General features: G+C 66.8%; 110 protein-coding genes and 2 tRNA genes (2 of these 112 cut by a window edge). 49 read left to right on the top strand and 63 right to left on the bottom strand.

Annotated features, from left to right (window positions below):
- Positions 1–135, top strand: the final stretch of a protein-coding gene (locus GQY20_RS04655) for a TetR/AcrR family transcriptional regulator (RefSeq protein WP_157215827.1). 504 nt of this gene lie to the left of the window's left edge; the window shows 135 of its 639 coding nt (coding positions 505–639); its start codon lies beyond the left edge, outside the window; its stop codon occupies positions 133–135.
- 39 nt (positions 136–174) lie between these two features.
- Here GQY20_RS04655 and GQY20_RS04650 read toward each other — a convergent pair whose 3' ends face one another.
- The 3 genes from GQY20_RS04650 to GQY20_RS32450 form a co-directional block, all read right to left on the bottom strand.
- Positions 175–3,666, bottom strand: coding sequence for an error-prone DNA polymerase (locus tag GQY20_RS04650; RefSeq protein ID WP_157215826.1), 3,492 nt, complete (start codon positions 3,664–3,666; stop codon positions 175–177).
- Between the two features lie 156 nt (positions 3,667–3,822).
- A complete protein-coding gene (locus tag GQY20_RS04645) occupies positions 3,823–5,376 on the bottom strand; it encodes a Y-family DNA polymerase (RefSeq protein ID WP_269769719.1) in 1,554 nt (517 codons plus the stop codon).
- Complete coding sequence (locus tag GQY20_RS32450; RefSeq protein WP_232475883.1) at positions 5,264–6,052, bottom strand: ImuA family protein; 789 nt, start codon at positions 6,050–6,052, stop codon at positions 5,264–5,266. Before GQY20_RS32450 ends, GQY20_RS04645 begins: the two co-directional genes overlap by 113 nt.
- A 255-nt stretch (positions 6,053–6,307) precedes the next feature.
- Here GQY20_RS32450 and GQY20_RS04640 point away from each other — a divergent pair, with 255 nt between their 5' ends.
- Both GQY20_RS04640 and GQY20_RS04635 read left to right on the top strand, forming a co-directional pair.
- Entirely contained in the window at positions 6,308–6,688 is a 381-nt protein-coding gene (locus GQY20_RS04640; RefSeq protein WP_157215825.1) for a hypothetical protein, read from the top strand.
- An 84-nt stretch (positions 6,689–6,772) separates the two neighbouring features.
- Positions 6,773–7,018, top strand: a complete 246-nt coding sequence (locus GQY20_RS04635) for a hypothetical protein (protein WP_157215824.1) — start codon at positions 6,773–6,775, stop codon at positions 7,016–7,018.
- Positions 7,019–7,033: 15 nt separating this feature from the next.
- Here the strand turns inward: GQY20_RS04635 and GQY20_RS04630 are convergent, their stop codons facing one another.
- On the bottom strand, positions 7,034–7,885 hold the full coding sequence (locus tag GQY20_RS04630) for an SDR family oxidoreductase (RefSeq protein WP_157215823.1): 852 nt from the start codon (positions 7,883–7,885) through the stop codon (positions 7,034–7,036).
- Positions 7,886–8,059: 174 nt separating this feature from the next.
- A complete protein-coding gene (gene yghU / locus GQY20_RS04625; RefSeq protein WP_157215822.1) occupies positions 8,060–8,938 on the bottom strand; it encodes a glutathione-dependent disulfide-bond oxidoreductase in 879 nt (292 codons plus the stop codon).
- 209 nt (positions 8,939–9,147) lie between these two features.
- Between yghU and GQY20_RS04620 the strand changes: the two genes are divergently transcribed.
- A complete protein-coding gene (locus tag GQY20_RS04620; protein WP_157215821.1) occupies positions 9,148–9,384 on the top strand; it encodes a hypothetical protein in 237 nt (78 codons plus the stop codon).
- An 11-nt stretch (positions 9,385–9,395) separates the two neighbouring features.
- Here the strand turns inward: GQY20_RS04620 and GQY20_RS04615 are convergent, their stop codons facing one another.
- Positions 9,396–10,520 (bottom strand): oxidoreductase, encoded by a 1,125-nt coding sequence (locus GQY20_RS04615; RefSeq protein ID WP_157215820.1) that lies wholly within the window; start codon positions 10,518–10,520, stop codon positions 9,396–9,398.
- Positions 10,521–10,704: 184 nt separating this feature from the next.
- On the opposite strand from GQY20_RS04615, the gene GQY20_RS04610 reads away from it, so the two are divergent.
- The 3 genes from GQY20_RS04610 (at position 10,705) to GQY20_RS04600 (ending at position 13,471) form a co-directional block, all read left to right on the top strand.
- Positions 10,705–11,559 (top strand): hypothetical protein, encoded by an 855-nt coding sequence (locus tag GQY20_RS04610; RefSeq protein ID WP_198350829.1) that lies wholly within the window; start codon positions 10,705–10,707, stop codon positions 11,557–11,559.
- 150 nt (positions 11,560–11,709) lie between these two features.
- A complete protein-coding gene (locus GQY20_RS04605; protein ID WP_157215819.1) occupies positions 11,710–12,999 on the top strand; it encodes a Y-family DNA polymerase in 1,290 nt (429 codons plus the stop codon).
- Between the two features lie 97 nt (positions 13,000–13,096).
- The gene (locus GQY20_RS04600; RefSeq protein ID WP_232475882.1) at positions 13,097–13,471 is read left to right on the top strand and encodes a hypothetical protein; all 375 of its coding nucleotides are present in this window, start codon (positions 13,097–13,099) and stop codon (positions 13,469–13,471) included.
- A gap of 106 nt (positions 13,472–13,577) precedes the next feature.
- Here GQY20_RS04600 and GQY20_RS04595 read toward each other — a convergent pair whose 3' ends face one another.
- The gene (locus GQY20_RS04595; protein ID WP_157215817.1) at positions 13,578–14,036 is read right to left on the bottom strand and encodes a VOC family protein; all 459 of its coding nucleotides are present in this window, start codon (positions 14,034–14,036) and stop codon (positions 13,578–13,580) included.
- Positions 14,037–14,131: 95 nt separating this feature from the next.
- Between GQY20_RS04595 and purL the strand changes: the two genes are divergently transcribed.
- Positions 14,132–16,354, top strand: a complete 2,223-nt coding sequence (gene purL, locus GQY20_RS04590) for a phosphoribosylformylglycinamidine synthase subunit PurL (RefSeq protein ID WP_157215816.1) — start codon at positions 14,132–14,134, stop codon at positions 16,352–16,354.
- 197 nt (positions 16,355–16,551) lie between these two features.
- Here purL and GQY20_RS04585 read toward each other — a convergent pair whose 3' ends face one another.
- Positions 16,552–17,277 (bottom strand): hemerythrin domain-containing protein, encoded by a 726-nt coding sequence (locus tag GQY20_RS04585; protein ID WP_232475881.1) that lies wholly within the window; start codon positions 17,275–17,277, stop codon positions 16,552–16,554.
- Between the two features lie 147 nt (positions 17,278–17,424).
- On the opposite strand from GQY20_RS04585, the gene GQY20_RS04580 reads away from it, so the two are divergent.
- The 3 genes from GQY20_RS04580 to bfr all read left to right on the top strand — a co-directional run bounded on the left by GQY20_RS04580 (position 17,425) and on the right by bfr (position 19,396).
- Positions 17,425–18,606 carry a DUF418 domain-containing protein gene (locus tag GQY20_RS04580; protein ID WP_157215815.1) on the top strand — a complete coding sequence of 394 codons (1,182 nt, stop codon included), beginning with the start codon at positions 17,425–17,427 and terminating at the stop codon, positions 18,604–18,606.
- A gap of 41 nt (positions 18,607–18,647) precedes the next feature.
- Complete coding sequence (locus tag GQY20_RS04575; protein WP_157215814.1) at positions 18,648–18,818, top strand: (2Fe-2S)-binding protein; 171 nt, start codon at positions 18,648–18,650, stop codon at positions 18,816–18,818.
- Between the two features lie 98 nt (positions 18,819–18,916).
- Positions 18,917–19,396, top strand: coding sequence for a bacterioferritin (bfr, locus tag GQY20_RS04570; RefSeq protein WP_157215813.1), 480 nt, complete (start codon positions 18,917–18,919; stop codon positions 19,394–19,396).
- Between the two features lie 191 nt (positions 19,397–19,587).
- On the opposite strand, the gene GQY20_RS04565 is transcribed toward bfr, so the two are convergent.
- The 10 genes from GQY20_RS04565 to GQY20_RS04520 form a co-directional block, all read right to left on the bottom strand.
- Entirely contained in the window at positions 19,588–19,800 is a 213-nt protein-coding gene (locus GQY20_RS04565; protein WP_157215812.1) for a sulfurtransferase TusA family protein, read from the bottom strand.
- Positions 19,800–21,152, bottom strand: coding sequence for a ribosome biogenesis GTPase Der (gene der / locus GQY20_RS04560; RefSeq protein ID WP_157215811.1), 1,353 nt, complete (start codon positions 21,150–21,152; stop codon positions 19,800–19,802). Before der ends, GQY20_RS04565 begins: the two co-directional genes overlap by 1 nt.
- A 90-nt stretch (positions 21,153–21,242) precedes the next feature.
- Positions 21,243–22,574 carry an outer membrane protein assembly factor BamB family protein gene (locus GQY20_RS04555; protein WP_157215810.1) on the bottom strand — a complete coding sequence of 444 codons (1,332 nt, stop codon included), beginning with the start codon at positions 22,572–22,574 and terminating at the stop codon, positions 21,243–21,245.
- A 5-nt stretch (positions 22,575–22,579) separates the two neighbouring features.
- The gene (locus tag GQY20_RS04550; protein ID WP_157215809.1) at positions 22,580–23,281 is read right to left on the bottom strand and encodes a tetratricopeptide repeat protein; all 702 of its coding nucleotides are present in this window, start codon (positions 23,279–23,281) and stop codon (positions 22,580–22,582) included.
- A 63-nt stretch (positions 23,282–23,344) separates the two neighbouring features.
- Positions 23,345–24,205: a 3-methyl-2-oxobutanoate hydroxymethyltransferase gene (panB, locus tag GQY20_RS04545; protein WP_157215808.1), complete on the bottom strand. Its 861-nt coding sequence runs from the start codon at positions 24,203–24,205 to the stop codon at positions 23,345–23,347.
- A gap of 125 nt (positions 24,206–24,330) precedes the next feature.
- A complete protein-coding gene (locus GQY20_RS04540; protein ID WP_157215807.1) occupies positions 24,331–24,714 on the bottom strand; it encodes a RidA family protein in 384 nt (127 codons plus the stop codon).
- A 4-nt stretch (positions 24,715–24,718) separates the two neighbouring features.
- Positions 24,719–25,900, bottom strand: coding sequence for a formate-dependent phosphoribosylglycinamide formyltransferase (gene purT, locus GQY20_RS04535; RefSeq protein ID WP_157215806.1), 1,182 nt, complete (start codon positions 25,898–25,900; stop codon positions 24,719–24,721).
- Positions 25,897–26,244, bottom strand: coding sequence for an ArsC family reductase (locus GQY20_RS04530; RefSeq protein ID WP_157215805.1), 348 nt, complete (start codon positions 26,242–26,244; stop codon positions 25,897–25,899). The genes purT and GQY20_RS04530 overlap by 4 nt, the downstream gene beginning before the upstream one ends.
- Before the next feature lie 86 nt (positions 26,245–26,330).
- A complete protein-coding gene (locus GQY20_RS04525) occupies positions 26,331–26,765 on the bottom strand; it encodes a hypothetical protein (RefSeq protein WP_157215804.1) in 435 nt (144 codons plus the stop codon).
- Between the two features lie 80 nt (positions 26,766–26,845).
- The gene (locus tag GQY20_RS04520; protein ID WP_157215803.1) at positions 26,846–27,883 is read right to left on the bottom strand and encodes a rod shape-determining protein; all 1,038 of its coding nucleotides are present in this window, start codon (positions 27,881–27,883) and stop codon (positions 26,846–26,848) included.
- 316 nt (positions 27,884–28,199) lie between these two features.
- Here GQY20_RS04520 and GQY20_RS04515 point away from each other — a divergent pair, with 316 nt between their 5' ends.
- Positions 28,200–29,678 (top strand): L,D-transpeptidase family protein, encoded by a 1,479-nt coding sequence (locus tag GQY20_RS04515; RefSeq protein ID WP_232475879.1) that lies wholly within the window; start codon positions 28,200–28,202, stop codon positions 29,676–29,678.
- Positions 29,679–29,692: 14 nt separating this feature from the next.
- Positions 29,693–30,010 (top strand): hypothetical protein, encoded by a 318-nt coding sequence (locus GQY20_RS04510; protein WP_157215802.1) that lies wholly within the window; start codon positions 29,693–29,695, stop codon positions 30,008–30,010.
- A 169-nt stretch (positions 30,011–30,179) separates the two neighbouring features.
- Here GQY20_RS04510 and GQY20_RS32790 read toward each other — a convergent pair whose 3' ends face one another.
- Both GQY20_RS32790 and GQY20_RS32785 read right to left on the bottom strand, forming a co-directional pair.
- Positions 30,180–30,512, bottom strand: coding sequence for an SDR family oxidoreductase (locus GQY20_RS32790; protein ID WP_269769723.1), 333 nt, complete (start codon positions 30,510–30,512; stop codon positions 30,180–30,182).
- Complete coding sequence (locus tag GQY20_RS32785; RefSeq protein ID WP_198350828.1) at positions 30,473–30,880, bottom strand: SDR family NAD(P)-dependent oxidoreductase; 408 nt, start codon at positions 30,878–30,880, stop codon at positions 30,473–30,475. The genes GQY20_RS32790 and GQY20_RS32785 overlap by 40 nt, the downstream gene beginning before the upstream one ends.
- A gap of 182 nt (positions 30,881–31,062) precedes the next feature.
- On the opposite strand from GQY20_RS32785, the gene GQY20_RS04500 reads away from it, so the two are divergent.
- Positions 31,063–31,287, top strand: a complete 225-nt coding sequence (locus GQY20_RS04500; RefSeq protein WP_157215801.1) for a CDGSH iron-sulfur domain-containing protein — start codon at positions 31,063–31,065, stop codon at positions 31,285–31,287.
- 22 nt (positions 31,288–31,309) lie between these two features.
- Here GQY20_RS04500 and GQY20_RS04495 read toward each other — a convergent pair whose 3' ends face one another.
- Positions 31,310–31,783, bottom strand: a complete 474-nt coding sequence (locus tag GQY20_RS04495) for a MarR family transcriptional regulator (RefSeq protein WP_157215800.1) — start codon at positions 31,781–31,783, stop codon at positions 31,310–31,312.
- 133 nt (positions 31,784–31,916) lie between these two features.
- Between GQY20_RS04495 and GQY20_RS31920 the strand changes: the two genes are divergently transcribed.
- The 4 genes from GQY20_RS31920 (at position 31,917) to GQY20_RS04475 (ending at position 34,437) form a co-directional block, all read left to right on the top strand.
- Complete coding sequence (locus GQY20_RS31920; protein ID WP_198350827.1) at positions 31,917–32,876, top strand: radical SAM protein; 960 nt, start codon at positions 31,917–31,919, stop codon at positions 32,874–32,876.
- An 81-nt stretch (positions 32,877–32,957) separates the two neighbouring features.
- On the top strand, positions 32,958–33,638 hold the full coding sequence (locus tag GQY20_RS04485) for a glutathione S-transferase family protein (RefSeq protein ID WP_157215799.1): 681 nt from the start codon (positions 32,958–32,960) through the stop codon (positions 33,636–33,638).
- Positions 33,635–33,982: an ArsR/SmtB family transcription factor gene (locus tag GQY20_RS04480; RefSeq protein WP_157215798.1), complete on the top strand. Its 348-nt coding sequence runs from the start codon at positions 33,635–33,637 to the stop codon at positions 33,980–33,982. Before GQY20_RS04485 ends, GQY20_RS04480 begins: the two co-directional genes overlap by 4 nt.
- A complete protein-coding gene (locus GQY20_RS04475) occupies positions 33,979–34,437 on the top strand; it encodes an SRPBCC family protein (RefSeq protein ID WP_157215797.1) in 459 nt (152 codons plus the stop codon). Before GQY20_RS04480 ends, GQY20_RS04475 begins: the two co-directional genes overlap by 4 nt.
- A 69-nt stretch (positions 34,438–34,506) precedes the next feature.
- On the opposite strand, the gene GQY20_RS04470 is transcribed toward GQY20_RS04475, so the two are convergent.
- Both GQY20_RS04470 and ilvD read right to left on the bottom strand, forming a co-directional pair.
- Complete coding sequence (locus GQY20_RS04470) at positions 34,507–36,744, bottom strand: TonB-dependent receptor (RefSeq protein WP_157215796.1); 2,238 nt, start codon at positions 36,742–36,744, stop codon at positions 34,507–34,509.
- Between the two features lie 125 nt (positions 36,745–36,869).
- On the bottom strand, positions 36,870–38,720 hold the full coding sequence (gene ilvD / locus GQY20_RS04465) for a dihydroxy-acid dehydratase (protein ID WP_157215795.1): 1,851 nt from the start codon (positions 38,718–38,720) through the stop codon (positions 36,870–36,872).
- 126 nt (positions 38,721–38,846) lie between these two features.
- Between ilvD and GQY20_RS04460 the strand changes: the two genes are divergently transcribed.
- Positions 38,847–39,767 carry a LysR family transcriptional regulator gene (locus GQY20_RS04460; protein WP_157215794.1) on the top strand — a complete coding sequence of 307 codons (921 nt, stop codon included), beginning with the start codon at positions 38,847–38,849 and terminating at the stop codon, positions 39,765–39,767.
- Between the two features lie 82 nt (positions 39,768–39,849).
- Here GQY20_RS04460 and GQY20_RS04455 read toward each other — a convergent pair whose 3' ends face one another.
- The 5 genes from GQY20_RS04455 to GQY20_RS04435 all read right to left on the bottom strand — a co-directional run bounded on the left by GQY20_RS04455 (position 39,850) and on the right by GQY20_RS04435 (position 47,463).
- Positions 39,850–40,248, bottom strand: a complete 399-nt coding sequence (locus GQY20_RS04455; RefSeq protein ID WP_232475878.1) for a reverse transcriptase-like protein — start codon at positions 40,246–40,248, stop codon at positions 39,850–39,852.
- A gap of 7 nt (positions 40,249–40,255) precedes the next feature.
- Entirely contained in the window at positions 40,256–41,818 is a 1,563-nt protein-coding gene (locus GQY20_RS04450; protein ID WP_157215792.1) for a lipopolysaccharide biosynthesis protein, read from the bottom strand.
- Complete coding sequence (gene polA, locus GQY20_RS04445; protein WP_157215791.1) at positions 41,815–44,598, bottom strand: DNA polymerase I; 2,784 nt, start codon at positions 44,596–44,598, stop codon at positions 41,815–41,817. Before polA ends, GQY20_RS04450 begins: the two co-directional genes overlap by 4 nt.
- A 216-nt stretch (positions 44,599–44,814) precedes the next feature.
- Entirely contained in the window at positions 44,815–46,407 is a 1,593-nt protein-coding gene (nadB, locus tag GQY20_RS04440) for an L-aspartate oxidase (protein ID WP_157215790.1), read from the bottom strand.
- A 135-nt stretch (positions 46,408–46,542) separates the two neighbouring features.
- Positions 46,543–47,463, bottom strand: coding sequence for an ABC transporter ATP-binding protein (locus tag GQY20_RS04435; protein WP_157215789.1), 921 nt, complete (start codon positions 47,461–47,463; stop codon positions 46,543–46,545).
- Between the two features lie 347 nt (positions 47,464–47,810).
- Between GQY20_RS04435 and GQY20_RS04430 the strand changes: the two genes are divergently transcribed.
- Positions 47,811–48,011, top strand: coding sequence for a zinc-finger domain-containing protein (locus GQY20_RS04430; RefSeq protein ID WP_157215788.1), 201 nt, complete (start codon positions 47,811–47,813; stop codon positions 48,009–48,011).
- Positions 48,012–48,099: 88 nt separating this feature from the next.
- On the opposite strand, the gene GQY20_RS04425 is transcribed toward GQY20_RS04430, so the two are convergent.
- Positions 48,100–49,359 carry a cytochrome P450 gene (locus GQY20_RS04425; protein WP_157215787.1) on the bottom strand — a complete coding sequence of 420 codons (1,260 nt, stop codon included), beginning with the start codon at positions 49,357–49,359 and terminating at the stop codon, positions 48,100–48,102.
- A 165-nt stretch (positions 49,360–49,524) separates the two neighbouring features.
- Between GQY20_RS04425 and tldD the strand changes: the two genes are divergently transcribed.
- Genes tldD through GQY20_RS04410 form a run of 3 tightly spaced genes read left to right on the top strand, consistent with a single transcriptional unit; the run spans position 49,525 to position 52,245 of the window.
- A complete protein-coding gene (gene tldD / locus GQY20_RS04420) occupies positions 49,525–50,955 on the top strand; it encodes a metalloprotease TldD (RefSeq protein WP_157215786.1) in 1,431 nt (476 codons plus the stop codon).
- Between the two features lie 5 nt (positions 50,956–50,960).
- Positions 50,961–51,506 carry a DUF924 family protein gene (locus GQY20_RS04415; protein WP_157215785.1) on the top strand — a complete coding sequence of 182 codons (546 nt, stop codon included), beginning with the start codon at positions 50,961–50,963 and terminating at the stop codon, positions 51,504–51,506.
- Between the two features lie 37 nt (positions 51,507–51,543).
- A complete protein-coding gene (locus tag GQY20_RS04410) occupies positions 51,544–52,245 on the top strand; it encodes an endonuclease/exonuclease/phosphatase family protein (protein ID WP_157215784.1) in 702 nt (233 codons plus the stop codon).
- A 64-nt stretch (positions 52,246–52,309) separates the two neighbouring features.
- On the opposite strand, the gene GQY20_RS04405 is transcribed toward GQY20_RS04410, so the two are convergent.
- From GQY20_RS04405 to GQY20_RS04370, 8 genes are all read right to left on the bottom strand, one after another.
- A complete protein-coding gene (locus GQY20_RS04405; protein WP_157215783.1) occupies positions 52,310–52,699 on the bottom strand; it encodes a nuclear transport factor 2 family protein in 390 nt (129 codons plus the stop codon).
- A gap of 26 nt (positions 52,700–52,725) precedes the next feature.
- Positions 52,726–54,207, bottom strand: coding sequence for an FAD-binding protein (locus tag GQY20_RS04400; RefSeq protein ID WP_157215782.1), 1,482 nt, complete (start codon positions 54,205–54,207; stop codon positions 52,726–52,728).
- A 53-nt stretch (positions 54,208–54,260) separates the two neighbouring features.
- Positions 54,261–54,788: a GNAT family N-acetyltransferase gene (locus GQY20_RS04395; RefSeq protein WP_157215781.1), complete on the bottom strand. Its 528-nt coding sequence runs from the start codon at positions 54,786–54,788 to the stop codon at positions 54,261–54,263.
- Positions 54,789–54,852: 64 nt separating this feature from the next.
- Positions 54,853–57,999: an autotransporter outer membrane beta-barrel domain-containing protein gene (locus tag GQY20_RS04390; RefSeq protein ID WP_157215780.1), complete on the bottom strand. Its 3,147-nt coding sequence runs from the start codon at positions 57,997–57,999 to the stop codon at positions 54,853–54,855.
- Positions 58,000–58,203: 204 nt separating this feature from the next.
- Positions 58,204–59,337, bottom strand: a complete 1,134-nt coding sequence (locus GQY20_RS04385; RefSeq protein WP_157215779.1) for a CaiB/BaiF CoA transferase family protein — start codon at positions 59,335–59,337, stop codon at positions 58,204–58,206.
- Positions 59,337–60,500: an acyl-CoA dehydrogenase family protein gene (locus tag GQY20_RS04380; RefSeq protein WP_157215778.1), complete on the bottom strand. Its 1,164-nt coding sequence runs from the start codon at positions 60,498–60,500 to the stop codon at positions 59,337–59,339. Before GQY20_RS04380 ends, GQY20_RS04385 begins: the two co-directional genes overlap by 1 nt.
- 65 nt (positions 60,501–60,565) lie before the next feature.
- Positions 60,566–62,047: a DUF4403 family protein gene (locus GQY20_RS04375; RefSeq protein WP_157215777.1), complete on the bottom strand. Its 1,482-nt coding sequence runs from the start codon at positions 62,045–62,047 to the stop codon at positions 60,566–60,568.
- Positions 62,048–62,171: 124 nt separating this feature from the next.
- On the bottom strand, positions 62,172–63,131 hold the full coding sequence (locus tag GQY20_RS04370; protein ID WP_157215776.1) for an SDR family NAD(P)-dependent oxidoreductase: 960 nt from the start codon (positions 63,129–63,131) through the stop codon (positions 62,172–62,174).
- Positions 63,132–63,236: 105 nt separating this feature from the next.
- Here GQY20_RS04370 and GQY20_RS04365 point away from each other — a divergent pair, with 105 nt between their 5' ends.
- The 3 genes from GQY20_RS04365 to GQY20_RS04355 all read left to right on the top strand — a co-directional run bounded on the left by GQY20_RS04365 (position 63,237) and on the right by GQY20_RS04355 (position 66,229).
- Positions 63,237–64,196 carry an AraC family transcriptional regulator gene (locus GQY20_RS04365; RefSeq protein ID WP_232475877.1) on the top strand — a complete coding sequence of 320 codons (960 nt, stop codon included), beginning with the start codon at positions 63,237–63,239 and terminating at the stop codon, positions 64,194–64,196.
- 234 nt (positions 64,197–64,430) lie between these two features.
- Positions 64,431–64,769: a P-II family nitrogen regulator gene (locus GQY20_RS04360; RefSeq protein ID WP_157215775.1), complete on the top strand. Its 339-nt coding sequence runs from the start codon at positions 64,431–64,433 to the stop codon at positions 64,767–64,769.
- A 14-nt stretch (positions 64,770–64,783) separates the two neighbouring features.
- Positions 64,784–66,229 (top strand): ammonium transporter, encoded by a 1,446-nt coding sequence (locus GQY20_RS04355; protein ID WP_157215774.1) that lies wholly within the window; start codon positions 64,784–64,786, stop codon positions 66,227–66,229.
- 492 nt (positions 66,230–66,721) lie between these two features.
- On the opposite strand, the gene GQY20_RS04350 is transcribed toward GQY20_RS04355, so the two are convergent.
- Positions 66,722–67,513 carry an outer membrane protein assembly factor BamD gene (locus GQY20_RS04350; protein WP_157215773.1) on the bottom strand — a complete coding sequence of 264 codons (792 nt, stop codon included), beginning with the start codon at positions 67,511–67,513 and terminating at the stop codon, positions 66,722–66,724.
- Between the two features lie 86 nt (positions 67,514–67,599).
- Between GQY20_RS04350 and GQY20_RS04345 the strand changes: the two genes are divergently transcribed.
- The 3 genes from GQY20_RS04345 (at position 67,600) to GQY20_RS04335 (ending at position 72,161) form a co-directional block, all read left to right on the top strand.
- Complete coding sequence (locus tag GQY20_RS04345; RefSeq protein ID WP_456298460.1) at positions 67,600–68,841, top strand: glycosyltransferase; 1,242 nt, start codon at positions 67,600–67,602, stop codon at positions 68,839–68,841.
- An 8-nt stretch (positions 68,842–68,849) separates the two neighbouring features.
- Positions 68,850–70,157 carry an Nramp family divalent metal transporter gene (locus GQY20_RS04340; RefSeq protein WP_157215772.1) on the top strand — a complete coding sequence of 436 codons (1,308 nt, stop codon included), beginning with the start codon at positions 68,850–68,852 and terminating at the stop codon, positions 70,155–70,157.
- 213 nt (positions 70,158–70,370) lie between these two features.
- Entirely contained in the window at positions 70,371–72,161 is a 1,791-nt protein-coding gene (locus GQY20_RS04335) for an ABC transporter ATP-binding protein (protein WP_157215771.1), read from the top strand.
- A gap of 69 nt (positions 72,162–72,230) precedes the next feature.
- Here the strand turns inward: GQY20_RS04335 and GQY20_RS04330 are convergent, their stop codons facing one another.
- The 6 genes from GQY20_RS04330 to yajC all read right to left on the bottom strand — a co-directional run bounded on the left by GQY20_RS04330 (position 72,231) and on the right by yajC (position 77,585).
- Entirely contained in the window at positions 72,231–72,743 is a 513-nt protein-coding gene (locus GQY20_RS04330) for a nuclear transport factor 2 family protein (protein ID WP_157215770.1), read from the bottom strand.
- 2 nt (positions 72,744–72,745) lie between these two features.
- Positions 72,746–74,113, bottom strand: a complete 1,368-nt coding sequence (locus tag GQY20_RS04325) for a cytochrome P450 (protein ID WP_157215769.1) — start codon at positions 74,111–74,113, stop codon at positions 72,746–72,748.
- A 146-nt stretch (positions 74,114–74,259) separates the two neighbouring features.
- Positions 74,260–74,643, bottom strand: a complete 384-nt coding sequence (locus tag GQY20_RS04320) for an Mth938-like domain-containing protein (RefSeq protein WP_157215768.1) — start codon at positions 74,641–74,643, stop codon at positions 74,260–74,262.
- Complete coding sequence (secF, locus tag GQY20_RS04315; protein ID WP_157215767.1) at positions 74,643–75,611, bottom strand: protein translocase subunit SecF; 969 nt, start codon at positions 75,609–75,611, stop codon at positions 74,643–74,645. Before secF ends, GQY20_RS04320 begins: the two co-directional genes overlap by 1 nt.
- 13 nt (positions 75,612–75,624) lie before the next feature.
- Positions 75,625–77,226, bottom strand: coding sequence for a protein translocase subunit SecD (gene secD / locus GQY20_RS04310; RefSeq protein WP_157215766.1), 1,602 nt, complete (start codon positions 77,224–77,226; stop codon positions 75,625–75,627).
- A gap of 8 nt (positions 77,227–77,234) precedes the next feature.
- The gene (gene yajC / locus GQY20_RS04305; protein WP_157215765.1) at positions 77,235–77,585 is read right to left on the bottom strand and encodes a preprotein translocase subunit YajC; all 351 of its coding nucleotides are present in this window, start codon (positions 77,583–77,585) and stop codon (positions 77,235–77,237) included.
- Positions 77,586–77,726: 141 nt separating this feature from the next.
- Between yajC and GQY20_RS04300 the strand changes: the two genes are divergently transcribed.
- Positions 77,727–77,803, top strand: a tRNA-Pro gene (locus GQY20_RS04300).
- Positions 77,804–77,889: 86 nt separating this feature from the next.
- Here GQY20_RS04300 and GQY20_RS04295 read toward each other — a convergent pair.
- Positions 77,890–78,462, bottom strand: coding sequence for a ferritin-like domain-containing protein (locus GQY20_RS04295; protein WP_157215764.1), 573 nt, complete (start codon positions 78,460–78,462; stop codon positions 77,890–77,892).
- A 238-nt stretch (positions 78,463–78,700) separates the two neighbouring features.
- Between GQY20_RS04295 and rpe the strand changes: the two genes are divergently transcribed.
- The 3 genes from rpe to purH all read left to right on the top strand — a co-directional run bounded on the left by rpe (position 78,701) and on the right by purH (position 82,949).
- Entirely contained in the window at positions 78,701–79,384 is a 684-nt protein-coding gene (rpe, locus tag GQY20_RS04290; RefSeq protein WP_157215763.1) for a ribulose-phosphate 3-epimerase, read from the top strand.
- Entirely contained in the window at positions 79,362–81,113 is a 1,752-nt protein-coding gene (locus GQY20_RS04285) for a heparinase II/III family protein (RefSeq protein ID WP_157215762.1), read from the top strand. The genes rpe and GQY20_RS04285 overlap by 23 nt, the downstream gene beginning before the upstream one ends.
- Positions 81,114–81,359: 246 nt before the next feature.
- Positions 81,360–82,949: a bifunctional phosphoribosylaminoimidazolecarboxamide formyltransferase/IMP cyclohydrolase gene (purH, locus tag GQY20_RS04280; protein ID WP_157215761.1), complete on the top strand. Its 1,590-nt coding sequence runs from the start codon at positions 81,360–81,362 to the stop codon at positions 82,947–82,949.
- Positions 82,950–83,022: 73 nt separating this feature from the next.
- Here the strand turns inward: purH and GQY20_RS04275 are convergent, their stop codons facing one another.
- On the bottom strand, positions 83,023–83,469 hold the full coding sequence (locus GQY20_RS04275) for a PA2169 family four-helix-bundle protein (RefSeq protein WP_157215760.1): 447 nt from the start codon (positions 83,467–83,469) through the stop codon (positions 83,023–83,025).
- A gap of 236 nt (positions 83,470–83,705) precedes the next feature.
- Between GQY20_RS04275 and GQY20_RS04270 the strand changes: the two genes are divergently transcribed.
- Positions 83,706–84,740: an alpha/beta fold hydrolase gene (locus GQY20_RS04270; RefSeq protein ID WP_157215759.1), complete on the top strand. Its 1,035-nt coding sequence runs from the start codon at positions 83,706–83,708 to the stop codon at positions 84,738–84,740.
- A 10-nt stretch (positions 84,741–84,750) separates the two neighbouring features.
- Here GQY20_RS04270 and GQY20_RS04265 read toward each other — a convergent pair whose 3' ends face one another.
- Positions 84,751–85,692 carry a hypothetical protein gene (locus tag GQY20_RS04265; protein WP_157215758.1) on the bottom strand — a complete coding sequence of 314 codons (942 nt, stop codon included), beginning with the start codon at positions 85,690–85,692 and terminating at the stop codon, positions 84,751–84,753.
- A 103-nt stretch (positions 85,693–85,795) separates the two neighbouring features.
- A complete protein-coding gene (locus GQY20_RS04260; protein WP_232475876.1) occupies positions 85,796–87,256 on the bottom strand; it encodes a GGDEF domain-containing protein in 1,461 nt (486 codons plus the stop codon).
- A 221-nt stretch (positions 87,257–87,477) separates the two neighbouring features.
- On the opposite strand from GQY20_RS04260, the gene GQY20_RS04255 reads away from it, so the two are divergent.
- Positions 87,478–87,792 (top strand): hypothetical protein, encoded by a 315-nt coding sequence (locus GQY20_RS04255; RefSeq protein WP_157215757.1) that lies wholly within the window; start codon positions 87,478–87,480, stop codon positions 87,790–87,792.
- Between the two features lie 312 nt (positions 87,793–88,104).
- Here GQY20_RS04255 and GQY20_RS04250 read toward each other — a convergent pair whose 3' ends face one another.
- Positions 88,105–88,506, bottom strand: a complete 402-nt coding sequence (locus GQY20_RS04250) for a hypothetical protein (protein WP_198350826.1) — start codon at positions 88,504–88,506, stop codon at positions 88,105–88,107.
- Positions 88,507–88,684: 178 nt separating this feature from the next.
- Here GQY20_RS04250 and GQY20_RS04245 point away from each other — a divergent pair, with 178 nt between their 5' ends.
- Both GQY20_RS04245 and GQY20_RS04240 read left to right on the top strand, forming a co-directional pair.
- Positions 88,685–90,466 carry a DEAD/DEAH box helicase gene (locus GQY20_RS04245; RefSeq protein WP_157215755.1) on the top strand — a complete coding sequence of 594 codons (1,782 nt, stop codon included), beginning with the start codon at positions 88,685–88,687 and terminating at the stop codon, positions 90,464–90,466.
- 11 nt (positions 90,467–90,477) lie between these two features.
- Entirely contained in the window at positions 90,478–90,936 is a 459-nt protein-coding gene (locus GQY20_RS04240; RefSeq protein ID WP_157216158.1) for a YaiI/YqxD family protein, read from the top strand.
- 77 nt (positions 90,937–91,013) lie between these two features.
- Here the strand turns inward: GQY20_RS04240 and GQY20_RS04235 are convergent, their stop codons facing one another.
- On the bottom strand, positions 91,014–91,985 hold the full coding sequence (locus GQY20_RS04235) for an LLM class flavin-dependent oxidoreductase (RefSeq protein ID WP_157215754.1): 972 nt from the start codon (positions 91,983–91,985) through the stop codon (positions 91,014–91,016).
- Between the two features lie 203 nt (positions 91,986–92,188).
- Between GQY20_RS04235 and GQY20_RS04230 the strand changes: the two genes are divergently transcribed.
- Positions 92,189–93,061 (top strand): LLM class flavin-dependent oxidoreductase, encoded by an 873-nt coding sequence (locus GQY20_RS04230; RefSeq protein ID WP_157215753.1) that lies wholly within the window; start codon positions 92,189–92,191, stop codon positions 93,059–93,061.
- Positions 93,062–93,098: 37 nt separating this feature from the next.
- Here the strand turns inward: GQY20_RS04230 and GQY20_RS04225 are convergent, their stop codons facing one another.
- The 3 genes from GQY20_RS04225 to GQY20_RS04215 all read right to left on the bottom strand — a co-directional run bounded on the left by GQY20_RS04225 (position 93,099) and on the right by GQY20_RS04215 (position 96,299).
- Positions 93,099–93,395, bottom strand: a complete 297-nt coding sequence (locus GQY20_RS04225) for a PqqD family protein (protein WP_157215752.1) — start codon at positions 93,393–93,395, stop codon at positions 93,099–93,101.
- A 136-nt stretch (positions 93,396–93,531) separates the two neighbouring features.
- Positions 93,532–94,467, bottom strand: coding sequence for a hypothetical protein (locus GQY20_RS04220; protein WP_157215751.1), 936 nt, complete (start codon positions 94,465–94,467; stop codon positions 93,532–93,534).
- An 11-nt stretch (positions 94,468–94,478) separates the two neighbouring features.
- Complete coding sequence (locus GQY20_RS04215) at positions 94,479–96,299, bottom strand: asparagine synthase-related protein (RefSeq protein ID WP_157215750.1); 1,821 nt, start codon at positions 96,297–96,299, stop codon at positions 94,479–94,481.
- A gap of 197 nt (positions 96,300–96,496) precedes the next feature.
- Here GQY20_RS04215 and GQY20_RS04210 point away from each other — a divergent pair, with 197 nt between their 5' ends.
- Positions 96,497–96,652 (top strand): hypothetical protein, encoded by a 156-nt coding sequence (locus tag GQY20_RS04210; RefSeq protein ID WP_157215749.1) that lies wholly within the window; start codon positions 96,497–96,499, stop codon positions 96,650–96,652.
- Positions 96,653–96,726: 74 nt separating this feature from the next.
- Complete coding sequence (locus GQY20_RS04205) at positions 96,727–96,882, top strand: hypothetical protein (protein ID WP_157215748.1); 156 nt, start codon at positions 96,727–96,729, stop codon at positions 96,880–96,882.
- Positions 96,883–97,154: 272 nt separating this feature from the next.
- On the opposite strand, the gene GQY20_RS04200 is transcribed toward GQY20_RS04205, so the two are convergent.
- Positions 97,155–98,249, bottom strand: a complete 1,095-nt coding sequence (locus GQY20_RS04200; protein WP_157215747.1) for a branched-chain amino acid aminotransferase — start codon at positions 98,247–98,249, stop codon at positions 97,155–97,157.
- 66 nt (positions 98,250–98,315) lie between these two features.
- Here GQY20_RS04200 and GQY20_RS04195 point away from each other — a divergent pair, with 66 nt between their 5' ends.
- Positions 98,316–98,825, top strand: coding sequence for a MarR family winged helix-turn-helix transcriptional regulator (locus GQY20_RS04195; RefSeq protein ID WP_157215746.1), 510 nt, complete (start codon positions 98,316–98,318; stop codon positions 98,823–98,825).
- A 117-nt stretch (positions 98,826–98,942) separates the two neighbouring features.
- A complete protein-coding gene (locus tag GQY20_RS04190; RefSeq protein WP_157215745.1) occupies positions 98,943–99,422 on the top strand; it encodes a hypothetical protein in 480 nt (159 codons plus the stop codon).
- Positions 99,423–99,564: 142 nt separating this feature from the next.
- Here the strand turns inward: GQY20_RS04190 and GQY20_RS04185 are convergent, their stop codons facing one another.
- A complete protein-coding gene (locus GQY20_RS04185) occupies positions 99,565–99,738 on the bottom strand; it encodes a hypothetical protein (RefSeq protein WP_157215744.1) in 174 nt (57 codons plus the stop codon).
- A 100-nt stretch (positions 99,739–99,838) separates the two neighbouring features.
- Between GQY20_RS04185 and GQY20_RS32780 the strand changes: the two genes are divergently transcribed.
- Together GQY20_RS32780 and GQY20_RS04180 are read left to right on the top strand one after the other, a co-directional pair.
- Complete coding sequence (locus GQY20_RS32780) at positions 99,839–99,970, top strand: hypothetical protein (RefSeq protein WP_269769718.1); 132 nt, start codon at positions 99,839–99,841, stop codon at positions 99,968–99,970.
- A gap of 488 nt (positions 99,971–100,458) precedes the next feature.
- Entirely contained in the window at positions 100,459–100,794 is a 336-nt protein-coding gene (locus GQY20_RS04180) for a hypothetical protein (protein WP_157215743.1), read from the top strand.
- Positions 100,795–100,997: 203 nt separating this feature from the next.
- Here GQY20_RS04180 and GQY20_RS04175 read toward each other — a convergent pair.
- Positions 100,998–101,071 (bottom strand) — tRNA-Gln (locus tag GQY20_RS04175).
- Positions 101,072–101,203: 132 nt separating this feature from the next.
- On the opposite strand from GQY20_RS04175, the gene GQY20_RS04170 reads away from it, so the two are divergent.
- Together GQY20_RS04170 and GQY20_RS04165 are read left to right on the top strand one after the other, a co-directional pair.
- The gene (locus GQY20_RS04170) at positions 101,204–102,256 is read left to right on the top strand and encodes a Ppx/GppA phosphatase family protein (protein WP_157215742.1); all 1,053 of its coding nucleotides are present in this window, start codon (positions 101,204–101,206) and stop codon (positions 102,254–102,256) included.
- Positions 102,253–102,951, top strand: a complete 699-nt coding sequence (locus tag GQY20_RS04165; protein WP_157215741.1) for an RlmE family RNA methyltransferase — start codon at positions 102,253–102,255, stop codon at positions 102,949–102,951. Before GQY20_RS04170 ends, GQY20_RS04165 begins: the two co-directional genes overlap by 4 nt.
- A 110-nt stretch (positions 102,952–103,061) precedes the next feature.
- Here the strand turns inward: GQY20_RS04165 and dnaJ are convergent, their stop codons facing one another.
- Together dnaJ and dnaK are read right to left on the bottom strand one after the other, a co-directional pair.
- Positions 103,062–104,216: a molecular chaperone DnaJ gene (gene dnaJ, locus GQY20_RS04160; RefSeq protein ID WP_157215740.1), complete on the bottom strand. Its 1,155-nt coding sequence runs from the start codon at positions 104,214–104,216 to the stop codon at positions 103,062–103,064.
- A gap of 69 nt (positions 104,217–104,285) precedes the next feature.
- Positions 104,286–106,187 (bottom strand): molecular chaperone DnaK, encoded by a 1,902-nt coding sequence (dnaK, locus tag GQY20_RS04155; protein ID WP_157215739.1) that lies wholly within the window; start codon positions 106,185–106,187, stop codon positions 104,286–104,288.
- Between the two features lie 169 nt (positions 106,188–106,356).
- Between dnaK and GQY20_RS04150 the strand changes: the two genes are divergently transcribed.
- A complete protein-coding gene (locus tag GQY20_RS04150; RefSeq protein WP_157215738.1) occupies positions 106,357–106,818 on the top strand; it encodes a copper chaperone PCu(A)C in 462 nt (153 codons plus the stop codon).
- Positions 106,819–106,890: 72 nt separating this feature from the next.
- Positions 106,891–107,370, top strand: a complete 480-nt coding sequence (locus GQY20_RS04145) for a vgr related protein (RefSeq protein WP_157215737.1) — start codon at positions 106,891–106,893, stop codon at positions 107,368–107,370.
- Between the two features lie 34 nt (positions 107,371–107,404).
- On the opposite strand, the gene grpE is transcribed toward GQY20_RS04145, so the two are convergent.
- Genes grpE through GQY20_RS04130 form a run of 3 tightly spaced genes read right to left on the bottom strand, consistent with a single transcriptional unit; the run spans position 107,405 to position 109,475 of the window.
- The gene (gene grpE, locus GQY20_RS04140) at positions 107,405–107,956 is read right to left on the bottom strand and encodes a nucleotide exchange factor GrpE (RefSeq protein ID WP_157215736.1); all 552 of its coding nucleotides are present in this window, start codon (positions 107,954–107,956) and stop codon (positions 107,405–107,407) included.
- The gene (hrcA, locus tag GQY20_RS04135; protein WP_157215735.1) at positions 107,953–108,999 is read right to left on the bottom strand and encodes a heat-inducible transcriptional repressor HrcA; all 1,047 of its coding nucleotides are present in this window, start codon (positions 108,997–108,999) and stop codon (positions 107,953–107,955) included. Before hrcA ends, grpE begins: the two co-directional genes overlap by 4 nt.
- Positions 108,996–109,475, bottom strand: coding sequence for a DUF6438 domain-containing protein (locus GQY20_RS04130; RefSeq protein WP_157215734.1), 480 nt, complete (start codon positions 109,473–109,475; stop codon positions 108,996–108,998). Before GQY20_RS04130 ends, hrcA begins: the two co-directional genes overlap by 4 nt.
- A gap of 57 nt (positions 109,476–109,532) precedes the next feature.
- Between GQY20_RS04130 and GQY20_RS04125 the strand changes: the two genes are divergently transcribed.
- On the top strand, positions 109,533–110,078 hold the full coding sequence (locus tag GQY20_RS04125) for a nuclear transport factor 2 family protein (RefSeq protein WP_157215733.1): 546 nt from the start codon (positions 109,533–109,535) through the stop codon (positions 110,076–110,078).
- Positions 110,079–110,232: 154 nt separating this feature from the next.
- On the opposite strand, the gene GQY20_RS04120 is transcribed toward GQY20_RS04125, so the two are convergent.
- Both GQY20_RS04120 and GQY20_RS04115 read right to left on the bottom strand, forming a co-directional pair.
- Positions 110,233–111,357, bottom strand: coding sequence for an LLM class flavin-dependent oxidoreductase (locus GQY20_RS04120; protein ID WP_157215732.1), 1,125 nt, complete (start codon positions 111,355–111,357; stop codon positions 110,233–110,235).
- Positions 111,358–111,548: 191 nt separating this feature from the next.
- A protein-coding gene (locus GQY20_RS04115; RefSeq protein WP_157215731.1) for an NAD(P)H-dependent amine dehydrogenase family protein crosses the window boundary here: on the bottom strand, positions 111,549–112,188 show its 3' portion. Its footprint extends 473 nt past the window's final position; 640 of the gene's 1,113 nt are visible here — the last part of the coding sequence; its start codon lies beyond the right edge, outside the window; its stop codon occupies positions 111,549–111,551.

The following is a 112,188-nucleotide window of genomic DNA, read 5'->3' as shown; positions in this document are numbered from 1 at the left end:
CTGCTGGGCCTGTGCGCCAGCCGCCAGAACAAACGGCTCTGGGGCGTTGGCACAGGAGACGAGGCCAGTCGCGAAGCCGACGCCATCGCCTATTCCGGGATGTTCCTGCGCGCCTTTGCCCGCGAGAAGGGGTGAGGCGAGGCACGGCGCGATCGCCGATCGCGCCAGCCACGCTCAATGGAAATCGCGCGATCCCGGCAGGATACGGACATTGCGAGGATGGCGTGCCATTCCGGCAGGCGGGACAGGCGACGACGCGTCCTCGTCGCCATGCGCCAGCTGCGGCTGCAGCGTGCCGCGATCTGTGATGCGGTGGAGCAGATCGCTGCGATCGACGACGCGTGCCGCCATCAGATGGACGACGCCCTCCGGGCTGCGCTGCACCTCGCCTTCCACCTCCATCAGGCGGGAGGCCATTACAGGGCGGCGGAAATGCTCGAACAGCCGCGCCCAGATCAGCACGTTGGTGATGCCGGTCTCGTCCTCCAGCGTCACGAAGATCGCATTGCCCTTGCCAGGCCGCTGGCGGACCAGCACGACACCGGCAGCGCGCACGCGGGCGCCGTTGCGGCTCTCGGTCGTCTCCCGGCAGCTCAGCACGCCTTCTTCCGCCAGCACCGGGCGCAGAAAGGCCATGGGATGGCCGTTCAGCGAGAGGCGCGTCGCCTGATAGTCGATCGTCACCTGTTCGGCATGGGGCATCAGCGGCAGCGCCATGTCCGGCTCGACGCCCAGCTCCGTGCCGCCTGCCGCGGCGAACAAGGGCAGCTCGGCATCGGGCGTGCGGCGCACCTCCCACAGCGCATCGCGGCGCGAGAGGCCGAGCGAGCGGAAGGCATCCGCATCCGCCAGCAGGCGCAGCGCACGTTGCGGCAGCGCGGCACGGCGGGCCAGCGTCTCGATCGAGGCATAGCCGTTGCCGCGCGCGGCGGCGAGGCGATCGGCCCAGTCCTGGCGGAAGCCGTCGAGCTGGCGCAGTCCCAGCCGCAACGCGAAGCTGCCGTCGCGACGTGGCGTGCGCTTGATCCCCGGCATCGCCATCTCGTCGTCCGGCGCGATCCTGGGCGGCAGATGCGGCTCCAGCCCATTGTCCCAACCGCTCGCATTGACGTCGATCGGCAGCACCTCGACGCCATGCAGCCGCGCATCGCGCACGATCTGCGCCGGCGCATAGAAACCCATTGGCTGGGAATTGAGCAAAGCGCAGGCGAAGACCGCCGGATAATAGCATTTGATCCACGATGAGACATAGACCAGCCGCGCGAAGGACAAAGCATGGCTCTCCGGAAAGCCATAGCTGCCGAAGCCTTCAATCTGCTTGTAGCAACGCTCGGCGAAGTCGCGATCGTAACCGCGGCCGACCATGCCCTCGATCATCTTGTCGCGAAATTTGTGAATAGTGCCGACGTTGCGGAAGGTCGCCATCGCGCGGCGAAGCTGATTGGCTTCGGAAGGTGAGAAGGCGGCCGCGACGATCGCGAGCTTCATCGCCTGCTCTTGAAAAAGCGGTACGCCATAGGTCAGGCCGAGCAGTTTCTTGAGCTCATCCTTGTCGTGCGGCGGCTTCGGCGAAGGAAAATCGGGCTTCTCCTTTCCCATGCGTCGCCGAAGATAGGGATGCACCATGTCGCCTTCGATCGGCCCGGGCCGGACGATCGCGACCTGCACGGTCAGATCATAAAGGGATATCGGCTTCAGCCGCGGCAGCATATTGATCTGCGCGCGACTCTCGACCTGGAACACACCGATGCTGTCGCCCTTGCCCAGCATCTCGTAGACTACCTGATCCTCCGCCGCGATATCGACGGTGAGATTATGCTCGCCGAGCCCGTTCGCGCTCATCAGCTCGAAGGCCTTGCGGATGCAGGTCAGCATGCCGAGCGCGAGCACGTCGACCTTCATCAGCTTCAGCGCATCGATATCGTCCTTGTCCCATTCGATGAAGGTCCGGTCCGCCATCGCCGCATTGTGCAGCGGCACCGTCTCGTCGAGGCGGTCCTGGGTCAGCACGAAGCCGCCGACATGCTGCGACAGATGGCGCGGAAAGGGTGCGACGAGCAGTTGGTCCATGATGAAGCGCAGCCGCTCGATCTCGGGATTGGCGATATCGAAGCCGGCTTCGGTGAAGCGGCGATCCTCCATGTCGCCGGAATGGCTGCCCCAGACGGTGCCGGCGAGGCGGAGCGCCACATCCTCGCTCATGCCCAATACCTTCGCCACCTCGCGCACCGCACTGCGCGAGCGGTAATGGATCACCGTCGCGGCGATGCCGGCGCGGTGGCGGCCGTAGCGGCGATAGACATATTGCATCACCTCCTCGCGCCGCTCATGCTCGAAATCGACGTCGATGTCGGGCGGCTCGTTGCGATCCTCGGAAACGAAGCGCGAGAAGAGCAGATCATGCTTCATCGGATCGACCGAGGTGACGCCGAGCAGGAAGCAGACGATCGAATTGGCGGCCGAGCCCCGCCCCTGGCACAGGATCGGCGGATCCTGCGCGCGGGCGAACTTCACCAGATCGTGCACCGTCAGAAAATAATAAGCGTAATTCTGCTTGCGGATCAGTGCGAACTCCTCCGCGAGCGAGATTTGCACCTTGTCCGGCAGGGCCGCGCCATAGCGGGCATGCGCCGCCTCGGTGACGAGGTGCTCCAGCCAATCATTGGGCTCCCAACCCTCCGGCACGGGCTCGTGCGGATATTCGTAGCGGAGCTGATCGAGGGTGAATTCGATCCGGCCGATGAACCGGATCGTCTCCGCGATCGCCTCCGGACAGGCGCGGAACAGGCGCGCCATCTCGGCCGGCCCCTTCAGATGGCGCTCGGCATTCACCTCCAGCCGCCGCCCCGCATCGGCGATCGTCGTGCCGAGGCGGATGCAGCTCAGCACGTCGTGAAGCGGGCGCTGTTCGGGGCGGGCATAGAGCGCATCGTTGGTAGCGAGCAGCGGCACGCCGGCCTCCGCCGCGATTCGCCGCATGCGCGCAAGGCGGCGGGCATCGTCCCCGCGCCGCGCCATGGCGACGCCAAGCCACACCCGCCCCGGCGCCGCCTCCGCCAGCCGCACGAGCGTGAGCCCGAGCCCGTCCGGCGCGGCGGGCGGCACCAGCGAGAGTGCGCGGCCGGGCACCGGCGCCCGGCCGAAATCATAGGCGACGGGATGGCGATGCGCATCCTCCGCCTCCGCGCTGGACGCGGGCAGTACGATGAGCTGCAGATCCTCGATATGCTCGACGAGATCGGCGAAGCGCAGGATGCAGCTGCCCTTCACCGCGGCGAGATTGCCGCGCGTCAGCAACCGGGTGAGCCGTCCCCAGCCGTAACGGGTGGCGGGATAGGCGACGATGTCGGGCGTGCCGTCCGCAAACACCAGCCGCGCACCGACGATCAGGCGCAGATCGGTCCTGCACCCGGCTTCTTCCTCCGCGCTCAGTGTCTCCGGCTCGCCCCTCGCCTTCTTCGCCTCGCGCAGTCGCGAACGCGCGCGCTCGGGCGCATCGCGCAGCGCCACATAAGCCCGCACGACGCCGGCCACCGTATTGCGATCCGCGATGCCGATCGCCGCCATGCCCGATGCGATCGCATCGCCGACCATGTCCTGCGCATGCGCCGCGCCGCGCAGGAAGGAGAAATTGGTCGCCGCGACCAATTCAGCGAAGGGGGTCATTTTTCATCCTCCCTAAAGGGGGAGGGGGACCGTTCGCGAAGCGAATGGTGGAGGGGCCGCCGCTCACTGCAAGCGTGTCGTCGATTGGGAGTGGCCGCCCCTCCACCATGCTTCGCATGGTCCCCCTCCCCCTGCGGGGGGGAGGATGAAGATGCCTCACGCGAACAAGCCATGCACATACCAGCCCGGCCGCGACTGCTCCTTGCCATAAAGCCCGTTGCGGAAGATCCAGAAGCGCCGCCCTGCGCTGTCCTCCACCCGATAATAGTCGCGCGTCAAACCGCTGCGATCGTGCCGCCGCCACCATTCCGGCGCGATCCGCTCCGGTCCTTCGCAGCGTATCACCTCATGATGATCGCGTCGCCAGCGGAAGCGGTGCGGCGGGCCGTCCGGCACGTCGGCGATCACGTCGATCGGCTGGGGCGGATCGAACAGATGGAGCGGGCGGAGCGGCGGCTCGCCGGGCTCGGGCTTGTCCCATTCGGCCCGCTCGGCATCCACTGCGGACAGCGCCAGCACGCCCTGCTCTGGCAGATGCGTGTCGCGCGGGGCAAAGCGGCGCAGGCGCCCCCGGCCCAGCCGCGTGCTCAGCCGGTCGACCAGCGCGGCCATCGCATCGTCGCTGATCGCGCCACCCTCGAGCTGGAGCTGGGTGGGTGCCAGCCGCTCGATCCGCGGCACGGCGAGGCGGATCATGTCGAAGCCGAAGCCGGGATCGATCGGATCGGCAAGCGCGTCGATCCGTTCGCGGAACAGCCGCTCGATCGCGGCAGGATCGCGCACCGGCAGGCTGGTTTCCACCATCAGATCGCTGAGCGCACCGTCGCTGCGATAGAGGCGCGCGGCAAAACGGCGGCCGCCGCCATGCCGTTCCTCCAGCACCACCGCCGCCTCCCCGGCCAGATCGGCGATCACGCGCAGCGCATCCTCGGTGCGGCCGATCGGCTCGGCGAAGCGGCGCTCGCAATAAAGAGCGGGCGCAGGGCGGCGCGGCTTCAACCGGCTGTCGGCACGGCCGAGCAGTCGATCGAGCGCCGCCGTCGCCTCTTCGCCGAAGCGCGCCGCGATCGGCCCTGTCGGTCGCGCGGCCAGATCGCCGATCGTCTTGAGCCCGGCGCGGCGCAGCGCCACCTCCGCCCCCTCCTCCAGCTGCAGCGCTGCGATCGGCAGCCGCCGGATCGCCATCGCCTCGTCGGCCGAGGGCGCGGACTGGAAGCGGGCGAGCGCCTGTGCCGCCTGCGGCGTATCGGCAAGGGCGTGGCGGAGGGTGAGGCCCAGCCCTTCCAGCCGCCGCTCGACATCCGCTGCCATGCCACCCTCGCCGCCGAACAGATGCGCGGCGCCGGTGATATCGAGCGTGATGCCCTCCGGCGAATCGATCGCGACCAGCGGCGTGTAGCGATCGGCAAAGTCGGCGATCCGTTCGAGCAGGCGATCGTCGGCCAGCGGATCATGATCCACCGCGGCGAGATCGGGCACCTGCGCGCGCGCATCGGCCAGCATCATGCCGGGCATCAGCCCGAGCGAGAGCGCGCGGCGATCAAGCGCGACGATGCGCATCGCGCCGCGCTGCTTCTCGACGAAAGCGACAGGAATGTCAGCCGGTGCGGCGCCATCCCGTGCCAGCCGGTCCGCCGGCAGCAGGGGAAACCAGAGCGCCAGGAAGCGCCGTTTCGTCGCATCCGGATTCGTGGAAAGAGGCTCGATCACGGTTCCACTCCACCTGCCAGCGCTGGCCGCCCGGCCCGCCACGCTGGCGCAACAGCTCCACATCCAGCGCCGGATGACCCGGCGCACCGGCCTCCAGCGCCTTCGAGACGACCGATCGCACCGCCCAGCGCGTCTGTGCCGCGCTCGGCACGGGATCGGCCGCGACGCGCAGCAACAAGGCGGTGACGCCCGATGCCTCCGCCGCCACCGACAGGCGCCGGCTGGCGGTGAGATCGAGCGGTCGCGGACTGCGCCACAGCTCGATCACCGCCACGCCCACCTCCGGGCAGCGCACCACCTCCGCCGCCGCCCGCAGCAGCGCCAGCGGATCGGGCAGCACACCAAGCAGCAGCCGGCCGGGATCGATGCCGATCTCGCCCAGCCCCGGCGCGAAGAGGCCGCCGCCCTGCGCCTCCGCCTCGTCCGTGCGCAGCCAGACCAGCGCCCCGCCCAGCCGCACCGCCAGCATCGCGGCGAAACCCGCGGCGCTGCTCGCATCGCCGGCCTCGCTCGCAAAAACCTCATGCAGACGCCCACGCACCAACCCGCCGCCGAGCTGCCGGTCGATCGCATCATGACCGGTCGCCACCAGGCTCGCCGCTTCCGCTGGCGTCCGGTGCTCGATCCGGGCTATGCTGCGCCGGAGCGCGGCAAGCTGCTCCATCGACTCGCCCATATTAATTGTTCCTGTTTTGTTCTATACCCTGCCAAGGGGCAGGGGAGTCAAGACGGGGATGTCGATGGGCGGATTGCTGATGAGCTATTGGCAGGTGCAACGCACACGGCTGATGTCTGCCGAAAGGGAGACTCGCTTATCCATTGGCAGGGCTTCGACGTTCGTCGTACCGTCCGCCAGGATTTCGACGGTCCAATCGAGCTGGCCTTCTGCCGGCATGGCCGACCGGTTCGACACTTCCATCGGAACGATCTCATGTACTGGGAACTCGCCGAGCATGCGCCAGCGATGGATCTGGACGGCGACGGCCGGCCGGAACTCATCACATGGTTCCGAAGCGGCGGCGCACATTGCTGCAGCACCGCCATGATATTTCGTCGTTCCGGAACGCGCGTCGAGGCGACGCGGCTCGAGACGCTCGACGCCGGACGGGGCATTTTCGTAAGATTGAAGGGTTATTCCCGCCCGGTAATGCGGACCAGTGACTATAGCTCAGCCTATCTTTTCTCCAGTTTCGCGTCGACCGTGCACATGCCCTATGCGGTGGAGATCGGCCCGCATGGCTTCCAGCTCGCAGCCCGGGTGATGCAAGCCGATCGCGCCGGCATAGGGCCGTCGGGCTGGCCGTCCTTCTAGCGGCGACCGGACGATGGCGACTCCATAAGCCAACTCGGATCCGACGCGTCGGCCGACGCTCGCACCACCGAATTGCGCCGCGCCGTGGCCAAGGCCGCAACCCGGCCGGCGGCAGAGGCTCCGCTCACCTCCGGCGCGCTGCCGATCCGGATCGAACGGCACATCAAGCTTCATTGCTATTATGACGCGCGCTGCGACACCGCCGTCCTCGTCCGTCGGATCGAGGGCCGGCATCCCGGCGCGCTCAAAGAATTCCTGGCCAAGCTGACGCCGGCACTGGCGGAATCGAACGTCTATCGCCTGCGCCGCAAACCCTCCGGCTGGCATTGAATATCGGATCGCAGCTCACCCACCCGCGATCAGCCCCGCCACCATTTCGGCCAGCGTCGCGGTCGGCCGGCCGATCAGGGCGGAGAGTTGCCGTCCCTCGTCGAACAGCGCATCGGCGGCGATTGGCACCTCCCATCCCGCGATCATCTGCGCGACGGCCGGCGGCAGGCCAGCCCCTTCCAGCGCGGCGGCATAATCGGCGACCGGCAGGTCGCGATAGGGAATGTCGCGCCCCGTCTGGCGCCCGATCTCCCTTGCCAGTTCGGCGAGGGTGAAGGCCTCGTCTCCGGCCAGCTCATAGACGCGCCCGTCTTCGCCTTCGGCGGTCAGCACGGCGACCGCCGCATCGGCATAATCCCGCCGCGCCGCGGCACTGATCCGGCCCGCACCGGCGCTGCCGATCAGCGTACCCGTGGCCAGCGCCCCGGCAACGGCGCCCGCATAATTCTCCCCATACCAGCCGTTGCGCAGGATCACGTGCGGGATGCCGGTCGCGGCGATCGCCGCCTCGGTATGGCGATGATCGGCGCCGAGGCCGATCGCCGAGACGTCGGCATGGAGCAGGCTGGTATAGACGATCCGTCCCACCCCGGCCGTCTGCGCCGCCGCGATCAGCGCGTCATGCTGCGGCAGGCGCCGGCCGACATCGTTCGAGGAGATGAAGAGCAGGCTTTCGACGCCGGCCAATGCGGGCGCCAGCGTCTCGGGCCGGTCATAATCGGCCAGACGCGCTGGCACGCCGAGATCGCCCGCACGACCAGGATCGCGCGCAAGGGCGACGATCTGCGCGGCAGGCGCACGCGCACCGAGCCCCGCGACGACGAGGCGGCCGAGCTGGCCGGTGGCACCGGCAATAGCAATCGTCATGACGAATCCTTTCTCCTGCCCCCTCCTCTTCCGAGAGAAGAGGAGGGCATTGCATCGTCAATGGGAGCGGGTGAGGGCATCGTGACAGGGCCAGGATACGCAGATCCACATGCCCTCCCTTCCCACCGCTTCGCGGCGAACCTCGCCCTTTCCCGGAGGGGAGAGGGAAAATGCTCAGTCGGCGGCTTGCAGCTTGTCCTGCGTCTTCGTCTCGAAATCGCTGGCTTCGTGCCGCTCGTGGAGTTGACTCGACAGTTCGCCCATCACGCGGTTGACCATGCGGCCGCGTTGCACCGCGGGGCGCTCGGCTATCGCGTCGGTCCAGCGCTGGACATGCTTATACTCGTCGACCTGCAGGAAGGTGCCGCTATCCTCGTAGAGCAGCCCTTTGGCGAGCGCGCCGTACCAGGGCCACACCGCCATGTCGGCGATGCTGTACTCCGCGCCGCCCAGATAGGGGCTCTCGGCCAACCGCCGGTCGAGCACGTCGAGCTGGCGCTTCACCTCCATGGTGAAGCGATCGATGGCATATTCGATCTTGCTCGGCGCATAGGCATAGAAGTGGCCGAAACCGCCGCCGAGATAGGGCGCGCTGCCCATCTGCCAGAACAGCCAGGAAAAGACTTCCGCGCGCTTCGCCGGATCAGCCGGCAGGAAGGCGCCGAATTTCTCGGCGAGGTAAAGGAGGATCGCGCCGGATTCGAACACGCGCACCGGCTCCGGCCCGCTGCGATCCATCAGCGCGGGAATCTTGGAATTGGGATTGACGGCGACGAAGCCGCTGCCGAACTGGTCGCCTTCGTTGATGCGGATCAGCCAGGCATCATATTCGGCGCCCGCATGGCCGAGCGCCAGCAACTCCTCCAGCAGCACCGTCACCTTCACGCCGTTCGGCGTAGCCAGCGAATAAAGCTGCAACGGATGGCGGCCGACGGGCAGATCCTTGTCGTGCGTGGGGCCGGCGATAGGGCGGTTGATATTGGCGAAGCGGCCGCCGTTGGATTTGTTCCAGGTCCAGACCTTGGGGGGTGTGTAGGAAGCGGTATCGGTCATCGATGGCTCCGGCTCTGCGAGATGAGGCGGGGCTTAGTTAGTGGTTGGATCGCGCACATGCCACCATGCCCTCTGCAAGAAAGGCAGGCTGTGGCCAATTGCGATCTATTTGCATATATAATGCGGACAATTTCCGCAGTGCGGCGAACCCGCACGCGCTTCGCGCGTTGGACGGGTAATGTGTTTTTACGGGGCGGGATCGGGAAAGAATGAGCCTGGGGGCGATCCTCAAGCGCATGTCCATCATGTTGAAGACGGCCGCGATCATCCTGTTCGCGTTGAGCGCCGCCGATCTCGTGCATGATCATGTGCGCCCGCAGCAACCGAATCACGTCGTGATCGGGCCGCTCGGCCTCGTCGGCGTGCAGGGCGGTCACGCACCGCTGACTGCGCATCTCCCCAGCCTGTTCGGACGACCCGGCTTGTTCCTGCGCGCTGGCCGATAGCAACGACTTCCTCAGTTGAGGCCCATCAGCACTTCGGGACGATAGGGCTGCAGCGTCTCATGCGCGCCGGCCGCCACCTTGGCTGCCCAGGCGGGATCGCCGAGGATCGAGCGGCCGAGCGCGATCAGATCGAATTCTCCCTTCACGATCCGATCGCGCACCTCGTCCAGATGCGCGATCGAGGCTTCGGCGACCGTCGCATAGACACCATCCTGGCCATATTCCTTCGCCGTCTTGGCGAGGCCGATGCCTCCGCCAGCGATGGTCGGCCGTCCGCCGAGCTTTTTCACCCAGCCGGCGAGGTTCATCGTGCTGCCCTCGAACTCGGGCCGCCAGAACCGGCGCAGCGAACAGTCGAACAAGTCCACCCCGGCCTCGATCAGCGGCGCGATCAGCTCCTCCAGCGCCTGCGGCGAATCGGCGAGCCTCGCCGCATAATCGGTCATCTTGAACTGGGAGAAGCGAAAGCTGATCGGGTAGATCGGGCCTACCGCGGCACGGCAGGCCGCCACCACCTCGGCTGCGAAACGCGCACGATCGCGGCCATAATCGTCCTTGCGGCGATTGGTGCGCGCCCACAGGAACTGATCGATCAGGAAGCCGTGCGCGCCGTGGATCTCGATCCCGTCGAAACCGATCCGCTTGGCGTCCGCCGCCGCACGCGCGAAGGCGGCGACCACCGCCTCTATGTCGGCCAGCGTCATCGGCTCGCCCTCGATCCGCTCGGGACCCGCCTCGAGCCCGAGCTGCGCGGCCGGCATCCACACCGCCGACGGCCCGATGCCCGGCCAGGGCGGCGCGACGGGCGCCAGGCCCTGCAGCCCGGCATGGGCGAGCTGCGGCATGATCCGCCCGCCCGCGGCGTGCACGGCTTCCACCGCGCGCCGCCATTCCTCCAGCGCGTCGCCATGGAAATGGGGCTCATTCTCGTCGAATGCCGCGGCAGGATGATCGATCGAGGTCGCGCCCGATACGATCAGTCCCGCGCCGCCCTCCGCACGCCGGGCGAAATAGCCGGCATAGCCGGGATCCGGCATGCCGCCGGGCGCCTTGCCCTGCCCCATCGGCGCCATGACGATGCGATTGGGCAGATGCAGGAGCCCGATCGAAAAGGGAGAAAAAAGCGGATCAGCCATGGCTCGCGTCATGCGTCCCCCGACCGGGCTTTTCCAGCGCATAGCGTCAATGCCGGGGCCCATCTTTCCTGATCCGGTCAAGAAATCACATCATTCGGCCAATTTTGTCCGCTAATCCGTTCACGAACCGGTTATACGGACCAGGAAAGGCGGAACGGCAGGAAGCCGCCCCGGGAGAATGACGATGGCACAGGACATCCCTTATCTGCTGCGCGGCATCACGCAGCTCACCACCGAAAGCAGCACGCTGATCAGCTCGTCCAAATATCTCAACAATCCCGCGCTGCGCGATTGGCTGAGCCAGGAGCTCCTGCGCCGTAACGGCAAGGACCTGCCGGTGCCGTCGGGCGCGTTCCGCCTGTCCGGCATCATCAAGGACATGCAGGATTTCGACGCGATCAGCGCCATGCTGGAGGAAGAACGCAAGCGCCTGCCGCAGCTCGACCAGTTCCTGTCCGAAGGCTTCGTCTCCACCTACACGCGCGACGATCTCAAAGCCTATCCGCCCGAATCCGTCGCCGGCATCTTCTACAAGATCATGACAGAGGGCGATTATCAGGTCGACATCGTGCCCCCTTGGGAGCCGAAGAACAATTACGAACTCTACCTGCTCCGCTCCGGCCAGGTGCATGACATGGAGCATATCATCACCGGCGGCCCGTTCGATTCGCCCGGCGAGGTGGTGACCGCCTTCGCGCGGCTCGAAAACGTCCACAAATTCTTCAGCCCCGAGCTCGCCTCGGAGCTGACGGTGATGGGCTTTTTCGGGGCATTCCGTTTCCTCACCCGCACCGTCCTCCACTATCCCGAGGTTTGGCACGACATGTTCGGCGCGATGGAGCGCGGCCGGCGCGTCGGCAAGGCCTCCGACCTGTTCGTCCTCGCCCGCTACGAGGATGTCTTCCATCTGACCCCCGCTGAGGCGCGCAAGGTGCTCGGGGTCCGGGAGGTGGACGACACCGTCGACACGACGCGTGCTCACCGCATCTGGAACGAACTGCCGGTGGACGACGAGGCCCAGGCAGAGGCGGCGGAATAAAGGTATAGCTCTGTAACTTCCGCTCGGTCCGAGCGTAGACGAGGCAGATTTCTCGGCTTCACTCGAAGGAGGTCCTCGACTTCGCTCGGACCGAACGGCTTATCGACGCACCATTTGTTCCCTCTTCGTTCGCCATGCTATCCTCCCCGCATGGACCCTGAGTCGCTCCGTCCGCTGCGCTGGCTGTTTCTCGATCTGAACAGCTATTTCGCGAGCGTGGAGCAGCAGTTGAATCCAGCCTTGCGCGGGCGGCCGATCATCGTCGCGCCGGTACATAGCGATACCACCGTCGCCATCGCCGCTTCCTACGAGGCGAAAGCGTTCGCAATCGGCACGGGCACGCCGGTATGGGAAGCGAAGCAGCGCTGCCGCGACCTGATCGTCGTCGATGCGCAGCACCACCGCTATGTCGAGTTCCACCACGCGATCCTCGACGAAATCTGGAAGCACATCCCGGTCACGCGCGTCTGCTCGATCGACGAGGTCGCCTGTCGCCTGCTCGACAATGAGAATGAACCCGATCAGGCCCGTGCGCTGGCGCTGCGAATCAAGCGCGGCATCGCCGAGAATGTCGGCATCTGCCTCACCTCATCGATCGGCATCGCGCCCAACCGGCTGCTCGCCAAGCTCGCCAGCGACATGCAGAAGCCCGACGGGCTCGTCATCCTAACCGCCGCGGAGCTGCCGCAGCGGCTGTTCGATCAGCCGCTGCGCGCCATCGCCGGCATCGGCGCGAAGATGGAGCGGCGCCTCGCCCGCCGGGGCATACTCGACATAGAGGGCTATTGCGCCCGCCGGCCGCGCGATGCCGGCGAGGCCTGGGGCGGCATCAATGGCGACCGGCTATGGTATCTGCTTCACGGCTATGAGCTGCCCGACAAGCCGACCCAGCATCGCACCATCGGCCACAGCCATGTCCTTTCTCCGAAGCAGCGCGGGCCCGAGGGCGCGCGGTTGACCGCGCGGCGGCTGGCGATGAAGGCGGCGAGCCGGCTGCGCCGCGAAGGCTATTCGACTCGTCTGATGGTGCTCCACGCCCGTTTCGAGGCCGACAAGACGAACTGGCGGACCGCGGTGAAGCTCGCCGCCACGCAGGACAGTTTCGCGGTGCTCCGCGCGCTGGAGGAGGCATGGCCCAGGCTCGTCGTTGCTGCATGTGCGAAGAATGGCGGCTTCCGGTTGCGCATGGTGGGCATCACGCTCGCCAACATCGCGCCGCTGGAGGCCGAGCAGGGCACTCTCTTCGCCCATCTCGACCCCGACACGCCGCTCGCTCGCGAGGCCAGGCGGCTATCGCTCAGCAAGGCGATGGATCGAATCAACGGCCGCTTCGGGCGCAACGCAGTGACGCTCGGCCCGCTGACCGGCGGCCGGCTCGACCGGGTCGGATCGAAAATCGCGTTCGGACGCATACCCGAGATGGCGGAATTCCACGAATGACGCCGTTCATGTCCGTTTCATCGAGAAACCAGCATCGTCTGACTTGACTGCGTAACCTTCCGACGCGAAAGCTTTTGTTGCTATGCAAAAACCCCTGATGCTGCTTCAAGCCGCCGCTTGCGCTGGAATGCTTTTCCTCGCCGCCTGCAATTCCCAGCCCGAGACGATCACGTCCGGCCCAGCCGACGACATGGCCGGCGCGGACAATGCTGCCGGCGCGCCGGTGAAGCTGCCGCCGATGATGACCGCCAGCAAAACCTATCGCTGCGACGACAACAGCCTCGTCTACATCGATTTCTTCAATGACAACGTCACTGCCCATGTTCGCAAGGACAAGTCGGGCACGCCCACCGTGCTGACCGCGCCGGAGAAGGACAAGCCGTTCGTCGCCGACGGCTATACGCTGACCGGTACCGGCGACAACGTGAAGCTGGCCATGCCCGGCAAGAAGGAACAGACCTGCAAGGCCTGATCTCCTGGTCCCCCTTCCAACCCTTCGGGCCGGCGGATAGCTATCCGCCGGCCTTTTTCATTGGCATTTGCGCAGGCGGTGAACCGTCACGGCGACGGGGGCGGCCCTAAGCGCCCGTCATCTCGTCCAGCCGCCGCTGCATCTCCTCCTCGGAGACGTCTTCGACATGGGTGGCGAGTGTCCATTTATGGCCGAACGGATCGATCAGCGTGCCCGAACGATCACCGTAAAACTGATCGGCGACCGGCATCATCGCCTTGCCGCCGGCGGCAACCGCACGATCGAACGCCGAATCGACATCGGGCACATAGACCATCAGCGCGGCCGTGGCGCCGCCCCGGCTCTTCGGACCGAGCACATCGCGCTCGGGAAACTCGTCCGACAGCATGATGTGCGAATTGCCGATCAGCATCTCGGCATGGCCGATCCTGTCGCCCATCGGCATGCGGAATTTTTCGATCGCTCCGAACGCGCTGGCATAGAAATCCAGCGCCGCCGCGGCATCGTCGACGGTAAGGTAGGGCGTCACGCTGTGATAGCCCCCGGGCGAATTTTGCACGCTCATCCGAATCCTCCTGACCGCAGGGAACCGAATGACGCGAGTTTATCCGATGCGTTCCCCCTTCGACAAATGCCGAACGATCGCTTAGACGCGCGCGCATGTCAGACCATCCGATCACGCCGCAGGTCGTCGCCGAGCACGGCCTCTCCCCCGAGGAATATGAGCGCGTGCTGCACGCGATGGGCCGCGAGCCCAATCTCACCGAGCTCGGCATCTTCTCTGTCATGTGGTCCGAGCATTGCTCCTACAAGAGCTCGCGCATCCATCTGAAGAAGCTGCCGACCACCGGGCCGGTGGTGATCTGCGGCCCCGGCGAGAATGCCGGCGTCGTCGACATCGGCGATGGACAGGCCGCCATCTTCAAGATGGAGAGCCACAACCACCCGAGCTATATCGAGCCCTATCAGGGCGCGGCGACCGGTGTCGGCGGCATATTGCGCGACGTGTTCACCATGGGCGCGCGGCCGGTGGCGAATCTCAACGCGTTGCGCTTCGGCCGGCCGGACCATCCCAAGATGCGCCACCTGATCGCGGGCGTCGTCCACGGCATCGGCGGCTATGGCAATTGCGTCGGCGTACCGACCGTCGGCGGCGAGGTGAATTTCCACGCCGCCTATGACGGCAACATCCTGGTCAATGCGATGACCGTGGGCGTCGCCGAGACCGACAAGATCTTTTATTCGGCGGCCTCGGGCGTCGGCAATCCGATCGTCTATGTCGGCTCCAAGACGGGCCGCGACGGCATCCACGGCGCCACCATGGCCTCGGCCGACTTCACCGAGGAGAGCGAGGAGAAGCGCCCGACCGTGCAGGTGGGCGATCCCTTCACCGAGAAGCTGTTGATCGAGGCGTGCCTGGAGCTGATGGCCTCCGACGCGATCGTCGCGATCCAGGACATGGGCGCGGCCGGGCTCACCTCCTCCTCGGTCGAGATGGCGTCCAAGGGCGGTGTCGGAATCGAGCTCGACATGAACGCCGTGCCCTGCCGCGAGACCGGCATGACGCCCTATGAGATGATGCTCTCCGAATCGCAGGAGCGCATGCTGATGGTGCTGAAGCCCGGCCGCGAGGCCGAGGCCGAGGCGATCTTCCGCAAATGGGAGCTGGATTTCGCGGTGATCGGTCACGTCACCGACACCGGCCATATGGTGCTCAAGTTCAATGGCGAGACGGTGTGCGACATCCCGCTCGCGCCGCTGGCCGACGATGCACCCTGCTACGATCGCCCCTGGGTGCGCACCGCGCCGCCCGCGCCCGCCGGCAACATCGTCCCCAGCGACGACATCGCCGCCGATCTCGTCACCTTGATGGGATCGCCGGATGTCGCCAGCCGCCGCTGGATCTGGGAGCAATATGACCACATGGTCGGCGCCGACACGGTGCAGCGGCCCGGCGGCGACGCCGCAGTGGTGCGCGTCCACGGCACGCGGAAGGGCTTGGCGGTCACCACCGACTGCACGCCGCGCTATTGCTATGCCGATCCGTTCGAAGGCGGCAAGCAGGCGATCGCCGAGACCTGGCGCAACCTGACCGCCGTCGGCGCGACGCCGCTGGCGGCCACCGACTGCATGAACTTCGGCAATCCGCAGCGGCCCGAGATCATGGGCCAGTTCGTCGGCTGCATCGAGGGCATGGCGGAGGCCTGCAGCGCGCTCGGCTACCCGATCGTCAGCGGCAATGTCAGCCTCTACAACGAGACCAAGAATGACGACGGCAGCGGCAGCGCCATCCTGCCGACCCCCGCGATCGGCGGCGTCGGCCTGCTCGCCGATTATGAGAAGAGCGCGACGATCGCGTTCAAGGCACCGGGCGAGAGCGTGTTCATCGTCGGCCACAGCTATCGCCATCTCGGGCAGTCGCTGTGGCTGCGCGAGGTCCGCGGTCTGGACGGCAGGGATGCCGGCCCGCCGCCGCCCGTCGATCTCGCCGCCGAGAAGGCCAATGGCGATTTCGTCCGTGCGCTGATCCAGGACGGCATCGCGACCGCGGTGCACGATATCGCCGATGGCGGTGCCGCTGTCGCCCTCGCCGAAATGGCGTTGGCCGGCCGCATCGGCGCCGAGATCGTCGCCGTGGCGGAAGCCGGCGACCCGACCGCCCTCCTTTTCGGAGAGGACCAGGCGCGCTACATCGTCACCACCACCGATCCCGCTGCGCTCGCCGCCCGCGCAGAGGCGGCGGGCGTGAGTGCGATAGCGATCGGTGCGACGGGCGGCGATGCGTTGCGCTTCGATCTCAAGGCTACCGGCCAGATCGCCGCCGTAGCGCTGGACGATCTGCGGACCGCGCACGAGGCCTTTTTCCCGCGGCTGATGGGATAAAAGGGGCGCCGGTCACCATTTCCAGTCTGCGCTGAGCCTGGAAGGCTGCCTCTTTTCTCCCCTCCAGCCCTGGAGAGAGGAAAATGCTTGTCTGCGCCGGCGGGTTATCTCGCAGGCGATGGCAACAGCGGTGGCAGGCACCGGCGCGGCTCGGCGGCCAGTGCCCCAACCCTTACCGGCAGGCGCAGCTGTTTCGACTACGCGATCTTGAAGCCTTCCCGATTCGCCGCCCGCGTCACAGCGAGATTCTTCTCCTCGCCTAGCGAGGCATGAAGCGCCGGGAAGATCTCCTCTTCCTCCTCACGGACATGGCTTTCCAGCTCACTGCGGAATTTCGCTACCAGCGGCAGGAAGTCCGGCGAATCCTTGGCCATGCCGTCGAGATCGTAGAGATGCTGCTTCACATAGCCATGTTCGTGGTTGAGCTTGTCGGCATCCCCCGCCTGGCCAGCATCGCGCAGCGCGGGATAGACCACATTCTCCTCGGTGAAGGCATGCTTGGCGAGCGCGTGCTTGAGCTGCACGAGCAGCACGGAGCGACGCATCGTCTGACTGTCCGCAGTCGCCTGGATCGCATCGAAGATAGCCAGCGTCGCCTTATGCTCGCCTTTCAGCGCCTCGAACCAGTCGCCCGCGAGCGCGCTCGGCGCCTGCACGGCCGCCTTGCGGCCCAGATTGGCCACGAGACCGGCCGCGAGGCCGGCCGCTGCGACACCGATCATGGATACCGTGCCAAGTCCGCCCTGCGCCTTGCGCGTCGGGCGTTTGGCAGTGCTACGCTTACGCGGCGCCGAGCTCGCTGCAGACCTAGGTTCCGCCTGCTTGGCAGCGGCCGCGGGCTTGCGTGTCGCCCGCGTGCGGCTGCGGGGGCCGGTGTCACCGGTCGGGCTGTCTGACGTCGAATCCTGCGCTTTGCTCGCCATGCTGCGCTCCTGTAACCGTGCCTGGAGATGTGGACGATTAAACCCTCGGCAGACAGCGGAGTTCCCGGCCCTATCGCGACGGCAGACGGCGACCGCCTGGAAACCATAGATGCGATTCGCGGCTTTGCGGTCTGCGGCATCCTGATCATGAACATCCTCGCGCTGGCAATGCCGGCCTATGCGACCGTGGATCCGCATTATTTCGGCGGCGCGACGGGCCTGGACCTGTTCGCCTGGGCTGCCGCCTATGTGCTGGCCGACGGCAAGATGCGCGCCCTTTTCACCATTTTGTTCGGCGCCTCCATGGCGATCATCGCCGACCGTGCCGAAGATCGTGAACCCGGCCCCGCCGCGATCCATTACCGGCGCATGGGCTGGCTGTTCGTCATCGGCATGATCCACGCCTGGCTCTTCTGGTATGGTGACATATTGGTGGAATATGCGATCGGCGGTGCCTTCGCTTTCATTGCCTGGCGCTGGCCGAAGAGCGCGCTGCTCTATGCGGTGCTGGTGCTGCTGGCGGCATCGCTGGCGCAAGATCTGATGAGCTGGCACGATCTCGCGGCGCTGAAGGCCGCCGCGACCGCGCCGGGCGCCGGAGCCGTGGTGCGGGCCGACTGGGGGCAGGTGCTCGCCTTCGCGACGCCGGATTCGGTCAAGCTGGCGCACGAAATCGCCGCTTATCGCGGCAGCTTCGCCGACGTGTTCGCCATCCGCGCGCCGATGACGATGTATTTCCAATCCGAGCTGCTGCCCGCAGCCATCAGCGACACGCTGGGCTTCATGCTGTTCGGGCTGCTGCTCTATCGCAGCGGTTTCCTGTCCGGGGCAGCGCCGGCGTGGCTGTACTGCCTGCTGCTCGCCGGCGGCGGGGTTGCCGTCCTGCTCTACCTGCCGGTGGTGCGGCTGATCCTGGCGCATGATTTCGATCCTGCTTTCCTGCCGCTCGCCGATGCGGCGAGCCTGCTGCTGCGCCCCTGGCTCGCCATCGCCTATGCCAGCGGCCTCATCCTCCTCGTGCAGTCCGGCCGGATGCGCTGGCTGGTGACGCGCCTCGCCGCGGCAGGACGCATGGCGCTATCCAACTATCTGGGCACCACGCTGATCGCGACGACCTTGTTCTACGGCTATGGCTTCGGCCTTTACGGCGCGCTCGGACGGGCCCAGCTTTACCTCGTCGTACTCGCAATCTGGGGATTGATCCTCCTCTGGAGCCGTCCCTGGCTGGATCGCTTCGCCTATGGCCCGCTGGAATGGGCGTGGCGATCGCTGGTCCGCTTGCATCCGCAACCCATGCGACGAACCGTGCAAATGAATATTGCGAATTAATCTCAGTAGCCATATCAAGGCGCTACAGGAGAGAGAATCGCATGGTCGTCTGCATCTGTAACGCGATCAAGGAAAAGGACGTTCGGGCCGCCGCACGAAGTGGCGCGGACAGCCCCTGCACTGCTTATGCTGCGCTCGGGCGGCGTGCGCGCTGCGGCCAATGCGTACCATTCGCACGGCAGATCATTGCGGAAGAGCGTGCGATTGCCTAGCAATAACTGGCTGATTTCCGCCATTTTCTGAGCAAAGCCGTTTTGCTTTCGAGCTCTTTTTAGTCTATCCGGACGATCACAACCGCCGGAGAAAGACGATGAAGGGTGACGCCAAGGTCATCGAATATCTGAACGAGGTCCTCAAGAACGAGTTGACCGCGATCAATCAGTATTTTCTTCACTATCGCATGCTTGAACATTGGGGCGTCGAGCGTCTCGCCAAGTTCGAGTATAAAGAATCAATCGACGAGATGAAGCATGCCGATGCGCTCGCCGAGCGCATCCTCTTCCTCGACGGCCTGCCCAATTTCCAGCTGCTCGGTCGCCTCAAGATCGGCGAGAGCGTGGAAGAGGTGCTGAAGGCTGATCTCGCGCTGGAAAATGAGGCGATCCCTCTGCTGCGCGACGGCATCGCCCATTGCGAGACGGTCCGCGACTATATCAGCCGCGATCTTCTGAAGCGCATCCTCGACAGCGAGGAAGAGCATGTCGATACGCTGGAGCGCCAGTTCGACATGATCCGCCAGATGGGCATCGAAAACTATATCCAGCTCAATTCGAAGCCGGCGGAAGAATAGAGGTAATTGGCTCCCTTCAAGGAATCGTCTGCGAAAGGCCGGTAGCCTCGAAATGCGTCATCCCGGCGACAGCCGGGATCGACGACAGCGGGCTTCTTGCGAGCCATGCCCGCTTTCGCTGGCATGGCGATGATTCATGCGACGATCCCGAACGGATCCCGACCTTCGTCTGGACGCGGCAGGCACACCTGTCAGATCTTGACGATCACCCAGTCGAGGCCGTCCACCACCTCGGTCCTGTCCACGGTCCACCCCCGCTCCGCGACCAGCGCCGACACTTCGCCCGGCGCGGCCGGATCGTCCGCCAGCAGGCGTACCGCCTCGCCCTGCGCAACGGATCGCATCGCCCGCGCCAGCCGTATCACCGGCCAGGGGCAACGCATGCCGCGGGTATCGACCAGCATCACCGGCCGTAGGGATTTTTCGGCGCGCGCAGGGTAAGCCGCACGGGCACGGCGCCGAAGCCGAGCTCGCGCCTTATGCCGTTCACCAGATAGCGCCGATAGCTTTCGGGAAGCTGGTCCACACGGGTACCGAACAGGACGAAGCCGGGCGGGCGCGTCTTGGCCTGGGTAAGATAGCGCAGCTTGATCCGCTTGCCACCCGGCGCAGGCGGCGGATTCTTTTCCACCGCCGCCTCGAACCAGCGGTTGAGCTGGCCGGTGGAGACGCGCCGCGACCACGCCTCGCGGGTTTCGAACGCCACCTGCAACAGCTGGTCGATGCCCTTGCCGGTCGCCGCCGAAACGGTCAGCAGCGGCAAACCCTTGACCTGCGCCAGCCCCTCGTCAAGCGCGCCGCGCACGCCCTGGAACAGCGAGGAAGCATTTTCCGCCACGTCCCACTTGTTGAGCGCGATGATCAGCGCGCGGCCTTCCTGTAGCACCCGGTCGGCAATGCGCAGATCCTGCGCCTCCAGCCCCTTGGTCGCATCGAGCAGCAGCACGACCACTTCGGCGAAATCCACCGCGTGCAGTGCGTCGGCGACGGACAGCTTCTCCAGCTTGTCCTCCACCTTCGCCTTCTTGCGCAGCCCGGCCGTGTCGATCAGGCGTACCGCGCGGCCCTGCCACTGCCAATCGACGGCGATCGAATCGCGCGTGATGCCGGCCTCCGGGCCAGTGATCATGCGATCCTCACCCAGCATCCGGTTGACGAGGGTCGACTTGCCCGCGTTCGGCCGGCCGACGATGGCGAGCTTCAGCGGCGCGTCGGCCGCTTCCTCCTCATCCCCCTGCTCCTCGTCCGTATCCTCGCGATCGATATGAGGCAGCAGCGCCTCGAAGAGGTCCGCTATGCCCTCGCCATGTTCGGCACTCAGAGGCACCGGATCACCGAAGCCGAAGCCGAATGCCTCATAGAGGCCGGCATCGCCCGCGCGACCTTCGGCCTTGTTGGCAACCAGCACGACCGGCGTATCCTCGCTACGCAGCCAGCGAGCGATCTCCTCGTCCAGCGGCACGACCCCGGCACGCGAATCGATCAGGAACAGCGCGACATCCGCCTCACGCACCGCCGCCTGGGTCTGCGCACGCATGCGGCCAGGCAGCGTCTGGGGATCGTCTTCCTCGAAACCGGCCGTGTCGATCACGCGGAAATCGACACCGAGCAGCGTGGCATCCCCCTCTCGCCGATCGCGCGTAACCCCGGGACGATCGTCGACCAGGGCCAGACGCTTGCCGACGAGACGGTTGAACAGCGTCGATTTGCCGACATTAGGTCGGCCGACGATCGCGACGAGTGGAAGGCGGGACATTGCGCCCCCTAACCTATCGATGCGGAAACCGCCACTCCCCCCACCTTCGTCCTCCCCGACACCGCTGCGGAGAGGATGAGGGTAAAAAGGTCACCGCCAGGCGCTGAGCTTGCCGTCATTGTCGAGGATGAAGAGCGTGTTGCTCGCCACCACTGGGGGCAGATAGATCGGCCCGCCGCCCTTGGTGACCGTGCCGATCGAACCGGTATCGGGCGCCACGTTGACTAGCTGTCCTTCGGAATTGGCGAGGATCAGGCGTCCGCCGGCCAGGATCGGACCCACCCAGGTGACCGGACCCTTCTTGGGCTTGTCGTTCCTCCAGCGCTCGAGCTGCGTGATCCAGCGGATCTTGCCGTTGAGCTTGGAGATGCAGAGCAGCTTGGCTTCGTCGGTGACGACGAACAGCCAGTCGCCGGCCGACCATGGCGTCGAGATGCCGGCAATGTTGAGCTCCCACTGGCGCTGACCGGTCACCATCTCCATCGCGACCATGCGGCCGCCCTGGCCGACGGCGAAGACGCGGCCCTGATCGATCACCGGATCGGCATCGATATCCGCGAGGCTCGAGACCGAGGTCGACATGGAAGTGCGCGACAGCGCATCCTGCCACACGGTGCGCCCATTCTCGTAGCGATAGGCATTGAGCTCGCCCGAGGAGAAGCCGGCGACGACCGTGCCCTGGCCGACCGCCGGGGATGCGCTGCCGAACACGCCGGCCGTCTCGACCGTCGCAGCCTGCGTCCACACGGTTTCGCCGGTCTCGGCGTTGAGCGCAAAGATCTGGTTGTCCTGGCTCACGACATAGACATTGCCGTTCGCGACCGTCGGCGCGCCACGCAATGGTCCCCCCGGACGCTTCTTCCAGAGGATCTTGCCATCCGAGGGATCCATCGCCACGGCATCACCCATGCCATCAGTGGCGAACAGCTTGCCGCTGTCGAACGAGACGCCGCCGCCGAACAGCACTTCCGATTTCTCTTTGCCGTCGTTGAGCGAAACCTTCCAGCGCTCTCCGCCGCCCTGCACCTCATAGGCGTGCACCACGGCCTTGGTGTCGATCACATAGACATTGCCGTTGGCCACGATCGGCGCCGCGGCCAGGCGCGCGCGTTTGCCACCGCCGTCGATGCTGACCGTCCAGGCCCTGGACAGGGCGGAGCCGAGCGCGACATGATCCATCGCATGCTGCGGGTTGCCCCCGGGTTGAGGCCAATCGGCGTTGGCGGCGATCGCCGGCACGGTCACCATGATGCCGGCCAGCGAAGGATCCACCTCCACGTCCGTCTCGCTGCTGAGCACGGGAATCCGCTCGCCGAGCACGGGCGTCTTGGGCTTGTGCCCTCCGCCGCCCTTGAAGATACCGCAACCGCCGAGCGCCACGACGGTGCACAGCGCGGCCGTCGTCAGAATCTTACGCTTCATTCCATTCATTCCTTCGCCGCCGCGCTCGCTTCCTTGACCACGTCCACCCCGAGCATGCTCGCCATCTCAAGGGCCCGCCGCTGAATGCTGTCGGGCACATCCTTATTCTTGGCAATGGCGCCATATAGGGGGCCGGCAAGCTCCGGCTTGTTCATCTTGAGATAGGCGATCGCGACCATTTCGCCGGCGGTTCCGAACCAGGGGTTGCCAGCCTCGGCAAGCGGCTTCAGCCGTTCTACGACCTGAGCAGGCGGAAGCGTGTCGAACTGCGCCATCGTCTCGCGCAACAGCGCGGCATCGCGAGTCGGCTCGCCCAACTTCGTGTCGGCGGCGACGCGCTGATAGGCGGCGACCGCTCCTTTGACGTCATTGCCCTCCAGGGCCATGCCGGCGAGCGTAAGATCGGCGGCAGCACGATATCCGGCGCGTGGCGAGCCGGCGAGCGCCTGCAGCACAGGACGCGCGCGCTCGGGCTTTCGATCGCCGAGATCGTGCAGCGCGCCGCTCAGTTTCTCGCCATCCTGGCCCGCCAGCTGCTGGCTATGATTGTTCCACCACAGATAGCCGGCGAGCGCGGCGAGGCCGAGCGCGACGACCACGATGGCAAGGCGGCCATAGCGCTGCCAAAGGCTGGTCATCTGCGCGCGGCGCAGCTCCTCGTCCACCTCGCGGAAGAAGGCATCGTTATTCTGCGGCGTGACGGCCAAGCAACGTCTCCAAAGTTTCGGCGGCGCGGACCTTAGCGACGAGTCGGGCGGAGCGGAAGCGCCTCAATCCTTCCGCTGATAGGTTTGTTCCGAAGTGGGGAAGGTGCGGGCACGCACCTCGGCCGCATAAGCTGCGGCGGCATCGGATATGCGCGTTGCCAGATCGTCGAAGCGCTTCACGAAGCGCGGAACACGTTCGAACATGCCGAGCATGTCGTCGATCACCAGCACCTGGCCGTCGCATTCGGCCGAGCCGCCGATGCCGATGGTCGGGCAGGCGACGGCCCGGGTGATGTCAATCGCCAGCGGCTCGATCACCCCTTCGACGACGATCGCGAAGGCACCGGCCTCGGCAATGGCGCGGGAATCGCTCAGGATCTTCCCGCGCTCCAACTCGCTGCGCCCGCGCGCGCCATAGCCGCCGAGCGCGTTCACCGCCTGCGGGGTGAGGCCAACATGGCCGACCACGGGAATGCCCCGGGCAGCGAGGAAGGCGACCGTCTCGGCCATTGCCTCGCCGCCCTCCAGCTTGACGCCGGCTGCGCCGGTTTCCTTCATCACACGTGCCGCGCTGGCGAAGGCGGCCTGCGGCGAGGCCTCGTAGCTGCCGAACGGCATGTCGACGATCACCACGCTGTGATAGCTGCCGCGCACCACCGCGGCACCATGCGCGCACATCATGTCGAGGCTCACCGGCACCGACGACGGCAGGCCGTAGATCACCTGGCCGAGGCTGTCGCCGACCAGCAGCAGATCGCAATGCGGATCGAGCAGCTGCGCCATACGGGCCGTATAGGCGGTGAGCATCACCAGCGGCTCGCCGCCCTTGCGCTTCTGGATAGCCGGCACGGTCAACCGCTTCATCGGCGCGGGCGTCGGATTCGCGCGGCTGGTGGACGTGTCGAGCGTATAGGTGGCGGACATTCAGGGATCCTCCTCGGGTATCCGTCATCCCAGCTTTCGCGGGATCTTGTTCAAACTCGTCATTCCGACCTCGCCTGGGAGGCACGTGCCCTTCGGACACGCCGGGATGACGACCAGCTTCTCCTTCAAGACTGGCGTAGTGCCGTCACCTCGATCTCGATCTTCATCTCCGGCTTGATCAGCCCCGCGACGATGCAGGTCGCCGCCGGCCGGATCTCGCCGAACACGGCGCCGAGCGCGGGCGTCGCCTGCTCCCAATAGGCCGGATCGGTGATGATGTAGGTGGCGCGCACCACGTCCTCGAGGGCGAAGCCGGCATCGGCGAGCGCCTTGCCGATCACCCGGAAGGCGTTGGTGGCCTGTTCGGCGACGCTGTCCGGCATCGCTCGTGTCTCCGGATCATAGCCGGTCGTGCCGGCGACGAAGCACCAGTCGCCCTGGACGACGGCGCGGCTGTAACCGGCCTGTTTCTCGAAGGGGGAACCCGAGGAGACGAGCGTGCGTGCCATGGCGTCAGCTTCCATAATCTATGGTGAGGCGCGAGGCGGCCTCGACCGCGGCGGCGCGCGCCTCGTCGGTAGTGCCGCAGGGCGCGAGCGCGAGGGCGACGGCCATGCGGCGCCAGGGCCGCGTCGTCGGCTTGCCGAACACGCGCAGGTCGATCCGGACGCCCGGCGCCGACGGCGTCAGCGCCTCGGCCAGGCCGCCGATGCGGAAGTCGGCGGCGTCGCGATCGGCCAGCACCACGGCGGACGCGGCTGCGCCATATTGGACGATGCCGGGGATCGGCAGGCCGAGGATGGCGCGCGCATGCAGATCGAATTCGGTGAGGTCCTGCGAGATCAGCGTCACCATGCCGGTGTCGTGCGGCCGCGGCGACAGCTCGGAGAAAACCACCTCCTCGCCCTTCACGAAAAATTCGACGCCGAACAGGCCATAGCCGCCGAGATCGTCGACCACCGCCTTCGCCATCGCCTGCGCAGAGCCCAGCGCGGCGGGCGACATCGCCGTCGGCTGCCAGCTCTCGCGATAATCGCCCCGCTCCTGGCGGTGGCCGATCGGATCGCAGAAGACGACGCCCTCACGCGTGCGCACGGTCAACAGGGTGATCTCATAGTCGAAGGCGATGAATTGCTCGACGATCACGCGCTTGCGATCGCCGCGCATGCCGGCAACCGCATAGTCCCAGGCGGCATCGACCGCGTCGGCCGCCCGCACCGTGCTCTGCCCCTTGCCGGACGAGGACATGACCGGCTTCACCACCACCGGCAGGCCGAGATCGGCGACGGCGGCGCGCATCTCCTCCAACGATTCGGCGTAGAGATAGCGCGACGTGTTGAGCCCCAATCTGCTCGCCGCGAGATCGCGGATCGCATCGCGGTTCATCGTCATCATCGTCGCGCGGGCGGATGGGACGACGGAAAAGCCGCGCTCCTCATACTCCTTCAGCACCTCGGTGCGGATCGCCTCCACCTCCGGCACGATGTGATCGGGCCTGTGCTTGTGGATCGCCGCGCCGAGCGCGGTGCCATCCAGCATCGAGAAGACCTCCGCTTCGTCCGCGACCTGCATCGCCGGCGCATCGGCATAGGCGTCGCAGGCGATCACATGGCAGCCGAGCCGCTTGGCGGCGATGACGAACTCGCGCCCCAGCTCGCCCGAGCCGAGCAGCAGGATTTTCGCGGTCGGCGTCATGCGAATGCGGCCTCGTAGCGATCCGCCTTGAAGCCGACGATGCGCCGATCGCCCAGATCCAGCACCGGCCGTTTTATCATCGAGGGTTGCGCGATCATCAGATCGATCGCCTTCGCTTCGTCCAGCCCCTGGCGCTCGGCCTCGGGCAGCTTGCGGAAGGTGGTGCCTGCGCGATTCAGGATCGCTTCCCAGCCATGCTCGGTGCACCATGATGCGAGCGACGCGCGATCGATGCCCGACGCCTTGTAATCATGGAATTCATAGGCGACGCCGTGTCCGGCCAGCCAGTCGCGCGCCTTCTTGATCGTGTCGCAATTCTTGATGCCGTACATCACGGGGGTCATGCGGGTTCCTTGCTCCTATCCGGCGGCATGGCGCATAGCCGCTCCCGCCGCCCCTGCGATAGCCCTGCCATCACGACGAAACAGGTTCAGCGTACCCAGGCCCGCCGGATCGCAAGACCCGAGAACCAGAAGAACAGCACCGCCAGCGCCACGATCAACGCCGGAAAGGGAATCGCAGACGGCCCCACCAGCTTCAGCACTGGCGAGGCGAGGAATACCCAGCCGAACTGCAACACCACCGCAATCAGCGAGACGAGATAGAGCGGGCGCGCCCAGCGTCGCCGCATCAGCAGCCCCAGGCTGCCGAGCAGACCGGCGATCACCGCGACGGCATAGTCCGCCTTCACCCAGCCCGGCATGGACCGCCACGTCTCCTGCTGCGCAGAGGGCAACCTGGCAAAATCGGCGGGGCTCATCGTGAGCTGCGAATAACAGGCGAAGCAACCCATCAGCGACCAGAGCAGCGCCACGACCGCAACGATCCAATACCAAGCGGGCGGCTTCACGATACCGAATGCCATGCGACCTCTCCGACGCTTTTTTTCCGGCTGATCGGGGGGCAACCTGCGTCAATCCGCCCGGATTGGCAATGGAAGGGCCGTCAGGACGCCATCAGCACGCCATCATAGCTCGAATCCTCCAGCGCCTTGCCGGCACCCATCGCGACGCAGATCAGGGCATCGTCGGCAACCTTCACCGGCAGGCCGGTGGCATCCGACACCGCTTCGTCGATCCGGCGGAGCAGCGCGCCGCCACCGGTCAAGGTGATGCCTTCCTCGATGATGTCTGCCGCAAGCTCCGGCGCAGTCTGCTCCAGCGCGGACATGACGGCGCTCTTGATCTGCCCCACCGGCTCGGCCAGCGCGGTCGCGATCTCCGCCCCGGCGATCATGATCTCCGAAGGGCGTCCGGTAACGAGATCGCGGCCTTTGACGATCATCTGCTGATCCTCGCCATTGGGCAGCGTGGCCGCGCCGATGGCGCATTTCACCCGCTCCGCCGTCGCCTCGCCGATGAGCAGATTGTGGACGCGGCGGATATGGGAGCCGATCGCGTCGTCCAGCTTGTCCCCACCGACCCGCACCGAATTGCCGTAGGCGATGCCGCGCAGCGAAAGCACCGCCACCTCGGTCGTGCCGCCGCCGATATCCACCACCATCGCGCCGCGCGGTTCCTTCACCGGCAGGCCCGCGCCAATCGCCGCCGCCATCGGCTCCTCGATCAGCTGCACACGATAGGCGCCGGCATTGGAAGCCGCGTCGCGCAGGGCGCGCCGCTCCACCATCGTCGATCCGGACGGCACACAGATCACCATCTCATGCCGTCGGCCCATCCGGCTGCCGCCCAGCGCCTTGTCGATGAAATGCTTGATCATCTGCTCGGCGACGTGGATGTCCGCGATCACGCCATCGCGCAGCGGCCGCATCGCCTGGATGTTGGCGGGCGTCTTGCCCATCATCAGCTTGGCCTCGTTGCCGACCACCTTTACGCGCCGGATGCCGCCAAGCGTTTCCATCGCAATCACAGAAGGTTCGTTGAGCACGATGCCGCGATCGCGAACATAGATGACGGTATTCACTGTGCCGAGATCGACAGCCATGTCATAGGCAGAAGAATTGAATAGCCGAAGCAGCTTCATAAATTTCCGGAAAACCCGCCGTTTTTTGTCTGTCCGCAGGTCTGGACGCGGCTTTGCTTCGACAGAAGCGTGCTGCGCCAGTCCGCCGGTATGACGCGTTCGATTGAGTAATGTTGTGGGCAAAGGCCGTTTCAGACGGCCCTCCTCCATCCCCACTCCCCATCCTCCCATCTTCGGAGGGGCAAGGAATCTCTCTGTCATGCAATGCCCCCGCCATCGCATGGCATCCCGTCCTCGAGATATTTTACGAAATCGCTTTTGACGAAGCGGGCCGCGGGGCATAGCTGGGGGGAGATCCAGTTGGAGTGTGCTTCCGTTGATCCGAGTTCCGCGCCGCCCGGCGCTTGCCGTGCTCACAGCGCCCGTTCTGCTTGCGGCCGCCCAGCCCCAGGCGGTTCCCACTATCCAGAGCCCGCCGCCACCGCCCTCGGTGGTCGCGCCACCGCCGGTCGTGGCGCCGCCAAGAGCGATGCCGCGCCTTACCGATGCTCAGCTCGGCGAGCTGCGCGCCATTCTCGACACGGCGGATGCCAATGGCATCGCCCCTTCCGACGCGACCAGCGCCGCGCCTACCAGCCAGGATGCGACAACGCTGATCAACGCCGCGCTGGATTATGCCAAGGCGGTGCATCACGGCCGCCTGGCGCCCGAGGAGTTCATGAAGGACTGGGGGCTGCGCCCCGCCGAATATGATCCCTGGCCGGGCTTTCTCGACGCGGTGCAGAAGAATCGACTGACCGCCTGGTTCAACAGCTTGCCGCCGCCCTATGCCGGCTATGACACGCTGAAGAAGGCGCTTGCCCGCTATCGCGAGATCGAGAAGGCGGGCGGCTGGGATACGCTGTCCGAGGGCACCGATCTGGTGCCGGGGGCGAGCGGAGACCGGGTCGCCGCGCTACGCACCCGTCTCGCCATCGAGGATTCGGCGCTGCCCGAGGGGCCGGCCAAATATGATGCCGACGTCACCGCCGCCGTGCAGCGCGCGCAGCGCCGCTACGGGCTGGAGCCGACCGGCAGCGTCGGCAAGGCGACGCTCGCCGCGCTCAACGTACCCGCGCATGACCGCGTCCGCCAGATCGAGGCGAACATGGAACGCTGGCGCTGGCTGCCGGCGGAACTGCCGCAGCATCGCATCCAGGTGAATATCGCCGCGGCCGTGCTCACCGTGTTCGATGCCGACAAGCCCGTGCTGTCGATGCGTGCCGTCACCGGGAGGCCCGGCGACGAGACGCCGATGCTGAGTTCGATGATCCACAGCATCGTCTTCAACCCGCCGTGGAACGTGCCGACCTCGATCGCCAAGCGCGAGCTGTGGCCCAAGGGGGCCGCCTATCTGAAATCGCACGGCTACCGCGTGATCGGATCCGGCCCGACGGCGCGGCTGCAGCAGGCCGCCGGTCCCAAGAGCGCACTCGGCCGGGTGAAGTTCGATTTCGACAATCCCTATGGCGTCTATCTGCACGACACGCCGTCGCAGGGCACGTTCGATCGCTACAGCCGGCTGGCCAGCCATGGCTGCGTGCGGCTGGCCCATCCGGTCGACCTCGCCAAGCTGACCCTGCAAGGCTCGACCGACTGGACGCCGGACGCCGTCGATGCCGCGCTCGCCAAGGGCAGCACCGTGCGTGCGCCGCTGCCCGAGCGGATCGCCGTCTTCCTGTTCTACTGGACGGCTTATGCCAGCGCCGACGGGCGGGTGAGCTTCCTCGCCGATCCCTATAGCTGGGACAGCGCACTTGCCGACCGGCTCAAGACCAGCGCCGACCGGGCCAAGCAGCAGATGGCCGCACGATGAGGAGAGAAAGCACCATGCGGCGGAGACTGCCGATACTCGCGGGCGCGACGCTGCTCGCCCTGTTTGCCGCGGCCTGCCACAAGCCGGAAGAACCCGCGGCGAACGAGAGCAACGTCACCGAGCCGGCGAAACCCGCGCCGCCGCCCGCGCCCAAGGTCGAGAAGCCGGTGGAGGCGCCCAAGGCGGAAGCACCCAAAGCCCCGCCGCCGCCCGAAGTCATGCCCGACCAGCAGGTGCTCGACGATGCCGACGCGACCGGCATGACGGCGCGCACCGACCGCGGCAGCGACGGCGATGCCGGTGCAGCGGCAAATGGCGGCGAGGGGCAGTAGCTCTCAGTTCGTCCCCCCCCCCCCCGGGAGGGGAGCTCCCGGATTCCCGCATCGATCCGGCCGCGTTTTTTCGCGCGTCATGCCAGCGGGAGCTGGGGGACGAAAAAAGTCCCGAATCAACGATGGGCGAGTACGGTGGCCCCGTTCCGGGGAGGATAAAGGAAGCCCCTCAATAATGGATCGAACCGCGTAATCCTCCGCCCGCCGCGATCGCATCGCCGGTGATCGCGACGCTGCGGGGCGAGGCGAGAAAGACGACGACGTCCGCCACTTCCTCCGCCTCGACGATGCGGCCGATCAGCGAGCCGCCATAGAGCGCCCTCTCCGCCTCGGCCTTCGACGTGCCGTCCGCAGCGGCGCGATCCGCGACGATCGCCGCGGTGCGCTCCGTACGGGTCTGCCCGGGATGGACGACGGTGACGTTGATGCCGTGCGGCCCCAGTTCGTCGGCCAGCGTCTTCGTCAGGGCGGAGACGCCGACATTGCGGATCGCCCCGACGATATTGCTGGAAAGCCGCGCGTTGAGGCCGCTGATATTGATGATCCGGCCCCAGCGGAGGAGACGCCCGCGATCCCCGCCGTCGGCGCGGTCGAGGCGGGCTGCGCCGCGGCGTTCACGACGATGTCGATGCCGCCGAGCGCGGCTGCGGCCGCCGCGACAAAGCCATCGACCGACGCATCGTCGCGCGTATCGACCGCGAAGCCATGCGCCTCGCCGCCTTCGGATGTGAGCACCGCCGCCGCCGCTCTCACGCCCTCGCCGATCGCGACACGCACCCCTTCGTCCAGCAACGCCCGCGCGATGGCCCGGCCGATGCCGCGGCTGCCGCCTGTCACGATGGCGCGTTTTCCCGTCAGTTGCAGATCCATGGCGATGCCCCTTCCGGCGGAAGCGTCGCCGCACCGCCCCGGCGATGCAAGCCGGATGCGCGCACCGGCGCGTCCGGACGAGGCTGTATCGCCACGCGCATCGGTGTATGCTCGCTTTGGTGAGGCGCCACGGCCCACAGGTCCGGACGCTCCACGCTCATGGCGTAACGGAGAGACGAACCATGGCCATCGATATCGTCACCACCAAAAACGGCCCCTATCTGGTGACGGGGGATCTGACCGCGCTGGAACTGCGCGACGGCAACGGCAATCTGATCGACGTGGCGGGCAAGAGCCGCGTCTTCCTGTGCCGCTGCGGCGCGTCGGTGAACAAGCCCTTCTGCGACGGGCAGCATTCGAAGATAGGCTTCGAGGCGGCGGAAGCGGCAGTGGGCGTCACCGGCTGAGGCCGCCCGGCACCCACATCGCTCAATGCTCCGCGGGCGCTCTTTCGCTGCGGCCGATTTCGATCAGCGCGGCGAGCGTGCGGCGGGTGCGCCGCAGATCTCCTGCATCGACCGCGGCGGCAAGCGCCGCATCGATCCGCGCGCGTGCCGCCCCCTGCACCGCCGCGGCCGCATGTCCGCGCTCGGTGAGGGTGACCGTCAGCCGACGCCTGTCCTCGCCGTCAACCGTGCGTGCGAGATAGCCACGCGACACCAGCGTGTCGACGAGTTGCCCGGCCGTTTGCTTGGCCACGCCCAGCTCGCGAATGAGCTGGCCGAGCGGTACGCCGCCCGCGCCAAGCGCGAGGCCGCCGATCACATAGAGGCCGTTTTTCGGAATGTCGTCATAGCCGGCCTCGACCAGTGCATGCCGCATCGCGGCACCGTAGGTGGTGCGTGCGTGCCGCAGCAGCGCCGGCAGCGCGATCGCGTCGTACCAGGGGACTTCTTCGATCATCGCCCCGCTCCTCTCGGAGAGGCCGGATATGGTACGCAACATTGACAGTCCAATTAACTGACTGTCATGTTCCGGCTGCGGGTCGGCAAGCGCGGGGCTTTGCTTTTGGCAGCACAGCGTTAGGCTCGTCACCGTGGCCGACGTCACCCATGCCCAGATCGAGCCGACGACGCGTTGCAACTTCGCATGCGGCTTCTGCGCGGGGCGATCGATGCGGCAGGGTGATCTGGCGTGGGAGGCTTTCGTCGCCTTCCTCGATGCCCATCCCGGCCTCCTCCATGTCGAACTGCAGGGCGAAGGCGAGCCATTGCTGCATCCTCGCTTCTTCGACATGGCGGCGGAATGCCGAGCGCGGGGCATCGCGGTCGGGCTGATCACGAATGGCAGCCTCTTGGACGAGGAGAGGATCGAACGACTGCTGGTGGCCGGGTTGGCTTCCATTCACATCTCGATGGAGAGTGCCGATCCGGACCAGTTCCGGCGCATCCGCGGCGGCAAGTTCGCCAAGGTGCGCCAAGGCATTGCGAGGCTCGCCGCGCGCCGCCGCGCGCGGGGGCAGACGCAGCCGGTGATCGGCCTTGCCGTCACCGTGCTGCGCGAGACGATCGGCGCGCTGCAGGGTATTTGCGATCTGTACATGGCCGAGCGGCTGGACGGTGGACTGCTCGTTCAGCCACTGCAGACCATGGCGTCCTATGCCGATCGCTATGATCCGGCGATGACCGCACAATTACTGGCCGGCGAAGACTGGCGGCGCTTCCTCGCGCTGCGCGCCGCGCTCGGCCAGGCGCTGCCGGTTCGCCGCACGGAGGATTATTTCTATCACGCGCTCTACGCCGGATTCGATCCGGCCCGCGCCACCTGCCCCTGGCTCGACCACGGCGCCTATCTGAACGCAACCGGTACCGTGACGGGATGCTGCTTCATGAAGGAGGAAACGGACGCCTTCGCTGCCGCCGCCGATCGCGCGGGCGGCGACGCCCGGCGCGCCGCGCTGGTGGGCACGCTGGACCGCGGCATAGTGCCCGCCGCCTGCCGCGGCTGCAGCACCGCCGCCGCGATCGTGGCAGCCCGGACGGTGTCGGCGGCATAGTTATCCGATCGGCTTATTTTTTCTTGCGGCTAGCGTCCCTCCTCAATAGTAAGCTGATGAGATAAGTTTTAGGAGAGACCTATGACGCTGACCCTGCACCACCATCCGCTCGCCTCCTTTTGCTGGAAGGTGGTGCTGGCGCTCGAGGAGAAACGCCTCGCCTATGACGGCGTGATCGTGAATCTCGGCGAGCCGCAGTCTCGCGCCGATCATCTCGCCCTCTGGCCGATCGGCAAGATGCCTGTGCTGGTGGATGCCGCGCGCGGCCGCACCATCCCCGAGACCTCGATCATCATCGAATATCTCGAGGATCATCATCCCGGCGCGTTGCCGCTGCTGCCCGGCGATGCCGACGCGCGGCTGGAGGTGCGGCTATGGGATCGCTTCTTCGACCTGTATGTCCAGGTGCCGATGCAGAAGTTCGTCAGCGATCATCTGCGCCCGGCGGACGCCAAGGATCCCGCCGGCATCGCCGATGCCAAGGCGACGCTTGCAACCGCCTATACGATGCTCGATGCGCATCTGGCCGACCGGCGCTGGGCCGCAGGCGACGCGTTCAGCATGGCGGATTGCGCGGCCGCGCCGGGCCTTTTCTACGCCGGCATCGTTCGGCCCTTTGCCGATCACCCGCATCTCGCCGCCTATTTCGAGCGACTGGCGGAGCGCCCCAGTTTTCGCCACGTGATCGCCGAGGCGCAGCCCTATTTCGAATATTATCCGTTCAACGCAGATATCCCCGCCCGCTTCCGGCAAGCGGCATGATCCAGGATGCGGGCGATGCGGGCGCCCTCGATCGCCTGTTCCACGCGCTGGCGGACGGCACCCGCCGCGCGATGATCGACCGGCTGGGCACGGGCCCCGCGTCAGTAAAAGAACTTGCGGCCCCCTTCGCCATGGCGTTGCCGTCGGTGATGAAGCATCTCGCCGTACTGGAATCGGGCGGGCTGGTCGAATCCGCCAAGCTCGGCCGGGTCCGCACCTATCGCCTCGCGCCCGATGCGCTGGCGCGGATCGATCGCTGGGTAGAGCTTCGCAAGGCCCGCTGGAGCCGCAGCTTCGACCGGCTGGACGCCTTTCTGGCGGAAGAGGAGGCAAAACTGCCATGACTGCACGCAGCGTCGATCATCGCAGTTTCACGTTGGAGCGCGAGTTGGCGGCGCATCCCGCCCGCGTCTTTCGAGCCTGGTCCGACCCCGAGGCGAAGAAGCGCTGGGCGGCGTGTGACGATCTCACCACCAACACCTATTTCAGTCTCGATTTCCGCCCCTATGGAAGCGAGATCAGCCGCGTCGTCGGTCCGGGCGGCAATGTGCACCTGTTCCAAGGCCAATATCTCGACATCGTGCCGGACGAGCGGATCATCTACGCCTACGACATCCATGTCGACGACGTCCGCCTCTCCGCCTCGCTCGTCACCGTGCTGTTCGCGCCCACTCCCGCCGGCACGCGGATGACCTTCATCGAGCAGATCGCCCTGCTGGACGGCCATCAGGATCTCGAAGAGCGCATACACGGCACCGGCGTGCTGTTCGAGCGGATCGAGAGAGAATTGGCGCTTTAATCCTCTCCCGCGGGGGAGGATGAAAGGCGTCGCATCGTTTCTGCGGAAAACACTTTTCCGCACGGTGCTCTAGAACCGCCCCTCGAAGCTCAGCCCCATCACGCGCGGTTCGCTCACCATGCCGCGCAGCCGACCATCCGGATCGAGCGCACTCGTCACCGGCTTCTCGACGTTGAAGATGTTCGAGACGATCAGGAAGGCGCCGAGATGCTCGCCCTGCCAGCCGAGCTTGGCATTGGCGAGAGTCAGCGGGCGGATGTCGCGGTGGGTCTGCACCAGTGCGCTCTGATAGAAGGCGCTGCGGTAGCGGGCGTTGATGTTGGCGAAGAGGCCGCTGGGATGCTGCCAGGTGACGCTGCCGAACAGCGTCCAGCGCGGCGCATTGGGGAATTCGTTGCCAGCCGCGCTCTGCAGCACCTGCCCGATGCCGACGTCGAAATCGGTGAACTTGGTGCGACTGTAGCCCGCGCCCCAGCCGAGGCTGATCGTGGCGGTCGGCCGCGCGCTGAATTCCGCCTCGAGCCCGTAGAGCCGCGAGCGACCGGCATTGATCACCTGCTTGTCGAAGGCCGAGCCGGGCGTCAGCTGGACGGAGACCTGCTGGTCCTTCCAGTCGATCCTGTAGAGGTTGGCATTGAACGTCAGCCGCCGGTCGAACCAGGCCGAACGCAGCGCCAGCTCGTAATTCCAGGTGAATTCGGGATTGAACACGAACACCTGCCCACGCTGCTGGTTGAGCCCCGATCCGCCCGCGCGATAACCACGCCGCGCGGTCAGGCTCAGCGTCATGTCGCGCATGACGTCATAGCTGAGCCCGATCTTCGGAAGCCAGGCATGGTAGCGCACCGTGCGTTCGGGCTGGTAGCTGGTCGCCGCCGCAGCCGTCGCCTGCAACAGACCGTTGATCTGCCCGATGATCGGCCCCAGCCCCGGATAGGCGGCAGGATCGGGCAGCGGCTTGTCGATCGCCACGCGCTGGTCGATGCCGCGCCGCTGGCTTTCCCGATCGTAGCGCAGGCCCGCGCGCAGCCGCAGGCGGGTTGTGATCGGCACGGTGAAATCGGCGAAAGCGGCATGGTTTTGCGTGACCCTCGGCTGATCGAGGCTGTTCACGATCGGCACGCCGCTGCCGTAGAGATTGATCACCGTGTCGACGGTCGCCTGGGGCAGACCCAGCTTGAGCAGCGACTGATCCACGCCCAGTCGGCGCAGCGAGAGATTCTGCGTCGCACCGAAGAAATAGCCGCGATTGTCGTCGCGCAGATAATAAGCGCCGATCAGGCCCTGCAGCCAGTTCCAGTCGACATTCAGCCGCAGTTCCTGCTGATAGGTCTTGTTCGGATCGTCGATCACCGCGATTTGCCCGGGATCCGCGCTATGGTCGGGATCATAGGCATAGTGGCTGCGGATATGGCTGTAATTGCCGACCGCCTTGAGCGTCAGCCCCGATCCGAGATCATAGCCGATGTCGAGCGTCGCGATGTCGCTCTTCACTTCGGTGACGTCGATCAGATCCGAGGTCGAGACGCGATCCTCCGGCGCGTAGGGCGGCTGGAGTTCGACATACAGGCCGCCGCGGCGATGGCGATCGTGCATGTAGGTGGCGACGACGCGCAGCCCCGGAACTGCGGCGGGCGTGAACAGCAGCTTGCCGCGCAGCGTCTCCGACTTGCGCCGATCGGCATCGCCGCCGGCATTGACGTTGCGGACGAGGCCATCGCTGCGGGCGATCTCCCCGGCGAGCCGGAAGGCGATCTGCCCGTCGACGATCGGGCCGCCGATCGCCGCACTCGCCCGCCGCTCACCCGTTTTGTCCGCGAGCAGCAGCCGCGCGCGGCCCGACCAGTCATAGCTGGGATCGGCCGTGCGGATGATCACCGCGCCGGCCAGCGCGTTGCGCCCCTGCACCGTCGACTGCGGGCCGCGAAAGACCTCGACCTGCGCGATGTCGGTGAGATCGAGCGGGCCGGTGACCAGCGCCGCCTTGGGCAACACCGCTCCATCCAGATAGACGCTCGCCAGCGCGCCATCGCCGCCACCCAGCACGTTCGATGCATCGATGCCGCGGATCGAGAAGCTGGTGCGATTGCCATTGACGACGACGTTCGCCATGCGATCGAGCACGTCGTAGACGCTGATGAGATTCTGGTCGACGATGGTCCTGCCGGTCGCCACTGCGACGCTGGACGGCGTCTGCTGCAGCGTTCGATCCTGCTTCTCGCCGGTGACGACGATCGTCACGTCCTCGGCCGGCGCCGTCTCCGTGCTTGCCCCATCCGCGGCCAGCGCCGGCCCGGATCCGATCATGGCGCACAGCATCACGCCGCACGCAGCCCCCTTTAACGCCACATTACCCCCCGGGTGTCACTTCCCCGGGGGCAAGTTAGCCTTATTGGTTAGCGATGTGTAGACCTTACCGGCCGGACGCGATCTCAGTCCTCGACCTGGCTGACATCGCGCACCGCGCCGCGCGCCGCATTGGTGGTCATCGCCGCATAGGCCCGCAGCGCCGGCGAAACGGCGCGCTTGCGGCCAAGCGGCTTCCATGCCGCCTTGCCCTTCGCCTCCATCGTCCCATGGCGCTCGGCGATCACGGCGTCGTCGAGATCGAGGCGAATGACGCGATTGGGAATGTCGATCACGATCGGATCGCCGGTCTCGACCAGCGCGATCAGCCCGCCTTCCGCCGCCTCGGGCGAGACATGGCCGATCGACAGGCCCGAGGTTCCGCCCGAGAAGCGGCCATCGGTGATCAGCGCGCACGCCTTGCCCAGCCCCTTCGATTTCAGATAGCTGGTCGGGTACAGCATTTCCTGCATGCCCGGCCCGCCCTTCGGCCCCTCATAGCGGATGACGACGACGTCGCCGGCCTCGACCTGGTTGCCGAGGATGCCGGCCACCGCTGCGTCCTGGCTCTCATAGACGCGCGCCTTGCCTGTGAAGGTCAGGATCGATTCGTCGACGCCCGCGGTCTTCACGATACAGCCTTCCGGCGCGAGATTGCCGAACAGCACGGCGAGGCCGCCATCCTTGGAGAAAGGATGCTCCACCGAGCGGATGACGCCGCCCTCGCGATCGGTGTCGAGTTCCTCCCAGCGCGCCGACTGGCTGAACGCCACCTGCGTCGGCACGCCGCCCGGCGCCGCACGGAAGAAGCTGCGCACCGCCTCGCTGTCGCTGCGGCCGATATCCCAGCGGGCGAGCGCGTCGGCGAGCGTCGGGGCGTGGACGGTCGGCCGGCTCGCATCGATCAGCCCGCCGCGCTCCAGTTCGCCGAGGATCGACATGATGCCGCCGGCGCGGTGGACATCCTCCATATGCACGTCCGCCTTGGCCGGCGCGACCTTGCACAGGCAGGGCACGCGGCGCGACAGCCGGTCGATGTCGGCCATAGTGAAATCCACCCCGCCTTCCTGGGCGGCGGCGAGCAGGTGGAGCACCGTGTTGGTCGATCCGCCCATCGCGATATCGAGGCTCATCGCATTCTCGAAGGCGGCGAAGGTGGCGATACCGCGGGGCAGCGCGGTCTCGTCATCCTGCTCGTACCAGCGCTTGGCGAGATCGACGATCAGCCGCCCCGCCTCGCGGAACAGCCGCTCGCGATCGGCGTGCGTCGCGAGCACCGAGCCGTTGCCCGGCAGCGAGAGGCCAAGCGCCTCGGTCAGGCAGTTCATCGAATTGGCGGTGAACATGCCCGAGCAGCTGCCGCAGGTCGGGCAGGCGGAGCGCTCGACCGTCTTCACCTCTTCGTCGCTATAGGACTCGTCCGCGGCGACGACCATCGCGTCGACCAGGTCGAGGGCGCGCTTCTCGCCCTTCACGACCACCTTGCCGGCCTCCATCGGCCCGCCCGAGACGAACACCGCCGGGATGTTGAGCCGCATCGCCGCCATCAGCATGCCGGGCGTGATCTTGTCGCAATTGGAGATGCAGACCAGCGCGTCGGCGCAATGGGCGTTGACCATATATTCGACGCTGTCGGCGATCAGCTCGCGGCTGGGCAGCGAATAGAGCATGCCGCCATGGCCCATGGCGATGCCGTCGTCGACCGCGATGGTGTTGAATTCCTTGGCGACACCGCCTGCCGCCTCGATCTCGCGCGCGACGAGCTGGCCAAGATCCTTCAGATGGACATGGCCCGGCACGAACTGGGTGAAGCTGTTCGCCACCGCGATGATCGGCTTGCCGAAATCCTCGTCCTTCATCCCCGTCGCCCGCCAGAGGCCGCGGGCGCCGGCCATGTTGCGGCCATGGGTGGTGGTACGGGAACGATAGGCAGGCATGAGGGACACTCCCGAGTCGCGTTGGCCCATTATGGGGCCCGTTGCTTTGACGGCGGAGATAGCCCGCTTCGCGATCAAGGGGAAATATATTACTCTGCCCTAATTAGGTCGCAGAGGATATCAGATATGGACATCCGCCAGCTCCGCCATTTCGCGGCGGTCGCCCAGACGCTGCATTTCGGCCAGGCTGCCGAGATGCTGGGCATGACGCAGCCGCCGCTCAGCCAGTCGATCATGGCGCTGGAGCGGGAGCTGGGCGCGCCGCTGTTCGAGCGCACCAAGCGCAGCGTGGCGCTGACCCCGTTCGCCGTCGCGCTGCTGCCGCATGTCCGCACGGTACTGGATGGGATGGTGGCGCTGCCTGAGACTGCCCGCCGGCTGCGCGAGGGAATCAGCGGTCAGCTCGCGCTCAGCTTCGTCAGCACCGCAGACTATGGCATCCTGCCGGAGCTGGTGCGCCGCTACGCCACCGCCTTCCCGGACGTCGCGATCACGCTGACGGAGGCGACGAGCGACGTGCAGATCGCCGCGCTGGCCGAGGGCAAGGGCGATGTCGGCCTCGTCATCCCGCCGCCGGCCGCCGCCTTTCCCGATCCGCTCGCCTATCTGCCGCTGGTGACGGAGCCGCTGGTCGCGGCAGTACCCGAAAGCTGGATCGCGGAGGGACAGATGCGGCCGGACGGAGCGGGGCGGCTGGCGCCGGAGGCGGTGACCGGCGCGCCGCTGATCCTCTTTCCGCGGCAGAGCGCACCCGCCTTCCACGATCTCGTCACCGGCTATTACGCCGCACATGGCGGCCGCGCGCGGATCGCGCAGGAGGCCATCCAGATGCAGACGATCATCAGCCTCGTCTCGGCCGGCATGGGCATCGCGCTCGTCCCCGCCTCGCTGCGCAACCTTTCGCGAACCGGCGTCGCCTATGTCGACCTCGCCGGCCCGACGCCGATGCTGGAGACGGGCCTGTGCTGGCGCACCGATGACAGCAGGCCGACCGTCACGCGCTTCCTTGAGGTGTCACGGGAGATGATGGCGCTGCCGACGGCCTGATCATTTTCCGTCGCTTGGGCTGGACGGGGGGAAAGGGCATATCGATGCTAAAGATTGTCGACGGCAAGGATCACCGTGGGCGTCATACCACGCCGAGCCCTGCGTGCCGCCGCGCCAGCGCGATGCCCGCGAGATTCCTCGAGCGCGGCACATGGCGCAGGCCGAACCGCCCGAGCCGGAGCGTGAGTGCGGCGAAGCGCTGCGCATGCAGGCGCAGTTCGGGCGCGCGGCATTTCCAGGCTCTGCTCGCCTGACGGATCACCAGCAGCGAATCGCCGATGAACGAGACGTCGACCAGCCCGAGCGCGATCGCCGTCTCCGCAGCGTGGACCAGCGCCAGCCACTCCGCCTCGCTGCTGCCGCCGATACCGAGATCGGTGCGGACATGGCTCGTGCCGCGCACCACCACAGCGGTCTCCATCGGGCCGGGATTGGGCCGGCAGCCGCCGTCGAAATAAAGCTTGGTGCGAGCCGGCGCCACGGCGTCGTCAGGCCTTGGCGGCCACGGGCTCGTCGCCGTCCTTCTTGCGCATGCGGAACAGCTCGCGATCCTCATGGCCGAAGCCGCGATACCAGACGACCACGCCATAGGCGGCCAGGATCAGCGGCACGCCGAGGCCGAGCTCCAGCCATTCGGGCAGCAGGGTCGCCACGGCGCCGACGACCAGCGCCGCCGCCGTCGCCGGCACCAAGGCCCAGCGCCAGCCCGAGACGCGGCCGCCGAGCAGCCTGGAGAGCAGACGCGCCTTCAACACCGAGGCGAAGGCGAGCGCCACCATGAGGCCGATCGCCACGCCCGCGGCAGAGACCGGATCGTTGCCGAACCCGCCCGGCCCCGGCGCCGGCAGGTCCATCGCCTGATATTCGGGCATGAAATCGCGGATTACGTAGATCAGCGCGATCGACACCACGATCTGCACGACGATCATCGCGCAGGAGATCAGCAGGTTGCGCAGCCGCGCGACATAGATGAGCGCCGCCTCGCTGACCGCCGCCGTCGCCGCGATCGCCTCCGCGGCGAGCAGGAAGGCGAGCGCCGCCGTACCGGTAACGAAGCTGGGGCCGACCAGTCCCATCACAGCCTTGCCCGGAATGCCGAGCGCCAGCGCGATGCCGAGCTGCGCAGCGATGATCCAGAAGCCGACCTGGCGGACCTGCCTGGCGACCGCCAGCTTGTTGCCCTCCTCCAGATTCTGGGTGATCACCGGCCCCAATATCGGATCGAAGCTGGTCTTGAGCTTCTGCGGCAGCGAGGCGACCTGTTGCGCGACATAATAGATGCCCACGATGTCCGGCAGGAAGAAACGCCCGAGAATGTAGATATCCAGCCGGCGCGATCCCCATTCGATCGCGTCGGCGCCCGCGAGTGGCAGGTTGCGCAACGCGATCCGGGCGAGGTGCAGCGGCTCGGGCCGCCAGCCGGAGGGCCAGCCATAGCTGCGCATCAGCGGCACGATCGAGGCGATCAGCGCCGCGATGGTGGAGAGCACATAGGCCAGGATCAGGCCATCGCGATGGGAATAGAAAGCGAGCAGCGCGGCGCCGATGCTGATCGTCCAGGGTTCGACGATCGCCCGCGCCTTCACCGTCGCGCCGATATCGCCGCGATAGGCGAGCGCTGCGAGCGCGATATCCGATCCCACCCAACCGAAAATGGTGAGCGGCAGCAGCCAGTCGAGCCCGTTGATCTGGCTGTTCGGGAACATGAGGCCGGGCAGGAAGATCAGCACCGTCGCCGCGACCGCCGATCCCGCCATGCCGACGAGCATCCCGTCCCATACCACATGGACATGCGGGCTGGACGTCCGGGCGAGCTGCTGCGCCAGACCGCGCTTGAGGCCGAGCGTGGCGAGCTGCGCCGCGAACTCGATGGTGATCGTCGCCAGCGCGAAACGGCCGAGCGCGTCGGCGCCATAGATGCGGCCGGCGATGAACAGGAAGGGCAGCCGCGCCGCCAGCCGGATCAGGAAGCCGAAAAAATTCGTGCGCCCGCCGGCGGCGAGCGCCTTGATGTCGCCACCGGGCTCGGTGACGTCAGGCGATGCGCTCAATGTGCGGCGCCCCAGCTTCGTCCGGTGCCGATCTCGACGTCGAGCGGGACGCTGAGCGTCACCGCAGGTTCCGCGGCGCCCGCCATCACCTGGCGGATCACCGCGCTCGCAGCCTCGACATCCCCTTCGGCCAGTTCGAACACCAGCTCGTCATGTACTTGCAGCAGCATGCGCACATTGGGAAGGCCCGCCGCGGCGAGCGCGGGGCCCATGCGCACCATCGCGCGCTTGATGATGTCCGCGCTCGTGCCCTGGATCGGCGCGTTGATCGCGGCGCGCTCGCTGCCCTGCCGCTCGGACTGGTTGGCCGAGCGGATGCGCGGGAAATGCGTCTTGCGGCCGAACAAGGTCGAGACATAGCCCTGCTCGCGCGCATGGGTCAGCGTCTCGGCGATGTAGCGGTTGATGCCGGGGAAGCGTTCGAAATAGCGGTCGATCATTCCCTGCGCTTCGTCGGCAGTGATGCCGAGCCGGCCGCCCAGTCCCCAGCGCGAAATGCCGTAGAGGATCGAGAAGTTGATCGTCTTGGCGCGGCCGCGCGTATCGCGGTTGACCTCGCCGAACAGCTCCATCGCGGTCATCGAGTGGATGTCGTTGCCCCGCGCAAACGCATCCTTGAGCGCCGGCACGTCCGCCATGTGCGCGGCGAGGCGCAGCTCGATCTGGCTGTAATCGGCCGAGAGCAGCACATTGCCCGGTTCCGCGACGAACGCGTCGCGGATGCGGCGGCCGACCTCGGTGCGGATCGGGATATTCTGCAGGTTGGGATCGGTCGACGCGAGCCGGCCGGTCGCCGCCACCGCCATGCTGAAGCTGGTGTGCACGCGCCCGCTGGCCGGATTGATCTGCGCCTGGAGTGCGTCGGTATAGGTGCTCTTGAGCTTGGAGACCTGCCGCCATTCCAGCACCTTGGCGGCGATCTCCACGCCGGGGCTGCCGTCCTTGGCGGCGGCAATCCGCTCCAGCTCGGTCACGTCGGTCGAATAGACGCCGGTCTTGCCCTTGCGCCCGCCCTTCAGGCCCATCCGCTCGAACAGCACCTCGCCGAGCTGCTTGGGACTGCCGATGGTGAAGGGGCCGCCCGCGATGCCATGAATCTCGCCTTCGAGGCGCATCATCTCGCCGGCGAACTCGGCGGAAAGCCGCGACAACTCCTCGCGGTCGACCTTGATGCCGGCGCGCTCCATCTCGGCGAGCACGGGCACGAGCGGGCGATCCACCAGCTCATAGACGCGCGTCGCAGCCTCGCGCGCGAGACGCGGGCGGAGCTTCTTCCACAGCCGCAGCGTGACGTCCGCATCCTCGGCGGCATATTCGGTCGCCTTGTCGAGCGGCACCTTGTCGAAGGTGAGCTGCGACTTGCCGCTGCCTGCCACATCCTTGAACGCGATCGGACGGTGGCCGATGTGCAGCTCGCTGAGCTCGTCCATGCCATGATTGTGGAGGCCGGCGTCGAGCGCGTAGCTCAACAGCATCGTGTCGTCATAAGGCGCGACGTCGATGCCGTTGCGGCGGAACATGATCAGGTCATATTTCAGGTTCTGGCCGATCTTGAGGATTGCCGGATCCTCGAGGAGCGGCTTCACCTTCGCCAGAACGAGATCGCGCGGCAGCTGTTCCGGCGGTGCGCTCAGCAGCCCGTCACCGCTATGGGCGATCGGGATGTAGCAGCCCATGCCGGGCGCATGGCTGAGGCTGATGCCGACCAGCGTGGCGCGCACGCAATCCTTGCTGTCGGTCTCGGTATCGACCGCGATCGTGCCGACGGCGCGGCATGCGGCGATCCAGCGATCCAGCGCCTCCTCGCTCGTCACCGCCTCATAGGCCTTGTGATCGAAGGGCGGCTCGTCCTCGGGCGGCGGCGAGGGAGCCGGGGCAGGTGCTCCGGCCGCGGATTTTGCGCCGCCGGCAGCGGGACCGCCGACCTTGAGCAGCAGCGACTTGAAGCCCTGATCCTCGAGAAAGGCGCGCAGCGGCTCGGGCGGAAGGCCCTTGAGGGCGAGATCGGCAAGCGGCTCGGGCAGCGGCGCATCGCATTTGAGGCGGACGAGCTCACGGCTGAGCCGGGCATTGTCGGCATGGTCGATCAGCGACTGTTTGAGCTTGGGCTTCTTGATCTGGTCGACCGAGGCGAGGACGGTCGCGACGTCGCCGAACTGCTGGATGAGCTGCGCCGCGGTCTTGGGGCCGATGCCGGGGACGCCCGGCACATTGTCGACGCTGTCGCCCATCAGGCCGAGCACCTCGCCCAGCTGCTCGGGCGGGACGCCCCACTTCTCGATAACCTCGTCGCGCCCGATGCGCTTGTTGGCCATGGTGTCGAGCAGGTCGAGCCCGGGGCGGACGAGCTGCATCAGATCCTTGTCTGAGGAGACGATCGTCACCTGCCAGCCCTCGGCCAGCGCGGCCTCGGCATAGCAGGCTATGATGTCGTCGGCCTCCAACCCCTCTTCCTCGATGCAGGGCACGGAGAAGGCCCGCGTCGCGACCCGGATCAGCGGAAATTGCGGAACGAGATCCTCAGGCGGCGGCGGCCGGTGCGCCTTGTACTGATCATACATCTCGTTGCGGAAGCTCTTCGAGGATGCATCGAAGATCACCGCGAGATGGGTCGGCCCATCCGCCTTGTTGAGCTCGTCGACCAGCTTCCAGAGCATCGTGGTGAAGCCATAGACGGCGCCCACCGGTTCGCCACGCACGTTGGTTAGCGGCGGGAGCCGGTGATAGGCGCGGAAGATGTAGCCGGAGCCGTCGACGAGATAGAGATGGTTCGAAGCCATCGCGCGTATCTAGAGCCTGATCGTGCGGCGGGAAAGCGCTTCGCGTCACACGCGGCCACGGAGGGCCGGTTCTGCACAAATGTTAAGCGATCGGTTCATATGGCAAGGCCGTTTCCGGCCGGAATTCAGCCAGTTTTCCCACGCTTGCTTCAGGCCGGCGCTGGTAACCGCACCAACGGACCAAACGTCGCCCTGCCCTTCGCAGGGGCGACGTTGTCACGGCGTCAGGACCGTATCCTGCGCGTCGAGCAGCATGTTCGGATAATCCAGCGTGTAGTGCAGCCCCCGGCTCTCCTTGCGGCGCAGCGCCGAGCGGACGATGAGGTCCGCCACCTCGATCAGGTTGCGCAGCTCGATCAGGTCCGCGGTGACGCGGAAATTGCCGTAATAATCCTCGACCTCGCGGCGCAGCAGGCGGATGCGGTGGTGCGCGCGCTCCAGCCGCTTGGTGGTGCGCACGATGCCGACATAGTCCCACATGAATCGGCGTATCTCGCGCCAATTATGCTGCACGATCACCTCCTCGTCCGAATCGGTGACGCGGCTCTCGTCCCAGCCGCGAATCGGCGGCGGCTCGGGCAGCTCGTCCCAATGACGGCCGATATGGGCTGCGGCCGCCTCGCCGAACACGAAGCATTCGAGCAGCGAGTTGGACGCGAGCCGGTTCGCGCCGTGCAGGCCGGACTGGGTGCATTCGCCCACCGCGTAGAGGCCGGGCAGGTCGGTGCGGCCTTTGAGGTCCACGATGATGCCGCCGCAGGTATAATGCTGCGCGGGGACCACCGGGATCGGCTCCCTGGTGATGTCGATGCCGAGCCCGATCAGCTTGGTGTAGATGTTCGGAAAATGCTCCTTCACGAACTCGGGCGGCCGGTGGCTGATGTCGAGATGGACATAGTCGAGGCCGAGCCGCTTGATCTCATGGTCGATCGCACGGGCGACCACGTCGCGCGGAGCGAGCTCGGCGCGCGGATCGAAATCGGGCATGAAGCGGTGGCCGGAGCCGGGCAATTTGAGCTGGCCGCCCTCGCCGCGCACCGCCTCGGTGATCAGGAAATTCTTGACCTCGAGATTGTAGAGGCAGGTCGGGTGGAACTGCATCATCTCCATGTTGGACACGCGGCAACCGGCGCGCCACGCCATGGCGATGCCGTCGCCGGTCGCGCCGCGCGGGGCCGTTGAATAGAGGTAGGTGCGCCCCGCCCCACCGGTCGCCAGGATCGTCGCGCGCGCGGTGAACAGTTCGACGCGATCGGTCCGCCGGTTGAGCGCATAGACGCCCCACACATGGCCCTCGCCCGAATAGCGCCGGCCGTGCCGCCCGGTGACGAGATCGATCGCCGCCATGTCGGGCACGAGCGTGATGTTGGGATGCGCCTCGGCCGCCTTTTCGAGCGCCTGCTGCACCGCCCAGCCGGTGGCGTCGTCGACATGGACGATGCGGCGATGGCTGTGCCCGCCCTCGCGCGTCAGATGCCAGCGCTCGGTGTCGCCTTCATTGAACGGCACGCCGAGCTGCGCCAGCCGCTCGATCGCGGCAGGAGCATTCTCGACGACATACTCCACCGTCTTGCGGTTGTTGAGCCCCGCGCCGGCGATCATCGTATCTTCGATGTGGCTTTCGAAGGTGTCGCCCTCTTCCAGCACGGCGGCGATGCCACCCTGTGCCCAGGCAGTCGACCCGTCCGAAAGCTTGCCCTTGGCGAGCACGACGACGCGGAAGCGATCGGCGAGGTTGAGCGCGGCGGTGAGGCCGGCTGCGCCCGATCCGACGATCAGGACGTCATGGGTATGCGCGACGCTGGCCAATCCTCACCTGCCCTGTGCCCGAGCTCCGAATGCCGCGGTAGCTAGGCGGCGCGGCCCCCGAGGGCAAGTGCGACGGAATTGTTACGGGAGTGCAGTGGGTGCAATTGAGCGCTTCCACTCACGATAAGAGCGAAATCAGGCCGCGGCGCGGGTGAGATTGAGGAACACGTCCTCCAGGTCCGCCTCGCGCGTCGAGACGTCGACGATGCCGAGCCCTTCCGCCTGCAGCGCGGCCAGCACCTCGCCGGCATTCACCTTCTGCTTGTTGTAGGTGACGACGACGGTGCGTTCGCCCTTGAGCTCGATCTTCTCGAAGCAGGCTGCGGCGGGCGCCTGGGCGAGGTCACGGTCGACCGTGACCTCCACCGCCTTCTCCTGCGCCATGCCGACCAGCGTGCGCGTGGTCTCGTTGGCGATCACCCTGCCGTGGTTGATGATCGCGATGCGGTCGCACAGCTCCTCGGCTTCCTCGAGATAATGGGTGGTCAGCACCACGGTGACGCCGCCCTCGTTCAGCTCGCGCACATAGGCCCAGAGCTGCTGACGCAGCTGGATGTCGACGCCGGCGGTCGGTTCGTCGAGCACCAGCACGGGCGGGGTGTGGACCATCGCCTTGGCCACCATCAGCCGACGCTTCATGCCTCCCGAAAGAGTCCGCGCATAGGCGTGCGCCTTGTCCTCGAGATGCACGGCGCGCAGCAGCTCCATCGAACGGCGCTGCGCCGGCTTGACGCCGTAAAGGCCGCCCTGGATCTCCAGCGCCTCGAACGGCGTGAAGAAGGGATCGAACAGGATTTCCTGCGGCACGATGCCGATCGATGCCTTGGCGTTGCGCGGATCGGCATCGATGTCGAAGCCCCAGATCGAGACCGTGCCCGAGGTCTTGCGCACCATGCCGGCCAGGATGTTGATAAGAGTGGACTTGCCCGCGCCATTGGGGCCGAGAAGCCCGAAAATCTGGCCGCGCGGCACGTCAAGGCTGACGTCCGTCAGCGCCTGCTTGCCGCCCGCATAGATTTTGGAGAGCCCCTGGATGCTGATCGCCGCGTCGCTCATGGCCCGCGCATAGGGGAGAAGTCGTGGTGATGGAAGCGCCGCTTTAGCGACGCCCAGTCAGCGCGCATTCATCCGCTCTCGCTCATCCGCATGCTATGGCGCGAGGCGCCGGCGCGCAAAGCCACGATTTACCACAAAAATTCAGCACGCATTTACTTCCGATGCGCAGGACGGAGCGATGTTCTACGCCGTCTACCACCTGCCCCGCTCGCGCCGGGCGCTGCTTGTTGCGGCGGCGGCCGCCGCCGTGCTGGCGCTGATGATGCAGGCATCCGCCGAGCATTTGCTCGCCTGAACGCAGCGCGACCGCTTGAATGAGCCGGCCCGGCTGCGCTAGGGCGAATCACATGCAGCCCGCGCCCGAAATCGTCCGCACCACCTCGTCCCGCGTCGCCTGTGACGGCGCCAGCGACATCCCTGGGGGAGCCGCGCTCGGCCACCCGCGCGTCTTCATCGAGATCGATGAGAAGGGTTATGCCGATTGCGGCTATTGCGACCGCCGCTTCGTGCTGGCCGGCGGCCCGGCGGACGAGACCGCGGCGCACTGATCGCCCGTCCCCTGCTGAGGCCGGGGAAGCATCGATGGTCATGCTGAACGCGTTTCAGCATGCCCCCCGATGACGGAGTCACTCCGGCCTACCGTTCCTCCGCATCGAAGGCGATGCGCAGCTCCTTGAAGCCGTCCATGAAGATCGAGCGCGCATGGCGCGGTTCGGCGAGGAGGCGCGGATTGTGGATACGGCGCGCCATTTCCCCGATCATCACGGTCAGGTTGGACCGCGCCTGCTGGATGCCCAGGCAATAATGCGGCCCCGCGCCGAAGGTGCGGTAGTTACGGCGCGTGTTGGGCACCGCGCGACGGATGTCGAACCGGCCGGGATCCGCGAAGAAGGCGGGATCGCGATTGGGAGAGCCGAGCACGCAGACCACCTTGTCGCCCTTCGCGATTCGCTGGCCGGCAAGTTCCTGGTCGCGCGTCGCGGTGCGGCGCAGATAGACGACCGGATTGCGGAAGCGCAGCACCTCCTCCACCGCGCCCACGACCAGCTCCGCATCGGCCTGCAGCAGCGCATATTGATCCGGATTGCGGATGAACTCGACCATCGCCCAGGCAAGCGTGTTGCGCGTCGTCTCCATCCCGCCGACGATCAGATTGTTGAAGAAGCGGCCATATTCGACGTCGCTGAGTGAGCGGCCCTCTATTTCAGAACCGAGCGCGTCCATCGTCAGGCTTTCACGCGGGTGGACGCGATGGTCGGCGGCAAGCGCGGCGCCGAACTCCATGAGCTTCATCGAGGCGATGAAGCCGGCCTCGCGATTCTCGGCGAATTCGGGATCGTCGGCGAGGGTCAGAGTGTTGGTGAGATCGGCGACATAGGCGAAGTCCTCCTCGCGCACGCCGAGCACCGCATAGATGACGCGCATCGGGAACTGCATCGCCACCTCGTTCACGAACTCGCACTCCCCGCGCGGCAGCACCGCATCGAGGATGTCGGTGGCCAGCGCGCGCATCATCGGTTCTCGCGCGCGCATCGCCGCAGGACGGAAGGCGTAATCGACCAGCGCGCGATACTGCCGGTGCCGCGGCGGATCCATGAAGGTCAGGCTCTCCTGCTGCTCGGCGAGCAGAGCGGGCGGGAAATCGTCCAGGATGGGCCCAAAATTATTGGTGAACAGATCGGGGCTCTGCAGGACGTGGTCGATGTCCCTTTGATGGAAGAGCAGCCAATGCCCTCCGGTGGCATGGTCGTCCGTCTCCCACAGGATCCGATGCCCCTCGCGCAACTCGTCCAGATAGGCGCGGGGGGTGCCTGCAGCGAATGTGTCGAAATCCAGAAAACGGTGGAAAGGACAGCCGGCGGCGGCCTCGCTGGATGTTGCGGCTGTCTCGGACATGCGCTCTCCTCTCGGTGCGGCCTCTCTGCTGTCGGCCGCCAGGCCGAGCATAAGCGCGCCCGGCTGCGGCCGCATACTCCGATCGGACTAGGCACGGCCTATCGCGGACGGAATGATCCGACGACGGGGGCTGCCAAAGCGCCAACTCCCGCCTATATCGACCGTATGAGCATAATCCTCGATCCCCGCCGCTTCCTCTATCGCGATGGCCAGCTCGATCCCGATGGCGCGCTTCGCATCACCGCCGAGACGCTGAGGGGCTGCGACGATGGCGAGCTCTATCTGCAATATACCGCCTCGGAGAGCTTCGGCTTCGACGACGGCCGGCTGAAGACGGCCGACTTCAATACCCAGGCCGGCTTCGGCCTGCGGGGCGTGTCGGGCGAGACCACCGCCTTCGCCCATGCCAACGAGATTTCGGAAGCCGCGATCCGCCGAGCCGGCGAGACGATGACGCTGCTCGATCCGGCTAAGGGCGATCGCCCTGCCCCGCCACGCCGGACCAACACGTCGCTCTACACCGGAGACGATCCGCTCGGCCTCATCCCCTTCGCCCGCAAGGTCGCGCTCTGCCAGGAGGTGGACGCCGCCGCCCGCGCGCGCGATCCGCGCGTCGCGCAGGTGACGGTGGGCCTCTCCGGATCGTGGAGCGTGGTCGAGATCGTGCGGCCCGACGGCTTCGTCGCCTTCGACGTGCGGCCGCTGGTGCGGCTCAACGTCTCGATCGTGGTCGAATCGAACGGCCGGCGCGAAAGCGGCTTCTTCGGCCTCGGCGGCCGCTACCTCTACGATCGGCTGTTCGATCCGGCGACCTGGAACCGCGCGATCGACGAGGCGCTGGCCCAGGCGTTGATCAACCTCGAATCGGTCGCCGCGCCCGCCGGCGAGATGACCGTGGTGCTCGGGCCGGGCTGGCCCGGCGTGCTGCTGCACGAGGCGATCGGCCATGGGCTGGAGGGCGATTTCAACCGCAAGGGCACCTCCGCCTTCTCCGGCCGCATCGGCGAGCGGGTGGCCGCGCCCGGCGTCACCATCCTCGACGACGGATCGATCGCCGACCGCCGCGGATCGCTGACCATCGACGACGAGGGCACACCGACCCAGGCGACCACGCTCATCGAGGACGGCATCCTCAAGGGCTATATCCAGGATCGGCTCAATGCGCGGCTGATGGGCGTCGCGCCGACCGGCAACGGCCGGCGGGAGAGCTTCGCCCACGCGCCGATGCCGCGGATGACCAACACCTTCATGCTCGGCGGCAACGACGATCCGGGCGAGATTCTCTCGCGCGCGAAGTCCGGCATCTTCGCCAAGAGTTTCGGCGGCGGCCAGGTGGACATCACCTCCGGCAAGTTCGTCTTTTCCTGCACCGAGGCCTATCGCATCGAGAACGGCAAGCTCGGCGCCCCGATCAAGGGCGCAACCCTGATCGGCGACGGCCCCTCGGTGCTCACCAAGGTCCGCGCGATCGGCAACGACATGGCGCTGGACGAAGGCGTCGGCATTTGCGGCAAGGGCGGCCAGTCCGTCCCGGCCGGCGTCGGTCAGCCGACCCTGCTGATCGAAGGGCTCACCGTCGGCGGCACCGCCGCCTGACCGGCATGGACGAGGCCGAGGCGCGCGGCATCCTCGATTTCTGGCTCGACGAGGTCGGGCCGGCGGGCTGGTGGACGCGTTCGGCCACCGTCGACGCAGCGATCGCCGATCGCTTCGCAACGCTCTGGGAGCGCGAGCGACACCGGCCGGCGGACGCCTTCCTGGGATCGGCATCGCGCGCTTTCGCAGCCGTGCTGCTGTTCGACCAATATGGCCGCAACCTCTTCCGCGAGGACGCGCGCGCCTTCGCCAGCGACGATCTCGCCCGCGCCGTTGCCCGCGCGATGGTGGCACGTGGCCTGGACCGGGAGATCGCCGCCGCGCCGCGTATCTTCGTTTACATGCCCTTCATGCACAGCGAGGAAATGGCCGATCAGCTCTGGTCGCTCGCGCTGTTCGAGGCGCTGGGCGACGACAATTCGCTCGACAATGCGCGCGAGCATCACGCGATGATCGCCCGCTTCGGCCGCTTCCCGCACCGCAACGCCGCGCTCGGCCGCGCCGATCGACCGGGCGAAGCCGAAGCGATCGCACAGGGCGGCCAATGGTAGCGCAACCAACGCCCCCATGCCGGGTTGGGCCTCAGGCATGATCACCGTCGCAAGCTACAATATGCGCAAGGGCATCGGCACCGACCGGCGTCGCGATCCCTTCCGCATCATTGACGTGCTGCATGAAATCGATGCCGACGTCATCGCGTTGCAGGAGGCCGACCGACGCTTCGGCACGCGGCAGAGCGCGCTGCCACTCGACTATCTCACCGATCACACCCCGTTCAAGCCGGTTCCCTTCGACGTGCGGCCGGGTGGCATCGGCTGGCACGGCAACGCCATATTGATCCGCAAGTCGGCCGAGATACTGGATCGCGCGCCGCTGGACCTTCCGATGCTCGAGCCGCGCGGCGCCGTGCTCGCCGACATCCGCATCCGTGGCACCGAGCTGCGCATCATCGGCATGCACCTCGATCTCTCGGGCCTGTGGCGGCGGCGCCAGGCGCGCGCGGTGATCACCCATGCGCGCCATTATCGCCGGCCGCTGCCGACCGTGCTGATGGGAGACCTCAACGAATGGTCGCTGCACGGCGGCTGCCTGCGCGAGTTCCTGCCCGATTTCCATCTCGCGCAGACCGGCCGCAGCTATCACAGCCGCCGGCCGATCGCCTGCCTCGACCGGATCATGGTGACGCCGGACCTGCGCATCCTCTCGGCCGGCGTGCATCACTCCGCCAAGGCGACGCGCGCATCCGACCATCTGCCGATCTGGGCGCGCCTTCAACCGACCGGGGCTTAATGGAGCGCGATGCCGAAGGTCGCATTCGTTGGATAAGCTGGTGCGGTCGGTCCATTACATCGGATCAACTGCTCCAATCCCGAGGCGCCTCGGTCGCCTGATGCGCCACGTTCCGCCATGCCCCGCCCCTGCGTACATAAACGCGGATGTGACGGGCATATTTGGTCGGCTGCAGACCGGCCGGCGTGCGGATATCGTTATGGTAGCGGCCGGTGACGATCGCCGTGTCGCCGAACAGGCGGACATGATTCTCGTCGATCGCGAAAGTTTCGAACCGGAATGCGCCTTCGCGCAGCCCATCCAGAAACTCCGCCTTGGTACGCGTATGCCCGCTGCTCTCGACATGGGTGTAATCCTCGCTCGTGATGCGATCGAGAAAGGCGATGTCGATCCGTACCAGCGCATCGGCACGCGCTGCATCAAGGGCGAGAATTTCGGCAATCGCTTCGGACACCACGATTCATCCTCTCCGCCGCGATCTCACGCCATCGCCGCATGGCGCCCGGCCCGGCGGCCGAAGAAGGAGGCTTCGCCGAGGCAGGTTCCGGAGGCATAGCCATTGCTGTCCTGCGCGATATTGGAGGCGCAGGCGCCCGCGGCATAGAGGCCCGGCACCGGCCTGCCCGTACCGTCCAGCACCTGGCCGTCGGCCGATACGCTGAGTCCGCCGAGGGTGAAGCCGGTATAGACGGCGCGCCCGAACGACAGGTCGAAGGCGGCGAAGGGGCCTTCGTCGAGCGGTTTGAGCCATTTCGGATATTTGTGGAATTCGGGATCCTCGCCCTGGGCGGCATGAGCATTGTAGGCCGCCATCGTCGCCTGGAGGCTGCCCGCCGGCAGGCCCAGACCCGCCTCCATCTCCGCAATCGTCTCGAAACCATCGATCAGGCTCTGGTTGGTGAGCGAGGCGAAGTGAGGATAGGCGAAGATCGCGCTGTCAACGATCAGATAGACGGTCCCGCCCGGCTGGCGCGAGGAGAAGATGCCGGAACGGCTGTGGTAGCTGTCCTCCGCCACGAAACGCCGGCCCTCGCCATTCACGAGGATGCCCTTGAGAAGCTGCTCGGGCGGATAGAAGGGCGAAGTGAGGAACGGTTCCCCCATGTGGATCGGCACGCCGCCCGCCGCCGTGCCCAGGCGGATGGCGAGGCCGTCATCATAAGGGCTGCCCTGCACATAGGCAGAGGCGAGGACAGGCACATGCTCGGCCACCATCTCCGCATTCTGGCCGAAGCCGCCCGCCGCCAGCAGTACCGCCTTGTCGGCGCGGACATAGCTCGTCTCGCCGAAGCGGCGCACCCTGACGCCGACGACGCGGCCCCCCTCGCGCACCAGCGCCTCGACCTTGCTGTCAGCCATTACCGTGGCGCTGGCCGCTTCTGCGCGTCCGGAAAGGATGCGCAGCGCCAGGGCACCGCCGCCCTCCTCCCCGTCGAACGCCACCTTGTGGCCGCGCGGCGCAGGCCTGGCCTGATCGCGATAGGGCCAGACCTGCTCGTTGCCGGTCCAGATCAGGCAGTCCCGGCCGGGCTGGACGACATTCTTCTGCGGATAGAAGCTACGGTCGAAAGGCACGCCCTGCGCCTCCAGCCAGTCGAAATGGGCGACGCTGCCGTCGGCATAGAGGCGGATCTTCTCCAGGTCCGGATCGAGCGCCACCGCCTCGAGATAACGCGCCATCTCCTTGGCGCTGTCCTCGAAGCCGCAGGCCTTCTGCACCGCGGTGCCGCCGCCCAGATAGAAATGGCCGGCCGCGGCCGAGGTGCTGCCGGTGCAGCCGCTCGTCCGCTCGACGAGGATCACCGACGCGCCGGCCGCGCGCGCCTCGATCGCGGCACAAGCGCCAGCCATGCCGAAGCCCATGATCACCAGATCCGCGCCCGCCGCCCATTCCGGCACATCGGCCGCGTCGATCAGCAGCGGCACCTCGGCTTCGCCACCCGCTTGCGCACCCTCCACCATATCTTCGCCCCTCTTCCTAGCGGGCCGGACTGTGGCGGCAGCCCTCGGGGAGCTCAAGCCGTGACGGGGCGCAACCGCTCATAGAGGTCGACCAGCGCGTCTCGATAGCGGGCGGTGGCCAGAAAGCGATAGCCGACCCGCGCCGCCACACGGACTGATGCCGTGTTGGCCGCATCGATGATGCAGACCGTGCGCGCAATCCCCTGTTCGTCCGCCCAATCGAGCATGGCGCCCACCGCCTCGCCTGCAAAGCCGCGGCCATGCGCCCAGGGGGCGAGTGCCCACCCGGCCTCGGGCGTGCCTTCGAAGCTGGGTTCGCTGGCGCGGCGCGAATCCATGAGGCCGACCTCGCCGGCATAGCGGCCGCTCGCCGTCTCGATCACCGTCCAACTGCCATAGCCGACCGTCTGCCAGTGGCCGATATAGCGCAGGAGGCGCTGCCACACTTCCTCTCGCGCGAAGGAGCGCCCGCCGATCATGGCATAGACGGCGGGATCGCCCCACATAGCGGCGCTCGCCTCCAGGTCGTCGGGATTGGGAGACCGGAGCGTCAGACGGGCGGTGGTGAGGATCGGGATCATGTCATCAGGCTAACGCGTCCAGCGCGAAATCTGAACCGTCATGCCGGCGGAGCGTCAAGTCCGGTCAGAGCGCCATTTGCAGCCCGACGCGCAGGCCGAGCGCAGTCGTGCCCTGCTGGCGCTCACCATCCACCTCGCCGGAAACGGTGAAGTCGCCGTTGCCACCCTTCAGCCGGAACGCGCCGGTCCAGGCGCCCTTGCGGGCGTCCGGCGTGAGCGTGAAGGAATCGCCGCCGGCAAAGGCGGCAGTGGTCGCGCCGAGCGAGCCGTTTATCACTTCACGCCGGCCGCCCTCCAGTTCGGCGCGCAGATAGCCGCCGTCATTGGCGTCATCGTCGTAGATGCGATAGCCGAGCGCCAGCGCCTGGCTGGCCGCGAATTCCCGGCTGCGGCGCGAATCGACGATCAGGTCCATGCCGGTTCCGCCGCCCTTGTCGCCATAACCGCCCTCGGACAGGCGGTAATAGTCGATCGAGGCCTGCGGACGCAGCGAGAAGGCGCCGAAATTCGCCGAGTAGGAGAGGCCGGCCGCGCCGCTCAGCAGGCGGCCGTTCCAGCGGCCGACGGCGGTGCGGGTGAAATCCGTGCCGTCGTCGCTGCCGGTGAAGCTGCGCGTGCTCTTGAACCTGATGAAGGCATAGTTGGCGCGCGCATAGGCGTGCAGCCGGCCCCAGTCGCTGCGCCAATAGCCGCCGAACTCATATTGGTTGTTGGTGACCTTGTTGGCCGTGTCCTTGTCGTTGGTGGTGCCGACCAGATAGGCCAGCGACACGCCGACGCGGCCGAACTTGCCCAGCGAGCGCTCGCCGCCGCCCGCCATGCCCCAGCCCGCCACCCGGTAGCCGGCGGTATCGTCGATCGCCTTGCTGTGCAGCCAGCCGACCTGCTGGATCCACAGGCCCCAGGGGCCTGCCTGGTAGACCGGCGCCGACGGATCCGCGAGCCAGTTCATGCTCGCCCGCGACGCCAGGGTGACGCTGTCGAACGAGGCTCCGGCATAATCGGGCATCAGCGTGCGCAGCGCGCTCTTGAAGCTGGCCGCATCGGTGAGGTTCAGGAAGGCGTCGCCCAGATTCTTGTCGCCGGAGATCGCCGCGAAGATCGGCTCATAGGCGGCGCTCTCGTTGCGGTTGAGGCCGAGCTCGCCCGCCGTCTTGCGCGTTACGTGGAGGGTCAGGGTGGCGGCGGAGGCATTATCGCTCAGCGCCGTCTTGAACAGATAGGGCAAGGCGGAGCTGGTGACGGAAATATTGTCGGTGCCGCTCAGGCTGCCGGCCTGTACCACCGCATAGGTGCCGGCGGTGTAGTTGATATCCTGGAAATGCAGCGCGAGCTTCGATCCGGTGTCGAAGCTCGCCGCACCCGTCACCGAGTAGAGCGTCGCCGATCCGGTCGATCCGTCGATCGTCACGCCCAGCGTGCCGCCGTTGGTGACGGACAGGGAGCCGAGCGCGACGGTGCCGGTATTGGTCAGCGTCAGCGTGCCGCCGGCGACGCCGAGAGCCACGCCACCGGTGTTGGCGAGCGTTCCCGTGAAGGTCGAGCCGCTGCCGATCGAAAGCGCCCCGCTGCCGCTGCCGCCGAAATCCGCATCGCCAGTGAAGGTCGAGCTGCCGGACAGGGCGAAGCTGTTGGTGCCGGCGCCGAAGCGCACATTGCCGGTCACCGTGCCGTCGCTGACGGTCAGTGTGTCGTTGCCCGAGCCGAACAGGATGTCGCCGGTGATCGACGGCGTGGTGCTGCCGCTGCTCGGTGCCGCCTGGGTGACGCTGACACCGGCCGTGGATGCCGAGAAATCGAGGGCGGTGTTGGTGACGCCGCCGGTCGCGGTGATCGTGCCTCTATTGGTAAAGGAGGCGACCGTGCCGGACTTGTCGACGAACGCGACATTGTCCGCATTCACGGTCGTCGCGCTGGTAGAGGCGCTGAGCGTGCCGGAGTTGGTCACGGTCGGCACGCTGGCCCCCGCGTCGATCCGGACCGCGGTGTTGGTCTGGCCGGAATCGACTGCGCCGGTGGCAGAGACCGTCGACGAGATGTCGAGCACGGGCACGCTGGCCCCGCTGCCGATCTCGATCGCCGTCGCCGACGCATCGTTCGACGTCGCCGTGATCGCGCCGGTGATGCCGACGCCACCGGCGATGTCGACGGTACCGCCAAGGCCGCCGATCACCAGCCCGTGGGTGGCATAGCCGCTATAGACGCCGCTGGCCGTGATGGTGCCGTCCATCTCGAAGCCGTAGCCGTTGCTGTTGCCCGACAGCGCGCCGATGCTGATGGCGTTGGCGGCCGAGCCGATCTGGACGGCGGCGCCGGTGCCGTAAGAGGTGATGCTGCTCGCGGTGGTCGTCACCGTGCTGCCGCTCGAATCCGTCGTGCTGGTCGCTGCGGTGAGGATCACGCCGCCGGCCACGCTGCCCGCGATCGACAGGGTCGGGCCGTTTTGAAGCAGATTGTCCGCACCAAGCGAGGAGGTGCTGCTCGGCAGCGTCGTCGAAGTATAGCCGGTCGAGCCGAGCGCGCTCTGGATGGTGAGCCTGCCGCCGATATTCCCGTCCAGCACCACCGCCGACGCATTCAGGCCGGTGGCCGATACCGAGCCGGTGATGTCGACATTGCCGCTGATCGCACCGCCCGAGATGCCGACGCTGTTGTCGCCCGTGACCGTGATCGTGCCAGACTGGGTCAGCGAGCCGGTGAGCGTGCCGCCGAGCAGTATGCCCGCGCTGTCGTTGCCCTTGACGGTGATCGTGCCGCTGTTGGCGATATCGCCGGTGAAGGCGCCGAGCGTGCGGATGCCGTAACGGTCCGATCCTTCGGCAAAGGCGCCGTCGACCACGCCGTCACCGTTGGAATCGCTCTGCGTATAGCTCTCGCTGACGGTGATCGTGCCGCTGTTGGTGATCGTCGCGGTGACGCCGTCATTGGCGAGGATGCCGCTCGCATCGTCAACGCCGGTGAAGGTGATGGAACCGGCATTGTCGACGCTGTTGTCGCTGTCGATCGTGACGGCCGCGCCCGACACGGTCGGCGTCACGCTGCCGCTGCTCGAGATGCTGATGTCGGACGTCGATCCGCTCGCTACGGTCGCGGTGGTGATGCCCGCCGTCCGCGCGCCGGTGATCGTCACCGTGGCGGCATGGGCAGGCAGCGCCAGCGTCGCGAGTGCGACGGGCGTCAAACAACTGGTGGCGCTCAATATCCTACGCATAGCTTCTCCCCCATCCCCGGCGGTCGTTCCGCGGTGATGCCCTGGATGATCTGCAGCGTTGCGCACCGTTGCTGGCCGGTCAGAACGGCCCGACGGCTTTCTGCAAACTGAACAATGTGCACAGGAGAAAAGGTCGCGCCGCGGCGCGGCCCGGCAGGCCGGGGCTGCAATCCCGATCATGAAAAGTCGGACAGAGCCTCTCCGCTATGCGAACTCCGCGCGGATCGCCGCGTCATGTTCGCCCAGCGCGGGGATCGGGCGGGTGCCGGACCGGCGATCGGACCAGCGGACCGGCGGTGCAGGGAGATTGACCGGACCTTCCGGACCTTTTGCGACCACCCGCCGCAGATGCGGATGGCGCGACAGGCCGGCAACGTCGTTGACGCGCGCGAAGGCAATGTGCGCGGCCTCCAAGCGGCCGATCAGCTCCTCGGTCGTCAGCGCGGCGCACCCGGCCGCGACGCGGCCGTCGACCTCGGCGCGATGGGCCATACGTGCCGAGTTGCCGTCATAACGGGGATCGGCGGCGAAACCCGGATCGCCCAGCACGTCCGCGGCAAAGGAGCGCCATTCGCGCTCGTTCTGAATGGCGAGAACCACGTCTTCGCCGTTCGCGGTCCGGAAGACACCATAAGGCGTGATGTTGGGATGGGCGATGCCGACGCGCTCAGGCGCCGCACCTCCATAATCATGATGGAGCAGCGGTACCGCCATCAGATCGGCGAGGCCATCGAACAGCGATACGGCAACACCGCTGCCGATTCCCGTCCGGTCCCGGCGCAGCAGCGCCTCCAGCACGCCGCCATAGGCGTTGAGTCCGCAGGCGAGATCCGCGATCGACACGCCGACACGGCCAGGCCCCTCGGGCGATCCGGTGATCGCCGCCAGCCCGGTCTCGCACTGGACGAGCAGATCATAGGCCTTGCGATCGCGCATCGGACCGTCCTCGCCATAGCCCGAGATGTCGCAGGTCACGAGGCGCGGGTGGGCCGCCCGCAACGCCGCCGAGCCGAAGCCCGCCCGCGCCGCGCCGCCGGGCGCGAGATTCTGAACGAACACGTCCGCCCGCGCGACGATGCGACGGAGCAGGGCCGCATCGCCCCCATCCTTGATATCGAGGCGCACCGATTGCTTGCCACGGTTGAGCCAGTTGAAATGGGTGCTGCCGCCATTGACAAGATGATCGTAGCCGCGCGCGAAATCACCGTCCGGCCGCTCGACCTTGATCACCCGCGCGCCCGCGTCCGCCAGCCGCGCGGTGCACAGCGGCGCGGCCACCGCCTGCTCCAGGCTGACGACGAGCAGGCCGGCCAGCGGCTCGGATGCGTCGCCCGGCATCAGAAGGATTTCGGCAGCCCCAGCACATGCGTGGCGACATGGCTGAGGATCAGGTTGGTGGAGATCGGCGCGACCTGGTAGAGCCGCGTCTCGCGGAATTTGCGCTCGATGTCATATTCCTCGGCGAAACCGAAGCCGCCATGGGTCTGCACGCACATATCCGCCGCGAACCAGCTCGCCTCCGATGCCAGCAGCTTGGCCATGTTCGCCTCCGTGCCGCAGGACGCGCCCGCATCGTAGAGCGCGGCCGCCTTCGCCACCATAGCGGCCGCTGCGCTGATCTGAACATGGGCACGGGCGATCGGGAATTGCACGGCCTGATTCTCACCGATGGCGCGGCCGAACACGCGGCGCTCCTTCGCGTAGGCCGAGGCGCGCTCGATGAAGAAACGCCCGTCGCCGATGCATTCGGATGCGATCAGGATCCGCTCGGCATTCATGCCCGAGAGAATGTAGCGGAAGCCCTGCCCCTCCTCGCCGATCAGAGCGTCCGCCGGCACTTCGAGATCGTCGAAGCTGAGTTCGGTCGTCGCATGGTTCAGCATGGTGCGCACCGGCCGGATGGTGAGGCCGTTGCCGACCGCCTGGCGCATGTCGATCAGGAACACGCTCATCCCGTCGCTCGGCCGGGCACCCTCTGCCTCGCGCGGTGCCGTGCGCGCAAGCAGCAGCAGCAGGTCCGAATGCTCGGCGCGGCTGATCCAGAGCTTGCGGCCGTTGACGATATAGCGATCGCCCACTCGCCTGGCGAAGGTGGTGATGCGGGTGGTGTCGGTGCCGGCGTCCGGCTCGGTCACGCCGAACGCCTGCAGACGCAGCACACCACGTGCGATCTCGGGCAGATAGCGCTGCTTCTGCGCCGCGCTGCCGTGCCGCAGCAGCGTGCCCATCGTGTACATCTGGGCGTGGCAGGCCCCGCCGTTGCAGCCCGACCGGTGCACCTCCTCCAGGATCGCGCAGGCCGCACCGATGCCGAGACCCGAGCCGCCATAGGCTTCGGGGATCAGCACGGAGAGGAAACCCGCTTCGCTCAGCGCCTGCACGAAGGCGGTGGGATAGGCGCGCTCGCGATCCAGCGCCTGCCAATAGCTGCCTGGAAACGCCCCGCACAGCTTGCGGACGGCGTCGCGTATGTCGTCATGGCTTTGGTCGATATCGCTCATCACGCCATGCTATGCACGGCTGGCGCTTGCGGCCAAGCCCGCGATGCGGCGCGATGCCGTACGGATCAGTGCGGTCGATAGTCGATCCGCGCCTCGCCGTCTGCGCGGATCGGCAGGAAAAGGCCCTGGCCGGTGGGTTCGACCAATCCATTGGAAATACTGGTTATCGATGCGCTCAGCACGAAATCGCCCTCGTGCCGCTCGGCCAGCGCCTTGCGCGCGGCGGCGAGCACCTTGTCGTAATCCTTTGCGAAATCATGAGCGAGCGCGTCCTGTATCTCGTCCAACACCTGCTGATTGGCGAAGAAGGCGAACAGCGGCCCAACCGCGCGATTGTCCGATCGCTGGGCGATGCGAAGGTCGCGGAAGCGCACCAGCTGCGAATTGGCATCATTATAAGGCGCGGCGGAAAGCCAGACGGTGCCCCGCGCCCGCACCAGCGCATGATCGCGCGCGCGGACCGCGGTGGGAATGCCGACGGCAAGGCGGCCGCCCTTGGTGGCGTAGAGGGTGACCTTGCCGAAGCTCGCCTCGACCGGGCCGATGCCGGGCAGGCTGATCCCCTTGGCCGCAAGCTTGGCCAGCGCCCGATCGACGACCGGCTCTATCTGCCGATAGTCGGCCAGCACCGGAATGGATATGTGAAGGCCTTCCGCCCCCGGAGTCGGCGTGGGCGGCGGCAAGGGCCGCGGTACGGGATCGGACGGCCGATCACCGACGAAGGTCTCGGTCAGCGCCTCGGCGGACAGCATCATCTGCAATTCGTTCTTGTTGACGCGATAGCCGACGACGCCCAGCCGCCGCGGCGTGATCCGCATCCAGGCGGGCGGCTTGTCGCGGTTGAGCTCGATCGAGGTGAAGGCCTGCACCCACAGCGCATCGAGCCGCCGGCGCGAATCGAGCGCGGCCAGCGCCGCCGGCAATTCGCGCTGAAGGCGGGCGATCACCGCCTTCAGCCGCTCGTCCGCCTTGCTTATGAGAGGGATGCGATGGCCGAGGAAATCGATGCCAGGCGGCTCCGTCCAGTCATAAGCGATCGAGACGGTCGCGGTCGGCGTCCAGTCCGATCGCATGCCGAAACTCGCCTGGGCACGCACCTGGGCGGCACCTGTCGCCGTCTCCTTCTTGAGGATGCCGCCGACGTCATGCGCGCTGATCGTCGCGGTGACGGGCATGGTGATGACGAGCTTGTCGCCGCTGCCGCCGAGGCGGATCGTGCCGCGACGGACCTGCCCGACGATGCGACAGCCGAGCGCCGGCGTGAGCTTCACGTCCCGGCCGAGGATCTTCACCCGTTGCGCCGGCACGCAATGCTGCTCGTATCGATCGATCTGCCAGAGCTCCGTCGGCACGCGCTGGTTTACCCGCGCCTCCAGATCGGCGAGCCGGGCGGAGACCGGAATCACGATCGTCGAGACCTGCTGGGGAAAGACCGCCGGCCCCTCCTCGCGCGGCGGCGCGGGATTGCCGGTCTCGCGGTGGCAGGCGGTCAGCAGGACAAACGGCACGAGCAGACAGGCGCCCTGAAATCGACCGACAGCAGCCATGCCCGCCATCCCAATCCGTGCCGCGGAAAGCGCAGCACGATAATGGGGTGGTGGCATTGCTTTCGGCCGGAAATCAAGAGCGGAGCCAAATCGCCCGCCTGAATTCAAGCGCCGCCGGGCGGCGTCAGAAACGCTCGCCCACCATCTCCTCGCTCAGCGCCCAGAGCGCCTTGGCGCGTTCCGGATCCAGCGCATAGGAGCGCACGCCGCCGCGAATGCCTTCACCCTCCTCGATCTCGGCGACATGGCAATCCTCGCAATATTGCCCGCCGACCGCGTCCGCATCGGCGACGATACCGGCCCAGACCGAGGTCGCAGCGCCCTGCGGGACGCTCTTGTAGCGGAAGGCAGGCCGTCCGGCGGCAACTTGCGCCTCGTCGATCGATTCGATCAGCGCCTGCACCGCCTGCTCGTCGAGATGACGGCTGAGCTCGGTCCGGATGCCGCCCGGATGCACCGCTGTCGCGCGGACGCCCCGCGCACGATGACGCCGATCGAACTCCACCGCGAAAAGGATATTGGCGGTCTTGGAGCGGCCATAAGCGATAAAGGGCTCATAGCCGCCACGCGCGAAACCCGGATCCTCCAGATCGACGTCCGAGAAACGATGCCCGGCGGACGAGAGGTTCACCAGCCGGCCGCTCGCCGCGATCAGCCCGGCAATACGATTGACCAGCAGGAAATGGCCGAGATGGTTGGTGCCGAACTGGGTCTCGAAGCCGTCCGCGGTGGTACCCTGGGGACAGGCCATCACGCCCGCATTGGCGATGACGAGATCGAACGACCGGCCGTCGGCAACCAGAGCTTCCGCCGCGGTGCGCACGCTGGCGAGCGAAGCAAGATCGAGCGCCAGCAGCGCCAGCGAACCGCCGGCCGACCCGGGCTCGATCCCGGAGGTCGCGCGACGCGCCTTCTCCACGTCACGCGCGGTACCGACGACGTCGGCGCCATGCGCCACCAGCGCGCGTGCCGTCTCGACGCCGAGCCCGGCCGACACGCCTGTTACCAGCACCCGCTTGCCGGTCAGATCCATGCCGTCCAATACTTCGTCTGTGGTGCTTTCCTCGCCGAACGTCCTGGCCATGGGAGTCTCCTGAATGATGGGGAAGCCGGGCACGGAAGTGGCCCTGGCTGCGCTGCCTATCTGGCGCGCAATGGGTTGTGCCGTACGCCCGATCGCCTCTTTCTCTTGCCCGATCCTCGCAAAGCGCGGCTTGCCCGCCTTGCATTGCAGGTCCAGGCCGCCAATCTTCAGGCCATGCCGGACAGCTTCTCCCGCCTTCTCGCATTGGCCGCCCGCCATGCCGGACGCACCCTCCCCCTCGCCGGGCCACGAGTCGCCATTCACTCCGGATGCAAGCCCACCACGCCGGTCCCGACCCTCTACGAGCCGATGCTCTGCGTCGTCCTGCAAGGCGCCAAGCAGGTGATGATCGGGGATCGCGTGCTGCGCTACGATCCGGCCAGCTATTTCGTCGCAACGCTCGAGCTGCCGGCGACGGGATGCATCGTCGAGGCCAGCGCCGCGCGCCCCTATATCGCGGTCAGCATGGCGTTGAATCGCGCCACGCTGGCCGACCTGCTCTGCGCGGTGCCGGAAACCCCGTCCGCCGGTCTCGCCGGCTTCGGCGTCAGCGCGATGACGCCGGAGCTGCTCGATCCCTGGCTCCGCATGCTTGGCCTGTTCGAGGCGCCGCAGGATGCGCCGGTGCTCGCTCCGATGCTGGAGCGCGAGATTCTCTATCGGCTGCTGCAAGGCCCGCAAGGCGACATCGCCCGCCAGGCAGCACGCGGCGACGGCCGCCTGGCCCAGATCCGCAGCGCAATCGGCTGGATCCGCGAGAATTTCGACAGGCCCTTGCGCATCGAGGAACTCGCCGCGCGCGCCGGCATGAGCGCCGCCTCCTTCCATCGCCATTTCAAGGCGGCGACGGCGATGAGCCCGCTGCAATATCAGAAGGCACTCCGGCTGCAGGAGGCCCGGCGCCTGCTGGTGAGCAACGGCGAGGCTTCGCGGGCGGCCTATCGCGTCGGCTATGAGAGCGCGTCGCAGTTCAGCCGGGAATATGCGCGCATGTTCGGCCACCCTCCGGCCCGCGACGCGGCGCGCCTGCGCGAAAGCCGCGGCGCGGAGGAATTGGCGGCCTGAGCGGCACCTGCCCGCCCTTCGCCATGACATCTGCTTCGCATCGAGATGCGCGCCCTGAATTTAGGCAATTGTTGCTGCTTAGTTTCTAGGCAGATACGTTTCGTTGCTTAATCGATAAGCGATTTTCGCCGCGGTGCGGTGCGACACGCTGTTGCAACGCAACGGAATCCGGCAGCTGCCCGATTTGGCACGCCCCTTGCGAGACGAGGCATCGCCAAATGCGAGGGAGGCGAAATGAAACTCGTCATAGCCATAATCAAGCCGTTCAAGCTGGATGAGGTGCGCGAAGCACTGTCCAGCCTTGGCGTGCAGGGCATGACCGTGACCGAAGTGAAGGGCTTTGGGCGGCAGAAGGGCCAGACGGAGATATACCGGGGGGCCGAGTACAGCACGAACATGGTGCCGAAGATCAAGATCGAGGTAGCGACGACGTCTGATCTGGCGGGACGTGTCGTGGAAGCGATCCAGCAGTCTGCGAACACCGGCGCGATCGGCGACGGCAAGATCTTCGTGCTCGACATTGGTCAGGCGGTGCGGATCCGTACCGGCGAGACCGATGAGACGGCGCTCTAAGGAAAGGGGGAAACATGAAGCTTTCTAGCAAGATAGCGGCTGGCATAGGGGCCCTGGGCATCGCCGCCCTCGCCTCCATGCCCGCCTTCGCGCAAGCCGCCGCGGCCTCACCGATCCCGCCGGCCACCGTCGACAAGGGCGACACCGCCTGGATGCTCGTCTCCTCGGCGCTGGTGCTGATGATGTCGGTGCCGGGCCTGGCGCTGTTCTACGGCGGCCTCGTCCGCACCAAGAACATGGCGTCGGTGCTCACCCAGTGCTTCGCGATCACCTGCATGGTCGCGGTGATCTGGGTGTCATGGGGCTATTCCGAAGCCTTCACCGCGAACAACCCTTTCTTCGGCGGTTTCTCCAAGCTCTTCCTGAAGGGCGTCGACGGGACCACCCAGGCGGCGACCTTCTCCAACGGCGTCTACATTCCGGAATATGTGTACGTCTGCTTCCAGATGACCTTCGCCTGCATCACGCCGGCGCTGATCATCGGCAGCTTCGCCGAGCGCGTGCGTTTCTCCCCGCTGATGCTGTTCATGGCGCTGTGGGTGACGCTGGTCTATTTCCCGATCGCGCACATGGTGTGGTGCTGGGATGGCCCTGACGCCATGGCCGCCGCCGCCCTCAAGGGCCCGGCCGCCATCGACGAAGTCAACAGCCACGCCGGGTACATCTTCCAGATGGGCGCGCTCGACTTCGCGGGCGGCACCGTCGTTCACATCAACGCGGGCATCGCCGGCTTCGTGGGCTGCCTGATCCTCGGCAAGCGCACCGGCTACGGCAAGGACGTGATGGCGCCGCACTCGCTGACCATGACCATGATCGGCGCCTCCCTGCTGTGGGTGGGCTGGTTCGGCTTCAACGCGGGCTCCAACCTCGAATCGAACGGCGTCACCGGCGTCGCCTTCATCAACACCTTCGTCGCCACCGCGGCCGCGGGCCTCTCCTGGCTGCTCCTGGAGCAGGTCGTGAAGGGCAAGCCCTCGCTGCTCGGCGTCGTCACCGGCGCGGTTGCCGGTCTCGTCGCCGTCACCCCGGCCTCGGGCTTCGCCGGCCCGATGGGCTCGGTCGTCCTCGGCTTCCTGGTGTCGCCGATCTGCTTCTTCTTCTGCACCACGGTGAAGAACAAGTTCGGCTACGACGACTCGCTCGACGTGTTCGGCGTGCACTGCATCGGCGGCATCTTCGGCGCGATCATGACCGGCATCCTGGTGGATCCGGCGCTCGGCGGTCAGGGCATCGCGGACTATGTCTCGAAGCCCGGCACGCTGCAGGTCGGCAGCTACGACATGGTCAGCCAGGTGATCACGCAGATCAAGGCGGTGGCCCTGACCCTCGTGTGGTCCGGCGGCATCTCGGCGATCCTCTACTTCGTCATCGACAAGACCTGGGGTCTGCGCGCTTCGGTCGAGACCGAGACCGAGGGCCTCGACATCTCCGAGCATGGCGAGCGCGCCTACCACTACTGACAAGTTTGGGGAGCGGCCCGACAGGCCGCCCCCTCCAGGGGTTCCTCCTGCGAACGACTGGGCCGGTGGAGCAATCCACCGGCCCTCTTTTTTGGGCTGGCGCCGGCTGCGTCCGCGGCGCCGGCAATATCCGTGAATGCGTTTCCCGCGTCATGCCGGCGGAAGCTGGCATCGCTCTCAAGAGGCATCCGGTTGACTATGGAGGGCGAGCCCAGCTTTCGCTGGGCTGACGATCACGACTCAGGACGACCGGAGGGGGTTGGAACCAGATCCGATGGAACGGCCCCCGGCTTCAGCCAACTGCTTGCAACCTCACCCTACCCCGAACGGGTAAGGCGGAGCCCATGCCGGAGCATGATGGCGTAAGTTCGCACGACAGTCGTCGTCCCAGCGAAAGCCAGAATCTCTATCGACTTCGAGCGGTTTGCCTGCCGATAGCGATCCCAGCTCTCGCCGGGATGACGCGTCGATCCAGAGCCTACGCTCCCTGGCTCAGCTCGCCTTGGCTTCGGGCATCTTCTTGCGGATGAGCGTATAGGCCCGCTCATACCATTTGGAGCCGGGATAGTTGGCACCGAGCACCGCCGCCGACTTCTTCGCCTCCTCGGGCACGCCGAGCGCAAGATAGGATTCGGTCAGGCGCTCCAGCGCCTCGGGCACATGGCTGGTGGTCTGATATTTGTCGACCACGACACGGAAACGCAGCACGGCCGCGAGCCAGTCGGCACGGCGCTGGTAGAAGCGGCCGACCTCCATCTCCTTGCCGGCGAGATGGTCCTGGATCAGGTCCACCTTCACACGCGCGTCGGCGGCATAGTTGGTGTCCGGATAGCGGCGGATCAGCTCGCCCATGGCATCGAGCGCCTGCTGGGTGATCTTCTGGTCGCGATTCACGTCCTGGATCTGCTCGTAATAATCCACGGCGATCAGATAGAGGGCGTAGGGCGCGTCCTTGTTGCCCGGATGGATCGAGAGGAAGCGCTGCGCGCTGTCGATCGACTTCTGATAATCGCGGCCGAGATAATAGCAGAAGGCGCTCATCAGCTGCGCACGGCGCGCCCACACCGAATAGGGATGCTGCCGCTCGACCTCGTCGAACAGCGCCGCAGCCACCTTATACTGGCCGCGGTTCAGCCGCTCGCGCGCCGCATTGTACAGCGTGTCCACGTCATGCGCGACATAGGAGGTGTCGGACTTGTTCTTGTCCTTGGCGCATCCCACCAACGGCAGGACCAGGGCGGCGGCGATCGCAAGCGCGAACGGGCGGGGTGAGAGACGCGTCATGACTTTAGCTCTTAACCGAGGCTTCGGGCCTCGCCAAGCCGGAGATGCGCGGCCGGCCGGACGCATCGAACCCACCTTGCAGCCCTGTGCACGATGTCACGCCGCAGCTCGCGGTGGAAAAGCGCAGCCAGGCGTGGGAAGAAAGCCGTATGCTGCGCGTGCTCACTCTCGCCTCGCTGTTTCCCAGCGCCGTCCGGCCGGTGTTCGGCGTCTTCGTCGAGCGGCAGACGCTCGGCCTCGCCGCACATCGCGACGTGGCGCTGCGTGTCGTCAATCCGATCGGCCTGCCGCCCGGCCCGCTGAAACGCCATGTCCATTACCGGGCGCAGGCCGCGCTGCCGGCGCGCGAGACGTGGAAGGGGCTGGAGGTGCACCGCCCCGCCTTCCCGGTGATCCCGCGCATGGGCGAGCGCTTCGCGGCACGGCTGATGGCGCGTGCGCTGCTGCCGGTGCTGCAGACCATCCGGAAGGAATTTCCGTTCGACGTGATCGACGCGGAATTCTTCTGGCCCGACGGGCCGGCTGCGGTGCGGCTCGGCCGGGCGCTGGGCGTGCCCGTGTCGATCAAGGCGCGCGGCAGCGACATCCATCAACGCATGCACCAGCCCGCGATGCGCAGCGCGATCGTCGCGGCCGCCCGCGCTGCCGACGGGCTGCTGGCGGTCAGCGGCGCGCTGAAGGCGGACATGGTGGCGATCGGCATGCCGGCGGAGAAGATCCGCGTCCACTATACCGGCGTCGACATGGATCGCTTCCGCCCTGCGACGGACCGCGCGGCAGCCAAGGCAGCGCTCGGCGTGCAGGGGCCGTTGCTGCTGAGCGTCGGCGCGCTGATCGCGCTCAAGGGCCATGATCTCGTGCTCGACGCGATCCGGGAATTGCCCGAGGCGACGCTGATGATCGCCGGCGAGGGGCCTCATCGCCCGGCGCTCGAGGCGCGCATCGCGGCCGAGGGCCTGGGCGAGCGGGTGCGCCTGCTCGGCGCCCAGCCGCACGAGGCGATGCCGGCGCTGATCGCCGCCGCGGACATGATGGTGCTCGCCTCCGCCGCCGAGGGGCTCGCCAATGCCTGGGTGGAATCGCTCGCCAGCGGCACGCCGATCGTGATCCCGGACGTCGGCGGCGCGCGCGAGGTGGTCGACCGGCCGGAGATCGGCCGGCTGGTGGCGCGTGAACCGGCGGCCATCGCCCGCGGCATCCGCGAGCTGCTCGCCGCCCCGCCCCTCCAGGATGTCGTGCGCGCCTCGGCCGAGCGCTTCACCTGGGCGGCCAACAGCGCGGCCCTGTACGAACATCTGGCGGGGCTGGCCGCCGGCCGGGGCGCGTAGACACGCGCATGCCGTTCAGCCTCCCCCGCGTCGCTACCGCGCCTTTCTGCCCATCCGAAGTGCGCGGCAGCGTCGCCGTGCCCGAGGGGCTCTCGCTGCCGGCCAAGCTGATGCGCTTCGCCGGGCCGGGGCTGCTCGTCGCGGTCGGCTATATGGATCCCGGCAACTGGGCGACCGACATCGAGGCGGGATCGCGCTACGGCTATGATCTGCTGTTCGTCGTCTTGCTCTGCGGGCTGGGCGCGATCCTGCTCCAGTCGCTCGCCATGCGGCTCGGCATCGTCGCCGAGCGCGACCTCGCCCGCATGGCGCGCGAACGCTACAGCCCGGCGGCGACGCATTTTCTCTGGGTGCTGGCGGAACTGGCGATCGTAGCGACCGACGTCGCCGAGGTGCTGGGCAGCGCGCTGGCGTTCAACCTGCTGTTCGGCGTTCCGCTCTGGGCCGGCGTGTTGCTGACCGGGCTGGACACGATCATCGTGCTCGGTCTCAAGGGCCATGGCTTCCGGCAGCTGGAGGCGATCGTGCTGGGCCTGATCGCGACGATCGGCATCTGTTTCCTCGTCCAGCTCATCATCGCCCGGCCAGACCTTCCCGCCGTGGCACGGGGCCTCGTCCCCTCGCTGCCCGCACTGCGCGATCCGCACGCGCTCTATCTCTCGATCGGCATCCTCGGCGCGACGGTGATGCCGCACAATCTCTACCTGCACAGCGCGGTGGTGCAGACCCGCGTCGCCGGATCGAAGCGCGAGGCGATCCGCTTCGCGACCGCGGACATCGTCGTGGCGCTGATCCTCGCGACGATCGTCAACGGCGCAATCCTGACGCTGGCGGCCGCGACCTTCCATGCCAGCGGGCACCAGGGCGTAGCCGAGATCGAGGACGCCTATCGCCTGCTGGAGTCGATCACCGGCGCAGCGGCGGCCGCGCTGCTGTTCGGCATCGCGCTCTTCGCCTCCGGCCAAAGCGCGACGTTCACCGGCACGGTGGCGGGCCAGGTGATCCTCGAGGGCTTCCTGGACCTCAAGATACCGTGCTGGCAGCGGCGGGTGATCACGCGCGGCCTCGCCTTGGGGCCGGCGCTGGCGGGGATCATGCTGATGGGGGATCACGCCGTCGGCCGGCTGCTCGTGCTCACCCAGGTCGTCCTTTCGGCGCAGCTGCCCTTCACCCTCTATCCGCTGATCCGCTTCACCAGCGACCGATCGATCATGGGCGAATATGCGACCGGCTTCGTCTGGCGAATCGCCGCCTGGCTGCTGTTCGCGCTGATCGTCGTCGCCAATCTCTGGCTGCTGGTGCGACTGGCCGGCTGAGGCGCCGCCCGCACGGCTGGCATTTCGCGCCCGATCTGCTATGTCGGCCGCAGCACTCATGCTTTCGAAGGAGGGGCTTTGATGACAGTCATGCACATGCCGCTCCCGCGTCAGGGCTCGCGCCGCCGCTGACGCCGTCCGGCGGAACGCTCCGCCGCCGTCCGTTCTTCCCCATTCTATCGAGGATGCGTGCTCCGGCGCGCGGATAGTATCATGACCCAGCCGCTCAAACGCGACGACGCATCCGCCATGCGCCTCGTCCTCGCCTTCACCTTCCGCCACTGGGCGCGGCGCAAGCCGCTCGTGCTCGGCATCGCCGCGGCCATGTCGCTGTCGACGCTGACCGAGGTGTTCGTACCGCTCTATGCCGGCCATCTCATCGACGCGCTGTCACGCGGCATGGCAGGGCGAGACGCCGCGCTCGGCGCGTTCGGCACGATCATCGCGCTCGGCCTCGCCATGCTGCTGCTCCGCCACTTCGCCTGGTGGGGCATCGTGCCGCTGACCCTCGGCATCATGCGCGACATGGCGCGCGATGCCTTCCACCGGGTGCAGCGGCTCTCGACCGACTGGCATGCGAACAGCTTCGCCGGATCGGTGGTGCGCAAGATCACGCGAGGCATGTGGGCGCTCGACACGCTGGACGATGTGCTGCTGCTGGCGCTGCTCCCTTCGCTGGTGGTGCTGACCGGATCGATGCTGCTGCTCGGCTGGCACTGGCCGGTGCTCGGTCTGGTGATGGCGGTCGGATCGATCGCCTACATCGCCCTCACCGTGCTCCTGGCGACCCGGGTGATCGCGCCTGCATCGCGGCTCTCCAATCAGTGGGACACGCGGATCGGGGGCGTGCTGGCCGACGCGATCGGCACCAATGCGGTGGTCAAGGCGTTCGGCGCGGAAGCACGCGAGGATGCGCGGCTGATGGTGACCATCGCCAAATGGCGGCGGCGCACCTCGCGCACCTGGATGCTGCACACCTGGGCCGGCACCGGCCAGCTCGCCCTGCTGTGGCTGGTGCGGACCGCGGTGACCGGCACCGCGCTGTGGCTGTGGTGGCGCGGCCAGGCATCAGCCGGCGACGTCGCCTATGTGCTGACCGCCTATCTGGTAGTGCATGGCTATCTGCGCGACATCGGCCAGCATGTGCACCACATGCAGCGCGCGGTGAACGAGATGGAGGAACTGGTCCGCCTCCATGACGAACCGCTCGGCGTTGCGGACAGGCCGGATGCGCGGCCGATCCGGATCGAGGCGGGCGCGATCCGCTTCGATCGGGTCGATTTCCGCTATGGCGGGCACGGCACCCCGCTCTACGAAGGGCTGGACGTGGTCATCCCGGCCGGCCAGCGCGTCGGCCTGGTGGGGCCCTCCGGCTCCGGCAAGACGACCTTCGTCAAGCTGATCCAGCGGCTCTACGACGTGACCGGCGGCCAGGTGACGATCGACGGGCAGGATGTGGCGCACGCCACGCAGGACTCGCTCCGCAGCCAGATCGCGATCGTGCCGCAGGAGCCGATCCTGTTCCACCGCAGCCTGGCCGAGAATATCGGCTATGCCCGGCCGGATGCGAGCCAGGAGGAGATCGAAGCCGCGGCGCGGCTCGCCAATGCGCACGACTTCATCGCCGCCCTGCCGCGCGGCTATCGCACCATGGTCGGCGAGCGGGGCGTGAAGCTGTCCGGCGGCGAGCGGCAGCGCGTGGCCCTTGCCCGCGCCTTCCTGGCCGATGCGCCGATCCTGATCCTGGACGAGGCGACCTCCAGCCTCGATTCGGAATCGGAAGCAGCGATCCAGGAGGCGATGGGCCGGCTGATGAAGGGCCGCACCGCGATCGTGATCGCGCACCGGCTGGCCACGGTGCAGGCGCTGGACAGGATCCTGGTGTTCGAGGGCGGCCGGATCGTCGAGGATGGTGACCATCCCACGCTGCTCGCCAATGCGGACGGGCGCTACCGCCGGCTGTTCGACCGGCAGGCCGGCGGCCTGGCGCAGATCAGCGGGTGAGCCGGTCCGCTCGCGATTCATCATCCTCCCCGGAACAGGGAGGATGATGAATCGGCAGGGAGGGGAGTATCAGGGCCTGATCCCCGCCAGCAGCGGCATCGCGCAGGACGCATCGTCCGGCCATTTGCCGCCGATGGGCAGGCCCGCCGCCGTGGCGCCGGGCACATGCGGGCGTTCCTGGCTCCAGTCGATCACGCGGGTGCGATGGGCGATGCGCCAGCCTTCGGGGGTACGGCGAAAACGGTCGAGGTAGCGGCCGCCGGCGATATAGTCGCGCGCGCGATCGGTGCCTGCGTCGATCACATGGCTGTTGACCGCGTAGGTCTCGCCTTCGGCCATGTCGCCCGCGATCGCGAACAGGCGGTTGCCCATGAAATGATGGGTGCGCATGCTCCGCATCGAGGCGCCGACGAATTCGGCGAAGGCGTCCGGGCCGCCGCGGAACATCGCTCCATGATCGTGAATCGCGTCGTCCGCATAGAGGCTGCGCAGCAGCACCAGATCGAGCCGGTCGATCGCGCGCGCATAAAGGTCGACCAGCCGCGAGAGAGCCAGCTCGTCGAACGCATCCTGCGGCGCCATCGTCACGCTCCTTTCCTTCTGCGCAGGCGCACGCGCGCCGGATTTTCAGGGCGCGCGACGCCGCCAATCTGGCGGCGCGCGGGCTCGGCCGCGGCGAAGCACGGCTCGATCTCGAAATCGCGCAGCAGCGTCGAGACCAGGATCTTCGTCATGTGATGCGAGAAGCGCTGCGCCGGGCAGGCATGGCGGCCATGGCCGAAGGTGCTCATCGCCTCGCGCAGCGGCAGACCGAGGCTCGGCGCAGGACGGCTGCGCACGAAATGGTCGGGGTCGAACCGCCGCGCTTCCGCCCCCTCGCGATTGCCGACACCGAGCAGCGTGGCGATGTAGACGCCCGGCCGCACATGATACATCGCATGCCCGTCGTCGAAATCGACCGGGGCGATCACCTTGCGCAGGGTGATCGAGGTCTGGGCCAGGCGTATGCTCTCCATCGTCACCTGCTCCAGCCAGGCCATGCGATCGAGCGCCGCCGGATCGGTGCGAAAATCCCCATCGGCGGCAGCGGCCGTCGCGGCGATCTCGGCCTCCGCCTTGGCCCGCACAGCGGGCTGGCGCACGAGATTGACCAGCGTCCAGCCGATCGCCGCGTAGAGATTGGAGAGGAAGCCCTGATTGACGTTGATCGCGCTGTGGATCGTCTTGCGGCGGCGCACCGCCTCCTCTTGCTCCGCGAACCGATCCCAATAGAAATCGAGCGCGGCCGGCGCGGGCGAGGGATGTGCCGTACGCTCGCCCAGTATTGTCTCGACGATCGCGCGGATAGCGGCCACCGCACCGCGCTCGCGCGCCTTGCCGCTGCGGATCGTCGCCAGCGTATCGGCCGGGTTCACGAAGGCGGTTTCCTGATCGAGAATGTCGAACTCGGCCTTGAGCGCCTGCCAGCGGCCGGGCGCGGCGGCCTCGGGCGCGATCCAGAGCGCATAGCCGACGCGCTGTTCCAGGGTGCGGACCGCATCGAACAGATCGATCTCGCCCTCGTCCGGCCAGCCGGCAAGATGATCGTCGACGATCGCGGTCATCGTGCGGACGTGGCCAGCGACATGCCGGTTGGCGAGCAGATCGTAGAAAAGCTCGGTACTGGCATCGGCGAAGATTTCGGACGGCGTCTTGAAACCGAGCAGATCGAAGGTGGCGAGGCCGAAGCTCGCTTTGTCCTCCTCCAGCCGGTAGAGGCTTTCGAGCCCTTTGGGCGCAAAGGTCATCAGCAGGCGGAAGCCGAACAGATCGACGAAGAAGGTGTCGCCGTGGCGCGCGCGCAGATCGCGCAGATAATCCACCGGCGCATCGAGGAACATCAGCCCCGCGCCGACATGATCCAGCTCCTCCGCGGCGATCGGCGGCAGCGGATCGATCAGATCCTGCAGCATGCCCGGCTCCTTCCCCTTTGTTTGGAAGAGATGTGCGGCAACGCCGGGCCATGCGCAATGACGATGCTTTATCCCTTCGGTGGATCCGGTTTCCTATGCCCAGCGAAGGGGATCGACGTATCGGGGGAGGAAAGAAAGACCTCGGATCAGAGCAGCGGCATCAGCGCCGCGGCGATCCAGCGTTCCTCCGCGCGCAGCACGCCCCAGGCGCGGGCGGCGGCGCGGCTGTCCATGATCTCGATGCCGACGCCGCGCCGTTCGAGCGCGTCGATCAGCAGCCTCGCCGGGCGGCGGAGCGTGGCCCCGGTGCCGAGCAGGAGGAATTCGGGGGTGGGATCGAGCGCGAGCACCGGCATCAGCATCTCGGCATCGATCGCCTCGATCACCTCCGGCGCGCGCCATTCACGCACCCACTCCGGCGTCAGGAAGGCGCCGGTCGGGTAGACGTCGCCGGATATGCGAAAGCCGTTGCCCGTGAAACCCTGGACGATCGGGCCCTCGCCCGTAGCCTCGCGATCCAGCTTCGGCATCAGCCTTCCCGGCGGGAAATCCGCTCGGCCCCGCTGGCGCGCGAGTCCGATCGCGGCACGAAGCTGTGCGGGCCAACGCCGAGCGTGATCAGGAGCGAGGAGGAGACATAGACCGACGAATAGGTGCCGACGACGATGCCGAGCATCATCGCCCAGGTGAAGCCGCGCAGCACATGGCCGCCGAACAGCAGCAGCGAGCCCAAAGCGAGCATGATGGTGAGCGAGGTCATCACCGTGCGCGGCAGCGTCTCGTTCACCGACAGATCGATCAGCGCGCGCATGTCCATCTGGCGATATTTGCGCATATTCTCGCGGATGCGATCGTCGATCACCATCTTGTCGTTGATCGAATAGCCGACGATCGTCAGCATCGCGGCGACGATGTTGAGATCAACCTCCATCTGCGTGACCGCGAAGAAGCCGAGCGTGATCAGCACGTCGTGGACGATGGCGACGAAGGTCGAGACGCCGAACTGCCATTCGTAGCGGAACCAGGAGAAGACGGCGATGCCGAACACGGCGAGCACCACGGCGAGGATGCCGTTCTGGACCAGCTCGCCCGAGACCTTGCCCGACACGGTGTTGTAGCGCGGGAAGCTGACGCCGGGGAATTTGGCGGCGACCGCGGCCTGCACCTTCTTCACCATCGCATTGGTGGCGCCATCATCGCTGCTGTGCGGCAGCGGCAGGCGGATGGCGACGCGCGTCGCCTCCGCGAACTGCTGGAGCTGCGCCTCGCCGAGGCCGAGCTCGTCGACGGTCGCGCGCACCTGATCGAGCGGCGGCGGTGATTGGAACTGGCTCTCGATCATCACGCCGCCGACGAAGTCGACGCCGAGATTGAGGCCGCGCCAGCCCACCGCGCCGATGGCGAGGATGGTCAGGATGGCGGTGATCGCGAACGCCCAGTGGCGGACGCGGACGAACCCGATATTGGTATTGTCGGGGACGATCTTCAGCAGGCGCATGGTCCGTTCCGCCTCAAATGGTGATGTCGGTCGGCCGGTTGCGCCGGATCCACAACGCGACGAGCATGCGGGTGAACACCACCGCGGTGAACACGGATGTCGCGATGCCGATCAGCAGCACCGCGGCGAAGCCCTTCACCGGGCCGGAGCCCAGCACGAGCATGATCAGGCCGGCGATGGCATGGGTCACGTTCGCCTCGAAGATGGTTCGGCTGGCTTCCTTATAGCCGTTCTCGACGGCGGAGAACACGTTGCGCCCGCGGCGTCTCTCCTCGCGGATGCGCTCGTTGATCAGCACGTTCGCGTCCACCGCGGTGCCGATGGTGAGCACGAAGCCGGCGATGCCGGGCAGGGTGAGCGTCGCATTGAGCAACGCCATCACGCCAAGGATGACGAACACGTTGATGATGACGGCGAGGTTCGCATAGACGCCGAACCGACCGTAGCTGACCAGCATGAAGGCGACGACCAGCGCGACCGCGATGATCGAGGCGGTGACGCCGGCACGGATCGAATCGGCGCCGAGCTCGGCGCGCACCGTGCTCTCCTCGATCACCTTCAGCGCGACCGGCAGCTTGCCCGAGCGCAGCGCGATGGCGAGATTGTTGGCGCTTTCGACATTGAAGTTGCCGGAAATCTGCGCGGTGCCGCCGAGGATCGGCTCGTTGATGTTCGGCGCGGAGAGAACGCGGCCGTCCAGCACCATGGCGAACGGCTTGTTGACGTTCTGCTGCGTGATCTGGCCGAACTTGAGGGCACCGGCGCTGTCGAACCGGATGGTGACGACCGCCTGGTTGTTCTGGTCATAGGCCTGCTTGGCGTCGATCAGCTGATCGCCGGTGATCAGCACGCGGCGCTGCAGCGCGATCACCGGAATGCCCTGTGGATTGCCCGGATAGGGCACCACTTCGCTGCCGATCGGCGCGCGGCCCTTCATCAGGTCGGCCGGATTGGCGGTGGTGTCGACGAGACGGAATTCCAGCTTGGCGGTCTTGCCGATCAGATCCTTGAGCGCCTGCGGATCCTGGAGGCCCGGCACCTGGACGAGGATGCGATCCTTGCCCTGCTGGATGATCGTCGGCTCCTTGGTGCCGAGCGCGTCGATGCGCTTGCGGACCACCTCGGTCGCACCCTTCATCGCGGCGTCGGTCGCCGAATCGAGGCCGGCCGGGGTCTGCGTCATCACCACCTGGCTGGAATTGACGACCGCGACGTTCCAGTCGCGCTGGCCGGTGACGCCGACCGCGGTCGTCAGCGTGCGCGCCTTTTCCACCGCGGCATCGAGCTGTGCGATGTTGCGAACATAGAAAGCGAGGCGCCCGTCGCTGGTGGAGATGTCACCGATGTCGATCGCGGGATCGGCGCGCCGCATCTCGGTGCGCACATTCTCGGTCATTTTGGCCAGTTCCTGCTTGGCGAGATCGGCGGTGTCCGCCTCGAGCAGGATATGGCTGCCGCCGGCGAGATCGAGGCCGAGATTGACGCGCGGCGCCGGAATCCAGCCCGGCCAGCGCGCGACCTGCGCTTCGGGAATGAGGCTGGGAATGGCGAGCAACACGCCGGCGAGCAGCAGGAGGCTGATCGACCAGATTTTCCAGCGCGGGAAATCCAGCATTTTGCGGCTCAGTCGTTCGCGGGCTTGCTGCCGGCCGCGCGGACCTCGAGCAGCGTGGACTTCAGCGCCCGCACCTTGACCCCCGGCGCCACCTCGACCTCGACCGAATCGGCGTCGACCTTCGTCGCGCGGCCGAGGATGCCGCCGCCGGTGACGACCTCGTCACCCTTTTTCACCGCATCGATCGTCGCCCGCTGTTCCTTGGCCCGCTTCTGCTGGGGACGGATCACGAGGAAATAGAAGATCACGAAGACCGCGATCATCATCGGAAGCGGCGAGGCGAGGAAACCGGCCAGTCCGCCGGCCGGAGCGCCTGCGGTGCCGGCTGCATTCTGTGCGAAGGCGGGGGTAGCGAACATGGTCTTGCGGCTGCCTGAAAAAGATTGAGCGGCCGGCCCATCGGCCGCTTCGGGAAGGCGCGCGCCTATCACGTTCGATGGCCGACACGCAACCGCCGCTTGCCAAGTGGCTCGAGCCCCCCTAAAGCGCGCCGCCTAGGTCGGGGCGTAGCGCAGCCTGGTAGCGCATCAGACTGGGGGTCTGGGGGTCGCAGGTTCGAATCCTGTCGCCCCGACCAATTGACGGCAGGGGCGGCGCCATTCGCCGCCCCCCGACATCAACCGGCCCATCACACGCAGCGATCAACGCGCTTCTTCGAGCGGTTCATTCCTCAAGGAACGGCTTGCCCTGATGCGCGACGAGCAGGTCGTGCATATCGGCCGCATGCTCCTCTTCATCGGCCAATATGCCCTCGAGCATGATCCGCGTGGTTGGATCCTTGTCGCCGAAATAGCGGATCAGTTCCTGATAATGTTCGATCACGATGCGCTCGGCGATCAGGTTCTGCTTGATCATCTCGACGAGATTGCCGCCTTCGCCATATTCGGTCGCCGAACGGCTCGCGAGCCCATCCGGGTTGAAGTTCGGCACGCCGCCGAGCTGATCGATCCGATTGGCGGCATCGAGCATATGCTTGCGCTCGACGTCGGCATGCTCCTGGAACTCCGCGGCGACGCTCTCGGAATGGATGCCCTCCGCGGCGATGGCATGCATCTGGTAGCGCAGCACGCAGACCAGCTCGGTCGCCACCACCGCCTGAAGCAGCTCGATCGTCTTGGCGACGTCGCCCTGATAGGTCGCCACCACCGCCCCGTCGGTCAGCGATTGCCGTGCCCTTTCCCGCAGAGTCTTCACGTCGCTCAGGAAGCTCGACTCGATCTTGGTCGTCTCGTTCATCTTGCGCTCTCCTCGGCGGCTTTCGGGCCGCGCCTGGAACGCAATACCGCTCGCCGCCGGATGCGTTCCCGACGAGAATCGTTCTCATCCGGATCCCGGTACGCGAGGCGAAGGGCGCGGCCGCAGCCTTGCCGCGCACGAGGCCGGATGATCCGTCGCGCTTTCGCAACCACATCGCCGGCCGGCCATGCGTCTCGGGTTGCCCCTTTCCGCGGGCATGTTTATTCCCGCAAAGTTAATGCAACCGACAGTTCATATCTCTCCCTCGATCCTCTCCGCAGACTTCGCACGTCTGGGCGAGGAAGTCCGTGCGATCGACGAAGCCGGCGCCGACTGGATCCATATCGACGTCATGGACGGCCATTATGTGCCGAACATCACGATCGGCCCCGGCGTAGTGAAGGCCTTGCGTCCCCACACCCGGAAGCCGTTCGACGTGCATCTGATGATCTCACCCATCGACCTCTATCTCGAGGCGTTCGCAGATGCCGGCGCGGACATCATCACCGTGCATCCCGAGGCCGGGCCGCACCTGCACCGCACCATCCAGCACATCAAATCGCTCGGCAAGAAGGCCGGCGTGGCGCTGAATCCCGCGACGCCGGCGAAGATGCTCGACTATGTGCTGGAGGATGTCGATCTCGTCCTCGTGATGAGCGTCAATCCCGGCTTCGGCGGACAGAGCTTCATCACCAGCCAGCTCCGCAAGATCGAGGCGCTGCGCAGGTCGATCGACAAGCTCGGCAAGCCGATCGAACTGGAGGTGGACGGCGGGATCGATCGCGAGACGAGCCGGCTGGTGATCGACGCGGGCGCGACGGCGCTGGTCGCGGGCACCGCGACCTTCCGGGGCGGCCCGTCGGCCTATGCGGACAATATCCGCGCGTTGCGGGGGATCAATGAACTCGCCGGCGCCCAATAGGCCCGAAATCGTCGACGACGAGACACCCGACGAGATCGAGCCGGGCAAGCGGCTCATCCGTGTCGGCGACAAGGGATTGTCGCTGAGCGAGCGCATCGCCGTACGCCTGCACAAGCTCGCCTGGCGCACGCCGCTGCACAGCTTCCGCCTGCGCGGGCGCTATCCGCTGAAGCTGCTCGCCGTGCCTCCCGATCCGGTGGCCGGCGATGCGCGCATCGGCCGTGCGATCATCGAGGAAGGCGAGATGCGCTTCCGCGGCGAGACGCTCGGCCTCGAAACGCTCGATTTCCGCAACCTCGGCGTGTCGCCCGGCTTTGCCGACCATCTGCAGAGCTTCGCCTGGCTGCGCGATCTCGGCGCGGCAGCCCCGCGCGAGACGGCGGCACCGATGGCGGAGCTGATCGTGCGGCAGTGGCTGGCGGTGTGCGGCAGCACGGTGACGGAGGCCGGCTGGCGCGCGGACCTCGCCGCACGGCGCATCCTCTTCTGGATGGCCTATGCGCCGCTGATCCTCTCCTCCTCCGACCTGGTCTACCGCTCGGCCGTGCTGAACGGCATCGCCCGCGCCGCGCGGCATCTCGATCGCAGCGCGGACAAGGCCCCGCTCGGCCTGCCGCGGATCACCGCCTGGGCAGGCGTGGTCGCGGCGGGGCTGATCATCCCGGGCGGCGATCCGCGGCTGGCACATGGCGAGGCCGGGCTCGCGCGCGCTCTTTCCCAGGCGGTCTACAGCGACGGCGGCATATCCAGCCGTTCGCCGGTCGCCCAGCTCGACCTGATCGAGATCCTGTCCCAGCTGCGCGCAGTCTATGCCGTGCGCCGGCGCGAGCCGCATCATGCGATAGAGCACGCGCTCGCCCGCGCGGTGCCAGCGCTGCTCGGCGTTACCCTCGGCGATGGCGGGCTGTCGAGCTGGCAAGGCGGCGGCCCGTTGCCGGCAGGACGGGTCGATGCGATCGTCGAGGCTTCCGGCGTGCGCACCCGGCCGCTGCGCCAGGCGCGCGACTGGGGCTATCAGCGGCTCGCCGCCGGCCAGACGGTGGTGGTGGTGGATGCCGCGCCGCCGCCGATCGCACGGCTGGCCGAGGGCGGCTGCGCCTCCACCCTGGCGTTCGAGCTGTCGGACGGCACGCATAGGCTGATCGTCAACTGCGGCGGCGCGCGGGCCACCAGCGCGCTGCCGCCCGACCTGGTCGACGCGCTGCGCACCAGCGCCGCCCATTCGACGCTGATCATCGCTGACAGCAATTCGACCGCGCTGCATCCCGACGGCTCGCTCGGCCGCGGGGTCGCCGAAGTCTCGCTCGACCGGCAGGAGACCGAGGCGGGCAGCCGCATCGACGTGACGCATGACGGCTATGCCAAGCGCTTCGGCTTCCTCCACCGCCGCCAGATCGCGCTCTCGGTGGACGGGCGCGAGGTGCGCGGCGAGGACGTGCTGCTGCCCGCCGAACAGCGGCGGCGGCCGCAGCCGGAAGGCTTCGTCATCCGCTTCCACCTCGCACCCGGCGTCGAGGCGACGAGCACTGCGGACGGCCTCGGCGCGCTGCTGCGCATCGACGGCGGCGCCTTATGGCAATTCCGCTGCCGCGGCGGCGCGCTTTCCGTGGAGGACAGCCTCTGGATCGACGGCCAGGGACGGCTGCGCCCCTCCACCCAGCTCGTCGTCGCAGGCGAAACGGCCGCCGGCGGCGCCAGCGTCGCCTGGCTGCTCCGCCGCGCAGGCTGAACCCGTATCATCCTGCCAGAGCAACTTTTTCCCCTTCGTCATCCCGGACTTGATCCGGGATCCATGAACCGCAGCGTTGCCGATGAGATGCGACGCTGCGGCAGGTAGGATGAAGGCAAGCCGAACCGAAAACCGGTTTCCCCTTTCCGACGCGATGCTCTAAGAGCCCCGCCGACAAGCAAACGCCATCGGATGCACGGGGAATCGCAGGCCCCGGCGATCCGCCACCTCCAGGGAACGAGGCCCATGTCCACCGTAAAGATCAAACGCGCGCTGCTCTCCGTCTCCGACAAGAGCAGCCTTGCCGAGCTCGGCCAGGCGCTGGCCCGCCATGGCGTGGAGCTGGTGTCCACCGGCGGCACCGCGAAGGCGCTGCGCGACGCCGGGCTGGTGGTGCGCGATATCAGCGATCTCACCGGTTTTCCCGAGATGATGGACGGGCGCGTCAAGACGCTGCATCCCAAGGTGCATGGCGGCCTGCTCGCGGTGCGCGACGATGCCGGCCACATGGCCTCGGCGGACGAGCATGCGATCGGCATGATCGATCTCGTCATCGTCAACCTCTATCCCTTCGCCGCCACGGTCGCCAAAGGCGCCGAGCGCGACGAGATCATCGAGAATATCGACATTGGCGGCCCCTCCATGGTCCGTTCGGCCGCGAAGAACCACGCCTTCGTCGCGATCGTCACCGATCCGGCGGACTATGCCGGGCTGATCGCGGAGCTGGATGCCAACAACGGCGCGACGACGCTGGAATCGCGCCGGCGTTTCGCCGCCAAGGCGTTCGCGGCCACCGCGGCCTATGATGCGATGATCTCCTCCTGGTTCGCCTTCGCCGACCAGGGCGAGGCGCTGCCCGAGACGCTGTCGGTGCCGCTGCGCAAGGGCGCGGCGCTGCGCTACGGCGAGAATCCGCACCAGTCGGCGGCGCTCTATCTGCCGATCGGCCCGTCCGCGCGCGGCATCGCCCAGGCCGAGCAGCTGCAGGGCAAGGAGCTCAGCTACAATAATTACAACGACGCCGACGCGGCGCTGGAGCTGGTCAGCGAATTCCGCGACGGGCCGCCCACCGTCGTCATCGTCAAGCACGCCAATCCCTGTGGCGTCGCCAGCGCGAACACGCTGATCGAAGCCTATGAGGCCGCGCTCGCCTGCGACAGCGTCTCGGCATTTGGCGGCATCATCGCGGTCAACCGGCCGCTCGACGGCCCAACCGCCGAGGCGATGTCCGGCATCTTCACCGAAGTGGTCGCCGCCCCCGCGGCGGACGAGGCGGCCCGCGCCGTCTTCGCCAAGAAGAAGAATCTGCGCCTGCTGATCACCGGCGAGCTGCCGGATCCGGCACGCGGCGGCCTCACCATGAAGACGATCGCGGGCGGCATGCTCGTCCAGTCGCGCGACAATGGCCAAATCACGCGCGATGCGCTGAAGCTCGTCACCAAGCGCGCGCCGACCGAGCAGGAGCTGACCGACTGCCTGTTCGCCTGGACAGTGGCCAAGCACGTCAAATCGAACGCGATCGTCTACGCCAAGGACGGCAGCACCGCCGGCGTCGGCGCGGGCCAGATGAACCGCCTCGAATCCGCCCGCATCGCGGCCTGGAAGGCCAAGGACGCGGCGGAGAAGGCCGGCTGGGCCGAGCCGCGCACGATCGGTTCAGCGGTCGCGTCGGACGCCTTCTTCCCCTTCGCCGACGGCCTGCTCGCGGCAGTCGAGGCGGGCGCGACCGCCGTCATCCAGCCGGGCGGCTCGATCCGCGACGAGGAAGTCATCGCCGCCGCCGACGAGGCGGGCCTGGCCATGGTTTTCACGGGCATGCGCCACTTCCGCCACTGAGCGGAGAACGAACATCGTAGCGAATGCTCGCCCCTCCCATGATGGGAGGGGCGCGTTAAAGGCGCGTCCGGCCTCAGTGGGCGAGCTGATGCTTCAGCGCGCTCATCGCCGAATGGCCGCGGGTCACGGATTCATAGGCCCGCGCGATCGCGTCGCGCGCCTCGCCGCCCATCGCATCGTCGCGCAGGGCGCGGCCGAATTCCTCCTTCAGATAATCCTCGCCGCGCTCGATCTCCTTGACGATCGCGGCGTCGCCGCCGCCCAGCGCAACGCGCAGATCCTCGATCCGGCGATGGATGGTGGCGGCCGCCGATCCGAAATCATTGGGCTTCCCGCCCAGCGCGCGGCTGGTCTGCTGCAGCAGTTCGACGGAACCGCGCCGCCCGGCGGCCAGATCGAGAAAGAGCGCCTTGAAATCGGCGGAGTCTACCTTTTCGGCTGAATGTTCATAACCCTTGATGCTGTCGATCAACGTGGTGATGAGATCGTCGATCTTGCTGATGTCGTGATTGGCGGACATGTTTTTCCTCCGAATTGATCCGCCAAGAACCGACAAGCCTTCGCAATTGTTCAGGGATTTCCGTTCGACGCAGAGGATTTTCGTGGTTAATCACTCTCCGCCTGCGGATCGCGACCGCCCTGCATATGGCGGATCAGATTGTCGCGCACCCGGGTGACCCCGCGCTCCGCTAGGTCGGACGACTTATCCTTCACGGTGCCGGCCGCCGCCGGTGACAGCCAGCATGGAGCCGCACAATGAGCGAAGACAAGAATGATGCCGTCGACGAGAGCCGGCGCCGCTTCCTAGGCATCGCCGCGGCAGCCGGGCTGGCCATGCCGGCCGGCCTGATCGGCAACGCCGCCCGAGCCGTGGCGGCTGCCGTGCCCGAGCCCTGGTTCACGACTCGGCAGATCGCGGCGGGAGACCTCGACGTCGGCTATGTCGATGCAGGCCCGCGCGGCGGGCAGCCGGTGCTGCTGCTGCACGGCTGGCCCTATGACATCTACAGCTTCGTCGAGGTGGCGCCGCGGCTGGTGGCGGCCGGGTACCGCGTGATCATCCCCTATCTGCGCGGCTATGGCAGCACCCGCTTCCGCTCCGCCGATACGATGCGCAACGGGCAGCAGGCGGCGCTGGCGGTGGACATGATCGCGCTGATGGATGTGCTCGGCATCCGTCAGGCGATCCTCGCCGGCTTCGACTGGGGCGCGCGCACCGCCGACATCATGGCGGCCCTGTGGCCGGAACGGTGCCGTGCGCTGGTTTCGGTCAGCGGCTATCTGATCGGCAGCCAGAAGCTCAACGAAGCGCCGCTGCCCCCCGAGGCGGAGCTCGCCTGGTGGTATCAATTCTATTTCGCCACCGAGCGCGGGCGGATCGGCTATGATCGCAACCGCAAGGATTTCGCGCGGCTGATCTGGCACAGCGCCTCGCCGCGTTGGCAGTTCGACGAGGCGACCTTCGCACGCTCGGCAGCCGCGTTCGACAATCCCGACCATGTCGCGATCGTGATCCACAATTATCGCTGGCGGCTGGGCCTGGCCGAAGGCGAGGCGCGCTACGACGCGCTGGAGCACAAGCTGGCCGATCTGCCACCGATCGGCGTGCCGACAGTGACGCTGGAGGGCGATGCAAATGGCGCGCCGCATCCGAAACCCGAAGCCTATGCCGCCAAATTCCGGGGCAGATACGCGCACCATCTGATCGGCGGCGGTATCGGCCATAATCTGCCACAAGAGGCACCGGCCGCCTTTGCGGATGCGGTGCTGGAGGCGGCCAGCTTCGCGTGACCGCCGCCGATCAGTTGCCCGGCGCAGGCCGCGGCAGCTGACCGGGCGCGGTGGGAAGCGCGGCGGCCGTCGGCCCGGCTGGCACTGGCGGCGTGGACGAAACCGCAGCCACCGGAGCGATCGCCGACCCAGCCATGGGCGACGACGGCAGGACGGCGCCACGCGCCATCCGTCCGGGGCTTGCGGCCGGCGGCACTTCCGCCAACGGCGCATCGCCCTTCTTCGGGATATGGAGGCCGAACCGGTAGGTTTCGCCGTTCCAGTCGATCGCGTGCTCGAGATCCTGCGCTTCGCCCCTGATCTTCTGCATCACGACGCGCCCGCCATAGGATGAATCCGGATCGACCGTCGTGCGCTGCACCGCTTCGTTGCCCAGCATGGCGAGGGTGCGGCCGAGCCGATCCTGGATGCTCATCACCCCGGCGACACCCGCCGCCGTCGCCACGGTGGCCCCGGCGATGCCGATCGAATTGTCGCGATAAGCGGTGTGCCAGGAATAGGTGCCGTTCGGCGTGCGCATGCGGCCATAATAATGATCGGTAGTGTGCGCGGTGGACGCTGCCGCCGCGGCCGCACCGGTGAGCAGCGCGACGCCGATCGCCGACCATGTCGCGCGCTTCTTCGCGGCGCGCTCCAGTTCGTCCTCGGTGAACGCCGCGAGCATTTGGCCGCCCACGGTGGCCCGGATGTTCGCGCTGTCGAAATCCGCGACGCGATCGCTGTCATTATAGACGACGACCATGAAGCTGATGCTGCCATGATCCATGGGCAACGGCGTTATCGAGACCGCCCCGTTCGGCTTTTCGAGCATCACCGTGGGCACGCCGCGATCGTAGCGGGCCGTTTCCTCGCCCACGCGATAGGGCTTCGGCAGCAGCGCCGCCCCGGCGATCGCCTGCGACGTGATGGCAGCCGCGCCCAGCAGCGCGACGACGAATTTCCAGACAGACATGGTCAAGCCCCCGCTTCGCCGGCGAGTCGGCCGGTATCCGCCGGCCTGCGTGCATCGGGGGCGGCAACACAAGCCTCGATTGATCCGTTCCGGCCGGGATCCGCTATTGCGGGGTAGCAGCCACCCGAAGCTGCGGCGGAGGGAGTGGCGTGCGGCGCACGGCAACCTGATTCCGGCCCCGTTGCTTGGCATCGTAGAGTGCCGCATCTGCCAGGGTCACGAGAGTTTCCGCCGTCATTCCTTGGGCCGGATTGCCATGGCCGACACCGATGCTGATGGTCACGACACCCGCCGGCGCGGGCGTGGAGAGTGCGAGCCGTTCCACCGCGGCGCGCATCGCCTCGGCCATCGCTGCCGCGTCGGCCAGGCTCGTCGCCGGCAGGATCGCGGCAAACTCCTCCCCGCCATAACGTGCGACGAGATCCCCACCGCGCCGGAGGCTGCCGCGTAGCGCAGCCGCTACCGCGCGCAGCCGCGCGTCGCCCATCGGATGGCCAAGCCCGTCGTTGAGCAGCTTGAAATGATCGATGTCGATCATCAGCAGCGCGAGGCCCGGTCCGCCGTCCGCTACGCGCGCCCATTCATCGGTGAGCCGTTCGTCGAAACGGCGGCGATTGGGCAGGCCGGTCAGCGCATCGACCAACGAGAGATGGGCAAGCTTGTCCTGTTCGTCGAAGCTTCGCATCTGGACGAGCACGTTGCGCACGCCATAGCCCAGCGTCGCGGCGATGAAGCCGATGATGGCAAGCGCGGGATGCTGGAAGACCAGCAGGCTCGACACCATCATCAGCATGGCGGGAAGCATCAACGGACTGCCCGCGCGCACCGCCCGCTCGAGCCGCTGCGGCACGGCTGGCGCCTGCGCCGCCGCCGGGACGCCGCGCAACACGATCGCCGCGAGCAGGAGGAAGGGCAGATCGATCAGGAGATCCATCGTCCCCCCGTAATCGACCTCCATCTGGTAATGATTGATGTAGAATGCGGTCGCCATATAGGGTGCGCCATAGAGCACGAGCGTCGCGAAGAAGCGGCGGCTTTCCGCATCCGGGCTCGCATGCCAGCGAGCCAGCGCGAACAGCAGGATGAACGCGTTTTCGATATCGAACATCAGGCGCAGGCTGAGCACACCCTCGTCGCTTGCGTCGGCGATGGTGGCGAAAGCGAAGGTGTAAACGAAGAAGAGATAGCCGAGCGCCGCCGCAAGCACGGCGTCGACGAGCCGCACGAGGCGCGCTTCGCCCTCCGGACTGGCGACCGAGAAGAGCAGCGGCACGCCATAGAGCACGAAGAGCAGCATCGTCGCCGCGCCGACGCTGCTGGCCGCGGCCAGCAGCGTGCCGATGATGTTGGCGACCATCGCGAGGGACCAGAGCAGCATCGCCAAAGCAAGCGCGGCCCAGCCCTCCATGCGGCGATCGCGCCACCCCCGCCACGCGCAGACCAGCCCGGCCAGCAGCGGAGCAGCCGCGAGGAAGACGAGCGATACGACCTTCGCGTGGGTGCCGGCAAAAAAGAGCGCCGCGCCGTGCGCAAGGAGGAAAAGGGGCGGCAATGGCAGCGCCACCCTCTCTAGCCTCAATGAGCGCCCCATCTCCATGGTGCCCCTATGCTCCAGCGCTGCCGTACGTGGCGACTTCGCTCGAACCTGTCACAAGACCGTTAGCAAAGAGTGGAGAAATAGGTCCATCCAACCAAAGCCGCGTCATCGCAAGTTCAGCTTGAAACGTTACGCTGCCAAAGTTGTTATGACTAACAAGACGGGTTCGTAACGGAGGAGTTTTTCCGATGAAGATGAAGCTTACTGCGGTCGCCATGGCGGCGATCATGTCGGTTTCCGCGGCGATGCCGGGAACGGCCATCGCCCGAGACCGCGACAACCATAGCTATTATGGCAAGCATCATCGCCACTATCATTATCGTTGCAAGCGCAGCAGCGGCACCACCGGCGCCATCCTCGGCGGCGTGGGCGGCGGCGTCGTGGGCAATGCTCTGGGCGGCGGCGTGATCGGCACTGTGGCCGGCGTCGCAGGCGGCGCTCTGCTCGGCAAGCATCTCGACAAGAAGCACGACGCCGCGCAGAACCGCCGCAACGGCTGCTGATCCAGCGACGACCCGCACTCCTGGCAATCCGGCAGGGCTCCGCGCGTCACCGGCGCGCGGGGCTCGACGGAGTGTCAGGCCCGGATGGCGGGGCTCGAACCCCCGACCCGCCGGCTCAATTCGGTCGAGATAGGACAATCGGAACCATTTGTTTCCGAAAACCGAGCACTACGTTGCCAGAGCGAGTGCCAATTTCCTGGTGCAGCCGTGCAGATGTCCCCGGCACGATCATGCTCGAACATCAGTGACGGCAAGACGTCGGGGTGATCGGCGATCAGCCCGCGGGCCGCGTCCAAACCAGGAGTCAGCCGGTCAGATGATTTTCCCATGCGCCTTGCGCGGTTGACGGGCGGCCCGGACGATCACTGCAGTCGAGAGCAGGATCGACGACATCAGCGCACCTATAGCGAGGATGCCGGCGCTCGTGATCCTCACCTCGCCAACCACGCTGGCACGATTGCCAAATTCGATCGCGAATTTGGCATGTTGCGCGTCCGCAGTTCCGTGGGCCGGAGACAGGCTTCGCTGATCCATCAACCATAGGCTCCAATATTGCCCGTGAAGAGCAGAATAGGGTGCCGGCCGGGGATGCCAACGCCCTTCGGCGCCAAAATCCAGACAAATTTCGCAAACGCGAACACCGTTGACCTTTGCGCACCGACCGGCGCCGCGCGCCAATCGAAATCGTTTCGAGGTCGAGCGCCGGACCTGCAAATCAGCCGCCGCGGGCACACGGCCGCCCGACCGGCGGCGATTGAGGTGGCGGCACGCGGCCGAAACCGCTAGGGGGCGCGAACCGACACTTGCCGCGGGACGCGACCCGGGCCGAGTCATCGGACCGGCAGACGCCCTGAAACCCCACTGGTACGCCAGCATAGCCATATCGAGCCTGATGACCTTTCCCGATCTCCCCTCGCCGATTTCCGAAGCGCTGGCCGAACGCGGCTATGCCGAGCTGACACCCGTCCAGGTGGCCGTCGCCGAACCGGCCGCACGCGGCCGCGACCTCATCGTCTCGGCACAGACCGGTTCGGGCAAGACCGTCGCCTTCGGGCTCGCCATGGCGCAGGATCTGTTGGCGGAGGGCGCCCCCTTGCCCTCCGCCGGCGCGCCGCTGGCACTGGTGATCGCGCCGACGCGTGAGCTGGCGCTGCAGGTGAGCCGGGAACTGGGCTGGCTCTACGCGAAGGCGGGTGCGCGCATCGCTACTTGCGTCGGCGGCATGGATCCCTCCCGGGAGCGGCGTACGCTCGCACAGGGCGCGCATATCGTGGTCGGCACGCCGGGTCGCCTGCGCGATCATCTCGAACGCGGCGCCCTCGATCTCTCGTCCATCGCCTTCGTCGTGCTCGACGAGGCGGACGAGATGCTCGACATGGGCTTTCGCGACGATCTCGAGGAGATTCTCGACGCGACGGCGGAGGGACGGCGCACCCTGCTCTTCTCCGCCACCATGCCGAAGCCGATCATGGCGCTCGCCCGCCGCTACCAGCGCGACGCGCTGCGCATCTCGATGGTCGACGATCATCGCGGCCATGGCGACATCTCCTATCAGGCCGTCACCGTCTCGCCCGCCGACATCGAAAATGCGGTGATCAACCTCTTGCGCTTCCACGAGGCGGAGACGGCGATGCTGTTCTGCGCGACGCGCGACAATGTTCGTCATCTTCACGCGGCGCTGGTGGAACGCGGCTTCGCGGCGGTGGCGCTGTCAGGCGAGCACAGCCAGAATGAGCGCAACCATGCGCTGCAGGCGCTGCGCGACGGGCGCGCCCGCGTGTGCGTGGCCACCGACGTCGCCGCGCGCGGCATCGACGTGGCGACGCTGAGCCTCGTCATCCATGTCGAGATCCCGCGCGATGCCGAGGTGCTGCAGCATCGCTCGGGCCGTACCGGTCGCGCCGGACGCAAGGGCGTCGCTGTGCTGATCGTGCCCTATCCCCGCCGCCGGCGCGTGGAATCGATGCTGCGCGGCGCGCGCATCGCCGCAGAATGGGTGGACGTACCGACCCCCGAACTGATTCGCGCGCGGGACCAGGAACGGCTGATCGCTACGCTGATGGAGCCGATCGAGGCGGACGAGGACGAGCGGCAGCTCGCCGAGCGGTTGCTGGAGCAGAAGGACGCGGCCGAGATCGCCCTCGCGCTCGTGCGCGCGCATCGCAAGGCACTGCCCGATCCCGAGGAGCTGATCGACCTTTCCGCGCGGGACGGCGACGCGCGCCAGGCCAATGCCCATCATCGCGCCGGCTTCGATGACGTCGTCTGGTTCCGCATGGACATCGGCCGCCGCCACAATGCCGATCCGCGCTGGATCCTGCCGCTGCTATGCCGCCGCGGGCACATCACCCGCAACGAGATCGGCGCGATCCGCATCGGCGCAAGCGAGACCTTCTTTCAGGTGCCGCGTGCGATCGGGGCGAAATTCCGTTCGGCCCTGCAGCGCACCGCGCGCGAAGGCGCAGAAGACGAGAGCGGCATCCGCATCGAGCCTTCCGAAGCGCCGGGCGAGACCACGCGCGCCAATGCGCGCCGCTCCAACGACTCAGGCGATCGCGAGCGCGGCCATGATGCGCCACCGCGCCACGAGGCGCGCCCGCATCGCGGCAAGCCGCCCAAGGCCGGCCCGCGCGGCCATCGTCCCCGCCCGCTCGGCAAGGGCCCGCGCGGGTGACGGGCGCGGGCATCCGGATCCTGGTGGATGCCGATGCCTGCCCCGTGAAGGAAGAGATCTACAAGGTCGCCTTCCGGCACGGCACCGGCGTCGCCATCGTCAGCAACAGCCATTTGCGCGTCCCGGCCCATCCGCAGATCGAGCGGATCGTGGTGAGCGACGCGTTCGATGCGGCTGACGACTGGATCGCGGCGGCCGCCGGCCCACGCACCATCGTAGTCACGGCGGACATATTGCTGGCGGATCGCTGCCTGAAGGCAGGCGCCGCGGTGCTGGCCCCGAACGGCAGGCCCTTCACGACCAACATGATCGGCAGCGCGATCGCAACCCGCGCGATCATGGCCGATCTGCGTGCCGGCGGCGACATCATCGGCGGCCCGCCCGCCTTCAGCAAGGCGGACCGGTCGCGCTTTCTCTCCGCACTGGACGAGCAGATCGTACGGCTGATGCGGACGGCCGCGCGGGGCTAGAACGATTTCGAAGCAGGCGGATTCACCCACCGGCTCGGAAATCGCGATAAAGAAGCCGGAGCGAAGGCGAGTTCACGTCATCCCGCTGCCACGTGCGGCAGCACCTTTTCGACGAACAGCCGCAGGCTTTCCCAGCCGACCGCGGGATCGAGCCCCGCGACGAGCGGATGGAACATGACGGAGACGTCGGCGCGCAACATCGCCATACATTCGTCCGGCGTCACGACCGAATAGGTGCCCGTCGCCTTCACCGCCTCCAGCGTGGCCGCATAGGAATAAGCGCCCGTCACCTGCTGCGCATTCTGCCATTTTCCGTAGCTCTCGGTCTCGTGCAGCGCGTGGCGGCCGATCCGATCCCAGGTCGCCTCGGGATCCTCGGTGACGAAGACCGCGGCCGGTCCGGTCGGGCCCATCGGTTCCCAGGAGCGGCCGAGCCGCCGCGCCTCCTCCACATAGATGCGGTGCAACGCCGGATCGTGGGTGATGAAGCCGTCCGCAAGCCGCCCGGCTCGCTTCGCCGCCACCGGCTTCGCACCGCCCATATAGATGGGCAGATGCGGACTGGCGGGCCGCGGCGTCACGCGCACCGTGCGCCCGCGAAAGTCGAAGGGCTCGCCCGTCCAGGCGGCGCGCAAGGCCTGGATACACTCCTCTACCGCCCGGCCGCGCGTCGCGAAATCGCGGTCGAACATGTCGAATTCGGCCGGCACATAACCGCCAACCGCGACCAGCGCCGTGCGCCCCTTCGAAATGATGTCGAGCACCGCCAGTTCCTCGGCGAGGCGCAACGGATCGTGCAGCGGCACGACGATGGCCGACAGGTTCAGCCGGATCCGCTGCGTGCGCGCGGCGATCGCGGCGGCCAGCGTGATCGAGGACGGGCAATAGCCATCCTCGACGCCATGATGCTCCGCCAGCGAAACGGCGGTGAAGCCGTGCGCATCGCCATAGGCCGCCATCTCGATCGCCGCTGCGTACAGTGCCTCCCGCGGCGCGCCCCAATCGGGGCAGCGCATGTCGAAACGGAGCTGGATGGGGGGCAGCGTCATGGCATCGCTCGTTAAGGACGTAGGAAAAGACCATCATGGCTGCGTCCGGCGGGATGCCCGACCCATAATCCGAGACAATCGTGGCGAAGCGGCCACAACACCGCCCGCATTCGAGACGGCCAATTCTGTCCGAAGCCGCTTGACGATAACAAGGCCACCACGATCCGGAGAGATCATCCGGAGCCGGCGGGGAGAGCGGGCCGATGAAATTTACGCTGAGTGTGGGCTTCTGCCCGGTCGATCATTATCTGCCGCTCGCAATGGCCGGCGACGCCAGCGGCTGGAACGCGGTCAGCGTGCCGGACGGGCTCTTCTACTTCACCCAATCCTCGCCCTATCCCTATTCGGCCGACGGACACCGTTTCTGGCCATCCGACACGCCCTTCCTCGATCCCTTCGCGGTGGTGGCGGCAATGGGAGCGGTAACGCAGCGGATCGCCTTCTACACCAACGTGCTCAAGCTTCCCGTGCGCCACCCGCTGCTGGTCGCCAAGGCCGCAACCTCGGCGTCGGCCCTGACCAAGGGCCGCTTCGGACTGGGCGTCGGCCTCAGCCCGTGGAAAGAGGATTTCGACGTGTTGGGGGAGGATTGGCGCAGCCGCGGGCCGCGATCGGCCGAAATGGTGGAGATCATCCGCGGCATCTCGCGCGGCGGGCGATTCGAGCATGAAGGGGAGCATTATACGATCCCTTCGATGGAAATCTCGCCGGCGGCGGTGGATCCCTTCCCGATCTATTTCGGCGGGCTGGTCGATGCTGTCTTCCAACGCGCCGCGCGGCTCGGCGACGGCTATATCTGGTGGGAAAACGCCAAGAGTGGGCTTGCCGATTTCCCGGCGATCGTCGCCGCGCTCCGCGACTATCTGGCCGCAAACGAACGCAAGGCCGACGGCTTCGAAATCAAGGCCTTTCCGAGCTCGACCAAGGTCGACGATCTGCGCCGCCTGGCGGATGCCGGAATGACCGACCTGATCGTGATGCCCTGGTATTTCTACGCGGGCGACCCGAACGATCTCGGCTTCCGGATCGACTGCGTCCGCCGCTTCGCCGAGGATCATTTCGCGCTGTTCGGATAAGGCCGCCAGCCGGAGGCGCGCCCGTCGACCGTGATGCTCAGGCCTGGATGCCGATCAGCGCTTCCCGGGCCAGTTCGTGGAGGAAAGCGGTGGTGTCCTCCTCGACCGCTGCCGCATCGCCGCGAAACTCCCTGGCCAAGGAGGTGCACAGATCGCCGACGCGCGTCGGCATCTCGATTGCATCCCAGATGCGGCGGCCTATGCTGTCGAGGCCTACATAGCGGCCCGTCTCCACATTCAGGATCACCAGTTCCTCGTCCACGCACGTGGCCGGCATGTCCGGGTTGCGGACCACGATGGTATCCGGACCGATCGCTGCTTGTCGAATTGTCATATCCTCATCCCGTCCGTTGATTGCCCCGCTCACGAAAGCCCGCCGTCTGTAATTTCTCGTGGATGGCAGCAGACCGACCCCGCGCCGGCCTGAGAGAATCGGTCCCCCGCTGCATCGATGTCATCGGCGCAGCGCATCAATCGCCGCCGATCGCGGCCAGCACCGCGTCCATCGTCCAATCGCCATCGGGGCGCACGATGCGCAGCATCTCGATATCCTGCAGTGCGCGCGACACGAGCAGCACCCGCCCCGCCACCGTTTCGGCCAGATAGGGGCCGTAGACGCTGTGCATGAGCAGCGGCAGCTTCGCCCGCCCCGTCACCCGCTCCACCTGCACGGCGGCCCCGGAGCCGCGTTCGAGATGGACGATCCGGCACAACCGCCGCGCCGAGCGCACGTCGTCGATGCGCGCGGGCACGGCCATTTTCATGCGATGCCACGCATTCTGCCTCAGGCCCTGCGTGTCGAGGCCCAACGCCTGCGATGCCCCTTCGAAAAGCGCGACATGGCGCCCGCCGGCCGGGATCTCGATGCCGCCGCTTGCATCGAGGCGCAGCGCGCTGATGTCATCGGTCTGCAGCGGCCAGCCCCGATCAGCCAGGGCGGCGGCGGTGGTCGATTTGCCGGCGCCGGATTCTCCGCAAAGCAGCACGACACCACCAGGCGAGACGACCCCCGAGGCATGCAGCACGAACAGATCACGCTGCCGCAACAGCGCGGCGAGCACGGGATGCAGCAGGATGTGGCGAAGCAGGGCCTCGTCGCAGCCGGCGACGGGCGCGAAGACGATGCGCTCGCCCCGTTCGGCCAGGAACCTGCCGACGGCGGCGCTGCGATACAGATAGGCCGCGGCGGTCATATCCTGCATCGCATCCGAAAAGCCCGGCGCATCGAGCGCGGCGGGAACCGACCCCGCTCGCACGATGACATCGGGCACGTCCGCGGGATCGGCCGGCTCCAGTTCCGGGCAGTCGAAGGGAAGCGCCAGCACGAGGCCGTGAGCGCGGTGGAGATGCGGCATCGCCTCGTCCCTTGCGGGCTGCCCGGCCGGTGCCGCGGCTTTCTCGTCCATCGTGCGGCGCCTCAATATCGCGTGCCGAAGCCGTTGACGAACAGGCCGGCCATCAGGCCGCGCATCAGCACCGTCGTCGCCAGATCGAGGATCCGGCTTCCCTCCTCGCTCTGGAGGCGCTGCCAGACGGTCCGCATCCACGCTACGTCCACATAGGCCGCGCCCGCCCCGCGCTCCACATCATCGAGCGCATCCTCCATATCAGCGGGAAAGCGCCGCAGGCGGGGCACGAGATCGCTGAGCTGTCGGCCCATCATGCGATTGAGGCGCACTTCCTCGGGCAACCGGCCCTTCATCGCCTCTCGGATCAGCCAGCGGCGCATGCCCGTCTCCGGATCCACATAGATGCGGTCGGGCACCGAAAAGCAGAATTCGAGCAATGCGGGATCGGCGGTGGGATCGGCCATCGTTATGCCTGTCGCTTCGCCAAGTTCGGCGAAGACGGCGCCAACCTTTTGGGAGCCCGGCCGGATGAAACGGAAGCGCTCCTGCCGTGGAGTCGGATAGGCGCCTTCGACGGGATCGTCGAGCCGCCGCTCGCGCAGCCTCATCCGCCGGGCGAATTCCGGGTGGATGGCCGATGTGGGAAAATCGCGGGGCATGCGGAGCCCGCGATAGAGGCGTTCCACCGGCCAGGGCAGCATGCGGCGCGCCCGCAGCCTCGCCATGCCGCCAAGCCCGTGGCGGGACCGCTCGTGCCGCAGCGGCAGGGACGTCAAATCTCCGCTCCAGGATATGCCGCCATTGCCCAATTGTCCGATCAACAGCACTTCATTGCCGTCTCGCGCGGCGGTGCGCAGCAGATCGAGCATCCAATAATAGGCCGCCGCAGCGTGCTGAGGCTCGCGCGTGATGGCGAGCACCTCGCGCATGGCAGCGACGGGCGATGCATCCGCCGCCTCGATACGGCGGAGGTCGATCGTGCCGGCGGCTCGGGCGGTGACGGCGGCCAGAGGATATTCGTCGCCGATGGTCGCTCCCATGAACGGCGCCGGATCATGCACCGGGACGGACACATAGGCCGGCAACCGCCTGCCGCGCGATGCCAGGAACGGCGCAGCGGTGACGGCCACCGATCCGGAATCGAGCCCGCTGCTCAGCGTCGTGGCGACGGCGCCGGAGGCGGGCACGCGGATGCGGACAGCCTCGTCGAACAGTTCGCGGAAGCGGACGACATAATCCTCCCGCCGCGGCAGCTTCGCCTCCCAAACATCCTCGAGGCGCCAGTAATAATGGATTTCCAGCCGATCCGGCGTCACGCGCAGCCAATGCGCGGGCGGCAACCGCGCTATCGATTTATCGGTGGTTCGGCTCCCATGGTGGGCGGGCCATGAAATCAACGTCTGGGCGACATACAGCTCGTCCAGCACCGCAGGCGCCAGATCCAGCGCCATCAGATCCTCGCGCGCGGTGGCGAAGGCGAAAACGTCCGGGCCGTCATGATAATAGAGCGCGCTACTGCCCAGCCGGTCGCGCGCCAGAAGGAGGCTGGTCGCGGACGCGTCCCACATTGCGGCGCACCAGTCACCCTGGATCCGCTCGCATGCCGCCGCTCCCCAACGCGCAAAAGCATCCCGCAACAACGCTACATCGTCGAGCACCGTTGGGCCGCATTCGAGGGCGCGGGCCAACTCCACCCGGTTATGCACCGTGCCCCATCCGATGACTGGCACCGCGCGATCGTCCGCAGCACCAGCCGCATCCCCCCAGAGCAAGACCCGCTCGTCGGCATAGACCGGCGGGCCTCGACGCGTGCGGCCGACCGCCTCGAGGCGCGTGCGCAGACCATATGCATCGTTGCCACGAAGAAAAAAACCGAAGAGCCGCCCCATCGGGGTCGCATAGCCGACAGTTGACGGCGTGGCGAGACAATCATCGCCACGAAGCGGAATTATCGGCCCAACAGAAAGAGTTGATACCGATCAACCGCTGTGGCTATATCGTGAAGCATCCGTTGCGGAGCAAGGCATAATGCAATGGATGAGGCTTGGGGTTGTAGGCCTAGGTCAGTTTTGAAGGGACAGGGGACATGGATAAGCTTGAATCGAAAGATCCGACAGCGTCTGGCGGCGAAGCGCGGTGGCGCCGGCCCAGCCTGGCCGTCGTCGCAATCGAGGAAATCACGCTGCTCGGCAAGCTCGGATCGAGCCTCGATTTGGACATGGAAAACAACTTCTCGGAATGATCGGCGATCGAACGCCTCGCAACGGACGAGGCTTGAGGTTGTTGGCTTAGGCCAGTTTTGAAGGGACAGGGGACATGGATAAGCTTGACTCGAAAAATCCGACTGCATCTGGCGGCGAAGCGCAGTGGCGCCGGCCCATCCTGACCGTGGTCGCGATCGAGGACATCACGCTCGGCAAGCTCGGATCGAACCTCGATTTGGACATGGAAACCAATTACGCGCCGGATTGATTGGCGATCGAATGCTTCGTCGCCGTCCGTCACTGACGGCGCGGCGACGATATCATTCATCCTTGACGCGAACTGCAGCGTGCCGCTCCCAAGGTGACATGTTTGGCGCCGCCGCGCGGGCACGGTTGTACGTTAGCGATAACGCTTGGTCTCGCGACGGGAGATAGCCCGTCATCGCCGCTCAGTTGTGGTCGACGGGCTATCCGAACACACCCCAGCACGCTGGCAACATCGGGACGAGTGCGGTCCCGGCGGAAGCCTCCCGTCCGTGCTTAGAACAGGCGCTTCACCCAGCCATGCGGATCGGCGGCTTCGCCGCGCTGGATCGCGACGAGCTTAGCGCGCAGTTCGGACGTCAGCACGCCCGGGCCGCCATTGCCGATCTTGAAATCCACGCTGGTGCCTCGCACCGCGCCGATCGGCGTCACCACCGCCGCAGTGCCGCAAGCGAAGGCTTCCCGCAGACGTCCGCTCTCGGCATCCGCCTTCCACTGGTCGATCGAATAGCGCTCCTCGCGCACCGCGATGCCAGCGTCGCGGGCGAGCGTCATCAGCGAATCGCGCGTGATGCCGGGCAGGATGGTGCCGAGCGGCGGGGTAAGCATCGATCCGTCCTCGAATACGAAGAAGACGTTCATCCCGCCCAGTTCCTCGACCCACTTATGCTCGGCAGCGTCGAGGAAGACGACCTGGTCGCAGCCCTGCGCGATCGCCTGGCTCTGCGGCAGCAGGCTTGCGGCATAGTTGCCGCCGCACTTGGCAGCGCCTGTGCCGCCCGGTCCGGCGCGGCTGTAATCGTCCGACACCCACAGGCTGACCGCCGGCGCGCCGCCCTTGAAATAGGCACCCGCCGGCGACGCGATGACCATGTAATAATATTCGCTGGCCGGCTTCACGCCCAGGAACACCTCGCTCGCGAACATGAACGGCCGCAGATAGAGCGAGCCGCCCTCCACCGTCGGGATCCAGCTGCGATCCGCCTCGACGATCGCGCGGATCGACTCGAGGAACAGTTCCTCCGGGACTTCCGGCATGGCGAGGCGGCGCGCGGAATCGGCGAAGCGGCGCGCATTGGCTTCGGGACGGAACAGCGAAACATTGCCGTCGGGCATGCGATAGGCCTTGAGGCCTTCGAAAATCTCCTGCGCATAATGCAGCACGGCGCAGGCGGGATCGATCGCGATCGGGCCACGCGGCTTCACCTGTGCATCGTGCCAGCCCTTGTCGACGGAATAGCGCACCACCACCATGTGATCGGTGAAGATCTTGCCGAAGCCGGGGTCCGCGATCAGGCGCGTACGCTCTGCGTCGGATACCGGCGCCGGATGCGCCTGGACTTCGAAGGGAAGGGTCAGCGCAGTCGCCATCGCGTCCTCTTTTTCCTCGTCTGATCGGGTTGCGCGTGATTAGTCGCGGTGGCAAGATACGTCAACATGGCTGCCCAATTTCCCTCCGAAACGCCGCGGGCCGCATCGCCGCTGTTCCTGCGCGAACCGGAGATACGACGCGGCATCGAGCTGCTCTATTTCGGCTACAGCCACTTGCTGCGCGGCATCGACGAGGGGCTGGCGAGCCAGGGCCTCGGCCGCGCCCATCACCGCACACTCTATTTCATCGCGCGTCAGCCCGGCCTCAAGGTCAGCGACCTGCTGCGCCTGCTCGGCATCACCAAGCAATCGCTCGGCCGCGTTCTGGGCGAGCTCACGACCCGCGACCTCGTCGAAACGCGCACCGGCGAAGTGGACCGGCGCCAGCGGCTGCTGTTCCTGACGCCCGAAGGGAAGGCATTGGAAGCCGAATTATTCGAATCGCTTCGCGAGAAACTGTCGGCGGCCTATGCGCAGGCCGGCCAGGGATCGGTCGCCGGTTTCTGGCAGGTGCTCGAAGGATTGATCCCGGCGGAGGAACGCAAACGCGTCGCCGCTCTCCAGCGCGAGGGCTGACAGCCGGGGACAGCGTCCTCCGCGCCCGCCATTTGCTCCAAAACAGAGCATTACCCTCGCTTTTCGAAGAGAGCCGGCGCAAGGAGGGCCAAAGAACAAAAGGGGGAAATGCACGAGATGATGCTTCGATCGACGGGAATCGCCCTGGCATTGGCCGTCGCGCTTACGGGTTCGCCCTCGCAGGCGGCGGACGGGGCGCAAGTCTATGCGCTTACCGGCACCTGCGGCGTGATGACGATCGATGGCAATGATCTCGCCTCGCAATGCGACGGCAAGCTCGTCAGCTTCACGACGCCCAATGGCCGAGTCGGCTTCATCTTCACTGTCGGCGACATGATGCTGACCTTTTCCGGCCGCGGCGAAGACCAGACCAGCCTTGCGGGCGAGCGGGCCTCCCAGCCGATCGACACCATCCGCCTCGCGCATCCCGACCAGGATCCCGAGAAGCTCGACACCCGGCCCGGTTCGGGCACGTGCGTCTATGGCAATCCGTTCGCGCGTGCGATGACCGTGTCCTGCACCGTCACCGCCCAGCAGCAGCTCTATCGTGGAGAGTTCGTGACAGATGGAACGCCGCCGGCCGGCGGTGCGATGTAATCCGCTTCCAAGCCTTTGCAGCATGCCGTCCCGACGTCTGGCGCATGCGGCCGGCCAAGCGCGCGCGGTCTTCCTTCAGTGAAGGCAGACGGCCGGCTCCCCACGTCATCGCGCAATCCCTAGCGCGACGGCATGGGATGGATCACACCGGCACCGGGCTCGCCGCAGGCGTCTTGCTGGCCGTCATGATGCCGAGCAGCGCAAGGCCGGTGACGGCGCCATATTTGCCAAGCTTGCCCAGCGCGGCACGACGCGTATCGTCCACGCCACTCTCGGTCTCGCCCGTCTCCGTCTGATCCCGCGGCTGATCGGCCATCTTATATCTCTCCTGATATGTCGAGGCGGGAAGAAGATCAGCTAACCGCAAGAAAGTCCACCGATTTGGTACGCAGAACGGTCGAACCGAAAGTCGTGCGATGCTGCTCACGATGCCCTTTGCCCAATTTGCCAAGACGGACGCGCTCATCGACGGATATATTTACGGCATCCGCCTGACCGGCTCGTCCGGCCCCGGCCAGCTGTGCAGTGTAGGCACCATACAACGCTGATCGCCGGGCGCTTAAGGACAAACTGCTACCGTGGCATTGCTCCGCTTCGCAGGCATAAATGCGTTTTTTTGTGGGATCCGCCAGATCTTAACGGCGTGCGCGATTACGTGATCGAGCCTGCCGCTGAGCCCGCCTCTTATTGTATCTTTCGGTTGATGCTGAACGCATAGCGGCGTCGCCGCGTTTGGCTTTGTTTTTCCAAAACCTTCCGGCGAAGTATTTGCCGACATCACCCGCGAAGGACACCAGAAGGTCTTTCAAGACATCTTGGATCATGAACGTGAGATATGACGTCGCACTGCTGTGAGCAACTTTGCCCTGGCTATGTCCGCCAACGGGGCGCTTCGGCTCGCCGACCATCGCCGTGGCACGGTAAAACGCAGATACTTTAAATCATTCCCCCCAGCGCTTGACCGACTCGGATTCCACGTTCCATATTTGTTCTCATTCACCATCATGGCGACCGAACTGCAATCTGGAGCAAAGCCGTGGAGCAAGGAGATTCCGTGCACGATAACTCGCGCCCGCTTAACCTCATTCGACAGAACCCGCTCAGCCCGTGGGTGTCCGGCTTTCTTCGCGACGCGACCGAACAGGCCCTCGAAGAGATGTGGGCGCTGGGCGCGGAGAATCTCTGCGGCTATCGGGATGACGCCTGTGGGGATGCGGCGCGCAGGCTGATTGCTGCGATCGAGGACGAGCTACGTCGCCGTGGCAGCCATAGCCTTCTGCTCCCCGAGAACATCGATGCGATACTGACGCAGCGGCATCTTTCGCTCACCGAAATGGCCACGCCAGTGCGCCGCCTAGCCCTCTTCCCATGAGACAGCAGCTTGCCCTACTCTGCTCAACCCAGTGGCTCCGCATGCCAAGTGACGGAGCAAATCGGCGGCCCCGATTCGCGACAGCCGTACCGCTAGAAATGTGGCTAGGAAGCTAATGTGAAAGCCGGCCCTAGGATTGGCGCGGATCTCCCGACCGAGTGCCCACGCACAAACTGCTGAAGAGGCCCTTCGGCGCGCCGATGTGGATGCCCCGCGAGGATTCGAACCTCGATTGACGGAGTCAGAGTCCGTAGTCTTACCTTTAGACGACGGGGCAATCGGAAGCGCGCAGATAAGGGGATGAGGGCGGGCTGTCAACGCCGCTCCACTTGCTCGTCGCGCAGTCCGTGGCTAGTCTCGGCGCCAAGTACCGACGGCGCTCGCCGGCGGAAAAAATGAGTGCATATGCATGGTGCAAGGTTTCGCGACTGCGCCGCCCAGGCTCGGCCATGCGCCGTCCGGTGCGGCCCCCTCCCCTCCTGTCCATGCGGGCTTCTCGCGCCGCACCTACGCGGCTCTGGATCTCGGCACCAACAATTGCCGCTTGCTGATCGCCCGGCCGGCGCGCGAGGGCTTCGTGGTGGTCGATGCCTTCTCCCGAATCGTTCGATTGGGCGAAGGCCTGTCCGGCAGCGGGCGTCTGAGCGAAGCCGCGATGGACCGCGCGGTCGCCGCGCTCGCTATCTGCGCGGAGAAGATCCGCCGGCGCCATGTCTCGCTGGTCCGTTCGGTCGCTACCGAGGCTTGCCGCCGCGCCGACAACGGCCGTGCGTTCGTGGAACGCGTCTATGCCGAGACGGGCCTCGCGCTCGACATCATTCCTCCACGTGAGGAAGCGCGGCTGGCGGTGATCGGTTGCCACGCGCTGCTCGAGCCTGGCGACGGGCCGGCGCTGATCTTCGATATTGGCGGCGGTTCGACCGAACTGATCCTGATCGATGATCGTGGCGGCGAGCCAGCCATATTGGATTGGTACAGCGCGCCCTGGGGCGTCGTCTCGCTGACCGAAAGCGAGCCGCGCGATGCCCCCACGCGCGAGGAACGGTTCGCTGCCTATCAGCGCATGCGTGCGCGCATCGCCGACGAGTTCGGTGGGTTCGCCAAGACGCTCGGCAAGCACCATATCGCGCCTGTGCGGCTGCTCGGTACGAGCGGCACGGTCACCACGCTGGCGAGCCTGCATCTCGGCCTGCCCAATTATGATCGGCGCGCGGTGGACGGTCTCGTCGTGCCTGCCACGGCCATGCGCGACATCAGCGGCCGGCTTTCGGCGATGTCGGTCGCCGAGCGGGCGCAGCTTCCCTGCATCGGCGGCGAACGGGCGGATCTTGTCGTCGCAGGCTGCGCGATATTGGAGGCTATTCTGGATATCTGGCCTGCCGAACGGCTCGGCATTGCGGATCGCGGCATTCGCGAGGGAATTTTGCGCACGCTGATGGCTCGCGGCGGCCGCCTCGCATGAGTCGGGGCGGTTCCGGCGGGCGCCAGCGCGTACGCACAGCCCGCAATCGCAGCGCGGCGTCGACCCGTTGGCTGGAGCGCCAGCTCAACGATCCTTATGTACGCCAAGCGAAGGCGGAGGGCTATCGCAGCCGCGCCGCCTACAAGCTGATCGAGCTGGACGAGCGTTTCGGCCTGCTCGGCGGCGTGCAGCGCGTCGTCGATCTCGGCATCGCACCGGGCGGCTGGGCACAGGTGGTGCGCAAGAAGATGCCCAAGGCAGTGGTGGTCGGCATCGATCTGCTGCCTGTCGCCCCGATCGAGGGCGTCACCCTGTTCCAAATGGATTTCATGGACGATCGCGCGCCGGACCTGCTGGCGGAGGCGCTCGGCGGCCAAGCCGATCTCGTGCTGTCCGACATGGCTGCCAACACCATCGGCCACGCCAAGACCGATCATCTGCGTACCATGGCGCTGGTCGAGGCGGGCGCGGATTTCGCCGGCCAGGTGCTGCGGCCGGGCGGCGCCTATGTCGCGAAGGTGCTGGCGGGCGGCGCCGACAATGATCTGGTCGCGACGCTCAAGCGCATGTTCTCCAGCGTCAAGCACGCCAAGCCGCCGGCGAGCCGCAAGGATTCGTCCGAATGGTATGTGATCGCGCAGGGCTTCAAGGGCCTCGCTCATCCTCCCCGGAACGGGGAGGGGGACCACCCGTAGGGTGGTGGAGGGGTTCCCGCGCACAACGGGCGACACCTCTGCAGTGAGCGGGCCCCCTCCACCGCCTTCGGCGGTCCCCCTCCCCGTTCCGGGGAGGATGAGTACGCCGTTTATTCCGTCAGATCGTCCCACATCGATTTGAGCTTCGAAAAGAAGCCGGAGGATTGCGGGCATTCCTCGCCCGTCTCGAGCTCACGGAACTCCTCCAGCAATTCCTTCTGGCGCTGCGTCAGCTTGGTGGGCGTCTCGACGTCGATCTGCACCACCATGTCGCCATGGCCGCGCCCGTTGAGCACCGGCATGCCCGCGCCGCGCTGGCGCAGCTGCTTGCCCGACTGGATGCCAGCCGGAATGCGGATATCATAGGCCGCCTTGTCGAGCCCCGGCACCCTGATCGTGCCGCCGAGCGCCGCCGTGGTGATCGATACCGGGCAACGGGCGAACAGGGTGGTGCCGTCGCGCTGGAACACCGGATGCCGCGCGACATGGATGAAGATATAGAGATCGCCCGCGGGTGCGCCGCGCGCACCGGCCTCGCCCTCCCCGGTCATCCGGATGCGGGTGCCTTCGTCGACACCCGGCGGGATCTTTACGGAAAGCGTCTTCTCGCGATCGACACGGCCCTCGCCGCGGCAGCTCGGACAAGGATCGGCGATCGTTTGTCCCTGGCCCATGCACGACGGGCAGGTCCGCTCGACCACGAAGAAGCCCTGCTGAGCCCGCACCTTGCCGGCGCCATTGCAGGTGCTGCAAGTGCGCGCCGCGGTACCCGCCTTGGCGCCGGTACCCTGACACGGTTCGCATGACTGCGAGACATCGATCTCGATCTCCGCGGTCTTGCCGTGAAAGGCATCCTCGAGCGTGATCTCCATGTCGTAGCGCAGGTCCGCACCGCGGCGCACGCCGCCGCGCTGGCCGCGGCCACCGCCCATGAATTCGCCGAAGATATTCTCGAATATGTCGGAAAAGCCCGAAAAGTCCTGAGGTCCGCCACCGGCCCCGCCGCCGTTCTGGAACGCCGCATGGCCGAAGCGATCATAAGCTGCACGCTTCTGCGGGTCTTTCAGGCAGTCATAGGCCTGGCTGATCGCCTTGAAACGCGCTTCCGCTTCCTTGTCGCCGGGATTGCGGTCCGGATGGTGCAGCATCGCGAGCCGCCGGTAGGACGACTTGATAGTCTTGTCGTCCGCCGTGCGCTCAACCTCGAGCAATTCGTAAAAATCGATATCAGCCACACTGCCCCCAGGCGCTGGTCCGCGCCGCATCCCAAGCCGTCACCCCAGCTTTCGCTGGGATCACGGGCAACGGACGGCGACGCGGACGATTACGCACCGTTACGCTTTGTTGTCGTCCACTTCCGAGAATTCGGCATCGACGACGCCGTCATCCTGCGCGGAGCCCGCGCCGGCACCAGGAGCTGCCTGGCCGGCCTGCTCCTTCTCGTAGATCGCCTGGCCGAGCTTCATGGCGACCTGCGCCAGCGCCTGCGCCTTCTCGGTCATCGCGCCGGCATCGCCGCCCTCGACCGCCGATTTGGCAGCGGCGATCGCGGTCTCGATCTCGGCCTTGAGCGAGCTGTCGACCTTGTCGCCATGCTCCTGGAGCTGGCGCTCGGTGGTGTGGATCAGGCTCTCGGCATTGTTCTTGGCTTCCGCCGACTCGCGCCGCTTCTTGTCCTCTTCGGCGAAACGCTCGGCATCCTTGACCATCTGGTCGATGTCGGAATCCGAGAGGCCGCCCGAGGCCTGGATGCGGATCTGCTGCTCCTTGCCGGTGCCCTTGTCCTTGGCGCTGACGTTGACGAGGCCGTTCGCGTCGATGTCGAAGGTGACCTCGATCTGCGGCACGCCGCGCGGCGCTGGCGGGATGCCGATCAGGTCGAACTGGCCGAGCAGCTTGTTGTCCGCGGCCATCTCGCGCTCGCCCTGGAAGACGCGGATCGTGACGGCCGACTGGTTGTCGTCGGCGGTCGAGTAGGTCTGCGACTTCTTGGTCGGGATCGTCGTGTTGCGGTCGATCATGCGGGTGAACACGCCGCCCAGCGTCTCGATGCCGAGGCTCAGCGGAGTGACGTCGAGCAGCAGCACGTCCTTGACGTCGCCCTGTAGCACGCCGGCCTGGATGGCGGCGCCCATCGCGACCACCTCATCCGGGTTCACGCCGGTGTGCGGCTCCTTGCCGAAGAAGCTCTTCACCACCTCGCGGACCTTCGGCATGCGGGTCATGCCGCCGACGAGCACGACCTCGTCGATGTCGCCCGCCTTCATGCCGGCATCGGCCAGGGCCTTCTTCACCGGCTCGATCGAGCGCTGGATCAGCGGCTCGACGAGACGCTCGAGATCCGAGCGGCTGATCGACTTGACGAGGTGCTTCGGGCCCGTCGCGTCGGCGGTGATGAACGGCAGGTTCACTTCGGTGGTCTGCGCCGAGGACAGCTCGATCTTCGCCTTCTCGGCGGCTTCCTTGAGCCGCTGCAGCGCGAGCCGGTCCTTGGTGAGATCGATGCCCTCGGCCTTCTGGAAGTCGGCCGCCAGATATTCGACCAGCTTGGCGTCGAAATCCTCGCCGCCGAGGAAGGTGTCGCCGTTGGTCGACTTCACCTCGAACACGCCGTCGCCGATCTCGAGCACCGAGATGTCGAAGGTGCCGCCGCCGAGGTCGTAGACCGCGATCGTCTTGCCGTCATTCTTCTCGAGGCCATAGGCGAGCGCGGCCGCGGTCGGCTCGTTGATGATGCGCAGCACCTCGAGGCCGGCGATCTGGCCGGCATCCTTGGTCGCCTGGCGCTGGGCGTCGTTGAAATAGGCCGGAACGGTGATCACCGCCTGGGTGACGGTCTCGCCCAGATAGGCCTCCGCCGTCTCCTTCATCTTCTGGAGTATGAAGGCCGAGATCTGCGAAGGGCTGTAATCCTTGCCGCCCGCCTGCACCCACGCATCGCCATTGGCGCCGCGCACGATGTGGTAGGGCACCAGCTCGGTGTCCTTCTTGGTGATCGGATCGTCGAAGCGGCGGCCGATCAGGCGCTTCACCGCGAAGATCGTGTTGTCCGGATTGGTGACCGCCTGGCGCTTCGCCGGCTGGCCGATCAGGCGCTCGCCGTCCTTGGCGAATGCGACGATGGAGGGCGTGGTACGCGCGCCTTCCGCATTTTCGATCACCTTCGGCTTGCCGCCTTCCATGACGGCGACGCAGCTGTTGGTCGTCCCGAGGTCGATGCCGATAACCTTTGCCATATTATCCTCTTCACACCCCAATATGATTGCGGGATCCGCTGCCCCCCTCGAAACCCAAGCGAAGGTCGCGGAGATTCACGTAGACCGGCGATATAGGGGCGGTTTGCGTTGCTGCAAGCCGGATGCACGCGTAAGGCCATGCCGGATTTCAAGCCGGAGTGACTGGCCCATGCGCCGTGCAGCAATCGCCCTCGTCCTGCCCTTCGCCCTCGCCGCCTGCCACAAGGAGGCCAAGGTGCGGCAGATTTCGGTGGAAAAGGCATGGGTTCGGCTGAGTGCAGTACCCGGCCGGCCGGCCGCGGCCTATTTCACCATCAAGGGCGGCAGCATCCCCGACACGCTTGTCCAGGTCAGCGCAAATCCCGTCGCCACGATCGAATTGCACGAGGGCGGCAAGATGGACGGCATGATGACGATGAAGCCGATCGCGTCCGTCCCCATCCCCGCGGATACCACCGTCCGGTTCGAGCCGGGGGGCAACCACGCCATGCTGTTCGGCGTGGATCCCAAGGTGCAGCCGGGCGTGAAGCTGGCGCTTTCATTCAAATTCGCCACGCTTCGTACCTTCGTCGTAGCGGCACCGGTGGTCGGCGCGGCCGATCCTGCGCCGGAGGGGAGCGGTGCGAACTAGGCCGATCCGCGACGGCGGCAGGGGCGATGCCCATCCTTCCCGAAAGCGGGAGGATGAAAGACCCGGCGGCACATGATTCGGCGCAATCGCTGCGGACCGTCCAGCCGACCCCTGACCGTGGCCGAACGCGCCCTCGCCGCAGAGATCTTCCGCGAGGCGCTCGCATATGATCGGGTGCGGATCCACCGGCGCTGCTGGTGGCCTTTGCAACCGCGCAACGTGGTGATGGCGCCGGACGGCGATATCTGGTTCCATCCCGAAGGCGGCCTGTGGCGCGCCGATTTCGGTGCCGCGCCGCTGCCCCTCCAGGGTCTGTTCATCCATGAGATGACGCATGTCTGGCAGGCGCAGCGCGGCGGCAGCTGGTATCTGCCGCTGATGCGCCACCCCTTCTGCCGCTACGCCTATCGGATGAAACCCGGCAAGCCCTTCGCCGCCTATGGCATCGAGCAGCAGGCCGAGATCGTGCAGCACACCTGGATGATGCGCCGGGGGCTTGCCGTGCCCTGCGCCGCGACGGCCGCCGAGCATGAGGCGATATTGCCTTTTTAGCCCTCTCCCGCATCGCGGGAGAGGGGGAAGTGGGTCACCCCGCCTTGGCGACGCTCACCAGCGCCGGCCGCAGCAGCCGATCCTTGATCAGATAGCCGGCCTGGAGCTCCTGCACGATCGTGCCCGGCTCTGCCTCGCTCTCTACCTCCAGCATCGCCTGATGGCGGTTGGGATCCAGCTTTCCGCCGAGCGCCTCGATCTTCGAGATGCCGTGACGCTGGAATACGTTCTCCAGCTCCTTGCCGGTCATCTCGAGACCCGTGACGAGCGGCTTCATCTTCTCGTCCTCGCGCAGCGCCTCGGGAATCGCGGCGAGCGCGCGGGTCAGATTGTCCGCAACCGAAAGAATGTCGCGCGCGAAGGCAGTGGCGGCATAAGCCTGCGCATCGGCCTTCTCCTTCTCCAGCCGGCGGCGCACATTCTGCGTCTCGGCCTGGGCGTAGAGCACCTCGCTCTTCAGTTTCTCCAGCTCCGCCTCGAGCTTCGCGAAGGGCGCCTCTTCCGCAGCCGCCTCGGCCTGGGGCGCGGCTTCGGCCGGCTTGGTCTCGTTGATCTCGTTATCCTGGGTCGTCGTCTCGTCAGTCATGCCATCAATCTCGTCAGTGCCTGAGCGGTGAAATCCACCATGGGAACGACGCGCGCATAGTTCAACCGCGTCGGCCCGATCACGCCAACGACCCCTACCACCTGGCCGTTCGCATTGTGATAGGGCGCCGCTATCACGGATGAGCCGGAAAGGGAGAATAGTTTGTTCTCCGATCCGATGAAGATCTTCATCCCCTGCCCCGCGCGGGCGCCGTCCAGCAGGCGGGCAATCTCCTCCTTGTCCTCCAGCTCGTCGAGCAGCTGGCGTACCCGCTCCAGATCGGCGGCCGCGACAGTGTCGATCAGATTCGCCTGCCCACGCACGATCAGCACGGGGCGCGAGGCGCCGTCCTCCGACCAGACGGCGAGGCCGCGCGCGATCAGCTCCGCGGCCACCGCATCCAGCGCCGCCCGGCCCTGCCGGATCTCGGCGGCCAGCCGCGCCTGTGCCTGCGCGAGTGTCAGCCCCCCCAGCCGCTCGCTCATATAATTGGCCGCCTCGCCCAGCATCGCCGGGGTCATGCCGGCGGGCAGATCGACGACGCGATTCTCGACCGTTCCGTCATTGCCCACCAGCACCGCCAGCGCCTGCTCGCGCGAGAGGGGCACGAAGCCGAACTGGCGCAGCACCAGCTCGCGCTTCGGCACCAGCACGATGCCCGCACAGGCGGAAAGGCCGGACAGCGTGGCGGTCGCGGCGGCCAGCGCGTCCTCGATCGGCCCGCCGCCGATCAGCCGCTGCTCGATCGCCGCGCGCTCCTCGGGCAACGGCTCGCTCGCCTGCATCATGCCGTCGACGAACAGGCGCAGGCCGGTCTCGGTCGGCATCCGGCCGGCCGAGGTATGCGGCGCGGCGAGCAGGCCCAGCTCCTCCAGATCCTGCATGACGTTGCGGATCGAGGCGGGCGAGAGGTTGAGCCCGGCCAGCTTGGAAATGGTGCGCGAACCGACGGGAATGCCCGTGCCGAGATAGCTCTCGACGACGAGACGGAACACGTCCCGTGCGCGGGTGGAAAGCTCCGTGATCGAAGGGCTCGTCGTCATGGCGCTCTGATGAACGCGGCTATCGGCAGCGCGTCAACCGCATGGCGCAATGCATCCGCCATCACCGCATATTTCTCCCGGTCGCATCCATAATAATAATGCAGATGGGCGCGCCCAGGTTCGTCCCAGCGCACGTCGACCGACGGCATGTCGGTGGCCATCCGCCCGCAGAGCGGCGGCGCCGAATAATCCACCTCGCCCGATTTGGGGCGATAGGGGGCGAGCGCCGCCTCGAACGCCGCGAACTGGGCGGGCGTGACGGTGAAGCTCTGCGGACCGGTCGCGCCAGTGAAGCGGCGGCCCTCGAAGCGGCCGGCGCCGTCCGACGAGACGGTGACGCTGTAGACCGGGCATGTGCCGAAGCAGGCGCCGGTCTCATAGGTGATGGCGCGAATCGGGGCGGGCACCGGCGCAGGCCCGGTCGAAGCGCATCCGGCGAGCAGCGAGGCAGCGATCACAAAGACTTTTCGAAGCATGGACGAAATCTAGGCATAGGAAGGAGCGGACTCAATGCCGGTTTCGGGAGCAGGATCATGGCCAGGACGCTCTATCCCCATGTCGTCGACGCGCAGGAAGCAGCGGACATCGTCGCCCTGCAGCAGCTGGTCTGGACCTATTGCCGCGCGGTCGACCGACGCGACCTGGCGTTGTTGCGCAGCCTCTATCATGACGACGCGATCGACGATCATGGCACCATGTTCCGCGGCGGCCCGGACGACTATATCGCCTGGCTGCCCTCCATGCTCCAGCGCTGGGAGGCGACCTTGCACATGATCGCCAACATGGTGTTCGTCGTCGACGGCGACATGGCGGAAGGCGAGTTGGTCGTAGTGGCGACGCACCGCACCCCGCCGCCCGATTCGCGCGCGCTGACCGCGACGGGGCGCTATCTCGATCGCTATGCGAAGCGCGACGGGATCTGGCGTTTCCTCCATCGCTCGCTGGTGCTCGACTGGGGCGATGCGGCCGCGATCTCGGCAGCAAGCCTGCGGCCGCCGCGGCCGGGGACGGTGGTGGGCCGGCCGGATCGCGAGGATCCGTCCTACAGCGCGCTGCCGATGCTCGCGCGGATACCGTGACGCCTCATCCTCCCCGGAACGGGGAGGGGGACCATGCGTAGCATGGTGGAGGGGCCGCCGCCATCAACCAGCGTGTCGTGTGCGGTGAGCGATGGCCCCTCCACCATTCGCTTCGCGAACGGTCCCCCTCCCCGTTCCGGGGAGGATGAGAAAGTCACTGCCCCCTGAAATGCGGGATCACATGGTTCCCCAGGTTGCGGATCGTCTCCATCGTCGCCTCGTGCGGGATGGTGCCCATCTGGACCAGGAACAATATCTCGTCCGCGCCCGCGTCCTTCAGCCGCTGCACCTGACAGATCGCATCGGCGACAGTGCCATAGGCGTCGTCCTCGACGTGGAAGTTGAGCGTGTGCAGCTCGGTGACCTCGATCTTCTCCTGGCCGAGGAAGGCGACGAAGCGCTCCTCGTCCTTCTTGAGTTCGCGGATCGTCGCCTCGGGATCGAGATCGTCGGTGCTGGGCGGCGGACCACCGCCGTACCAGTGGTTGATCGATTCGGCGAAGAAGCGCTGGCCGCGCAGGCCGATGCGGCGCGCCAGCTCGCGATTCTCGAGGATGATCGTCGGGCAGAGCGCGGCGAGATGCTCGTTGGGGCGATAGCCGACCTGATCCTCGGCCTTCCGCTCGGCGAAAGCCTTGCGGTAAATGGCGTTCTTGCGGGCCACCTCGTCCGGCCCGGAGAAGCCCATCACCAGCGCGCCCAGCCCACGGCTGCCCGCCACCTCCAGCGCCTCGTCGCGCGTGCAGGCCATGTACATCGGCGGGTGCGGCTTCTGATAGGGCTTGGGGTTGATCGGCCGGTTGGGGATGGTGATCAGGTCGCTGTGATGCTCGAACTCCTCCTGCATCCACATCTTCGGGATCATGTACATCGATGCGTCGACCTGCGCGGTGATCTGGCTCATCTCCGCGCCGAACGCGCCGGCTTCCTGGACGGTCGATCCCTTGCCGACGCCGAAATGCATCCGGCCCTTGGAGAGTATGTCGAGCGTCGCGACGCGCTCGGCCACCTTGATCGGATGGTTCATATTGAACGGCAGGCAGACGACGCCATGGCCGACATGGATGCGCTTGGTGGCGCCCGCCACGAAGGCGAGGAAGCTCTCGGGCGCGGAGAGATGGGCATATTGCCTGAGGCAATGATGCTCGACCGACCAGATGCAGTCGAAGCCCAGCTCCTCCGCCAGCAGACACTGCTCGATGATGTCGTGGAACGCCTGCGCCTCGGCCTCGCGCGAGGTATCCACCATTTGCGCTTCGTAGATGATCGAGAATCTCACTGCGTCTCTCCCCGCATCGTTCGGCCTTGGGATGATCGTCCAGCGCCACCAGGCATCACGGACGGTGATCTATCTCAGCCGTTCATGCTGAGCTTGTCGAAGCACTTTCCTTTTTGCCTTCAACCGCTTTCTTTGAAGAAGGGAGTGCTTCGACAGGCTCAGCACGAACGGCGTGTCGGTATCGTCCCGCCTCAACCCAAAGGCCTGCGGAATGCACCCTGGCTGCCGATCGGCGGCAGATCCAGGAAGGTCCTCACCCCCGGCGCGGCATCGACGACATAGGGGATGCCGTTGATCGCATGCACCGCGGTGGCGATCAGCGCGGCATCCTCGCTGCCCTTGAGATAGTCGGGCGAGTCCGGATTGAAGCTCTTGGCCGTCGCCACCTTGCATTGGAAGGAGGGCGATCCCTCAACCGTGATCGTCCATTCCACCATGCCCGAGGTCGAGACGTCCCAATTGGGCGTCAGGTCCGCGCCGAGCTTCCAGGCGGTGGCCAGGCGGATGCGCCGCTCGCCGCCGATCACGCCGAAATATTGGAAACGGCGGCAGGCGATAGTGTCCTTCTCGATCACCCGGCCATTGGGCAGGGTGATCGGCACGTTGGTCGTCGCCCAGTCGTGGCCATGCTCGATCCGGTCGAGCGTCACGCCGAGATGGTCGCAGATCATCCGGATGGACTCGCTGAAATAATCGTCCATCCCGCTCAGGAAAGTGTCCGGCCCCTTCACATCCTCCGGGCGGCTGCCGAAATCGGTGTGGGTGAACATGATCTCGGGCGCAGCCATCGCATAGACGGTGACGTCGGAGATTTCCTGCACGTTGATGTGC

It is taken from the genome of Flavisphingomonas formosensis, assembly GCF_009755815.1.
GTDB classification, from domain to species: domain Bacteria; phylum Pseudomonadota; class Alphaproteobacteria; order Sphingomonadales; family Sphingomonadaceae; genus Flavisphingomonas; species Flavisphingomonas formosensis.
This window is presented reverse-complemented; position numbering and strand designations above follow the sequence as displayed.

Excerpts from the sequence above, each read along its gene's own strand:
- GQY20_RS04650 (WP_157215826.1), bottom strand. The coding sequence starts at position 3,666 with ATGACCCCCTTCGCTGAATTGGTCGCGGCGACCAATTTCTCCTTCCTG.
- GQY20_RS32450 (WP_232475883.1), bottom strand. The coding sequence starts at position 6,052 with ATGGGCGAGTCGATGGAGCAGCTTGCCGCGCTCCGGCGCAGCATAGCC.
- GQY20_RS04640 (WP_157215825.1), top strand. The coding sequence starts at position 6,308 with ATGTACTGGGAACTCGCCGAGCATGCGCCAGCGATGGATCTGGACGGC.
- GQY20_RS04630 (WP_157215823.1), bottom strand. The coding sequence starts at position 7,885 with ATGACGATTGCTATTGCCGGTGCCACCGGCCAGCTCGGCCGCCTCGTC.
- yghU (WP_157215822.1), bottom strand. The coding sequence starts at position 8,938 with ATGACCGATACCGCTTCCTACACACCCCCCAAGGTCTGGACCTGGAAC.
- GQY20_RS04620 (WP_157215821.1), top strand. The coding sequence starts at position 9,148 with ATGAGCCTGGGGGCGATCCTCAAGCGCATGTCCATCATGTTGAAGACG.
- GQY20_RS04615 (WP_157215820.1), bottom strand. The coding sequence starts at position 10,520 with ATGGCTGATCCGCTTTTTTCTCCCTTTTCGATCGGGCTCCTGCATCTG.
- GQY20_RS04610 (WP_198350829.1), top strand. The coding sequence starts at position 10,705 with ATGGCACAGGACATCCCTTATCTGCTGCGCGGCATCACGCAGCTCACC.
- GQY20_RS04605 (WP_157215819.1), top strand. The coding sequence starts at position 11,710 with ATGGACCCTGAGTCGCTCCGTCCGCTGCGCTGGCTGTTTCTCGATCTG.
- GQY20_RS04600 (WP_232475882.1), top strand. The coding sequence starts at position 13,097 with ATGCTGCTTCAAGCCGCCGCTTGCGCTGGAATGCTTTTCCTCGCCGCC.
- GQY20_RS04595 (WP_157215817.1), bottom strand. The coding sequence starts at position 14,036 with ATGAGCGTGCAAAATTCGCCCGGGGGCTATCACAGCGTGACGCCCTAC.
- purL (WP_157215816.1), top strand. The coding sequence starts at position 14,132 with ATGTCAGACCATCCGATCACGCCGCAGGTCGTCGCCGAGCACGGCCTC.
- GQY20_RS04585 (WP_232475881.1), bottom strand. The coding sequence starts at position 17,277 with ATGGCGAGCAAAGCGCAGGATTCGACGTCAGACAGCCCGACCGGTGAC.
- GQY20_RS04580 (WP_157215815.1), top strand. The coding sequence starts at position 17,425 with ATGAACATCCTCGCGCTGGCAATGCCGGCCTATGCGACCGTGGATCCG.
- GQY20_RS04575 (WP_157215814.1), top strand. The coding sequence starts at position 18,648 with ATGGTCGTCTGCATCTGTAACGCGATCAAGGAAAAGGACGTTCGGGCC.
- bfr (WP_157215813.1), top strand. The coding sequence starts at position 18,917 with ATGAAGGGTGACGCCAAGGTCATCGAATATCTGAACGAGGTCCTCAAG.
- GQY20_RS04565 (WP_157215812.1), bottom strand. The coding sequence starts at position 19,800 with ATGCTGGTCGATACCCGCGGCATGCGTTGCCCCTGGCCGGTGATACGG.
- der (WP_157215811.1), bottom strand. The coding sequence starts at position 21,152 with ATGTCCCGCCTTCCACTCGTCGCGATCGTCGGCCGACCTAATGTCGGC.
- GQY20_RS04555 (WP_157215810.1), bottom strand. The coding sequence starts at position 22,574 with ATGAAGCGTAAGATTCTGACGACGGCCGCGCTGTGCACCGTCGTGGCG.
- panB (WP_157215808.1), bottom strand. The coding sequence starts at position 24,205 with ATGTCCGCCACCTATACGCTCGACACGTCCACCAGCCGCGCGAATCCG.
- GQY20_RS04540 (WP_157215807.1), bottom strand. The coding sequence starts at position 24,714 with ATGGCACGCACGCTCGTCTCCTCGGGTTCCCCCTTCGAGAAACAGGCC.
- purT (WP_157215806.1), bottom strand. The coding sequence starts at position 25,900 with ATGACGCCGACCGCGAAAATCCTGCTGCTCGGCTCGGGCGAGCTGGGG.
- GQY20_RS04530 (WP_157215805.1), bottom strand. The coding sequence starts at position 26,244 with ATGACCCCCGTGATGTACGGCATCAAGAATTGCGACACGATCAAGAAG.
- GQY20_RS04525 (WP_157215804.1), bottom strand. The coding sequence starts at position 26,765 with ATGGCATTCGGTATCGTGAAGCCGCCCGCTTGGTATTGGATCGTTGCG.
- GQY20_RS04520 (WP_157215803.1), bottom strand. The coding sequence starts at position 27,883 with ATGAAGCTGCTTCGGCTATTCAATTCTTCTGCCTATGACATGGCTGTC.
- GQY20_RS04510 (WP_157215802.1), top strand. The coding sequence starts at position 29,693 with ATGCGGCGGAGACTGCCGATACTCGCGGGCGCGACGCTGCTCGCCCTG.
- GQY20_RS32785 (WP_198350828.1), bottom strand. The coding sequence starts at position 30,880 with ATGGATCTGCAACTGACGGGAAAACGCGCCATCGTGACAGGCGGCAGC.
- GQY20_RS04500 (WP_157215801.1), top strand. The coding sequence starts at position 31,063 with ATGGCCATCGATATCGTCACCACCAAAAACGGCCCCTATCTGGTGACG.
- GQY20_RS04495 (WP_157215800.1), bottom strand. The coding sequence starts at position 31,783 with ATGATCGAAGAAGTCCCCTGGTACGACGCGATCGCGCTGCCGGCGCTG.
- GQY20_RS04485 (WP_157215799.1), top strand. The coding sequence starts at position 32,958 with ATGACGCTGACCCTGCACCACCATCCGCTCGCCTCCTTTTGCTGGAAG.
- GQY20_RS04480 (WP_157215798.1), top strand. The coding sequence starts at position 33,635 with ATGATCCAGGATGCGGGCGATGCGGGCGCCCTCGATCGCCTGTTCCAC.
- GQY20_RS04475 (WP_157215797.1), top strand. The coding sequence starts at position 33,979 with ATGACTGCACGCAGCGTCGATCATCGCAGTTTCACGTTGGAGCGCGAG.
- GQY20_RS04470 (WP_157215796.1), bottom strand. The coding sequence starts at position 36,744 with ATGATCGGATCCGGGCCGGCGCTGGCCGCGGATGGGGCAAGCACGGAG.
- ilvD (WP_157215795.1), bottom strand. The coding sequence starts at position 38,720 with ATGCCTGCCTATCGTTCCCGTACCACCACCCATGGCCGCAACATGGCC.
- GQY20_RS04460 (WP_157215794.1), top strand. The coding sequence starts at position 38,847 with ATGGACATCCGCCAGCTCCGCCATTTCGCGGCGGTCGCCCAGACGCTG.
- polA (WP_157215791.1), bottom strand. The coding sequence starts at position 44,598 with ATGGCTTCGAACCATCTCTATCTCGTCGACGGCTCCGGCTACATCTTC.
- GQY20_RS04435 (WP_157215789.1), bottom strand. The coding sequence starts at position 47,463 with ATGAGCGACGCGGCGATCAGCATCCAGGGGCTCTCCAAAATCTATGCG.
- GQY20_RS04430 (WP_157215788.1), top strand. The coding sequence starts at position 47,811 with ATGCAGCCCGCGCCCGAAATCGTCCGCACCACCTCGTCCCGCGTCGCC.
- GQY20_RS04425 (WP_157215787.1), bottom strand. The coding sequence starts at position 49,359 with ATGTCCGAGACAGCCGCAACATCCAGCGAGGCCGCCGCCGGCTGTCCT.
- tldD (WP_157215786.1), top strand. The coding sequence starts at position 49,525 with ATGAGCATAATCCTCGATCCCCGCCGCTTCCTCTATCGCGATGGCCAG.
- GQY20_RS04415 (WP_157215785.1), top strand. The coding sequence starts at position 50,961 with ATGGACGAGGCCGAGGCGCGCGGCATCCTCGATTTCTGGCTCGACGAG.
- GQY20_RS04410 (WP_157215784.1), top strand. The coding sequence starts at position 51,544 with ATGATCACCGTCGCAAGCTACAATATGCGCAAGGGCATCGGCACCGAC.
- GQY20_RS04400 (WP_157215782.1), bottom strand. The coding sequence starts at position 54,207 with ATGGTGGAGGGTGCGCAAGCGGGTGGCGAAGCCGAGGTGCCGCTGCTG.
- GQY20_RS04395 (WP_157215781.1), bottom strand. The coding sequence starts at position 54,788 with ATGATCCCGATCCTCACCACCGCCCGTCTGACGCTCCGGTCTCCCAAT.
- GQY20_RS04390 (WP_157215780.1), bottom strand. The coding sequence starts at position 57,999 with ATGCGTAGGATATTGAGCGCCACCAGTTGTTTGACGCCCGTCGCACTC.
- GQY20_RS04385 (WP_157215779.1), bottom strand. The coding sequence starts at position 59,337 with ATGCCGGGCGACGCATCCGAGCCGCTGGCCGGCCTGCTCGTCGTCAGC.
- GQY20_RS04380 (WP_157215778.1), bottom strand. The coding sequence starts at position 60,500 with ATGAGCGATATCGACCAAAGCCATGACGACATACGCGACGCCGTCCGC.
- GQY20_RS04375 (WP_157215777.1), bottom strand. The coding sequence starts at position 62,047 with ATGGCTGCTGTCGGTCGATTTCAGGGCGCCTGTCTGCTCGTGCCGTTT.
- GQY20_RS04370 (WP_157215776.1), bottom strand. The coding sequence starts at position 63,131 with ATGGCCAGGACGTTCGGCGAGGAAAGCACCACAGACGAAGTATTGGAC.
- GQY20_RS04360 (WP_157215775.1), top strand. The coding sequence starts at position 64,431 with ATGAAACTCGTCATAGCCATAATCAAGCCGTTCAAGCTGGATGAGGTG.
- GQY20_RS04355 (WP_157215774.1), top strand. The coding sequence starts at position 64,784 with ATGAAGCTTTCTAGCAAGATAGCGGCTGGCATAGGGGCCCTGGGCATC.
- GQY20_RS04350 (WP_157215773.1), bottom strand. The coding sequence starts at position 67,513 with ATGACGCGTCTCTCACCCCGCCCGTTCGCGCTTGCGATCGCCGCCGCC.
- GQY20_RS04340 (WP_157215772.1), top strand. The coding sequence starts at position 68,850 with ATGCCGTTCAGCCTCCCCCGCGTCGCTACCGCGCCTTTCTGCCCATCC.
- GQY20_RS04335 (WP_157215771.1), top strand. The coding sequence starts at position 70,371 with ATGACCCAGCCGCTCAAACGCGACGACGCATCCGCCATGCGCCTCGTC.
- GQY20_RS04330 (WP_157215770.1), bottom strand. The coding sequence starts at position 72,743 with ATGGCGCCGCAGGATGCGTTCGACGAGCTGGCTCTCTCGCGGCTGGTC.
- GQY20_RS04325 (WP_157215769.1), bottom strand. The coding sequence starts at position 74,113 with ATGCTGCAGGATCTGATCGATCCGCTGCCGCCGATCGCCGCGGAGGAG.
- GQY20_RS04320 (WP_157215768.1), bottom strand. The coding sequence starts at position 74,643 with ATGCCGAAGCTGGATCGCGAGGCTACGGGCGAGGGCCCGATCGTCCAG.
- secF (WP_157215767.1), bottom strand. The coding sequence starts at position 75,611 with ATGCGCCTGCTGAAGATCGTCCCCGACAATACCAATATCGGGTTCGTC.
- secD (WP_157215766.1), bottom strand. The coding sequence starts at position 77,226 with ATGCTGGATTTCCCGCGCTGGAAAATCTGGTCGATCAGCCTCCTGCTG.
- yajC (WP_157215765.1), bottom strand. The coding sequence starts at position 77,585 with ATGTTCGCTACCCCCGCCTTCGCACAGAATGCAGCCGGCACCGCAGGC.
- GQY20_RS04295 (WP_157215764.1), bottom strand. The coding sequence starts at position 78,462 with ATGAACGAGACGACCAAGATCGAGTCGAGCTTCCTGAGCGACGTGAAG.
- rpe (WP_157215763.1), top strand. The coding sequence starts at position 78,701 with ATGCAACCGACAGTTCATATCTCTCCCTCGATCCTCTCCGCAGACTTC.
- GQY20_RS04285 (WP_157215762.1), top strand. The coding sequence starts at position 79,362 with ATGAACTCGCCGGCGCCCAATAGGCCCGAAATCGTCGACGACGAGACA.
- purH (WP_157215761.1), top strand. The coding sequence starts at position 81,360 with ATGTCCACCGTAAAGATCAAACGCGCGCTGCTCTCCGTCTCCGACAAG.
- GQY20_RS04275 (WP_157215760.1), bottom strand. The coding sequence starts at position 83,469 with ATGTCCGCCAATCACGACATCAGCAAGATCGACGATCTCATCACCACG.
- GQY20_RS04270 (WP_157215759.1), top strand. The coding sequence starts at position 83,706 with ATGAGCGAAGACAAGAATGATGCCGTCGACGAGAGCCGGCGCCGCTTC.
- GQY20_RS04265 (WP_157215758.1), bottom strand. The coding sequence starts at position 85,692 with ATGTCTGTCTGGAAATTCGTCGTCGCGCTGCTGGGCGCGGCTGCCATC.
- GQY20_RS04255 (WP_157215757.1), top strand. The coding sequence starts at position 87,478 with ATGAAGATGAAGCTTACTGCGGTCGCCATGGCGGCGATCATGTCGGTT.
- GQY20_RS04245 (WP_157215755.1), top strand. The coding sequence starts at position 88,685 with ATGACCTTTCCCGATCTCCCCTCGCCGATTTCCGAAGCGCTGGCCGAA.
- GQY20_RS04235 (WP_157215754.1), bottom strand. The coding sequence starts at position 91,985 with ATGACGCTGCCCCCCATCCAGCTCCGTTTCGACATGCGCTGCCCCGAT.
- GQY20_RS04230 (WP_157215753.1), top strand. The coding sequence starts at position 92,189 with ATGAAATTTACGCTGAGTGTGGGCTTCTGCCCGGTCGATCATTATCTG.
- GQY20_RS04225 (WP_157215752.1), bottom strand. The coding sequence starts at position 93,395 with ATGACAATTCGACAAGCAGCGATCGGTCCGGATACCATCGTGGTCCGC.
- GQY20_RS04220 (WP_157215751.1), bottom strand. The coding sequence starts at position 94,467 with ATGGACGAGAAAGCCGCGGCACCGGCCGGGCAGCCCGCAAGGGACGAG.
- GQY20_RS04215 (WP_157215750.1), bottom strand. The coding sequence starts at position 96,299 with ATGGGGCGGCTCTTCGGTTTTTTTCTTCGTGGCAACGATGCATATGGT.
- GQY20_RS04210 (WP_157215749.1), top strand. The coding sequence starts at position 96,497 with ATGGATAAGCTTGAATCGAAAGATCCGACAGCGTCTGGCGGCGAAGCG.
- GQY20_RS04205 (WP_157215748.1), top strand. The coding sequence starts at position 96,727 with ATGGATAAGCTTGACTCGAAAAATCCGACTGCATCTGGCGGCGAAGCG.
- GQY20_RS04200 (WP_157215747.1), bottom strand. The coding sequence starts at position 98,249 with ATGGCGACTGCGCTGACCCTTCCCTTCGAAGTCCAGGCGCATCCGGCG.
- GQY20_RS04195 (WP_157215746.1), top strand. The coding sequence starts at position 98,316 with ATGGCTGCCCAATTTCCCTCCGAAACGCCGCGGGCCGCATCGCCGCTG.
- GQY20_RS04190 (WP_157215745.1), top strand. The coding sequence starts at position 98,943 with ATGATGCTTCGATCGACGGGAATCGCCCTGGCATTGGCCGTCGCGCTT.
- GQY20_RS04185 (WP_157215744.1), bottom strand. The coding sequence starts at position 99,738 with ATGGCCGATCAGCCGCGGGATCAGACGGAGACGGGCGAGACCGAGAGT.
- GQY20_RS32780 (WP_269769718.1), top strand. The coding sequence starts at position 99,839 with ATGCTGCTCACGATGCCCTTTGCCCAATTTGCCAAGACGGACGCGCTC.
- GQY20_RS04170 (WP_157215742.1), top strand. The coding sequence starts at position 101,204 with ATGGTGCAAGGTTTCGCGACTGCGCCGCCCAGGCTCGGCCATGCGCCG.
- GQY20_RS04165 (WP_157215741.1), top strand. The coding sequence starts at position 102,253 with ATGAGTCGGGGCGGTTCCGGCGGGCGCCAGCGCGTACGCACAGCCCGC.
- dnaJ (WP_157215740.1), bottom strand. The coding sequence starts at position 104,216 with ATGCGGCGCGGACCAGCGCCTGGGGGCAGTGTGGCTGATATCGATTTT.
- dnaK (WP_157215739.1), bottom strand. The coding sequence starts at position 106,187 with ATGGCAAAGGTTATCGGCATCGACCTCGGGACGACCAACAGCTGCGTC.
- GQY20_RS04150 (WP_157215738.1), top strand. The coding sequence starts at position 106,357 with ATGCGCCGTGCAGCAATCGCCCTCGTCCTGCCCTTCGCCCTCGCCGCC.
- GQY20_RS04145 (WP_157215737.1), top strand. The coding sequence starts at position 106,891 with ATGATTCGGCGCAATCGCTGCGGACCGTCCAGCCGACCCCTGACCGTG.
- grpE (WP_157215736.1), bottom strand. The coding sequence starts at position 107,956 with ATGACTGACGAGACGACGACCCAGGATAACGAGATCAACGAGACCAAG.
- hrcA (WP_157215735.1), bottom strand. The coding sequence starts at position 108,999 with ATGACGACGAGCCCTTCGATCACGGAGCTTTCCACCCGCGCACGGGAC.
- GQY20_RS04130 (WP_157215734.1), bottom strand. The coding sequence starts at position 109,475 with ATGCTTCGAAAAGTCTTTGTGATCGCTGCCTCGCTGCTCGCCGGATGC.
- GQY20_RS04125 (WP_157215733.1), top strand. The coding sequence starts at position 109,533 with ATGGCCAGGACGCTCTATCCCCATGTCGTCGACGCGCAGGAAGCAGCG.